Genomic DNA, 115,343 nt, shown 5'->3' on the forward strand with positions numbered 1-115,343 from the left:
GCAGAAATTTTAACACATAAGAAAAATGAGATGAGTCTCCTGCTTTGAAAACATTTTAAAGCACATAAGATAAAAATCAAAGATTTTTAAAAATTCTGTTTGTTTTTAGCATTAGAATGCGCTACCATGATCTTTTGACTCTTTTGTGGTTAGTTTGCGCTGTTATTAATCTGGTGCATTTATTATTAAAATAGCATCGTAGAGACTTGCCTAACGTTTGTTTGTTTATATTTTCCGTATTAGCGATAAATTCGTAATTTGCAACCATAAATATAAAAGTAAAAATAGAATATGTCAACACTTACATTTGCCGAAAAGATTGCTCAGGCAGAGAATTTTTTGCCGATCAACGGTACCGATTATATTGAGTTTTATGTAGGGAATGCCAAGCAGGCCGCGCATTACTACAAGACCGCTTTCGGGTTTCAGTCTGTAGCGTATGCGGGACCTGAGACAGGCGTGAGAGACCGTGCTTCATATGTTCTTCAGCAGGGAAAAATCAGGCTGGTTCTTACTACCGGATTAAAATCGGATTCCCCGATCAACGAGCACGTAAAAAAACACGGTGACGGAGTAAAAATTCTGGCCCTTTGGGTAGACGATGCTTATTCAGCTTTTGAAGAAACCACCAAAAGAGGCGGAAAACCTTATCTTGAGCCTATTACCCTTACCGACGAGCATGGTGAAGTAAGAATGTCCGGAATCTATACCTACGGAGAAACGGTACACATGTTTGTGGAAAGAAAAAATTACAACGGTTTTTTCATGCCGGGCTACGAAAAGTGGGAAAGCGCTTACAATCCTGAGGAAGCCGGACTTTTATATGTTGACCACTGTGTAGGAAACGTAGACTGGGACAGAATGGTTCCTACCGTTGAATGGTACGAGAAAGTAATGGGATTTGTAAACATCCTTTCTTTCGATGACAAGCAGATCAATACCGAATATTCCGCCTTGATGTCTAAAGTAATGTCTAACGGAAACGGATATGCCAAATTCCCGATCAACGAGCCTGCCGAAGGGAAGAAGAAATCTCAGGTAGAAGAATACCTTGATTTTTATGAAGGTGAAGGGGTACAGCATATTGCCGTAGCCACAAAAGACATCATCCACACCGTAACCGAACTGAAAAAACGTGGTGTGGAATTCCTTTCTGCTCCGCCGGAAGCCTATTATGACATGGTTCCTGAAAGAGTGGGCCACATTGATGAAGATCTTAAAAAACTGCAGGACCTTGGAATCCTGATCGACCACGATGAAGAAGGATATCTTCTACAGATTTTCACGAAGCCGGTAGAAGACCGCCCTACCCTATTCTTTGAAATCATCGAAAGACACGGAGCACAGAGCTTTGGTGCAGGTAATTTCAAAGCCCTTTTCGAAGCATTGGAAAGAGAGCAGGAAAAAAGAGGGAATCTTTAAATTTTAATAATCATATACCGTTTTGTCAGGATAACTGTCCTGACAAAACTTTTTTATACAGACCTACACATATGAGAAAATTTTTCATCGCGATTGCTTTTATTGCAGCAACAGTCGGCATCAAAGCCCAATACAGTTCTCTCGACACCATCATCAAACGTCTTGAAGAGAGAAAAGGCATCAACCAGAATCTGGAAGCCGTAAATATCGACAACAAAAAATTTGTTTTCGTAAAAGATGAAGCCGACCATACCGAACGGGATTTTATCGTGATCAAAGGAAATAAGGTTACCTATGTGGAAGTTTTTGATGATAAATCTACCGGGCAGAGCACATCCAACGTCTTCTCCGGCGACATCGTACGAAGCCGGAAAAATATTATCTCATTAAGGGCCGATATGCTGGAAAACAAAAAGGTTCCGGTTCCCGTAGCCAAAACCCTGCTCCTGACCCGCCAGGATAACATCCTGTACCTGATCGACATCAATACCCGCGACCGCTGGATCGATGAAGAATCTTTCTCAAAAGTAAAATCTAAAAAATAACAGCTGTTTTTAAGTTCCTGCGTTGTCCGGAAAAAATTTTTAAGTTTCTGTGCCGCATACTTAAAGAAAATATAACTGTCTTAAATATTTCACAAACCACAATGAACAATCTGTACTTCCGGCAGAAATTGTGTAATTTGTGTTAATCGTCAACTATAACGTACGACCGTAATCCAAATTAAAATTATAAGCTTATGAAATCATTTGTAGAATACGCAGCAGATTCAGATTTTTCCATACACAACATTCCTTTCGGGGTAGCCGTGTTCAACAAAGAATTTATCGCCTGCTGTACAAGAATCGGGGATCAAGTAATCGACCTGGCCACTTTATACGACCTTGCTTATTTTGAAGACATCGAGGGTCTTGAGGATAACATCTTTGAAGCTTATACTTTAAATGAATTTATCGAACTGGGAAAACCTGTAACCAACGCGGTACGGGCCAAACTTCAGGAACTTCTTCAGGAAGGCTCCATCCTATCGAAAGATGAAAAGACCATCGAGGAAGCTTTCTACGACCTGGATCAGGTAAAAATGATGATGCCGGTACATATTCCGAATTACACGGATTTTTACAGCAGCATCGAACACGCGACCAACGTAGGAAAAATGTTCAGGGATCCTGCCAATGCTTTATTGCCAAACTGGAAGCACCTTCCGGTTGGATATCACGGAAGAGCATCTTCTATCGTGGTGTCCGGAACGGAAATCAACCGTCCGAAAGGCCAGATGAAGTCTGCCGATGCCGATCAGCCGGTGTTCGGGCCTTGCAAACAATTGGATTTCGAGCTGGAGATGGCTTTTATCATCAATAAAAATACCGAAATGGGAGAAAGTATCTCCACCAAAGAGGCAGAAGATGCCATCTTCGGAATGGTGGTTTTCAACGACTGGTCCGCAAGGGACATCCAGTCTTGGGAATATGTTCCGCTTGGACCATTTTTGGCTAAAAACTTCGGTTCGTCTGTTTCTCCGTGGGTGGTTACCCTGGAAGCCTTGGAACCTTTCAGAACCGCTTCCCCAAAACAGGATCCTGAAGTACTGGACTACCTGAAATTCGAAGGCGATAAAAATTATGACATCAACCTTGAAGTGTATATTCAGCCTGAAAACGGTGATCACAACCTGATCTCCGAAAGCAACTACAAACACATGTACTGGAATATGACCCAGCAGCTGGCGCACCACACGGTAAACGGCTGCAACGTTGAAGTCGGTGATATGTATGCCAGCGGAACCATTTCCGGAAGCGATCCTAAATCCTTCGGTTCCATGCTTGAGCTTACCTGGAGAGGCCAGAACCCAATTCAGCTAAGCAACGGGGAAGAAAGGAAATTCATCAACGACAACGATACCGTAACCATGAAAGCCTGGGCTGAAAAAGACGGCATCAGAGTAGGCTTCGGTGAAGTTTCGGGTAAAATCATCCCAACTAAATAATTTAAGGATTGAACATATTAAGCACATAAGTCATAAAGAGATTTTATCTTAAAGACGTTAGAAAAAGAACACATTAGATTGAAAATCGAAGATTTTCATTTTTTAAACACAAACAGATGAAGAAGCTTACGAAAAAGTATGTTAATGAACTTACCTATAAGATAATTGGTGCTTGTATAGAAGTTCATAAAATTGCAGGCTCCGGTCTTTATGAATATGCTTACCATAAATGCCTGGAAAGAGAATTTCAGGTATTAGGTATAAAGTATGAAAGTGAACTTGAGATTCCTCTCATTTATAAAGATGTAAAGATTGACTGTACGGTAAAATGTGATTTTTTAATCGAAAATGCGATTGTTCTGGAAATAAAATCTGTTGCAGAAATGAATAAGATTCACAAAGCACAGGTCATTAATTATATGAATCTCTTGAAAGTTCCAAAGTCGATATTGATAAACTTTAATGTTTATAATCTTTATAATGAAGGGACAGAGACATTTGTAAGCAAAATTTTCGAAGCACTCGAATAAATGAAAATCGTCGATTTTCGATCTTATGTGTTCTGAAATATTTTCAAGGTATAAATCTAAAACCTAATGTGACTAATGTGTTAAAAGAATTAATATAACAATGAAAACACTCATCCCATCAGAAATACCTTCCGTACAGCTACAAACGGTCATGCAAACGGCCATTTCGCCACGGCCGATTGCGCTGGCTTCGACGGTTGATCAAGACGGAAACAGCAATTTATCGCCGTTCAGCTTTTTTAATATGTTCAGTACGGTGCCGCCTGTACTTATTTTCTCTCCATCCAGAAGGGTAAGGGACAATACCACCAAACACACTCTTGAGAATGTGCTGGAAGTTCCGGAAGTGGTGATTGGAACCGTAAATTTCCCGATCGTGCAGCAGATTTCGCTGGCTTCCACGGAATATGGCGACGGCGTCAATGAATTTATTAAATCCGGCCTTACGATGAAAGATGCCGATCTGGTAAAGCCTAAGCTGATAGAAGAATGTCCGGTGAACTTTGAATGTAAAGTTTTAGAGGTAAAATCTTTGGGCGATCAGGGCGGTGCCGGAAACCTGGTGATCTGTGAAGTGCAGAAAATCCATATCCGGGAAGAATATCTGGATGAAAATGGAAATCTCGATCAGGCGAAGCTGGATATGGTGGCCCGGTTAGGAAGCAACTGGTACTCAAGAAACAATGAAAACAATCTGTTCGAAGTCCCGAAACCATTGGTTACCAAAGGCATCGGTTTTGATCAGCTTCCGGAAGCTATCCGGTACAGCCGCATTTTTACCGGAAATGATCTGGGTATGTTGGCCAATGTAGAAGTTTTGCCTGCAGGAGCCTATCATTCCAATGAAGATATTCATCGTGAAGCTCAAAAATGGTTACTGGAAAGTAAAATTGAAGAGGCCTGGAAGATGTTGACTAAATAAGAAAAGGAGTGAAAATTTTCACTCCTTTTTTATTTACTACAAAAAGTTAAGCTTAATAACAACATTGCCAACGTCCATTGGCATTTTGTACTTCAGAGCCAAAGTTAGGTGCGGCACATGGCGGCACAAGACAATTGCCCTGTCCATCACTAAAATAATTGTTATAGCAGCCACTTGCTGAGCAAACTAAAACTTTGTCGCCTCCTGAAATATGCTTCTGAGCTTCACGGCTCAGTTTCTGAGCATTTTTTAGATTTGATTTTTTCATAGTAATTTGAATTTAGATGTGTTAAAAGATATTTATAATTTAAAAGAAACAACATTTACGGGTTCCATTAACGGTTTGCATGTAACCATATACCGAAGGACAGGAAAGGATAAAGCACCGGTCGTTGCTATTATTAATAGAATTATCATAACATCCGGTTGGTGTAGTGCAAGAAGGAGAGGTCGGCCCCATCCCCAAAACGTTTTTTTGAGATTCCCGACTTAGTTTTTGTGCTTTTTTTGAACTTAAGATTTTTATATGGTCTGATTTAGTGGATTTAATTTCACTAAAGTATGAAAAATTATCAAACCCAATGATGAAATCTCATTTATCTTATAAAATTTCTGTTTATATTTTAAAATATGACAGGTTTAATTAATAATAGATCATTAGAAAATGCTTTACAATATGGCTAAAGTAAAGGCTGCCTTTTCAAGCAGCCTTCCGATTTTATTTTTTAAAAGCAACATTGTGTACTTCCACCTACCTGGACTTCCGTACCATAATCCGAATTGCAGGGCGACACAATGCAACTTCCCTGCCCATCACTCAGATAGAATTTGTAACATCCGCTTGGAGGACATGTTGTTCCCTGTCCAATAATACTTTTTTTAGCTTCTCTGCTTAGTTTTTTTAAATTTTTCATAGTATCTGATTTTTGATATTGTTTGCGTGACTAATATATAAAAAATTTACATAAAAGCAAATACCAATCTAAAATTCAACACATTACATAAACTCTAACTTATCATTTATAAATGCAATACACTTCTCGACTGCGGCATTCAAATCCTCCGGAAGTTCTCTTTCTTCCCAAGGTTCCTTGGCTCCGAAAGTATGATTGGCATTTTCTATTAAATACAATTCGGAATTCGGGTGCAGCAGATGCAGGTGCTCTGCGTTTTTTACTGACACACTTTCATCATCGGTTCCGTGGATGATTAAAAAATAGGCTTTTGCCATTTCAGTGGCCCGCTCCACATCAAAACGGTGTACATCTTTTTCGTAATCTTCATAAAACTGGTAATAATGCGGCATTTCCTGCTTTGTTCTCCCATTCAATACATAATATACGCCTGCTCTTTTCCAGTTTTCAAAAGCTTCATTTTTTGGAAAACGGTCCAGGTTGTCCACACCGGCCAGCGTAATCAGTCCATGGATTCTTTCATCTTCGTAGGTTTTGATAATGGAAATCCCTCCACCCCTGCTGTGGCCGATCAGGGTAATTTTATCGGCATCGACCTTATCATTTCCTGCAAAATAATCGATGACAGCCCCTAGATCGGAAAGTTCTTTTGAATAGTTATTGTTTCCAAAAGATTCGAGATCACTGAAATTAAGCGGATCAATAACCGTAGTACCGTTATGGGAAAAATTAAATTTCACAAAGAAAAATCCTGCTTCTGCAAACTTTTCCGCCATCAGGTTCCATGCACCCCAGTCTTTATAGCCTTTATAGCCATGCACAAAGATTACTAACGGCATTTTTCTTCCTTCTGCAGGATAAAATGCATCTCCCAGGAAGTCCCGGGTTTTCGGATTTGAAATCACAATATTCTTCTCTTTTATAATTCCCATATTTTATTTTTTATTCAATTTTATTATTCGCATGCCTTTTTGCTTTGCTTAAATCTTAAGCTAAATAATACGGCATTCACTTTATCTCACTGATTAATTAAATTCAATTCTCTTTTAAAAATATTAAAAATAGAAATAAACACAAAGGAAAACCTTATTTTTGCTTCATGTTGGATTTAAGAACGGTAACGGTAATGCGTTACATTCTGCCCCTGCGTGAAGGAGGTTCTCTTCCTGCTCTGGCAGAAGCTGATGATGATTTTAAGTATGTTCTGAAATTCCGTGGCGCAGGTCACGGGGTAAAAATGCTGATCTCCGAATTGTTGGGTGGAAAAATTACCGAAGCACTGGGGTTGAAGATTCCGGAGCTGGTTTTTGTTAACCTGGATGTGGATTTTGGCAGAACGGAAGCCGATGAGGAAATTCAGGATCTGCTGAAGAATTCTGAAGGACTGAATCTGGGCCTGCACTATCTTTCGGAATCCATTACCTACGATCCAAGCATATCTGTAGACCCGCTCCTGGCTTCAAAAATTGTCTGGCTGGATGCCTTTATTACCAATATAGACCGTACATTTAAGAATACGAATATGCTGATGTGGCATAAAGAATTGTGGATCATTGACAACGGGGCATCTTTCTACTTCCACCATTCCTGGCAGAATTTTGATACAGCAGCAAAAACCCCCTTCAAATACGTAAAAGATCATGTCCTGCTGCCCCAGGCCGCTCAACTTGATGAAGCCGACAAATTTGCAAAAGAAATTTTGAATGAAAATATTTTCAGGGAAATTACAAACCTGATTCCACAAGACTGGCTGCATTGGGATGATGCCGAAGAAAGCCCGGACGAAATCCGTGAGGTCTATTTCAACTTTCTGAAAACAAGACTGGAACATTCTGAAATCTTTTTAAAAGAAGCCAAAAATGCAAGAGGATAAAATTTACGAATACGCGGTTATACGTCTGGTTCCCAAAGTGGAGAGAGAAGAATTTTTCAACATTGGGCTGGTCTTGTTTTCCAAAAAAGAAAAATTCATTAAGGTGGAATTTTACCTGTGTCCCGATAAATTCAGGCTGATGAGAAGCAAGCTGGACTATGAGGACGTGATCCAAAACCTGGAAAGCTTTAAAAAAATTGCGGAAGGAAAAAAGGACGGAGGACCAATTGCCCAACTCGAAATCCCGGACCGGTTCCGGTGGCTGACGGCCGTCAGAAGCTCTTCAATACAGACTTCAAGACCTCATCCCGGAAAATCCAGAGACCTGGAAAAAACTTTTGAAAAGCTCTTTCAGGAACTGATTTTGTAAGCAATGAAAATATTCTCCCGGTTTCAAAAAATTACAATTGGTAAGACTTTTGATAGGCTTTTTGAGGAACAGACCTCCATTCTCAAAACAATATGTATGAAACAATTTCAGCAAAGTATAATGTACAGGTTTTCTTTAAACCTGTTTTTTATTTTTATCCTATCGTCATTTACCTTTGGATTTTCTCAGGAAATTATTGAAAAAAAGCTTCCTCCCAGCACGCTTCTTCCTGAAAAAACAGCACTACTTTCAAATATCGTTTACAAGAACAACAGTATCGGCAAGCCGGTCGCCCTGGATCTCTACAGACCGAAAAAGCAGACATCGGAAAAGCTTCCGGTAGTCATTTATGTTCATGGCGGTGCCTGGGCAAAAGGGGATAAAATGGTAAGGGCAGACAACTATATTGAAAGATTTATTTTAAAGCTTGTGGAAAAAAATTATGCGGTGATCAGTATCGACTATACGTTGGTTAGTGAATCGGTACATTTTCCGTTGCCTATTGAGGATACAAAAGATGCCGTGCGATGGGTAAGGAAAAATACAGAGACTTATAATTTTGACCCGGACAACATCGGGTTTTTCGGAGTATCTTCGGGAGCACATCTTTCATTGCTGGCAGCTTATACATCTGACAATGAATTTAAAGGCAGCCCGGAGCTGTCTCCTTATTCATCAAAGGTAAATTATGTCGTTGATAATTTCGGACCGACAGATTTAAATAAATTACTACATACCCGGTTGGGTAAAGTGCCGGTTGCTATTGTGGGACTATTCTTCAAGCCAATTGTTGAAATCCGAAAGAATCTGGTGTACGGAATTTCAGGATATGATATTAACGATGAAAAAAGAAAAGCAATCGATTATCTGGAAACCGTTTCGCCCATCAATGATACTGAAAACGGCATTCCTACTTTTATTCTTCATGGCAATAAAGATAAAGTAGCTCCTCTGAAACATTCGAAAAAACTGACCCGAAAGCTGAAGAAACAAAATATTGAAGCGACATTGGTTGTCGTAAAAGACGGCATCCATGGTTTTGGGACTACCGATAAGGCCTACATGGACCAGCTCAACAATGAAATGATCCAATTTATAGAGAAACATAAAAAGTAAAATTCAGACAGGATTTTTAATTTAGAATTAAATTAGTTCGGATTTAAGATATTTGGTTTAACTAAAGCGTATTTTACTTATCCAAAAACAGAATTCAAACTAATTTCTTATGAATATAAAAAATCTACTTTCAGTTTTTGTGCTTTGTACAGTAACACTTTCATGCAGCACAGGAGATTCCGGAGAGAGTCCTGAGACAGACGGATCACCTTCATCTTCGGAAGCAATGTACTTTCCACCGTCAGGAAACGATACCTGGGAAACAAAATCTCTATCCTCCTTAGGATGGCATCAGAATAAAGTCCAGGACCTGCTGAACTATCTTGAGGCTAAACATTCCAAAAGCTTTATAATCCTTCAAAACGGAAGAATCGTCATGGAAAATTATTTCTCTGGGCATACTTCCTCAACTCCATGGTATTGGGCAAGCGCAGGAAAAACCCTGACTTCCACGGTCACCGGAATTGCTGAGCAGGAAGGTTTTTTAAATATCAACAATAAGGTTTCCGCTTACATTGGAACGGGATGGACTATTGCGCCTCTGGCAAAAGAAAACCTGATCACTTGCCGGAACCTGCTGACCATGACTTCCGGACTGGACGACAGTCTGGGGGACGATGTAAGTCCGGCCAATTTAAAGTACAAAGCCGACGCCGGCACTAGATGGGCCTATCACAATGTGTATGTGAAGCTTCAGGATGTGGTGGCAGCAGCTACCGGACAGACGTGGCCTCAATATTTTAATACCAAGCTAAGGGATAAGATCGGGATGACGGGAAACTGGATCCAGAATGGAGACAACAGTGTCTATTGGAGCAATACGAGAAGCATGGCCCGTTTCGGACTGATGGCTTTAAACAACGGCAGCTGGAACGGCACGCCCATCATCAATTCCGCCTACTTTCAAAATGCCGTGAGTACTTCCCAGAATATAAATCTTGCTTACGGCTATTTATGGTCGCTGAACGGCAAAACCAGCTATCACCTTCCACAATCCCAATACCAGTTCAGCGGAAAGCTGATCCCAAGTGCGCCGGATGATATGTTTTGCGCCTTAGGGAAAAATGATCAGAAAATATATGTGGTTCCGGGCAAAAAGATCGTGGTCATCAGGATGGGTGATGCGGCAGATAATGTAAATCTGGCACTTTCGGATTTTGACGACGTACTCTGGCAGAAAATAAATGCCGTCATCAATTAATCAATACATAATTGAATCCTTAGAATCATCACTATCAACAAACTATACCTAAACAATATATTAATTTGCTAAATTGATATACATTAGATGATTTTATATGTTTAAAATAATTAACTTGGCAAATGTTTACAATATTGAAAGTAAAACTGCTTAAAAATTTATTTTTTTACTTATAAAAAAACTGTACGATATGGATTCATTAAATAACATCAATGCTTTAACCATTGTTTTTGTTTCTGTACTGATCTTTGCCATTGCCTATCGTTTTTACGGTATTTTCATGGCCAACAAAGTGCTTAAACTGAACGATCATAATACCACACCCGCCGTTGAATTCGCCGATGGCAAAGATTATGTGGCCACGAACAAAAACGTTCTTTTCGGGCACCATTTTGCAGCCATTGCGGCGGCAGGACCTTTGGTAGGGCCGGTTTTGGCTGCGCAGTTCGGATATCTTCCGGGCGCTTTATGGATCCTGATCGGGTGTGTCCTGGGCGGTGGGGTGCACGATATGGTGGTGTTATTTGCTTCCGTACGTCATAAAGGGCAAAGTCTCGCGACCATTGCCTCCAAAGAAATTGGCAAGACCACCGGAACTGTAGCCGGTTTTGCCATCCTTTTCATTCTTATTTTAACACTGGCAGGATTGTCGCTGGCCTGTATCAATGCGATGCATGAAGCTTCCTGGTCGCTGTTTACCGTTGTTATTACCATGCCGATTGCCATTATAATGGGACTGATTATGAGATACAGGAAAAACTCGGTGACCTTTGCCAGTATTCTGGGCGGCATTCTTCTGATTGCCGGGATTATCGGCGGACATAATCTCATGCAGAATGAAACCATGAATAATCTTTTTTCATGGGATATTACAACCATCTCCATTGCGATTCCGCTATACGGTTTTTTGGCTTCGGTATTGCCGGTATGGTTACTGCTTGTTCCAAGGGACTATCTTTCCACCTATCTGAAAATCGGAACCATTGTGATGCTGGCAATTGGAGTGATCCTCATCCATCCTACCGTTCAAATGCCGGCGCTTACCCAATTTATTAATGGCGGCGGGCCTGTTATCGGTGGGCCTGTGCTTCCTTTTATCTTTATTGTCATTGCCTGCGGAGCCATCTCAGGATTTCATGCAGTAATTGCTACCGGAACGACTCCCAAAATGCTGAACAAAGAAAGAGAAATCCTTTTTGTAGGATACGGCGCGATGCTGGTGGAAGGTTTTGTCGCTTTAATGGCATTGATTGCGGCATGTACTTTAATGCCCGGAGATTATTTTGCCATCAATACCCCTAAAGATTCTTATGATGCTTTCCTGGCCGCCCATCCTTCGCTTCACGGCGTTGACATCGATTATTTCTCACAAAAGATCGGGATCGATCTTCACGGAAGAACCGGCGGTGCAGTGTCTCTGGCAGTGGGAATGGCCCATATTTTTAATAAGATCCCTTATATGGACCAGCTGATGGCTTACTGGTATAATTTTGCCATCATGTTTGAGGCCGTATTCATTCTTACCGCTATTGATGCGGGAACGAGAGTGGGAAGATTCTTCCTGCAGGAAATGCTTGGCTCCGTAATTCCGAAATTTAATGATAAAAACTGGATGCCGGGGATTATCATCAGCAGTCTTGTATTCACTTTTGCCTGGGGATATCTGGTATTTACCGGAAATGTGAGCAGCATCTGGCCGCTGTTTGGAATCAGCAACCAGCTTTTGGCAGCCTGCGGATTGATTGTCTGCACCACGATGCTCATCCGCCTAAACCGTGGAAAATATGCATTATGCTCGGCTATTCCCGGGGTTTTTATGGCGGTCATTACTTTTTGGGCCGGATATATCCAGGTAACTTCCATCTATATTCCCAAAGGGCAGTATTTACTGGCTTCACTCGCAGTCGTGGCTATGGTTCTGATGCTGATTGTTTTTATCGGAGCTTTCCGTAAATGGTATCAATTGCTGAAAATAAATAAAGCGGAAACCGACTTTTACGGTGAACAGGTGAAAGAGCTGGTAGAGCGGTAGTAGGTGAATAGACAATAGTCAATGGTCAATTTGCTGCGCGTGTCAATTTTTTTTATTCACAATCGCAGCAAATTAATCATTGATTAAAACTTAAATAGTAGATCCTGCAAAATTATGAATCCCTAAAATTCACTATTCACTTGCGAAGCAAAATTGACCATTCACTACCAACCAATCACCATCAACCAGCACCTTAATTATCAAGCTCTTCATACAGCTGGCTTCCCCAAAACTGGACATCTCTTTCCGGCAGATTGGAATGATAAAAAACTTCTTTTACTTCTTCTATAATTTTGGCTACCGCCTCCGGATCCGTTGTTCTGATCCTTGTTTCATGATTATCTTTCATCCCGCTTCGGGTGAAGTTAAGAGAACCTACATAAGCAATCTCATCATCAATAATGTAAATTTTACTGTGAACAAAGGTTTTATGGGCAAAGTTTCCAGTGTTCGGAGAAACGAAAACCTTGAATGGGAAAAGCTGTTTATAGGTATAATGATAGACTTTCGTCTGTTTTATTTTTTTTACCACGGCGTCTCTTACAAAAAACATCAGGATAACAATGATGAAGCCGTACGCCAGTTTAAAATTGTTTAAGAGATATATCAAAGGAAACAAAACCACCCCCAGCCCGATTATCGCAAAAAGCAATGTTCCCGATAAACTCTGCAGATTGTCTTTGGTCTGTTTCGCTTTTTCATCGACATGCCTGTGCTGAATGATCAGCTTATGAATATTTTTCTCGTATCCGTAAAAATCCTCAATTTCATCACTGGTGATCAGCCTGATCTGAATCCCTCTGGAATGCAGGTCAATAAGTTCCTTTATGAGTACAGGCGAAAGATATGGGGAAACAATTTTTACATTTTTCCGGGCATTTCTGATATCCTGCATCATCTTGGCCCCTGCACTTTTCCCTATATAAATATCGCAAACCGCATTTTTGTAAAACATTCCCATCGTTCGAATTTATTTAATTTTCATCTAAAAAAGGCAGCAAAAATAAAAAACTTTGCAGAAAGTCCTGCAAAGCTATCTTAAAACAATGATCCGAAAATAGTGTTATTTCCTGATCTTCTCTACTCTTTTTATTTCGTTTACCAGCAAAGGAAATGCAGGTTGGGCCATTCCGCCATGATCAAATCCCTGAAGTTCATATAAGGTGGTCTCTTTATGGCCTTTCAGCTTCATCATTCTGGTCATATAAGCATTTTCTTCATATCTTCCTAAGAGCTCTTTTTCACGGTCTCCCGTTATCAGCAGCAACGGCGGCGCATCTGCCCGGATAAAATGAAGCGGCGCATACTCATCAATTCTTGCGTCCAGTTCATCGATTCCTTTTTCTTTCCTGATGGTAAAATGGGAAATCATCTGCCCGCTGAAAGGAATAATTCCGGCAAGCTGATTGGCATCAATTCCGTATTTTTCCAGATACATTTTATTTAAACCCACCATAATGGCGAGATAACCGCCTGCCGAATGTCCCGAAATAAAAACGAGATCTTCTCTTCCGCCATACTTTTTTATATTCTTAAATACCCATGCCGTAGCAGCAGCGGCATCTTCGATATATTTCGGAGCGTTTACTTTAGGAGAAAGCCTGTAATTCACGCCAATTACAGCGATTCCTTTATTCTTCAGCCCTTCAGGAATTTCTTTCTGTCCGCCCGTTAAGCCTCCTCCATGAAACCAGATGACCGTCGGGAAATTTTTGACATTTTTAGGAATGTAAACATCCAACACACATCTTTCATTGATGTAAACATCGGATTTGTTGGTCTTTTCGTCGTAATAATGAATATTTTGGGTCGTACTGTATTCCTGTGAAAATAAAGGGATGGAAAACAGCACGAAAATTAAAAACGGAAGGATCCTTTTCATTGTAAAACTTTTATTGACTAAGATACGAAATCTATATTGTCTCATTTTGATTATTACTAATGAATTTGTCTTGCCCACAGCTGACACAGATTTTTAGCAGATGATGGTGGATCTTTTTCTTATTGGGAATCTGAAATTTATTGGAATTAATTAACGTGAGTTCGATCTAAGCTGCTGTGATTCTGCTTTCATGAATGATATCACACTTGGTATTAATGGAAGGTTTTTTATCGAAGAAAGAATAAGCAGCCAGAGCTGATAAGATATTGAGGATAAAGTTCTCAAAACTTCTGTGCCTGGTATGTTCTATCTGACAGATATTCTTAAGTTCATCGTTTACAGATTCAATCAAAGCCCTTTTTCTGAGCATGATTTTGTCCTGTAAAAGCATTAGGGAATTTTTCATGTTTTTCTTTATTTTGGTTACCAGATGAACTCCGTCGATAAAGAGCTGTTCAAAAAGATCTTTTCCGATATAGCCTTTGTCTCCAAAAAGTTTCCCAAAGATTCTTTTATGCAGATCCATGCTCTTTAGCGGTTCCCTGTCATCTACATTGCCTGCGGTGAGGATAAAATCCAGGAGCTCACCTTTGTCATTAATAATCAGATGAAGCTTGAACCCATAGAACCATCCTAAAGAACATTGTCCCTTCTGAGCAATGCCTTTCAAGGTTTTGTGCTGCTTTTCCCTTTTGATATGACAGGCTCTTAAAGGCGTGGAATCTATAAAGGAAATGCCGGTACATTTTCCCAGGCACATCATCTTCACAAAAACCGCCATTGGGATATTCACTTTTTTCTGAAGCTCGACAAACCGGTTATAAGAAACCGTTACCGGGAATTCTTTTTTCATATATCTTTGGATATAGCCCTGGTAAAAATGTTTGAAATTTCTGAAAGCCCCATAATGAAACAGGATCATAATGGTCATCACTTCACTCTGGGACATAGCAAATTTTCGTTTTCTGATTCTGATTTTAGGGTCCTCTAAAGCATATTGCTGTAAAACCTTATCGAATTCTTTAAAAAACTCATCAACAATATAATAAATATTCGTAATTTTATCATTAGAAATCATAGCGGATTATTTAGTTTAAATATTTGAATTTCAATACCTTAAATATACTAAATTTTCCGCTGTTTTATATTGTTTTTTCTTGTTTCTTACGTCGAACTCACGTTAATTATATCGAATTTAATTCAACCAAATATTTCACAGATTGTTACGTATAGCTTTCTTTATAGCAAACTAAAATTGATTGGAAAGATGCTGACTGAAATCAATTGGATGCAGATAGCACGGATTTACAAAGTTTAATTGAGTTGATCGCTGTGTAAACCCGTGACACCTGTAGAAAATTTTAAATCTTCGTCAGTTTGGCGTATTTTAAAATCAGGTTTTTTTCGCCTTCATGCTGGAAAATAACCTTGGCCTTGATATTCTGGGGATCGGTTCCGTCCAGGAAGGTAACCTCTCCGATTCCGAAACGGTCGTGCCTTACTTTGTCTCCTACTTCGATATCCTGCGAAGAAGCACCGCTCGGATTAATGATTTTGGCCGTGCTTACCGGCTTCAACTTACGCGGCTCGGCGATAGGTTTTGAACTGTCTGATCTTTCAATGCTCTTCTTCTCCACTTTTTTAAAGCTTCTCATCTCGGAAGGATGCTCATCGAAAATATTGGATTTGATGCCGGAATTGTTGATGAATCTTTTTTCAATAGCCGGATTTACAAACTCGATATATTCATCATCGATTTCACTTAAAAATCTGGACGGTTCCGCATCGGTAATTTTTCCCCACTGGAAACGGGAAACCGCATAAGAGAAAAAGGCCTGCTTCTCGGCTCTTGTTAAGGCAACATAGAACAGACGTCTCTCTTCTTCCAGATCTTCCCGGGTGGCCGAGCTCATGAAGCTTGGGAAAAGATTTTCCTCCAGTCCTACCAGATGCACCACCGGAAATTCCAGTCCTTTGGAGAGGTGAATAGTCATCAGGGAAACCATGTCTTCATCATTATTTTTGTCCTGCGTATCGGCAGAAAGGGCGATATTTTCCAGAAAGTTCGGTAAGCTTGGATCGCCGTCTTCCAGCTGCATCTGCTCTTCGATGAATCCCTGCATCGAGTTCATCAATTCCTGAACGTTTTCCACCCTTGAAATCCCTTCCGGGGTCTGGTCGTCTTTCAGGAATTTAATCAGTCCGCTTCGCTTCGCTACTTCCATCGCGACATTATAAGCCGTCTCTGTTTTCAGCAATACCTGAAAAGCTTTGATCATCGACCAGAAGTCATTCAGCTTATTTAACACTCCATTGTTTAAGCCTAATTGCGGCGAGTACATCGCCAGGTTATCCAATACTTTCGATACGGAAACATTCTGGGCATCTGCAAAAACCACGAGCTTGTTCTGGGTTGTTTCACCGATTCCCCTTACCGGATAATTGATGATCCGCATCAAAGCTTCGGAGTCGTTTTCATTGACGAGAAGCCTGAGGTAGGCGATCAAATCCTTTACTTCTTTCCTTTGATAGAAAGACAGGCCTCCGTAAACTTTGTACGGTATATTTTTACGTCTCAGCGCATCTTCAAAAGCACGCGTCTGGGAATTGGTACGGTATAAAATAGCGAAATCGCTGTATTTTCGCTGCTCACGGTTGCGGGTTTCCCAGATATTTCCGGCTACGAAATTGGCTTCGTCCGCATCGGAAAGCGATCGGTATACTTTGATCTTCTCTCCTTCTTCATTTTCACTGAATACATTCTTCTTGAACTGCTGAAGGTTTTTCGCAATAACGACATTGGCCGCATTTACGATATTCTGGGTAGAACGGTAATTCTGCTCCAGCGCCACCGTAATGGCATCGGGATAATCTTTTTTAAAGTTTAAGATATTGTAAATATTCGCCCCCCGGAAAGAGTAGATCGACTGGGCATCGTCTCCCACCACACAGATGTTTTCAAATTTTGAAGCCAACGCTTTTACGATAAGGTACTGGGAATGGTTGGTATCCTGGTACTCATCCACAAGAATATATCGGAACCGGTCCTGGTATTTCGCCAGCACTTCCGGGAAACGGGTCAGCAGCTCATTGGTTTTAAGCAGCAAATCATCAAAATCCATCGATCCGTTTTTGAAGCACTGCTCCACGTAACGCTGGTAGATCTGCCCGATGAATTTCATATTGGCTTTTTCATCGGCTTCCAGCAATTCAGGATTGTTGAAATAAGCTTTTACCGTAATGAGATTATTTTTGTAGGTGGAAATTCTTGCCTGGACCTTTTTGGGTTTATACAGATCGGCATCAATATTCATGTCTTTCAGAACTTTCTTGATGACGTTTAAAGCATCCTGCTGATCGTAAATGGTAAAGTTGGAAGGATAACCCAGATAATGGGCTTCGCTTCTGAGGATCCTGGCAAAAACGGAGTGGAAAGTTCCCATCCATAAGCTTTTGGCATTGCTCTGGCCCACGACTTTTGCAATACGCTCCTTCATTTCTTTTGCCGCCTTATTGGTAAAGGTTAAAGCCAGGATATTAAAAGGGTCTACTCCATTGGTGATCAGATGGGCGATACGCATCGTAAGAACACGCGTCTTCCCGGAACCTGCGCCTGCAAGCACCATCAACGGCCCTTCAAGTGAGGTAACGGCATCAAATTGTGATTCATTCAGTCCTTTCAAATAATCCTCCATACTGCAAAAAAATTAGGAATACAAAATTAGTGTATTATAAGGAGAATTCAAATTCTGATTCATAAACATCTGTGCATATTCTGTTTACTAATATTATGCAAATACTGAATTAAACTTTCACACACCTTCTGCTTAGAATATTGGTAAACAAAAAATTTGTCCTTCATTTCTAAAAAGACATTCTGAATTTTTCAGACACGGCATCATACTCAAATGTGACCGACTATCCGTGTATTAATGCTGAAAAAAGTGATTTCCGGAATATTTAAATTTCCTTTATATAAGTTCTTACCCGGGTGATCATATCTCCCATATCGAAAGGTTTTGCGATAAAATCATTGGCTCCTGCATCCAGGGCAGACTGTTCCAGTCCGCGACTGGCCGACATGATAAGTACAGGGATATCGCAAAGGTTTTCATCGGCTCTGATGGTACGGCAGATATCCCTTCCGTCCTCACCGGAAAGCCACATATCCATCAGGATAACATCAGGTTTAGACTGTGAATTCAAGGCATTGAGCATATCTGATCCTTTATAGAACTTGGCAACGCTTAATCCTTCGAGTTCCATCATCATTTCAATAGAATCAACAATTGCAGGACTGTCATCCAAGACTAAAATTTGTGTAGAAGTAGACATGTTTTATATTTTAATTTTAGGTATCTCGAAGCAAAAATCAGACCCATTTCCTTCTACAGAATGAACATAAATTCTGCCGCCCGTTCTTTTAATAATTTCTGATGAGATGTAAAGCCCTAAGCCTAAGCCCGGAAACGTATGTTCTTTGGTGCCGCTTACCCGGTAATACTGCTCAAAAACTTTTTGCTGCTTATCCTGTGGGATCCCAATCCCGAAATCCCTTACACTGAATTTTATCATATTATCCTTCAGTTCAGTAGATACAATAACTTCATCGGCGTCGGGAGAATATTTAATCGCATTGCTGATCAGATTGCTCATCACCTGCGAAATCCGGTGTCGGTCTGCCGTTACATTTCCGATCTCATTTTTATAAAAGATAATCTTATGCCTTGCAGTCATCTGCTGCTCGACAACAATGTCTTCCGCAAGCTGGTCAAAATCAAATTCAGATTCATTCAGCTGGATTTTTCCGTTCTGAATTTTGGTAACATCCAGCAAATCATTTACAAGCTCGGTAAGGGTATCAATCTGCCTGTTCATCCTTTTGGCCACCTCAGCATTCCTGAAATCTCCCTGCTTGTTGAGGTTGGTTTCGATAAACTGGGTATACAGTTTCAGGCTGGTAAGCGGAGTTTTCAGCTCATGGCTGGCAATCCCTAGGAAATTGTCTTTTTGGGTCTGCAGCTGTTTAAAATCATCAATATCAGTAAAAGTTCCGGTCCATTGGCTGATCTCTCCATTATGATCGAAATTGGCAACCGCTCTTCCCAGGAACCAACGGTACACTTCAGGGTTACCGGGGTCTGCAAACTCATATTCCACTTCAAAAGGTTTTCCTGTTTTTAAGCTTTCTTCCCAGATTTTCAAAATCCTCGAATAAACTTCCGGCCTGATCACTTTTCTTATGGCTTCATTGGGATCTTCATCTTTAGCAAAGCCCATATGCTTGTACCAATTGTCATTCATGTAATTGATCCTGCCGTTCTTATCGCTCGTCCATACAAACTGGGGCATGGAATCGGCCAGGTCGCGGTATTTTTTCTCTCTTTCCTGTACCTCTTTCCGGGTAGCCACCAGATCGGTAACGTTAACGGCTACATTATAAATGGCGTATACTTCACCGGCAGCATTTTTAAGCGGCTTATAAGAAAAATTATAATAAAAAGTCTGAAGCTTACCATCCACTACAAGATCTGCCGAATCTTCCGTGGCCGTGTAGGATTGCCCGGTCTTGAAGATATCCCTCAGGATACCGATAAAAGGCTGTCCTTCAAGCTCAGGAAGCGCATCTTCCAGCTTCATTCCGATTACGGAAGCATCTTTTCCCCATGTTTTCAGCATCGGTTCATTGGCCAGCTCAATATAAAGATCATCGGTTCGGTAAATTGCAATACAATAATCTGATTTTTTAATAAGATCCTCAAAACGGTATTCGCTGTCGAGCAGCTTCCGTTCTGAGATCACCTGATCGGTAACTTCCGTGGCCACGACACTTACCCCGATAATTTTTTGCTCATCGTTATAAACCGGGGAATAGATAAAATCGAAAAAATGTTCTTCATAGCTTCCATATTTATCTAAAAAAACAGGCCATCGATTTCCGTTGAAAATTTCCCCTTTGCGATAAACATTATTCAGGATTTCTTCAAATCCCTGATCTTTCACTTCCGGAATCGCCTCAAATACAGGCATTCCGATTACCGATTCATCCCTCCCCCAAAGTCCGAGCATCTGCTCATTGGCATTACTGATGATAAAATCGTCGCCCATCAGCAGAGACATCGCCACAGGAGCCTGACTGAATAAAGTGACCAGTGAATCATGAGAAATTTTCTGGTTTGAAATGTTTTTCATTATTATTAAGGGGTTCTTTTTACAAAATTAATTTTTATTCTAAATTTTTCTAATAAATTTAATACCACTTTTTAGAATTTACCAACATTTCTCTAAAGAAATATCTTCTGATTGATTTTTTATTTTGAAAATGTAACAATTAATGTAATTTTGGGACTAATTGACAAAACAATTTCTACTTTATGAAAAAACGACTTCTTTCTGTTGCTGCAGCGGCTTTCTTCGGAATGGCCCTGAATGCACAACAAATTAAATTCGAGGAATATGACTTACCAAACGGTCTTCACGTAATTCTTCATCAGGACAATTCTGCACCGGTTGTTACAACAGGCGTAATGTACCACGTAGGTGCCAAAGATGAAGTAAAAGGAAGAACAGGTTTTGCCCACTTTTTCGAGCACCTTTTATTTGAAGGAACGCCGAATATCAAAAGAGGCGACTGGTTTAAGATCGTTTCTTCAAACGGAGGACAAAACAACGCTAACACGACAAACGACAGAACGTATTACTATGAAACTTTCCCATCCAATAACGAACAGTTAGGCCTTTGGATGGAATCGGAGAGAATGCGTCATGCCGTAATCAACCAGGTGGGAGTTGACACCCAAAGAGAAGTTGTAAAGGAAGAGAAAAGGCTGAGAATGGATAACCAGCCCTACGGAAACCTTTTCACGACCATTCAGAAAAACTTATTTACCAATCACCCGTATAACTGGCCGACCATCGGTTCTATGGAAGACCTGAACGCAGCAAAGCTTGACGAGTTCCAGGCTTTCTACAAGAAATTCTATGTTCCGAACAATGCAACCTTGGTGGTAGCAGGAGATATTAAGCCTGAGCAGACGAAGAAATGGATTCAGGAATATTACGGCGGAATCCCGAAAGGAACGGTTTATCCTAAAAATTATGCGAAAGATGCACCGATCACTCAGGAAAAAGAAGTAACGGCAACAGATCCGAATATCCAGCTTCCGGCTTATGTGTTCGCGTACAGAACACCGGCTAACAAAGAAAAAGATGCTTATGTTTTAGACATGCTTTCTTCTTACCTGAGCAACGGTAAATCTTCTGTTCTTTATAAAAAATTAGTGGATCAGGATAAGAAAGCCCTACAAGTACAGGCTTTCAACCAGGGTCTTGAAGACTACGGAATTTTCGCGTTCTTCGCCATCCCGATGGGACAGACGACCAAGGCAGCTTTACAGGCAGACATCGATGCAGAAATCAAAAAGATTCAGACGACGTTAATCTCCGAAGAAGATTACCAGAAGCTTCAGAACCAGTTTGAGAACCAATTTGTAAATGCCAATTCCAGCATCCAGGGAATCGCTGCTTCATTGGCGACCAACCACGTATTGATGGGCAACACCAACCTGATTAATAAGGAAATCGATATTTACCGATCGATCACCAGACAGGATCTTCAGAATGCGGCTAAAAAATATCTTAATTCCAACCAAAGAGTAATCATCAACTACGTACCTGAGAAAAAGTAATCCGTTAGGATTTTTAGGTGAAAAAATGATTATCAAAAATTAAATTTTACAAATGAAAAAGCAATTAACATATATAGCTGCAGCATTTTTCTTCGCAGGAATGGTTTCAGCACAAAAAATAGATCTTAATGCAATGCCGAAACCGGGACCGACGCCTGTGATCAACATTGCAAAACCGAAGACGTTCCAGATGAGCAACGGCCTTACCGTAATGGTGGTGGAAAACAACAAGCTTCCACGCGTAAACGCGAGCCTTACCATGGACAGACCTCCTTATTATGAAGGGAATGTAGTGGGGGCCAGCGAAATAATGGCGGAGCAGTTCGAAAATGGAACTATGAACCTGAGCAAGGATGCCTTCAACAAAAAAGTGGATTACCTTGGAGCAAACCTGAATTTCTCTTCCAATGGGGCTTCAGCAAACTCCCTTTCAAAATATTTTCCTGAAGTATTGGGACTGATGGCAGATGCCATCGTTAATCCTAAATTTTCGGCTGAAGAAATCCAGGATTCCAAAGACAGAGCCATCGAAGGACTGAAATCTGAAGAAAAGAACGCTTCTGCTATCGCTTCAAGAGTTTCAAACGCGTTGATGTACGGAAAAAACACATCAAGAGGTGAATTTGAAACCGTTGAAACCATCAACAGAATCCAACTGGCTGACGTACAGAATATCTACAAGAAATATTACACTCCGGATAACGCCTATCTGGTAATCGTAGGAGATGTAAAATTTGAGAAAGTAAAGCCGATGATTGAAAAGGCTTTCAGCGGATGGAAAAAAGCCAACACGCCGATCACTCCGGTAGAGCCTGCTGTGAACGTTGCTAAAACGGAAATCGATGTAGTGGATGTTCCTTCTGCCGTACAGTCTGTGGTTTCGGTAAACAACCTGAACACCTTAAAAATGAAAGATCCTAACTACTTCCCTGCAACAATCGCGAATTATATCCTTGGCGGTGGTGGTGAAGCAAGGCTTTTCATGAACCTTCGTGAGAAAAACGGATTTACTTACGGTGCTTATTCAAACATGAGCCCGAGCAAATATTCTCCACAGTTCTCTGCAAGTGCCAGTGTAAGAAACGAGGTAACGGATAAAGCGGTAAAAGAGTTCATGAACGAACTTAACGCAATCTCAAACGTAAAGCCGGAAGAATTGGCCAATGCCAAAGCTAAGCTTAAAGGTTCTTTCATCCTTTCTCTGGAGCAGCCCGCAACGATTGCTAGATTTGCCCTGAACCAGAAAATCCAGGATCTTCCCGATGATTTCTATACCAACTATCTTAAGTCGATCGATAAAGTAACCGCTGCTGATGTTTCGGGTGCTGTAAATTCGACCATTTTACCTAATCAGAGCAGAATTTTCATCGCCGGTAAAGCTTCCGATATTTCTGAAGGACTGGAAAAATTAGGATATCCTGTAAAATATTACGACACTCAGGCTAATCCTGTTGCAAAACCGTCTGCGAAAAAAGTAGACGCTAATGTAACGGTAGCTTCTGTTACCGATAAATACATCGATGCGATCGGAGGAAAAGCGAACGTTTCTAAAATTTCTTCATATACCATAAACGCTACGATGTCTATGCAGGGACAGAACCTCACCGTGAAAACGGTAAAAGCACAGGGCGGAAAAGAGCTGACTCAGGTAACTTCCGGGGGACAAGTTTTTTTCAAAGAGGTTTTTGACGGGAAAACCGGATATGCCGAACAAATGGGCCAGAAAATTCCTGTAAAACCGGAGGAGATCGCCGAAAAACAGAAAAATACCGAGCTTTTTGAAGAAATGGCTTTCGCCAAATCTCCTGAATATAAACTGATGGGCATCGAGAAAGTTGGCGGTGAGGATTCTTACGCCATCAAAGGCCCTGAAACGACATATTACTACAGCGTTAAAACCGGATTAAAGACCGGGGAAACCAGAACGGTAAAGGCTCAGGGGCAGCAGTTCAGCGTTCCTACCGTATTCTCGGATTACAAAGATGTGGCAGGTGTAAAAATGCCGTACACGATCTCTGTAAACCAGATGGGAATGGATATGACGATGACTGTAAAGTCTTACGAAATCAATCAGGCAAAAGATGCTGATTTTAAATAAAAACATTCTGATTTACAGAAAAACGGCAGCTTCGGTTGCCGTTTTTTATTTTTGGAATATTTAAGGTTCTTTCTTTGCTATTCCGCAAAAAAAGATTAAATTTGCCCATTCAAAAAGATATCAAATAATGGATTCTATATTTATACTATTGATGGTTCTTATTATGATCGCCAGTATTTTACTGGTTATCATCGTTATGGCTCAAAATCCAAAAGGCGGAGGCCTTTCCAGTACTTTCGGAGGTGCATCTTCAGCTCAGTTTGGAGTGCAGAGAACCAACGACTTTATGGAAAAAGCAACATGGACGCTGGGCGGAACTATTATCGTTCTTATCCTGTTGAGTGTTGTGATTACAGGTAAACCATCGGCTGCGGCACCAGCAGTTCAGGCTCCCGTAAAAAAGGAAGCTCCGGCTAACCAGACTGCGGCTCCTGCTTCAACACCGGCTCCGGTTCAGACTCCGGCACCAACCAAATAAGCAAATAATTATTTTACATAGAAAAAGCAACTCTGCATGGAGTTGCTTTTTTATTTTATACCTGTTCGATAATTTTCAATTTATTATCATTTCGCACCAGGTAAAGAGCTCGGTTGGGACTTCAGTTTTGTCTAAATATAGTTGCTTTTGACAAGATAACAATCCGGAACGTTAATAAGTAATACGCTTAGCTTTAACACTGATCAGAAAAACTTCCAGCCTCCGGCTTCCCTCTTCCCGCCCATTAGATTCTATCCTGGATTGACGCTATTTCAGTTTAATCTTTTCAATTTTATGCCTCAGGTTCAATCCGGCCTTCAGAAAGGAATACTGTACCGGCTTTGACTTTCGGTAGTATTTATCGATAAAAATATGCATGGCTCCGTAAAAGCGTTCCAGGTATACTTCGTTTTTTACCGTGCTTTCCCCTTTATGATGAAGAATGGAAGTCTTACCGTAATAAAAGTTTTTAAAGCCGTTTCTGAGTAAAGTGTAACAGAGATCGATATCTTCCCCATACATAAAATAAGCTTCATCCAATCCTCCTACTTTCTGATAGACCTCTTTCTTCACCAGCAGAAACGCCCCGGTAATAACATCTACCTCTGCGACTGCCTGTTCATTTATATCACATCGGTAATACGACTTGGAATTATTCTTTTTAAAATTGGTAAAAAGCTTTTCAAAAGAATTAAACATATCAGGAACAGAACGTTTGCTTTCAGGTAAAAAATTTCCTTCTGCATCGTGCATCCTTACGCCCAGACAGCCGAAATCTTTATGGGAATCTGCAAAGTCCAGTATTTCCTTCATGTAAAAACCTTCCAGCTCAGTGTCCGGATTCAGGAGCAGGAGATACTCCCCTTTCGCCGCTTTTATCGCCTTGTTATTGCCTTTGGCAAAGCCGTCATTGGTTTCGGAAGAAATGAAGTGTACTTCCGGAAATTCGGAGATCAGGTTTTTCCAGGACAAATCCGTTGAAGCATTATCTACCACAATCACCTCGTAACCGATATCTGCCAAATAATTCCGGACAGATAAAAGACAGTTCCGAAGCAATTGGGTGACATTATAATTAACGATAATGACGGACAACCTCATATGAATTTCCTTTGGTTAGTTTTTTAAATTGTAATAAAATGTTCTTGTAAGCAAAAGTAAGTATTTCCCTTTATAAAAAACCTTTAGCAATAGGTATTGAAACAAATTTATATTTTTCAGAAGATACATTTCCCTCAGATTTTTCTGAAACCCTTTTTCCATTTCTGAAAGATTGGCAGAAAGTCCGGAAACCCCGAAGGTCCTTTTTCCTCCGTCTGCGATCAGCAGGCTTTCATCAAGAATATACATTTTATGGTGTATCGAAATCTTCATCCAATAATTCAGGTCCTCTGCGTACCGCTGGTCTTCATTAAAGAACCCTGTTTCTTCGAGGATTTTTCTTTTAAAAATCACTGTGGAAGGCTGGGCTTCATTCCGCAAGAGCAGCTTATTAAAAGTAATCTCCGCCAAGTTGTTTTTCACCTGGTAAGGCGGCAGGATTTTGCTGTTGTTCCTGCGGGTCGCGAGAAAGTCGATATCCAGATTTCTAGCCGTAAGCAACTTCAGCTGCTTTTCCGTTTTTTCGGGAAGCCACTCGTCATCCGAATCCAACAGGGCAATAAATTCGCCGGTAGCTGCCCGTAAGCCCGTATTTCGGGCCTTCGAAACACCACCGTTCGCCTGTTCGAAAAACTGGATTTTTAAGGCAGTATTCTCTCTGATAAATGACTCAACAGCTTTTTTGCTCCCGTCTGTAGAACCGTCGTTGATGATGATGATTTCAAATTCCCTTGTGTCTACCGTCTGGGCTTTTATGGAATTCAGCGCAGCCAGGATGGTATTTTCAGCGTTGTATAAAGGAATAATTACGGAAATCATCTGGAAAATTTAAATTAAGAATTTCCTTCACTGTAAGGAAGTCTGTTCATAATCGATCTTCCCAACGAAATCTCATCGGCATACTCGAGTTCATCCCCTACGGAAATCCCTCGTGCAATGCTTGAAAAATTCACCTCGGCATCTTTGAACTTTTTGTAGATATAATAAGCCGTGGTATCTCCTTCCATCGTAGCGCTCAGCGCAAAAATAAATTCCTTTACCTTTCCTTCGCTCAGCTTTTTTTCAATGCTCGGGATATTCAGCTGGTTGGGCCCTACTCCTTCCATCGGGGAAATTTTACCACCCAGGATCAGATATTTCCCGGAGTATTTCCCGGTATTTTCAATGGCGATTACATCACGCACATCTTCCACGATACAAATCAGCTCATCACTCCGTTTATCATTGCTGCAAATTTCACAGATTTCAAAATCTGAAAAATTATGACATTCTTTGCAGTATTTGATATCGTTAACAAGGCTGATGAGGGAGTTTCCCAGGCTCACCGCTCTGGAATTGGGCTGCTTCAATAAATGTAATGCCAGTCGCAAAGCTGTTTTCCTTCCGATTCCGGGAAGCCCGGAAATTTCATCTACCGCTTTTGCCAATACTTTACTTGGGTAATCCATAACACAAAAATAGTGATTATTGTTGAGAGTTTACAACTGATACCGGCCTGTTTTTGATGTGATATTTTACGAAAAACTCAGTTTAAATTCCGGGAAAATTTTAGCCTGTGCAATTCCCTGTTTCCCATCTTCAATTAAAAATCTTATCTTTGGTCTACTTAATATTAACTGAAAAAAATAAACCAAATGGTACTTAACAACTTAAATTATCCGCTGGATTTTAAATTTAAGATTACGACGCTTGCGAGCGATTTCAACATTACTGACAGAAACGGGAATTATGTAGCGTATGTTCGTCAGAAAATGTTCAAGCTGAAAGAAGATGTCATCGTTTTCAATGACGAAAGCAAATCCAAAGAACTTTTCAGAATCAAAGCCAATCAGTGGATCGATTTTAATGCTTCTTATTCATTAAGCGAAATTGCTACGGGAAGAAGCTTCGGACGACTGGCAAGAAAAGGAATGCGTTCGATCTGGAAAGCGAGCTATGATATCCTGGATGCCAATGATCAGCCGAAATTCAAAGTACAGGAAGACAATGGCTGGGTAAAGGTTTTCGATAATATGGTAGGAGAAATCCCTGTGATCGGGATGTTTACCGGATATTTCCTGAATCCGTCGTACACTGTAACGGGAATAGACGGAAAAGCCTATTTCAAACTGAAAAAAATGCCGTCTTTCTTTGGAAGAAGGTTCCAGCTGGACCGCCTGATCGATATCGATGATGAAGAAGAAAGCTTGGTGATCCTTTCCTTATTGATGATGACCCTGCTGGAGAGAGCAAGAGGATAATATCAGAATTTTGCAGTTTTATTAATAAACATCTCATTTGATTTAGATGATACAATTATTTCCTCAACCAGATTCTCTTTAGAAAAAAGATCTTTTTTTGCTAAAATAATCAGAGCCGAAAGAATCAGATTGGGAACAATTGAACTATTCAAAGCATTGCGAGCGCAGAAACATAAAATTTACATTTATACAACATCTTACAGAAGCGTATTAAAAGTGAAGTTAATGTTTTTATCTCACGGTATTCCGGTCGATTTCGTTGTTAATTAGCAAATGTATGAGAAAAAAGTTAGAAGTAAAGGAAAAAACATGTCCAAATTTCCTCCTGCATTTGATATTAATATTCATATTGATGATTCAGCCGGAGTGGAAATGGAAGGAAGAAAGTTTGGATTTAAAACAATTATAATATCAGTCAGTGATACAGACTGGGTAAATACTATTCTGAAAAAAATCGATGAATTTTAATTTCAGAATTTATATTAAATAATATCACAATGAAATATTTAATCATTTTTTTGTCGGCTTTCTTATTGATAGCCTGTAAAAAGGAGAAAGAAACGATTTCCGGTTCAGAAAAAAAAGATTCCGTAACAGTTGTTCAGGATACGGTAAAGGCTGAAACTTCTTCCGGTGCCATATTGGTGGAAACATTTCCTTTCCCGAAAGAAATTAAAGAATGCTCCTGCTATTTTGCAAAGAACAAGGCTGATTTTGAAAACGAAAAGTACATCTATGCCGATGATGCGGGGAAAACCGCTTATATGAAACTGGACGGAAAAAGACTCGCGATGAACCTGATCTCTTCCAGCGATATGGAAGTAGATGAACAGCTGAGCAAAGAAATAGAAAGCGGAGATTATAAAATTTCCATACAGGGAAAAAAAATAAAAGACGAGGAAGCGCTGCTGTTCGAAGGGACCATCAGAATTGAAAAACCGGACGGAACCGTTGTTACCCTGCCGATTTACGGAGAGTGCGGATGTTAACAGCTTCTAGCTTCTAGCTTCTAGCTTCTAGCTTCTAGCTTCTAGCTTCTAGCAAAAATATAGCTTCCGCTTTATGGAAGCATTTTTTATTTTGTAATTTTGAGAAAAATAAATTCAATGGAACTATCGAATATAGAACCGCAGATTATCTGGAAAAATTTCTCCAGATTAAATGCAGTTCCGAGACCATCAAAAAAAGAAGAAAGGGTAATTGCCTTCATCAAGGAATTCGGTGAAAATCTGGGACTTGAAACAACAGTAGATGCCGTGGGAAATGTAATCATCAGAAAACCGGCCACTCCGGGAATGGAAGACCGCAAATCGGTGGTTTTGCAATCCCATCTGGATATGGTCTGCCAGAAAAACAATGATGTAAATTTCGATTTTGAAACGGAAGGCATCAATATGGAAGTTGACGGGGACTGGGTAAAGGCAAAAGGAACTACTTTGGGTGCCGACAACGGTCTGGGAGTGGCAACCATCATGTCGGTCCTGGAAAGTTCGGATATTCCGCACCCTGCTCTGGAAGTTCTTTTTACCATCGACGAAGAAACCGGGATGACAGGGGCATTAGGACTGAGACCGGGACAACTGACCGGTGATATTTTACTGAACCTGGATACGGAAGAAGATGATGAAATCGATATCGGCTGTGCAGGAGGCATTGACGTTACGATTTCCCAAAATTATCCAACAGAAGCGGCTCAGGGACAAATTGTAAGATTTGAAGTGAAAGGTCTTCAGGGCGGTCATTCCGGAATGGATATCCACAAAGGTTTCGGGAATGCGAATATGATCCTGGGACGCCTGTTGTACAAAGCACTGGAAAAAGAAAACATTCAGCTGGTTTCCATCGATGGCGGCGGACTGAGAAATGCTATTCCGAGAGAAGCTGTGGCGATTGCATCCGTAAGAAATGCCCAGGAATTTATTGACGAACTGTCAACCGGCCTTAAAAATGAAATTTTAGAGGAATTTGCCAGTATAGAAGCCGGAATCCAGATTAATATTGAACATGCGACTACTTCTGAAAAAGCCATTTCCGAAGGAGATTCAAAGAAAATTATTCTGACGTTGAAATCCCTTCATAATGGTGTATACCGAATGAGTCCGGATGTGAAGGATCTGGTAGAATCTTCAAACAATGTGGCAAGGGTTGAACTGAAAGAAGGGGCTTTAAGAATTTTAAACCTTTCCCGGTCATCGGTTGAATCTTCTAAAGATGCTGTAGCGGAGCAGCTTAAATCCGTGGCAGATTTAGCAGGAATGAATACGGTATTCAGCGGTTCTTATCCGGGATGGAAGCCGAAGCCGGGTTCTGAAATCGTTCAGCTGATGGAGAAAATCTATACGGAAAAGTTTACGGAAAAACCTCATGTTGTAGCTTGCCACGCCGGACTGGAATGCGGAATCATCGGAGCAAACTACCCTGAAATGGAAATGGTAAGCTTCGGACCAACGATCCGTGGCGCCCACTCTCCGGACGAAAAGGCAAACATCTCCTCCACCCAGAAATTCTGGAGCTTCCTAAAAGATATTTTAGCGAATATTCCACAGAAATAAGATTGAAATCATGATCGGGACCTGGAAAGGAAAATACAGATACCATTTTAAGACAGGTGTTGAATTTAATAATCAGGAAGTTGAGTTTATCATTGAAATCAAAGAATTTGATGGTGAAAAATTTTCCGTAACCGTTAAGGATCTTAATGAATATTTCGGAACAAAAGGCATCGTAATTATAGAAGGTAAAATTAATATTTTGTAAAGCAGATGCCAGTAAAAACCCTTGTTTTAAACCATAAAAGAAGAGTGGAAGACTCCAACAAAAAACACAGGCCTATTTATTATTCTGGAATTTCAAATCATGAGAATTCGTTTTCAGGAACTTGGAAGATAAAAGGCGGTATCAGTTTTTTCAATAAACAATTGTATCTTTCTCTTACAACAAAAGGATTCTGGGAAATGAATAAACTATAAACTGCAAGATTGCGGTTTAGAATATCCAAAGTCGTTGATTTTGGATATTTTTGTTTTAATTTATTAAATACATTATGAAAAGCATCACCGTATTCTGCGGATCGAGTTTCGGTTCGGACAATATTTATAAAGAACAGGCAATCTTATTAGGACAAACATTGGCTAAACAAGGCATTCAATTGATCTATGGCGGCGCTGATGTCGGACTCATGGGCGCTGTAGCAGACGGAGCTTTAAATGCCGGCGGGAAAGTTATCGGCGTCCTTCCCACTTTTTACAGTCTAAAGAAATTGCCCACAAGCAGCTGACGGAACTTATTCTGGTAGAAAGCATGCATGAAAGAAAAACCAAAATGAATGATCTCTGCGACGGTGTAATTGCTCTTCCCGGCGGTTATGGAACCCTTGAGGAATTCTTTGAAATGATTACCTGGGCACAGCTTGGCCTTCACCAAAAACCGATCGGCATTCTGAATATTGACGGCTTTTACGACGATCTGATCAGTATGGTTCAAACCATGGTAATTAAAGGCTTTTTAAAACAGGTTAATCATGATATGTTGCTGATCAGCGATCGTATTGAAGAGCTGTTGGAAATGATGAAGAATTACCAAGCACCCACGGTTGGAAAGTGGATTTCAAAAGAAGATGTTTAGCAGACGTTCTCAATTGCATTTCCTTTTATTTCGGAACGCTGAAAGGGTTTTAATTACAACGGAAAATTTGTACATTCAGGAAAAATCAAATTCATTAAATTTATCCATTTTAAAATAAGAGTTTACAAATGCCTGACGATTATCTGAATAAAATTTTAGCCGAATATAAAGAATCCCATTCCTTATATTCCGCTTTAGGTTCCAAAGTGGAACATACGGTAAAAAGATTATGCAAGAATATTCCTATCCATCAGATCACCAGCAGAGTAAAAACCAGAGGAAGCCTTGCCCAGAAAATCATCAAAAAAGATAAATACAGGAACCTGGACGATATCACCGACATTCTGGGATTGAGAATCATCACCTATTTTGAAGATGACATTTCCAAAATTGAGGAAATCCTGAACCGTGAATTCACCGTTGACTGGACCAATTCTGTCGATAAGGGAAATATAGAGATTGATAAGTTCGGATACAGAAGTATTCATTTTATCCTTCAGATCAGTGAAAATAAAGCGGAGATGAAAGATTATGCGGACTTTAAAAATATCAGGTTTGAAATTCAGATCAGGAGTATTCTCCAGCATTCATGGGCAGAAATCGAGCATGACCTGGGATATAAATCGGTTACGGATATTCCTCAGAAGGCACAACGTACATTCTACCGGGTCGCAGCCCTGCTCGAACAGGCAGATATAGAATTTACCAAGCTGAAAAAGGAAATCCATGAATTTGAAAATTCAGTAAGTAAAAACCTCAAGAACAAAAGAGAACTGATTAATATCAATGAATCAACTATTATTGCCTTTGTAAAAAAGAACACATTGCTTCGCGAGATCGAAAACAAAGTGAGGAAAGCACTCAAAACGCCTGGCCAATCAAAGTTTGATACCGCTTATATTTCGGCAAATCATTTTCCGGCACAGCTTAAAGATCTGGGAATTCTGAATCTTATACAATTGGAGGACGAGCTTTTGAAGCATAAAGACGACATTATCACCAGTGAAATCAGTTATCTGAAGTCAGTAAATAAAAATCTGACCGACCAGAGCATTAAATTTGCCATTCCGCAGGGAGCTCCTATACTATGGCTGATTCATTATCTCCAAAGCAAGCATAATACAAGATAACAAAACCTCCTGAATCTTCAGGAGGTTTTTATATATTTTCTAAAAATAAATTCTCTAAGGATAAGGGGCAATCTCTACTTCCAGCCCTTCCATTTCTGGAACGATGTGCAGCTGGCAGCCCAGTCTGCTGTTGCTTTCTACATGGAACGCTTCACCCAGCATAGCATCTTCTTCATCCCCCATCGGCTCAAGCCCAGGATCGTTTACCACGTACACCTGACAGGAAGCACACATGGCCATTCCTCCGCAAACCCCTATCGTTCCTTCCTCTGCCAATTCATACGAACGGATGATTTCCATTAAATTCATGGACATATCCGTTGGGGCTACTACATCATGGGTCACGCCTTCACGGTCGGTGATCTTTATGTTTATATCGCTCATTTCTATTCTATTGATTTCTAATGTTATTCGCTGATGGCAGGACCTTCAACGGCAACAAATTTAGTCAATTTTTTTCACAACGGCTTTCTCAGCTTCTTTTCGGCTACCGTCGAAACCATCTACCCCACTTACCGTTGTATATTTCAATACGAATTTTTTACCCGGGTTCAGTCGGTTGTACACACTCTGGCACATTAAGGTGGCCTCGTGGAATCCGCAAAGGATCAGCTTCAGTTTTCCTGGATAGGTATTGATATCGCCGATGGCATAAATTCCGTCTATGTTGGTCTGGTAATCCAAAGCATTGTTTACAACGATGGCATTTTTCTCGATATTCAGTCCCCAGTTTCCGATTTCTCCCAATTTCGGAGTCAAACCAAATAAAGGAATGAAATAATCCGTTTCAATATCATAAGGATCCTGTCCGTCGATCGCTACCGTGATAGCTTCTACCTTTCCGTCACCTTTGATGGCCGTAACTTCTGCCGGAGTAATCAGTTTAATTTTACCTTGATTTTTAAGCTCCTGAACTTTCTCTACGGAATCCAATGCGCCACGGAACTCATTTCTCCTGTGGATCAAGGTAACTTCGCTGGCTACATTTGATAAGAAGATGCTCCAATCCAGAGCTGAATCTCCTCCACCTGCAATGATTACTTTTTTATTTCTGAAATGCTCAGGTTCTTTTATGAAATACTCAAGACCTTTTTCTTCGTAATCGGCAACGTTTTCAATCGTTGGCTTTCTAGGTTCAAAAGTTCCAAGACCTCCAGCGATGGCAATGGCTTTTGCCCGGTGGACTGTTCCTTTATTGGTAACCACCTCAAACCATTCATCATCTACTTTGGTGTATGAAACAGCGGTTTCACCCAAGGTAAACCCAGGTTGGAACTGCTTGATCTGCTCCATCAGATTATCTACCAGTTCTCCCGCATTCACGGAAGGATAACCCGGAATATCGAAAATAGGTTTTTTAGGATAAAGCTCAGCCAATTGTCCTCCCGGTTGAGGAAGTGCATCGATAATGTGGCACTTCATTTTCAGTAAACCTGCTTCAAATACAGCAAAAAGTCCAGTCGGGCCGGCTCCTATGATCAATATATCGGTCGTTATCATAATAATAAGATAATTTAATTATAGTTGTGACTGCAAATTTACTAATTTTAATGCGAAGCCTATTTAATTCATTCTAAATAAAAAACTGAGATTTATCAAACCTTTGCCCATTTTTTCAATCTAAGAGTTGGCAACCTTTTTGTAAAATTGTAATTATGAAGAAAATTTTTAATGTAATTTCCCTTTTTTTATTCTTTCTCGGCTACGGCCAGATCACCAATATTAATGATGGTGAGTCGATTACCCTGAGAATCCATTACGGATTTCTAAATGCCGGCTATGCTAATCTTACTGCACAAAAAACCAACTATAAAGGCGTTCCCCATCTTCATGTAAGAGGAACGGGACAGACTACCGGCGCGGTAAAGGCATTTTTTAAGGTGGATGATTTTTACGAAAGCTATATCAACATGCAGACGGAGCTTCCCAGCTTTTATGTCAGAAATGTAAAGGAAGGCAGCTACAGACAGCATCTTGAAACGGTTTTCAACCACAGCAACAATACATTAATCCTAACCGACAGAAAAACTCCGGCCAACGGATCTAAAGTGATAAAATCCGTAAAAGGGGTACAGGATATGCTTTCCTGTTTTTATTACCTGAGAAGCAAAAGCCCGGCAGAACTTAGAGTTGGAAGTGTGATCAACATGAACGTATGGATTGATGATGAAATGTTCCCTTTTCAGCTGAAAGTAACGGGAACGGAAAATCTGGATACGAAATTCGGAACCATCAACTGCCTGAAAATTATTCCATCGGTAAAAAGTGGAAGGGTTTTTAAAGAAAAAGAAGGGGTAACAATGTGGGTATCTAATGATGCCAACCATATACCGATTCTCCTGAAAGCGGAAATTGCCGTAGGATCGTTGAAAGCAAGCATTGATAGTTTTAAAAACGTAAAATATCCTTTAAAGTTTACAAAGTAATGTAAGTTAAATAACAAAAATACCTGCTGATGAGCAGGTATTTTTTATTTCCATGTAACATAAGCCAAGATCCGGTTGTCTATTATGTATAAGCTTTGTAAAATTCATTATTTAGCATGAACAGGTTTTAAAGATGTTTTTAATTACGTTTTGTTTCTAAGGTCAGTAATTAAAAACAAAAAGCCTCCGGAATACTCCGGAGGCTTACTTTCATTAAATGTGTTTTTTTAGGCCGCCTTCATCAAATCCCCTTAAAAAAGTATCTTACTTCAGGATTTTTCAATCTTTAATAAGATACAAAATCATTTGTGTTTTTAGATCCCGGTTCTATATAAGAATCATCATTTGTGTTTAGAACCAAAGACCACTTAAAGTATAGGTTAATAATTGTTTATTATTCTTATACAAAAATACCATCTGCAGCGTTTATAATCACTATAAATCATTTAGATATATATCGCCGGAGCTGTAGATATTTATCTACAACGATAGAATTATCATGCAAATTCGGACAGAATAAAGCCTGGAATCTATTGTAAAGATGCCATTAACAAATATGGTAAGACTTCATGATTCAAATGAATAATGAAGTCTTACTAGCCGATAAAATTTGCTACAAATTTTAACCGTGTTTTTTATAAAGTTCGAGCAGCTCTACGAGGTTATCGATTTTAAGCTTATCAAAAATCCTTTTCTTTATAGTGCTTACCGTATTTTGTTTCACATCCAGCTTATTGGCGATCTCAAGGTTTCCCAGTCCTTCCGCATACATTCCTGCAATCTGGAATTCCCGTTCGGTCAGCGATAAAAAAGGATTGATCAGATTCCGGTTATGAAGTGAATCCAATAGTAAAGCCTGGGTTTTGGGGGAAATATATTCGCCGTGTGTAATTATTTTCATAATGGCCTGCTTTATTTCCTCTTCTTCATTTAGCTTGCTTAGAAAACCGTTCACTCCTGCATTGATAAATTTAAGAGCATGAATGTCTTCGTCGATCCCGGTAAAAATCAGGATCCGGATCTCAGGATTCAGCTTTTTGATTTCCGGTATAGCAGAAAGGCTGTTTCCATCAGGAAAATGAGCATCGATGATGGCGATATCGATGGGCTGACTGGTAATGAATTCCACAGTCTGCTGAAGATTGGAGGTATGAAAAATCTCATGTTCGATACCGATGTCTTCCAAAAGAAAAACAATCCCCTGCCGTATCAGGCTATGGTCGTCAGCCAATAAAAAACGGATGACTTTATGATCTGGTTTGTTCATGGGTAAGATTTAAATTAACTGAGAAAGTTACGGTGGTCCCTTTACCTGGCTCACTTTCCACGGCAATATGTCCCGAATACAATTCTATAATTTCCTTACACAGGCTCAGCCCGAGGCCGGCCCCGAGGTTTTCTACATCTTCAGACAGGACTCCTTGATAATAAGGTTCGAAAATCTTATCAAGATCATGCCTGGAAATCCCTGCTCCGGTGTCGGATATTCTGGTTATCATGGAAATCGTATTTTCATCAAGAGGCTGTGTCTTTACATCAACTGTGATCTGCCCATTCTCCGTGAATTTATTGGCATTTCCCAGAATATTCATAAAGATCTGGTTGATCTTTTTATTGTCGGAATAAACAGTAAGATCGGGATTGATCCTCTCATTAATGATAAAAGTATTGTTTCTCGTCTCTATATACGGATCAATAGAAGCCAGTATGGAAGTGATTTCGTTTTTAAGATTGAATTCCACCGGGATCAGCTTATTCTCTACTGCCTGGTTCTTGGTATATTCCAGGATCTGGTTGGCCTGGATCAGCAAACTGTCGTTCGTAAAGCTTATGGATTTCAGATACTCCTTAATCTTCGGGTCATCCGTTTTTTTATTGATCCTGCTGATGAAAAGACCGATAATCTTTAGCGGCGATCTAAGTTCATGGCTTAGCATTCCTAAAATCCGGTTTTTAAAATTGAGGTTTTCTTTGATCTGAAGATTGGCTGTATTCAAGCGTTTTTCATAAATAAAGGCAATCCGGGTAAGGAACATAATAAGAACAGAAACGATGAACATCAGAATCATAGCGCCAAATACCAGATTTGTACGGATCCTGCTGCTTTCGGAATTCTGTGCATCATATTCTTTCTGAAGATCGGTTTTTGAGCCTTTGATGGCGACATCATAAATATTCATCAGCCCGTTGCTGTAGATCAAAAGCTTGCTGAAAATCCGGTAAAACCGGCCATCGTTATCTTGCTTTTCGATCACTTTAACCTCGATTTTCCTGATCTGCCCGGTATAATGATTTGTTACCTGGTTCATAAGGCTGTCTACTTCCGCTTTGATTTCCGCGGACACCGGAACTGTCCCCTGTCTTACTGTAACTACCGTGCTGTCTTTACGTATACTCTCTTTTCCGGAAATAGCATCTCCCAAACGCCCGAAAAACCCTTTTTTCTTTATTGTATCCGAAAATGTCTTCGTTTCGATATTGAACCGGTCAAAATTGTAATCTGCATGGTATTTCTGCAGCTTTGGAAAATCGTTCGATGCCCTTGCATTGGATCTGGCAGAATATTCATATGTTGAATCGATAAGCGACTGTAATTTTTTAATCTCTAATGAATCGCTTTTCCGTAAGGTTAACATTTTTTTCAGCCGTGGATACTTTGATCCGTAATTATTGATATTTTCTAAATTTTCCCCAAGATGATGCAGCGAGGCGAAATAATCGTCCAGGTATCTTTCATCTTCATAAATAATATAATTCTGAAAACAGTTCTGCGCATTCAGAAGTTCCTTCCGGGAGTTATCGGTCAGATTTTCCAGGTTATTGACTTCTTTAAGTTGTTTTTCGAAAAAAGCCAGATTTTTTCTGGTCAGAAATTCATTGTAAAAAAAGGCTGCAATAAGAAGTTGTATGAGCAGAATACAAACAATTAATGAGAAATGGATAATTTTTCTTGATTTGAAACTAAATAATTTTCTGAGCATTTTGTGTGATTTTCAGGATAAATTTAATAAAAAAATCCTGTAAATAAATTTTTTACAGGATTTGTATATATTAAAGTTTACCTCTACTATAAAGTCTTAAACTGCTCCAATGTTCTGATGTCGTTCTCGAAGAACATTCTGATATCGCTCATTTGGTAAAGAAGCATAACGATTCTTTCAATCCCCATTCCGAAAGCATATCCCGAATATTTCTCAGGATCGATGTTCACATTTTTAAGAACCGCAGGGTCTACCATTCCGCACCCCATGATTTCCAACCATCCTGTTCCTTTGGTGATTCTGTAATCGGTTTCAGAATTCAGTCCCCAGTACACATCAATCTCTGCACTTGGCTCTGTAAAAGGGAAATAAGACGGTCTCAATCTGATTTTGGATTTTCCGAAAAGCTCTGTGGTAAAGAACTGGATGGTCTGTTTAAGATCGGCAAAGCTTACATTTTCATCAATGTACAATCCTTCAATCTGGTGGAAAATACAGTGCGAGCGCGAAGAAACCGCTTCATTACGGAACACCCTTCCCGGAGATAAAATCCTGATCGGAGGCTGGTTCTGTTCCATATAACGGATCTGTACGGAAGACGTATGCGTTCTCAACAAAATATCAGGGTTCTGCTCGATGAAAAAGGTATCCTGCATATCTCTTGCCGGATGGTATTCCGGAAGATTCAGCGCGGTAAAGTTGTGCCAGTCGTCCTCGATTTCCGGACCGTCTGCCACAGCAAAACCAATGGATTTAAAAATCTCGATAATCCTGTTTTTTACCAGGTTGATCGGATGTCTCGATCCCAGATCAAGAGGAAAAGCCGGTCTGGTAAGGTCTTCTTTCTCTACGATAATAGAAGATGCTGAAGCATTTTTCAAATCCTCCAATTTTACGTTCACAGCCTGCTTCAGTGTATTGATCTTTTGTCCGAAATCTTTTTTCTGGTCGTTTGGAACTTCTTTAAATTTTTCAAAAAAATCGTTCAGAATTCCCTTCTTACCATTGTATTTGATCCGGAAGTTTTCGATCTCCTCCTTTGATGTCGCATGGAAGCTGTTTACCTCAACCAGTAATTCTTCTATCTTTTCTATCATTGTTTTACCCTTTCAAAATGTTTTGCAAAAATACGGTTTTTCACCCGAATAAATTTCTTAAAATTGTTAAAAAAATCTGCCTCTTTGCGGGAGGCAGACTTCAATCACTTATTTCACTTAAATAAAAAAATTATTTCTTTTCCAAAGCTTTTACGTTGATCTGAAGCGTTACCTCGTCTTTTATCACGCCGTTGGCGGCCGGAGCTTTAAAGGTTACCCCAAATTCTTCCCGCATCACGTCCTTCGGCTCGGTAGCGATGCTGGCCACTCCGTTTTTCACGGAAACATTGGCCTTAAACTGAATCGGCTTGGTAATTCCCTTAATCGTCAGATTCCCGTCCAGAAGGGTGTTATAGTCGCCTTCCGCAGATGAAGCCACTTTTGTAATTTCAAAAGAAGCCGTCGGGAATTTTTCCACATCGAAAAAATCTTTGCTTTTCAGGTGCCCGTTCAGCTTATCTAAATTTTCCTGATCGCCTTTAAGATCTTCCGAAGTTAAGGATGCCATATCGGCAACGAATTTTCCGCTTTCCAGCTTTCCGTCTTTTACGGTAACGTCGCCGCTCTCAAACTTTATGGTTCCGAAGTGGCTGGTGTTTTCAGATTTTAAAATTTTATAACCTTTCCATTCTACCCTGCTGTTCAGAGTGTCCACCACATACTGAGCGCCCTCTTTAGTTGTTGCCACCTCATTGCTTTCGCTGGTAAGAGGCTTTTCCTTTTTACAGGAAACCACCGCCGCCAAGGCAAAAAATGCGGGAATGACTAACGAAAACAGCTTTTTCTTCATGATTTATAAATTTTTATTGCTCCTGCTAAAATAATAAAAAAAATTCTTCTTTCCTAGAAACATTTCAAATCCTTACTTTTGTAATATGCTATTAGAAATTCGTCATCTCAACTTTTCCTATACCAAAGAAAAACCGCTGTTTCAGGACCTTAATCTGAATCTTGAAGCCAGTAAGATCATTGCGCTGGCCGGAGAAAGCGGATGCGGGAAATCGACTTTGCTGAGCCTGATCTACGGACTGATCGACTGGGAAAGCGGAGAAATTATTTTCGACGGCGGGAAACTGTTCGGGCCGAAAGGGAATCTTGTTCCGGGTGAGGCCAACATGAAATTTGTTGCCCAGAATTTCGATCTGATGCCGTATGCCACCGTGGCTGAAAATGTGGGAAAATTTATTTCCAATATCAATTTAAACAAGAAAAAAGAAACCGTAGCCGAACTTCTTGAAGTGGTAGGCCTGGAAGATTTTGCCAACGTCTTACCGAAATACCTCAGCGGTGGCCAGCAGCAGCGGGTGGCTATTGCACGGGCACTTTCCGTGCTTCCGAAACTGCTGATCCTCGATGAGCCTTTCAGCAACCTGGATTTCCCGAGAAAGATCGAACTTCGGGAAAAATTGTTCCGCTATGTGAAACAGAACCATATTTCGCTGCTAATTTCCACCCATGAGCTTCAGGACATCATCCCCTGGCTGGATCGGATCATCGTTCTTCAGAGCGGAAGCGTAATCCAGGACGGCAGCCCTGAAGAAACCTATAGAAATCCTTATAACAGCTATGTTGCAAAACTTTTCGGCGAAGTAAATATTTTCAGCGAGACGGAAAAAACGGATTTTCAGCTACCCAAATTTTCCTATTATCCCCAAGAGATCCGCATCACTGAAAACGGTACGGAAGCGGAAGTCGTGGAAAGCCGGTTTGCAGGAAACCATTACTGGAACAAAATAAAGGCCCGCAATAAAGAACTGGTAATGTACACGGATCATAAAACAGAAGGAAGAATAAGGATCTCATTTGACTGAACGGATTTCATTTTCCCGGAGTCCGGAAAGGAACGGCTGTAGCCCTAGCCCCGATTGCCGTGGAAATCCTTTTTTTGAAGAAAAAAGATTGCAACAGAAAGCGGGAAAAAGCTCCTGAAAAATCCTGTAACGTTCACATTCACTAAAAATTAACCCTGAATTACCGGATAAAAAAAAATACAAATATAAGATCGGTTTAAAAAAACTTTTCTTACATTTGTATCTACACAGCATAAGGAAATTTTTGGTTAATTCTCTTTCTGCCTCCTGAGACGAACATCAGCAATCCTGCGATAGAGTCTTTCGAAAGATTACACTGTCCAATTCTTTCCTTTTTTTATGCCTTTTTCACAAATTCCGACTTCAAGGCCATCGCCCCGAAACCATCTATTTTACAGTCGATATTATGGTCGCTGTCCGGACGCAAACGGATATTTTTCACTTTCGTTCCCGCTTTTACCGGCTTTGGTGCTCCTTTTACCGGAAGATCTTTAACAACCACGACCGAATCCCCATCCTGAAGCTCATTCCCGTTCGAATCAAGAATTTTTCCTGAAGCGGATGCCTCAGCAGCTGTTTCCTCAGGATTCCATTCGTAGAAGCACTGGGAGCAAACCATCATGTTATCGCTAGGATAGGTAAACTCGGAGCTGCATTTAGGGCAAAGTACAGTATCACTCATATTTTTATTTTTTGCAAAGGTAGAGTTTTAAAGTTTTCAATTAAAATTTTACGGTATGAGATATTTCGTTCTTTGCCGCTTGCATTGTTCATGATTTATGATAAGAAACAGGAGATAAAACACCAAACCCGAATCCCGAGAATGTCAACTTAAATTCGTATTTTTGCAGATTCAAAATAGCAGAACCCAATTTTATGGAATTGATACACAGAAACCTGGCCATCGGAATCCACGATGCATTGCAGGAAACGTTTTTCGAGAAAAATAAATACGCCGATAAAGTGATCGAAAGGCTGCTGAAGGCGAATAAAAAATGGGGAAGCCAGGACAGAGCCGTTGTTTCTGAGATTTTCTACAATATCATCCGCTGGAAGAAACGCCTTGAATATTATATGGGCGAAGGCGTAAAACCCAACAACGTTTATAAATTAATCATTGCTTACCTATTGTGGAGCAAGACCAACTATAAAAAATTTGAGGAATTCGACGGCATTAAGATCGCCGATATCCTAACCAAACTTAAAAAAGGAACTGTTCCTACCAAAGCCATCGAATATTCCATTCCGGACTGGCTGGCGGAAACCCTGGAAAAAGAACTGGGCCCGAAATGGGAAAAAGAAATGGATGCCCTGAACGATCAGGCACCGACGGTTCTGAGAGCAAATTCCCTTCGTACCACCACCAAAGAGCTGATCTCCGATCTTTCGGATGAAAATATTGTTTCTTATCCGATCCGTAATTATCCGGATGCCGTACAGCTGGAGGAGAAAAAAAATGTATTTCTTACGACTGCTTTCAAAGAAGGTTTGTTTGAAGTTCAGGATGCTTCTTCCCAGAAAATCGGGTATTTCCTGGACGTGAAAGAAGGCCAGCGTGTCGTGGATGCGTGTGCTGGCGCCGGTGGGAAAACCCTTCACCTTGCCGCGCTGATGGGAAACAAAGGACAGATCATCGCACTGGATATTTTCGAATGGAAACTGGCTGAATTAAAACGACGCGCCAAAAGAGCCGGAGCCCACAACATCGAGACCCGTCTGATCACGGATAATAAAGTCATCAAAAGACTTCATGATAAGGCAGACCGGTTATTGATCGATGCTCCCTGCTCAGGATTGGGTGTTCTGAAGAGAAATCCGGACAGCAAATGGAAAATCGACCAGGATTTTATCGATAGAATCAAAGGAGAGCAACAGCAGATCCTTCAGGATTATTCCAAGATGCTAAAAGTAGGCGGAAAAATGGTATACGCTACCTGTTCTATCCTGCCTTCCGAAAACAACGGCCAGGTAGAAGAATTCCTGAAAAACAATCCGAATTTTAAAATGATCAAAGATGAAAAAGTAATGCCGAGCGAAGGCTATGACGGTTTTTATATGGCTTTGATTGAAAGGGTTTCGTAAAAAGAAATAACATCTTATATATAAACTACTCTACTTTTGGAGTAGTTTTTTTTGCATTAAATATTAATTGAAAACTTCATATTAAACTCCTGTTGCAGCACAAAACGCCTGTGAAATGATACTTCACAGGCGTTTCTAATAAACTTATTAATATATACATCTGTCAGAAATCACAGGATCAAAAAAGTTATTCCTCTTTGTTTCCATTAATCCCGATATTCTGATCGATTTTTCCTCCTGACTCCTTAAACTCAGTGAAAGCATCTGCCAACGCCTGTAGTTCTGCATCAAGTCCCGGTGCAAATTCTTCGGGACGTTCAGGCATCTGCGGAACTAAGAACGATTCGCGGGGCTCCGTAAGTGTGGTAAGCTGGGTACCGTCATTAAAAGGAGACGGGCCGCTGAAAATCTGCTCCATCATCGATCCGTCTAAACGGAAAGTGTATTGTTCTCTGTGGAGCCCCAGGTCAAGCAGCCTCTTTACCTCAGGAAACTGTGAAGAATCAAATTTCGGTACAGGCAGCACTTTTCCCCAATCTACCCCCAGTTTTTCCAGTGCCTTGGCAAAAGCCGCCTGGTGGGCTTCGTCCCGGACAATAAGAAACGCAACGGTGGCCCGCAGGGTTTTGTTGGTGCTCATTTCATAGATCCTGCACTTCTGAAGCCTACCGGTAGCTTCCAGCACAAGATTATCCATCAGATCGAGTACAAGGTTTCCGTGGTTGTGTACATAACTGCCGCTCCATGGGTTGCCGGCAGCATCTACCGGAAGAGCTGACTGAGCACCGATGATGTAGTGATGCGGATTCTGTTGTTCTTTCGCCATATCGAGGGCAGCGTCCCCGTTTTTACCCGGTGCTTCATACTGATCTCCCTGATACCTCGGAGAACCGTCCAGAAGCTGGGAAATTGTCTTGGTGATGAGCTCTACGTGAGAAATTTCCTCAATACCTACGCCCTGGATCAGATCCATATACGGCGTGGCATTACCGCGGAAATTAAAACTCTGGAAGAGAAACTGCATCATGGTACGCATCTCGCCGAACTGACCTCCTAACCCTTCCTGCAGGGCATTGGCCGCGGATGGATCCGGTTCGTCAGGCACAATGGGATTGATAAGCTTTTGTGAATGATAAAACATATATTTTATTTTTGGTGTTGGATATAAAATCAGCCAACTTTATGCCACCCAGCCACAATATGGTACGTAAAATATTGAAAATTAATACTTTATGATTTAAGCCATATAAAATATTCAAGCTTTCCTTTTTTCATTTCAAAACCTGCAGTTTATAGTGATTAACATAAACAATTTATAGTAAGAATATGGAAAATCGCATAATCATTCAGAAGTGTATTTCTTTTATATGTAATCAGGTATAATAATTATAACAAAAAATCTTTTCTGAGTATAGTCAAAATATCTTTTGACCTTAAAAATTAACAGTTAAAAGTCTTGTTCAATTCTCGTTCAGATTAATATTATAGTTGATACTCCATAAAAAATTCAAACAGTTTCTCCGTTAAAATCTATCTTTGCGGAAATTTATTTTTCGTATGCATCAAAAAATTTTACTGAGTATCTTTACTTTTTTATGCTGTTATTCTTTTGCACAGACGTATGAAGTGCAATACATGAGTTCCTATAACGGAAAAGTTTCTGCTGAGCAATCTCCTACCGTGGTGATCGCCAACGAAAAAGAAAACTTTATCCTGAATCAGAAAATCAAAGATCAGAAAGCCGATTTCCCTTTTGAAATCACAAAAGTAGAAAAGCCTTCCAATACGGTTTTTTCCTATGCCTTTCTAAAACCTGATGAGATTATATCAGCCTCTGACAAGGAATCGATTGGCAAACAGACTTTCGAATATACCAATGAAACTAAGAAAATTCTGGGCTATATCTGTAAAAAAGCCGTTACCAAAATCAATTCAAACACCATTGAGGTTTGGTATACGAATGACCTGAAAATTCATGGCGGGCCTTCTACCATCGGACAAAACCTAGGCTTCGTACTGGAAATTGAAAGAAATAAAACGTCTGCCATTACAGCAATTTCTATTAAAAAAGTAAAAAAATCAGGCATCGATAATCTCCTCAAAGGAGCGGTAACTTCAACAGACCAGCTGGGCTACAGGGATCTTTTGTGGAAAAGCCGGTTTACTACGCTTAAGGTTTTCGACAATGAAATCATTAATTTTTCAGATCAATCGAAATCGGATGACCAGATTAAAAGATTCGCCAACGGAACCATTATTCTCAAAAAAATTAAATTTCCTAAAATTACGGAAGGTGAAAATATTTTCGTGGAGCTAAAACAGCAGTCCAACGGAGATGCATACGACAGGACCGGAACGGTTTTCTTTATTCCACAGGATAAATCACAGTCGTTCTTCAACGGCCTTGAGAATGGCGTAAAAACCTTGCCGCTCTATGAAAATGGAAACGGGAAACAGTATTACGGAATTATGACGACCGACCAATACAATCCTCCCGTTGAAATGATGCGTTTCTTTACGGCTTTCGGGATCAATAAATTCAATAACCTCCAGTTAAAAGATAAAAACTGGCAGACTGTAAGCCCTTACCGTGAAGATATTACCGACCTTAAGCCTTCTTTAAGTGAAAAAGAACTGTGGATCGGAGCCTTTATCGGAAATTACGACAAGGGTGGCCATAAAGTGAGCCTGGAAATTACAATTCACAAAAGCGACCAGGGTATTTATAAGAACAATGCCGTCATCCCTTTGTTCAATACCCTGAACATTATGGAAATGGCAGGACAGGAATATTCGACGATGTTTGATAAAGATCAGGGGCTGCTGGTAGAATTTACCCTGAAAAAAGATCTTAAAAATGCGCAACTGAAATATACGACGACCGGGCACGGCGGCTGGGAAAACGGTGATGAGTTCCTTCCGAAATTAAATTCCATACTTGTAGACGGAAAGCTGGCTTTCTCTTTTGTACCGTGGAGAACCGACTGCGGATCTTACCGATTATACAATCCTGCTTCGGGAAATTTTCCGGACGGGCTTTCTTCTTCCGACCTCAGCAGATCCAACTGGTGCCCGGGAACGGTAACCAATCCGAACTTCATCCCTTTGGGTGATTTGAAAGCCGGGAAACACACCATCCAGATAAAAATTCCTCAGGGCCCGAGAGAAGGATCAAGTTTCAGTGCCTGGAATGTTTCGGGAGTATTGTTGGGAACGGAGTAAAAAAAACCTTCTCGCAAACTGAATTACAAGAAGGTAAAAACACAAATGATGAAAAAAAATTATTTCGAGCCACAAAGTAAGTTGTAAAATTTGTCAAATAAATTACCATATATTAAGAAATATATCATAATTATTTCGTATGTAAAGAATACAAAAGTCGGTAAGTGAAAAAAATTAACTTTAATCCTACTTTTTAATTCAAATAGTTAATATTTTTCGTTTTAAAAAATTAATTAATTAAAAAATTCAATTAAATAAAAATTTTTGTTGTTTTTTTTAAACTACACTAATACTTTTGTTTTAAATTAAATGATAAAATATGTGTGGAATTGTATGTTTGTTTGACGCCAAACAAAAAACCGAAATACTGAGACCTCAGGTTCTTGAAATGTCTAAAAAAATACGCCACCGCGGCCCGGACTGGAGCGGGGTATTCCAAAACGACAAAGTAGTTTTCTCCCATGAAAGGCTTGCTATCGTAGACCCTACTTCCGGAAAGCAGCCTTTGTTTACCAAAGACGGGAAAGTCGTGCTGGCAGTAAACGGTGAAATCTATAACCATAGAGAATTAAAAGAGGAATTCCCTGATTATGAATTCCAGACCCAGTCGGATTGTGAAGTAATCCTGGCACTTTACAGAAAATACGGAAAAGATTTTATAGAAAAGCTGAACGGGATTTTTGCGTTCTCTTTATACGATACGGAAAACGATGTGTACCTGGTTGCCCGCGACCATATGGGAATCTGCCCGCTTTATCACGGATGGGATAAAAACGGAAACTATTATGTTGCTTCAGAACTTAAAGCACTGGAAGGTGTTTGCAGAACCATCGAGACCTTCTTACCAGGACATTTTGTATACAGCAAAGACGGAAGCGCGCTTCAGCAATGGTACAAAAGAGACTGGGAAAGCTTTTATGCCGTAAAAGACAATGAGACTGACATCAGCGCTTTAAGAAAAGGACTGGAAGATGCGGTCCACAGACAGCTGATGAGTGATGTTCCTTATGGGGTACTGCTTTCAGGAGGTCTGGATTCGTCCGTTATTTCTGCCATCACCGCAAAATTTGCCCGTCAGAGAGTCGAAAGCGGAGATACACAGGAAGCATGGTACCCGAGGCTTCACAGTTTTGCCGTTGGATTGGTAGGATCTCCTGACCTTGCAGCAGCACAAAAAGCAGCGGAGCACATCGGCTCGGTACACCATGAAGTTAATTTCACCGTTCAGGAAGGGCTGGATGCCATCAGAGACGTGATTTATCACCTGGAAACTTATGATGTAACCACCGTGAGGGCTTCTACACCGATGTATCTTCTCGCCAGGGTTATCAAATCCATGGGAATCAAGATGGTACTTTCCGGAGAGGGTTCTGATGAGCTGTTCGGCGGATACCTTTATTTCCACAAGGCACCGAATGCCAAAGAGTTTCATGATGAAACCGTAAGAAAACTGAGTAAGCTCCACCTTTACGACTGCCTGAGAGCCAACAAAGCCTTAATGAGCTGGGGGATTGAAGGGCGTGTTCCGTTCCTAGATAAAGAATTTATGGATATTGCGATGACCCTTAATCCAAAAGATAAAATGGTAAATGCCGCCGAAGGAAAAATCGAAAAATGGGTACTGAGAAAAGCCTTTGAGGATCTTCTTCCGGAATCGATTGCCTGGAGACAGAAAGAGCAGTTCTCAGACGGGGTCGGCTATTCATGGATCGATACTCTGAAAGAAGTAGCCGAAAGAGAAGTAAGCGATGAAATGATGGCCAATGCACGCTTCAGATTCCCGCTGAACACCCCTCAAAACAAAGAAGAATACCGCTACCGTACCATTTTCGAGGAACATTTCCCAAGCGAAACGGCAGCTGCCACTGTACCTTCAGTACCTTCTGTAGCTTGCTCCACCCCTATCGCACTGGAATGGGACGAAGCATTTAAAAATATGAACGATCCGAGCGGAAGAGCCGTAAAAGTACACGAAACGTCATACGGCGAGACTGCGGAAACGGCAAAAGTGTAGAAGGTAGATAGTAAATGGTGAATTTGATATGAATGTATAATGATCAATCCGTCATTTATCAACCGGAGAGCCTCTATAGGCCGTTTTCACCGTTTGACCGGGGTCTGATGTTCAAAATTTATTAATCCTGTAGCGATACAGGATTTTTTTTTGAATTAACGCTAACAATATTGTCAGAATTTAACCGTTAATCAAAAATATTATCTAATAAATAATTATATTTGGAAAACGAAAATATCAATTATAAAAAATGAGAAGAAACATTACTATCTTATTTGCTTTATTATCCATCACTTTTGCTTTCGGACAGGGAAAATACGGTAAATATCTTAGCTCCAAGAAGCTGGCCATGACATATAAAAGCGTGAAAGATGGCGATAAAGAAGACTTTTACCAACAATACTACTGGCTGGTAAAAGCGGAACAGCTGAAAACCTATCCTCACCTAAAAGATATAAAGCCAAAAGTTTTATATGAATTTGTAAAAAAAGTAAATCCTCAGAACCCTACCAAAAAGCTGGATGCCACGGGAAAAGAACTTAGAGAAACAGCAGAACTTTCTTTAAACCAGTATTTCAAGAATAAAAACCTGGACAACAATTCGGTTTTGATGTACAACCTTGAAACGTATGTAGATCCTTCAAAAGGACAATATTATACAAAGGTGGATGCAGAGAAGATCAAGGAGCTGGTACCGAAAGAATTATATGCATTTAATTCCAACAACAGAAATACGGGAGAAGATAAAACCTACTATCTGTGGATCAATAAGGAAAAAGACGATTTCAACATCGTAGATATTATTCCGGAAGAGAAAGAAAACAAAGCATTCTACGCAAGGGTGAAGCAGTATCTTCCGAGCTATAAATTCTCAAAATACGTTCCGTCCGTAAAAAAGGGAACAAAAACCGACCGAACGGATGCAGATTACTACTACATCATGCCGTTTGAACAGAATACGGATAATATTGAATACAAAACAAAGGATTTCAAAACTTTCGAATTAAGCCAGTACAGAAAAGCCGGCGACGAATGGAAAGGAGTAGAAAAGCCAAGAAAATAAAACCAGGGTCCTGCGAAGTTTCGCAGGACTTTTTTGTTGGATCAATAGATAGTAAATACATTCAGGCAATAATTAAAATTATTATTTCATAGCTTATTAAGCATGAACCGGGTAATGAGATATATCATCATCCGTATTAAAGGAACGAATCTTGCTCTCATCAAACATTCTTTTATTTTTTTGAACCAAATAAATCCGGAAATTACTTCCGGTACTTACCTATGTCAGAAGAACTATCGCAGCCGACCATTTCGATCAAAAAAATCCTACCGTTAATCCTGGCAACGGCCATCTTTATGCAGATGCTGGATTCTACGATCCTTAATACTTCACTGCCGTCCATCGCAAAAGACCTGAAAGAATCTCCGCTGAACATGCAGAACGCCATCATCAGTTATGTACTCACTTTAGCCGTCTTCATGCCGGCAAGCGGATTTCTGGCAGACCGGTTCGGAACAAAAAAGATCTTCATATTTTCACTCGTCCTTTTCAGCTTGGGTTCCCTGTTCTGCGCCATGTCACAAAACCTTACTCACCTGGTTATTTCCAGGGTGATCCAGGGTGTCGGGGGAAGCTTGATGACGCCGGTCGGAAAACTGGCCCTGATTAAAACATTTGATAAAAACGAACTCCTGAAAGCGATGAATTTCGCCATTATTCCCGCGCTGATCGGTCCCGTACTTGGGCCTTTGGTGGGCGGTTATATGGTCGACTATCTTTCCTGGCACTGGATTTTTTTAATTAATATTCCGATCGGGATTCTGGGAATCAGCTTAGGGCTGAAATTTATGCCCAACTACAAATCGAAAGACGTGGATTTTGACCTTAAAGGATTCTTGATTTTTGCAGCCGCTTCCCTTCTGCTTTCCATCGCATTGGAGCTTTTCGGTAATATGCAGAACATCACTCCCGTTCTTGTTATTTTTATTCTTGGGTTTCTCTGTCTGTATTATTACTACAAGCACGCTAAAAAAGATGAAAGCCCTATTTTCCCTTTGAATCTGTTTCAGGTAAGAACCTTCAGGGTTGGAATTGTCGGCAACCTGGCGACAAGACTCGGCATTAGTTCAGTTCCGCTTTTACTGCCGTTGATGATCCAGATTGCCTACAAGCAGTCGGCCGTAACTTCGGGCTGGATTATTGCGCCAATGGCCCTTACCGCCATTTTTGGGAAATCTTACGTGATCAAAATTTTAGATAAATTCGGGTACAGACAAACCTTAATGACCAATACTTTTATTATCGGGACATTAATCTGTCTTCTCGCTATTCCGGACATCAACACGCCCATCTACTGGTTTATTCCGATTATTGCCATCCTGGGATTTTTCAACTCGATTCAGTTTACTTCCATGAACACCATTTCCATTGCCGATCTACGGAACTTTCAGACGAGCAGCGGAAATTCACTTCTATCAGTCAATCAGCAGCTGGCTATCGGTTTCGGGATTGCTTTCGGATTAATTGTTTTAAAAATCTTTGAAAACACCGACCTCATCCACGGGGAAATGCATAATGCCTTCCGCTGGACCTTTCTTACCGTAGGAATTCTTACCATCATTTCCGCGTTTATTTTCCGCAGGCTCCATATTTCGGATGGTAAAAATATGCAGTCGAAAGAAGATTAAAAGTGAAGTTTGACTGAGTCAATGGTGAATTTTGCTTCGCAAGTGAATGGTCAATTGGTTAAGATTTAAAATATATAAAAGATTTGTGACTTTCAGGTAATTTACGGGTTTCCGTAAAAAATTGACAGGTAAGGTTATTACTTTTGGTTTATAATTAAATATAAATTAAAATAATAACTATGGCTTGGAGTTACAACAAAAGAATCAAAGTAATACCGGGAGTTCATCTTAATTTCAGTAAAAAAGGAATATCTACTTCTATAGGAATAAAAGGGGCTAGCATCAATTTCAGTAACTCCGGAACTAAAGTCAATACAAATGTACTTGGTCTTTCAAACCGTTATCAATTTCAGAATTCAAAACCCAGACCTATTGTTGTACCTGACTATCCTGTATCTGATCATTTTCCTGAAAATATCTTCAGTGCTGATATCCATGAGATCACAAGCCAAAATATGCAGGGAATTAAAGAAGCAATTTTATTAGCTCACAATCAGAAAAACGAACTTATTTCCGATTTGGTAAAAATAAAAAGAACATTATCCGTCACAAAAACTAAAAAAGTCCTTAGTTATATGTTTCTGTATGGACTTATTAATAAAAATGTTCGGCAGAATTCAGAGCGTGATATAAAAGCACAACAGGAAGCAATCCATCAGGTACAAAGGATGATTGAAAAATGCCACGTTAACTTTGAGATTGATTTTGATCCTCAAATCAAAGGAAAATTTGAAAAAGTATATGACTCGTTCCGCCAGCTAACGGCTTCGCATAAAATATGGGATATTACCAGCGCACATTTTCAGGATAGAGTAGCTACACGTTCTTCTGCAAGTACAGTAGTAAACAGGCGGGAAGTCCGTTTTTCACTAAAGTCTCTTCCGTATATCCACTCCGAATATCAGGCTCTATATCTGAAAAATGCGAATGGTGCTGATATTTATATTTATCCAACGTTTATTATAATGTATACAAATGAAACCAATTTTGCCATCATCGGAATTGATGAACTAAATTTTAATTATACTTTTACCCGTTTCACAGAAACCTCTGCCGTTCCAAAAGATTCTAAAATCATCGATCAGACTTGGGCGAAGGTAAATAAAAACGGTACTCGCGACAAAAGGTTCAGCAATAATTATCAGATTCCGATTGTAAAATATGGTCATGTTCGGCTCACTACTCAGACGGGATTACAGGAAGAATACGAATTCAGCAATTATGAATCTACAGAGCTGTTTGGTCGTGCATTCAAAGATTTCCAGAATGAATTCATATAATCATTCAAAGAATATCTAATGAAGAAATTTATTGTTTACTTCTAATAAAATTCACCGACATCTTCTAACTGTCAAATAATAGTACTGCAATTACATCTTTACACATAGAAAGACTTATTATCACAGATCAATGGATCTTTTCAATCAATGATCTAATTTTGCTCACAGAATAAGGAAATAATTTCTTGGAGACGTTTTTTTCAAGCCGATCAACCGCCAGGATTATTCTTTTCCTTATTTTTATCATCGGGCTGCAAACGGAAACAGCTCATGACAGAACAAAATTAAAAACCATACATATGTCAAACATCGGACTTATCATTGAAGAAAAATCAGCGGATATAGGAAACTTTTTAGTGGGAAGATTATTGCCTTTCCGGGAAAAGAGAGCAGTTGGCCCTTTTGTATTTATCGACCATATGGGTCCTGCCGACCTGAACGATTACCAAAACCTGGACGTCCCGCCGCATCCGCATATCGGACTTTCTACGCTGACGTATCTGCTGGAAGGATCTATCTTTCACCGCGACAGTATCGGAAGTGCAGTTGAGATCCAACCGGGAGCCGTAAACTGGATGACCGCCGGAAAAGGGGTTGTGCATTCCGAAAGAACACCGGAATACCTAAGGCATTCGGATAAGAGACTTCACGGATTTCAGATCTGGGTGGGTCTTCCGAAACATTTGGAGCAGTCCGAACCAAGCTTCCACCACACCGAAGCTGCCGACATCCCGGTTTGGGAAGAAGACGGGATTCAGTATAAGCTGATTGCCGGAGAAGCCTTCGGAAGAAAATCCCCAGTGCCTGTTCACAGCAAATTGTTTTTTATTGAAATTAAAACCAAAGACGCGAAGAAGATCAGTATCGGAAAAGATCTTTACGGTGAAGCGGCGATGTATGTGCTTGACGGAACCGTTTCCACCGACGGGAATTCTTACGGCTCCAAACAGCTTCTGATTGCCAAGAATACCCAGCTCTGCGAATTCGACATGAGCGAGAACGGAACGGTGTATCTTTTCGGTGGCGAACCCTTCGACGAAGAACGTTTCATCTTCTGGAACTTCGTCAATTCCGACAAAGAGCTGATCGAACAGGCCAAAGTAAACTGGAACGATCAGAACCACGAGGCTTTCCCACTGGTTCCGGGCGATGATGAAGACTATGTACCGCTTCCTAAGGCGATTTTAAACAGAAAATAACAGGCCATGAAAATATTAGCATTTGCAGGAAGCACTTCTTCCACTTCCATCAACAGGGAGCTTGTAAAATTCGTGCTGAAAGATTTTCATGAGGATGAAATCAACCTGATCGATCTGAATGATTTCGATATGCCCGTATTTTCCGTAGACCGCGAAAAGAAAGGTTTTCCTGAGGAAGCCCATCATTTTTTAAAGGTGATTGAAGAATGTGATGTGATCATCTGCTCACTGGCGGAACACAACCGGTCCTACAGCGCCGCTTTTAAAAATGTTTTCGACTGGGCTTCGAGGATCAACGTCAAAGTTTTCCAGAGCAAACCAATGCTCCTGATGTCTACTTCCCCCGGAGGATACGGCGGCGGCAACGTAATGAATACAGCAAAAACCTTTTTTCCAAATTTTGGGGCGGATGTAAAAGACACCTTTTCCTTGCCGAAATTTTATGAAAATTTTGATCTGGAAAGCGGGATCATCAATCCGGAAATACTGAAGGAACTGAACGACAAGATCGAAAATTTTAAGCATCAGGTAAAGAGCTGATCATTGCAGAAACAGCAGATTATAAATTAAACATAAACTATGGCAGTTACCGTAAAAGCAAGTTTAGGTAAAGAAAAATATTATACCGAAGTTATTGCCGGAGAAAATATGCTGATTACAGATGAACCGGTAGACAAAGGCGGCGGCAACAAAGGTCTTAATCCCTTTGAGATCCTGGCTACCTCGCTGGCCAGCTGCACGGCAGCAACCCTGCGGATGTACATCGACCGGAAAGAATGGGACATTGAAAAGATCAACGTACAAGTGGAGCTTGAAAATTTTCCGCTGACGAAAAGAGCCATTTTCAAAAGGGACATCAGCTTTGAAGGCACGCATCTTGATGAAGAACAGATGAAAAGGCTGCACACGATTGCCGATGCCTGCCCGATTCATAAAATCCTAACCAACGATATCGAAATACTAACCAAATTTTCATCATATGATTGAAGTAAAACACACCAACGACGGAAAACGCGGAAGCTTTGAAGCTTTTATAGACGGAACCCACGCCGGGCTAATGACTTATACCTGGGCGGGTGAAGACCGTTTCATTATCGACCATACGGAAGTGGAAGAAGAATACAACGGAAAAGGAGTCGGGAAAGAAATGCTGTACTCGGCAGTAGACTTTGCCAGAGAACAGGGAAAAACCATTATTCCGCTCTGTCCTTTTGCCAAAGCGACGTTCCAAAAGCATGAAGAGATTCAGGATGTGCTGGTGAATAAAGTTTAAAATAAGGCTAAGGTAAAGGTTGAACAAGATTTTAATATCTCCGCAACCTTTACCTTTCAACCCCGGAAGGTTTTTTCTTTTTTAGGCAGAAGAGAAAAAAACTATATTTGCTAAAATTTAAATTAAAGCATGAATTCCGGAACTATTCTCCTGCTGTTTGTTTTTGTCTATTTCATCGGATTATTGGTTATTTCTTATTTTACGAGCCGAAATTCCGATAACCAGTCTTTTTTCATCGGTAACAAAAAAAGTAAATGGTGGCTGGTGGCTTTCGGGATGATCGGAACCAGCCTGAGCGGGGTAACTTTCATTTCCGTTCCCGGGACCGTCGGTAAAATGACAGGAAGCGAATACATCTACGGCGGTTTCGAATATTACATGATGGTGATTGGGTTCTTTATCGGCTATTTTATTGTTGCCGCAATCCTTTTACCGCTCTATTACAAAATGAATCTTACCTCGATTTATACCTATCTGGGGAAGAGGTTCAACGTGGAAGCGCATAAGATCGGTTCCATATTCTTTATCATTTCAAGGGCGATCGGGGCGACGGCAAGGCTGTACCTGGTGGTGAACGTCCTGCAGATCTTTTTACTGGAAGGATTGGGCGTTCCGTTCTGGGTGACGGCGCTGGTGCTTCTGCTGATGGTTCTTCTCTATACTTTTGAAGGCGGAGTAAAGACGATCGTGATTACCGATACGTTGCAGACTTCTTTCATGATCATCAGTTTAATTGCCTGTATTGTTTATATTTTATCGAATTTAAATTTATCTGCAGGGGAAGCCTACTCTATTTTAGAACAGAAAAATTATACCCATTTTATTAATTTCGATCCGAATTCCAAAACCTTTTTCCTGAAAACGATTCTCGGCGGAATTTTCATTACCATTGCCATGACCGGCCTTGACCAGGAAATGATGCAGAAAAATATTTCGGTGGACAACCTGAAGAATTCTAAGAAAAACATGCTGACTTTTGCCGGAACCCTGCTTTTTGTTAACCTAGCCTTTCTTTTCTTGGGAGGGCTTCTCTACCTTTTTGCTTTGCAGCACGGTGCCGAATACGGACAGATCAATGGGGAAACAGTAACAAATATTTTCGGGTTTAAAGATGCCGGAGGTGAAATTAAAAACATCATGGGCGACGACCTGTTCCCGGCTTTATCTCTTCAGGGACATTTCCCGATGATCATTTCGGTGATCTTTATCATCGGGCTGATTTCAGCTTTATTCCCTTCGGCAGACGGGGCGCTGACGGCGGTTACCAGTTCCTATTGTGTAGATCTCCTGAATCTTAATGAAGACCGGAACAAAACCGAAAAAGAAAAGAAACGGCTGCGTATGAAAGTTCATTTGACGTTTACCATCGTTTTCTTTATATTAATCATGATTTTCAAAGCACTGAATGATAAATCCATCGTTTACCTTATCATGGAAATTGCGGGGTATACGTATGGACCTTTGCTGGGACTTTTTGCTTTCGGGATTTTTACAAAATTCCAGATCTCAAGAAAATATTCCATCCTGGCCGTGACGATCCTGGCTCCGGTGATCACTTATCTGATCAATTACCTGGTAACGGCTTACACCGATTACCGCATCGGCGTTGAGCTGATTGTACTGAACGGGCTGCTTACTTTTATCGGACTTTGGCTGGTACGGCAGAAATCGTATCTGAAAATCGTTTGATATCATAAATTTTATGATTAATTCCATCTAAAACCCTGTAAGACTTTACCTTATTAAAGAGAAACCCTTCAAATCCCTTTAAGGTGAACAATGACAAAAACTTCGACCTGGACCTGAAATCCGGGTCTTTAGATTTCCGTAAGCCGTTAAAATATCGTAAATTCGCTCTGCATATAAATCTTACACAATGAGTAAAAGTATCGAAGAGTTAAAATCTCTTACTACGCAAATCAGAAGAGACATTTTAAGAATGGTTCATGCTGTGAATTCCGGCCACCCGGGAGGAAGTTTAGGCTGTACTGAATTTTTCACGGCCCTTTACGGAAAAGTAATGAACTACAAGCTTCCTTTCACCATGGAAGGTAAAGGCGAAGACCATTTTTATCTTTCGAACGGACACATTTCTCCGGTATTCTATTCTACTTTGGCCAGATCCGGATTTTTCCCGGTGGACGAATTGAGAACATTCAGAAAACTGGATTCAAGATTGCAGGGCCACCCGACGACCCATGAAGGACTGCCGGGTATCAGAGTAGCATCCGGATCCCTTGGACAAGGGCTTTCGGTAGCTCTAGGAGCTGCCCAGGGAAAGAAGCTGGACGGAGACAACTCTTTGGTATATACCTTACAGGGGGACGGAGAATTGCAGGAAGGCCAGAACTGGGAAGCATTTATGTATGCTGCCGGTAAAAAGGTTGATAATATCATTTCTACGATTGATTATAACGGTCAGCAAATCGACGGAAGCACCGATAATGTATTGAACTTAGGGGATCTTCACGCGAAGCTGGAAGCATTCGGATGGACGGTTCTTGAAGAGAAAAACGGTAACGACCTTGAAGCGGTAATTGCCATTCTTGAAAAAGCAAAAACGGAAACCGGAAAAGAAAAACCGGTAGCGATTATTCTTCATACACAGATGGGTAACGGAATTGATTTTATGATGGGATCACACGCATGGCACGGGAAAGCACCGAGTGACGAGCAATTGGCAACCGCCATCAAACAGTTGTACCTGGAAGCTCCTGCTGATTATTAATGATAAGCAATAAATAATTGGCAATACGTAATCTTTAATAATAATTTAGAACAAAATGAAATTTACATATACAGAAAAAAAGGATACCCGTTCAGGTTTCGGTGCCGGATTGGCTGAGCTTGCTGACAAAAACCCTAATGTTGTTGCCCTTTGCGCAGACCTTATCGGTTCTTTGAAGATGGAGAAATTCATTGAAAAGGCTCCGGAAAGATTCTTTCAGGTAGGTATCGCAGAAGCCAACATGATGGGCCTTGCTGCCGGATTGAGCATTACCGGGAAAATTCCTTTTACAGGAACATTTGCAAACTTTTCTACTTCCCGAGTGTACGACCAGATCCGTCAGTCTATCGCTTATTCCAATAAGAATGTTAAAATCTGTGCATCCCACGCAGGTCTTACGCTAGGGGAAGACGGGGCGACGCACCAGGTTTTAGAAGATATCGGGATGATGAAAATGCTTCCGGGAATGACGGTAATCAACCCTTGTGATTATAACCAGACGAAAGCTGCTACCCTGGCGATCGCCGATCATGAAGGTCCGGTCTATTTAAGATTCGGAAGACCTACGGTTCCGGTTTTTATTCCTGAAGATATGCCTTTCGAAATCGGAAAAGGAATTTTGCTTCAGGAAGGAACGGATGTCACGATTGTTGCTACCGGTCACCTGGTTTGGGAATCTCTTGTTGCTGCAGACGAGCTTGAAAAAGAAGGTATTTCATGCGAAGTGATCAACATCCATACAATCAAGCCTCTTGATGAAGAAATCATCTTAAAATCAGTTGAAAAGACCGGAAAGATCGTAACGGCTGAAGAGCACAACTATCTTGGAGGATTAGGAGAATCCATTGCCGGAATGCTGGCTAGAAGAAGACCGACAAGACAAGAGTTTGTAGCAGTAAACGATACCTTCGGGGAATCTGCAACGCCTGCCGAGCTGATGAAAAAATATAAGATTGATTCTGCTGCGGTACAGGAAGCCGTGAAAAGAATTTTAGCTTAATATTTCTGAAAAAATATAATGAAAGCATCCTTTTCGGGATGCTTTCTTTTTATCTTAGTTTTGTGTCTTCTTTTTTTTCAGTAAATGTTTTTCTCTGATGATTAAATAAACTACTATCTGAAAAACTTCCACTTCGGAATAATCGCCAGCATCCCGAAACCCGTAAAAAGGAAAAGGTTGGTAACATCCGTATAAAGGAAAGTCGATAAATAGTAATTGTGCATAAAAAAGTGCAGGACAAGCAATGCCGGAAAGGAAAAAATCCCGATTTTCCTGTAAAAGAACATCAGAATAAGGCTGACTACCATTAAAGCGTCTATGGTAAAGATAATAAAGAAATACCATCTGGGAATATTCAGGTACTCATGCTGCAGGTATTCATCCAGGTCGATACCGAAACCCATCACTGTAAACAACAACAAAGCGGCAAAAGCCAGAACAAATCCCCATCCTTTCTTCGGGTCCTCATCAAAATAGCTGTATTCTTCCATAGGTACAAAAATAAAGAACTTACGAGAGATTTCATAAGTTCTTTAGTATAATTCGTTTAAAATTTGCTTAGACGGAGATTGCGTTGATCAATCTGTTTTTGTCGCTTAGGTATTCTTCCATAGAAATCATACTTTCTGTTCTCATGACATCCTGAATATCATCGATCTGGTAGATAATTCTTTTGGCATCTTCCGTATTCTTCGCTCTTACTTTGCAGAAAATATTATATTTTCCTGAAATAACGCTTGCTTCAATTACGTTAGGAATGCTTGTCAGTTCTTTCAATACCTCTTGGGTACGGTTTGATTTCGTTAATAAAATCCCGATAAAAGCAGTGAAATGGTAGTCCAGCTTTCCGTAATCGATGTTAAGAGATGATCCCAAAATAATACCTGCATCCTCCATCTTTTTCACTCTTACGTGAATTGTACCTGCAGAAACATCCATCTGCTTTGCAATTTCTGTAAAAGGCATTCTTGTGTTTTCTACTAAGAAATCAAGAATTTTCTTGTCTATTTCGTCCAGTTGATAGTTCATATTAGTTCAATTACAATTTTCTTAAAAAAACAATGTATTTTTTGCAAATTTATAAAAAATAATTTAAGTAAAAAAATTATCTCAAACATTAACAATAATTAACACAGATGATAAAAATCATTAAAAAATCAGAATTATTTTCCGTCTGATTTTGTAGAATCTGTTTTTATTTCTTTCTGAGAATCCTGGACTTTTTTATCTTTTTTCTTCTTTTTAAATAGAGAATTAAAGCTCTTGGTCCATACGATACCTCCACCATATGCCTGATTGGCAGTACCGTTTGAACCGGCCCCATTTACAAGGCCGATATTGGATGGCTTGGAATATCCCCGCAATACCAGGCTTCCGTCATTTTTCTTAGAAATATCATATTCGATGGTTCCTTCGCCGGACAGGTAATTTGTATCGGTATTTTCAGTTTTCGTTAAAGGAATCCCCAATCCTGTTTTTACTTTAACCCTTGGTGAAAGCGCAAAGCTTACCCCTGCATTCGCCCGGTCTCCGATATTGGAATACTGATCTCCTTTTACATAATTAAGATCAATCTGGAATTCATTACTCATGGCATTAAGCACAGAGCCGAGCTGTTTTAAGAGAATATTATACCCTTGGTTTTGGGCTACATCAGCCACATTTACATCTACTCCACCGGTATTGGAAACATTAAAGCTGTTCAGTAGCAATACCGAACCGAACTGAAGGACTTTCTCTCCTTCCTGGCTCATTTTGGCTGCCAGCGTTTCTTTAACCTGACTGGAAACGTCGAGTGCCGTTACATTCAGGTCGATTTTCGGATCAACCAGAGACTGGGTGATGTTGGCCTGAAGCAGGATACTGATCGGCTGCAGGCTGCCCATATTCAGGTATTCCCCTGCATTGGAAACCATCCTTACATAATTCGCCGTTATATCCAGTGCCGGCTTCATTGCATCACCGTCCCAGCGGATGCTGCTGCCCTTTTCGATCTGGAAGGTTTTGTTCAGAATCGCTTTGGAAACAAAAGTTCCGTTGTCTACCCTATATGTCCCGTTCATGGCGATATTCCCCTGGCGGCTCATCTGGAAGTGAAGCCTTTCTGCGGCTCCTTTTACCGTAATGTTCCCGACATCATCCCCGATCAATACGTTTACAGTAGTCCCTTTATCCACATCCAGCGCAAAATCGATATTCATGTTGGCTCCGGTTTTCTTTTTGTCGTCAAGCGTAACCAATCCGTCTTTTCCTTCTTTCAGAAACTTCAGCATTTTAAATTCTTCTACATTGGACGTTGAGCCGGAATTAAAGGTAAAGGTGCTTCCGTTCAGCGCTTTCATATTAGGGGTAGTGATATTCAATCCCGTCACAGGTCCGTCCACATAAAGATCACCCTGCCCGTACACCCTTCCCCAGAAAAGATCGTAATCTTTCTGTGTGGTATTCAGCACCAATAAATTATCTGCCCTCATCACGAGGTTGACTCCTAGTGAGGAAATGCTCTCAAACTGGATCGCTCCGGAGATATTTCCTTTGGAGTTGCTCCTTCCGTCATGAACTTCAATATTGTTAAGAATCGCAAGGCCTTTCGTTAAAGGAATTACGGTATCATCAAAAGAATATTCCACTCCGGTAAATAAAAGTTTTAACCCGAAACCTTTCAGGGCAATATCGCCGCTGTAATCCAGATCGCTGAACTTACCGGCAATTTTAAGATCCCCGGTTGCCTTTCCTCTTAAATTTCCGAAAACCGTTGTTACGAACTGCTGGGCAAAAGCAACATCAAAATCCCTCATTTCTGCAGTTAGATCAATCGTCGGGGATGAAGTATTGTTATTAACGGTTCCGGTTACATGAAGACTGTTATTTCCAATGATTCCTGCCGAATTTACTTTAATATCGACATCATATACATTCAGGGAATAACTGTTTGTTGCAGAAATCGTGATATCGCCCATATCATTGCCGTTCATCATGATATCATCAACCGTCATATCCACCAAAGGCTGAAGCGTGTTTTTATCCATTCGGATTTTAACGCTTCCGTTCGCCAGCCCTTTGATATTCATCGTATTTCCCCCGGCCTGCATTTCCAGCAGCTTCTCGATGGCAAAATTATCGACCTCCGCATCTACATAGAAATCCTTGGCCGATTTAAACTGCGCATCTTTTATAAACAAAGCACTGTTTTCCGAATAGATCCTCAGGTTCTGAATATCGAAATCCCCCTCTTTTTTACGGTAGGTGATGGAATGGTTCAGTTCAGCACTGGTATCGATAGCCCAGGTCACATTATTGAATTTCACTTCCGTCGGCTCAAACCTGAATACAAAATCTCCACCAGCATTGGTAGATTGGTTTACATTGATGGCATAATCTTTCATATTATCGTCCATCTCGTCTTCCGGACTTCCATGTTTGAATTTTGCCGCCAGGTGCAGAACGGTATTATTTTCATTTTTCCCGCTCAAGGTAATATCTTTCAGAACATTCTTATTGTATAAGACCCTGCTGATTTTGGCATAGATCTGCTCATCAAGATTGGCGGTGTTGATGCGTACCATCACACTGTCTACCATTGCGCTGTCCCGGGTAATATTGTTCCTGTTGTTAATCTGGTAATCGGGATTTGCAGCAGCCAATGCTTTATCGGCCTCCGTAATATCCTCCGTTTTGGTCATGATATATTTCAGAGCAGCGGCATCAAGATTCAAAATTAGATTGTTTGAATTTCCATCGTATCGTCCTTCCACTTTTGCACCCTGCGGAATTTTCAGATCCGGTAAAAAATAACTTACCAGCCCCTGCTGCACATCGAAATTCATGGTAAAATTCTGGCCGCGGTATATTCTTCTCGGCGCAGGCCCTACCAGAATCTTATTTAGGCCGTTTTCCACCATGCCGGCAAGATCGCCCAGGTTGTATCTTCCGGAAATCTTCCCGTTCACGGCGCCCGGAGCATCCACATCAATCACGCGGCCGCCGTTTTCAATGAAGGTTTTTACTTTCGCATTCGGAATAGAATATTTCTGCGTTGCCGTAGCAAAATTAATATTGTTTGCTTCTACATCCAGCGTCAGATCATTAATAGAAGACATCGCCATTTTACCGTTCACTTTTCCGCTTACAATCTGTTTACCCGGTTTGTTGGTAAAATAATTCATGTTTAAATAACCGACATCCGCATTTACATTCATCGAAACCCGAGAAGTACTGAAATCAATTAAACCTTTGATGGTCGCCTTGGCCTGTTCATCGTTAACGGTAATGAGACCGTTGTATTTTTTATGATCCAGTAACCCGTCGAGATATAGGTTATTGATCTCTTTATTCATAATTTCAATGCTTGAAATCTGGGATTTTGTCGTCAGTCTCATTGTATTCACGTCGAAACTTTGCCCATTGATGTTAAACCTTCCGGAAATCAATCCTACCGTTTTATTTTTGGTAATAACGGAAGTGTTCAGATCTTTTACCTCTGCAATCCCGGCATATTTCGGTAAGGAAGAACTGTAATCCGTTAAAGAAAAATTCGTGATTTTAGCCTGGCCGATTCCGGTCATCAGATTTCCTTTTGAAACATATACTCGGTTCGGATTTACACTGGCGGTCCCATTGTATTTCAGCTTTCCGAAATCATCAGCAAAGTTTTTCATTTTCGTAGAAATGAATGTAGGCATCATGGCTTTCAGATTTTTATAGGTAAAATCAGCTGAAAGGTCGTTGGTTTCAATTAAAAAGTTCCCTTTCAGCAGCCTATTAACCCTCATGGTTTTCGTTGCGATATTCACATCGGGATTGCGGATCAGGAAGTTATCAAGTTTGAAACCGTTCAGCGGTCCCGTCATCTTTCCGGAGATATTGAATGGCTTGAAATTGTCCCAATTCGTCACAAAATAGCTGATGTCGTATCCACTCAGCTGGCTTCCCAGCATCAGGTTCATGTCCCATTTTACTTTATCTGCAAAATCGGCCCACGAACCGTCATCGTGAAGATTGAATTTAATATCACCCTGCAAAAGCGAGTGATCGGTATTTAAGGTAAGGTCTTTCAGAAAGAGATAATCCGGCGTCATCGAAAGTTCCGTAGAGAAGGTATCCACAAAATGAGATTTTCCCCATCTTGTTGTTGTGAACGTCATGTTATTGATCAGTCCTGAAATATTTCTTCCGTTGACTTTTACATTCGGAGCAATAAGATTGAAATTGGTAGCTGTCAGCCACTTTCCTTTTTCGCCGGGAGAATTCAGATTTACAATGGAAACTTTGGAATCAAGGATCTGCAGCCTGGAATCCAGTTGAAAAGGGGGTTTGTTGGGATTCTTCTTCTTCCCACTGTCGAACAGCTGGGTAAAACGGATGAAATTGGAAATACTGTCACCTTTATACGTGATGACTTTTACATCAGCATTCTTTAAAGTAAGGGAATTAAAAATTATGGAATTGTTTTTCGTAATGTTGGAAGCCAGGGAAAACCAGTTGGAATTCGCAATGAATTCTTTGGACTGAATGAAATCGTACCCTTTGTAATCCTTAATTTTCAGACCTTTGATCTTTACGTTTCCGAAAAAGTTTACTTCAACGCTTTCTGTGGACATTTGCGCCTTAAAATCACGGTTTACTACCTGCAATGCCTGATCTGCTGCCCATTGTTTAGTGGCAGGAAGGTTGATGATGATAAAGATTGCCGCTACAAGGGCAAGGCCCAGCCAGAAGAGAATCAGAAGAAGCTTTGCCCACCAAGTGTAGCTGGTAACATCTTTCACCGCCTGCTTCCCGAATTCCTCGGCGGTCTGAACAGGATGGCTAATGGCATCCGAAGCCAGCTCAGAGGCTTCCTTTACTGTTTCTTTTACAGCACCTCCTGCATTTTCAACAGCCTTCTGTACCTGATTACCTAAGTTTTCAGCTACCGATTTTTTGTTCTCATTCTCGTTATTATTCTCTAACTTTGCCATTATTATGAGCGACTCTATAATTTTAGGTATTGAATCGTCCTGTGACGACACATCAGCAGCTATCATCAAGGGAAATTCTATTCTGTCGAATATTGCGGCCAACCAGGCGATCCATAAGGAGTACGGCGGTGTTGTTCCCGAACTGGCCTCGCGTGCGCATCAGCAAAATATCATTCCCGTTGTTGAAAAATCTTTATCCCAAGCAAATATACAACAAAATGCTATTTCTGCGATAGGATTTACGCGTGGACCTGGACTTTTAGGATCTCTTCTTGTGGGAACTTCTTTTGCTAAGTCTCTGGCAATGAGTCTGGATGTTCCGCTTATTGAAGTAAACCACCTCCAGGCGCATATTTTAGCGCATTTCATCGAAGATGCAAATCCTATGCCGCCAAAATTCCCTTTCCTGTGTCTTACGGTAAGCGGCGGACATACGATGATCGTTCTCGTAAAGGACTATTTCGATATGGAAATTATCGGGAAAACCATCGACGATGCTGCAGGAGAAGCTTTTGATAAAATCGGAAAAATCTTTGATCTGGATTATCCGGCAGGGCCGATTATCGACCGTCTTGCCAAAGAAGGTAATCCCGATGCCTTCCAGTTCAACAAACCGAGAATGGAGCAATACGATTATTCTTTCAGCGGTATTAAAACTTCCGTGCTGTATTTTATCCAGAAAGAAGTGCGGAAAGATCCGGATTTTGTGAAAAACAATATCAACGATCTATGTGCTTCCGTTCAGAAAACCATTATTGAGATCCTGATGAACAAGCTGGAAAAGGCAACGAAGGATTTACAGATTACCGAAGTGGCCATTGCCGGCGGCGTTTCTGCCAATTCCGCTTTGAGGAAAGCTATGCAGGACAATCATGAAAAACTCGGCTGGAACATTTACATTCCGAAATTTGAATATACCACCGATAATGCGGCAATGATCGCCATGGTAACACAGCTGAAATTTGAAAGAGGCGAATTTACCGATCTGAGAACAACGGCAACGGCAAAATACGATTTATGAAAATATTATTAGAAGAAAAAATTCTGGGAACACATTCCAAGAAAAACTCAAAATATTATTGGGTACTGGAAACAATTACCGGAAAGAACGAGGTGTCCGAAAAATATGAAGACGAAGATTATTTAATGATAAGTTCAGAGACCGGATATGTTCAAAATATAAAAGAAGAAATCGTAGAAAAAATCAATTCGGAAAATGTATTCAGTTTTGCTTATGAACCGAAAGAAGGCGACTACCTGTCCATCAAAAATAATTTAAGAAAAAACGAATACCTGAATTTAATTTTTATGAATAACAAGTGGATTGAAGAAATTTATGCTTGTTCGTACAGAGACTGTGATGGCGATATTTACACGACCATAAAAACCGGAGTTGCATTTTTGAGCGAGAATGAGATTTTCTTTTAAAACTACTATTTTTTATGAAACTTTTTTACGGCGAAATCGAAGGAAACCAGGTATTGATCAACGACGAAGAACAGCAGCATATCGTAAAGGTCCTTCGGATGAAAGAGGGTGAAGAAATTCATGTCACCGACGGAAAAGGAAACCTGGCTTCCGGAACTTTACTGATCGAAGGCAAGAAAGCCAATATGCATGTCAGCGAAATCAAAAACGATCTTCCCGGCTTCAGCCCGCAACTTCATATTGCCATTGCACCTACCAAAAACATCGACCGGATTGAGTTTTTTGTTGAGAAGGCCGTTGAGATGGGAATTTCAGAAATCACTTTGCTACAGACCGAAAAAACGGAGCGTAAAAATGTGAATATCGACAAGCTCCGCAAACAGGCCGTTTCAGCCTCCAAGCAGAGTCTTCGGTTCCATTTTCCGGTAACTAATGATCTTGTTAAGATCCAGGATTTTCTTAAACATACGGATCCTGAAACTACTTTTGTCGCTCATTGTCATGAAAATCTGGAAAGGATGGATCTTAAAGCAATTCCGAAATCCGAAAACATTACTTTTCTTATCGGGCCGGAAGGCGATTTTTCAGAAAAAGAAATATCCTTTTTATCCGAAAAAAATATCAGAGCGGTTTCCTTGGGCCATCAAAGGCTGAGAACAGAAACAGCGGGAATTTTTGTTGCGGCTTGGAATTATTATCAATTAATATAAAAAAGAAGACCTTTCGCAGGTCTTCTTTCATTTTAAGGGCTTTTACACCCATTCTATATTCTGTTCTCTGAGATATTTATCAATAAATCTGCTGTCCGCTCCTGATGGAATTTACGGCCCAGCGGATTTTCATTTTCAGGAGTTTTTCCTCGTTCAGTTTATAATCAATATTCGATTTGATCAGCTTTTGCTTTAATTCGTACATACAAATGGAAGCCGCTACGGATACATTGAAGCTCCTCGTAAAGCCGTACATCGGGATAGCTAAGGTTTCATCGGCAAAATCCAGAATTTCCTGGGAAACGCCTTCCATTTCGGTCCCAAAAACCAAGGCTACGGGCTCGGTGATCTCATAATCCGGGAGCATAGTTGCATTGTTCTCCAGCGAAACCGCAAGGATTTTATACCCTCGGTTTCTGATTTCCTGGAAAGATTCCATGTTTCTGGGCATCTTTTCTACGTCCACCCAGGTATCGGCGCCTTTGGTAACACGAAGATTCGGTTCAAAGCTGTATTCTTCCTGTAAAGCCACCACCTTATGAAAACCGCAGGCTTCTACGGAACGTACAATTGCCGCCGCATTCCGGAACTGGTAAATATCCTCCACCACAGGCAGCACAAAGTCCGAGCTTTCCTGAGAGAAATGTTCAATTTTCGTTAATCTTTCTTCCGTTAAAAACTGTTTTAAATACTCAAATGTTTGTACTAAATCTTTCATCCGTTTTCAAATCTTTGCAAATTAACGTAATTTTGAGGAATCCTTTTGAGTAAGGGTAAAAATTCTAATAAAGTTCCTGTATGAAACGAAAAGTCCTGTTGATATATACCGGTGGAACCATCGGTATGGAGAAAGATTATGAAACCGGCAGCCTCCGCGCCTTTGATTTTGGAAATATTTTTGAAAAAATGCCCGAAATGAAACTGATGGAATGCGAAGTTTTTGTACATCCTTTTGAAATACCACTGGACTCTTCGGATATGGGCCCGGAAGAATGGAAAGTAATCGCTCACTACATCCGCAAAAATTATGATGCATTTGATGGATTCCTAATTCTCCACGGAACGGATACGATGTCGTATACCGCTTCTGCACTCAGCTTTATGCTGAAAGGACTGACCAAACCCGTGATCTTAACCGGTTCGCAACTGCCCATCGGTGATCTGCGAACCGATGCTAAAGAAAATTTACTGACCAGCCTATATTACGCCAGCCTGTATGAGAATGACCGAGCGGTGATCCGGGAAGTCGCCATTTATTTTGAATACAAATTATTGAGAGGAAACCGTACGCTTAAATATTCTGCCGAGTATTTTGATGCGTATGCAAGTCCGAACTACCCTATTCTCGGGCAATCAGGTGTTCATCTGAATATTATTAAAGAAAATCTTTACCGCCGTGATCCTGAGATCGGATTTCATGTGGACGACCATATTTCAGAAGATATTATTTTCTGGAGAATTTTCCCGGGAATGAACCTGAATCATTTTAAGGAAATCCCAAAAATGAAAGTGCTGATCCTCCAGGTATTCGGCTCGGGCACCATTTTCAGCAGTGAAAAAACGGTAGAAACCTTGCAGCAGATCCGGAACAACGGAACGGAGATCGTTGTGGTAAGCCAGTGTATATCAGGAGGAATTTCATTCGGCAAGTATGAAAACAGCAATATCTTTTCAAGGATCGGTGCCATCAGCGGAAAAGACATGACCGCGGAAAGTGCGATCACCAAAGCGATGCATCTCATCGATAATCCTAATTACGAGGGAAACTTTGCTGAGAACTTCTCCCGCAGCCTTTGCGGAGAAATTTCAGAATAATTCCCGTTTCGATTTGCATATTAAAAATATTATCGTACTTTTGCAATCTCGAATAAAGAAAGGTGTCCGAGTGGTTGAAGGAGCTACCCTGGAAAGGTAGTATACGGGTAACTGTATCGAGGGTTCGAATCCCTTCCTTTCTGCAAATCAAAGTCTTAGGTTTTTAATCTAAGACTTTTTTGCTATTTACATTAGACATGTTTTTAGCGTAATTAAAATTTTTCTATGAGATTTACAAATTTTAAATCTTAGAATTATTATATTTATTAAACTAAAAAATGACCCATGGAAAAAAAACTAATATTATGCATTTTTTGTCTTTCATTCATAAGTATAATTCAAGCTCAGACTTTTGATGATATTTTAAAAGTTACTTCTTATTATAAGAAAAATTTTAGTGAATTTGAAAAGGGTTTAAACTTAAAAAATTTGGATAAAAAATCTAAATTCGGTCTGGAATCTAGAATATATAATTTTAAAAATTCTAAAATACTACTAGAATCTAATAATGAAGAAAATAATATATCAAAATTTTCTCTTTTAACAGCAAAAGGTGAAGAAAGTGAAGAGCTATGGTATCAAACAGTTAAAAAAGCAAATTCTTTATCAGATTTTGTAGTTATTCAATCATTTATTAGCAGTAAAAACCCAGATTTATATAAAGAGGATATTTCATTTAGTGAATTAATTTCAATTTTAAGATCACTAAAAAATACAGAAGATTTGATTTGCTTTATGGTTTATAAAAAAGATAATCTTTATTATCAATTTAATTTAGCTGATAATACATTTTATATGATCGTAAGTGATAACTATTCCAAAAAATAATTTAAACGTAATCTTAAAAATCCCGGACTGAAAGACCGGGATTGCTGTTTGAAAAGAGTACCAACTAATTTTCAAACCATTGAGCTATATGATGATTGTGAATGTGGTGGTTGGTTAGGATCAGTTGCACATCGTGAGGAACTGATGGCTCATCTGAACCTTAAATTTGGCTTCCGATTTTAGTTTTGCATACAGCGTACTCTCAAAGGCGCGAACTTCTTTTAATTTATGATCGATGCATTCCGCAATCTGAACAACGGAGAAAAGAAAATCCCTGTACAGAGCGATATTTACGGTTTGTCCGTGCACCGGAAGATAGGCTTTCAGAAAAGGCAGCGTTGACTGGTGCTTGTTGTAATCTACACAATAGCCAGCTCCTTCCCGGGAAGTAATAATATCGTGTTGGTTGATGAAATCCAGGATATTTCCGGAGTCTTTGATGTTATTTTTGGTCAGATACCGGTTGATCTTATCCAAGACATGCTGGGCATACTCCATCATGGTGATGGTTTTCCATTCAAACTGATGGTTCAGATACTTGGCGTTTTTGGCAGCTTTGCCTTTTTCACAGGTTGTCGTACAGAAAGAAATTCCGATCTTGTCGTAATATGGAAAAAAGCAGTCTTTGATCTGGATCGAAGCGTCGGCCTGCAGCCTGCCGTTTGAAAAATTATAATACAGATAAGGGCTGTACAATTCGGAAAGTGCTTTCAGATAGTCTGTCTCGCTGGAATTGTGATATTCCCCGAACCATTTTTCAAGGTTGTCGTAATAGTATTTTTCAAATTCATTAAAGCTTAAATATAAGGGCAGTTCCATAACTCTGTTTTTTGATGAAACAAAGCTATATCACTAATGCGTCAAAACTTGACGTGTTATTTTTTATTTTGAATTTATTTTTATTTTATTATTTGCTATAAGATAAAACTCTGATCGGAAGGGGGAATCCTTCGACTGCTTCGCGCTCAGGATGACATCACTTAGACTCTACGAAATTAGACACCGGATGTTTAAACAAAAAATCAATCATCAATCTAAATCATCAATCATATATTTATTCATAGTTCCGCATGATGTACTCAAAATAATGGATCATTTTCATGTAGTTTTCAATGCTCAGATATTCGTTGGTGCTGTGGATAGACTGTTTTTCCGCATCGTTGATCTTAATCGGCATGAAACGGTAAATATTTTTACTGACGATCTGGTATTTGTAAGCATCCGTCGCTCCAACGGTAAGATACGGTGTTGCAATGGCTGTCGGATGAATCTCTTTAATGGCAGCTTCAATTAATTTAAAAGCTTTGGTATCGGTAGGAGAAACTGCAGAAGCTTCTTTTACATTATCAATTTCTTCGATTTCCGCATCAAAACCTTTGATGGCCTTTGCAATATGCTTTTTCACTTCCTGTACCGTATTTCCGGGAAGCAGCCTGAAATTAACGATAAATTCCACTTCCGGCGACAACACATTGGGTGCGTCGCTTCCTTTCATCATCGTTAAGGCCGTTGTTGTACGTACCAAGGCATTGGTAGAATTATTTTTGGTGAGCTGCGACAGAAGCACAGGTTTCAGCAGCCACTGATTGGCAATTCCCATGCGGTTGACGAAAGACATGGAACCACCGATGTTGGTGAAGAACTGATTAATCAAAGGCGTAATCATCGGTTTCATCTGGTCATGCTCCAGCCTTTGCATGATGACTGCTGCTTTCCCGATCGCACTTTCCGTCGGAGGCATGGAAGCATGCCCGCCCAATCCTTTGACTTTAATTTTCACCGACAGAAATCCTTTTTCTGCACAACCGATAACCGCTACTTCTGAATTGATCCCCGCGACGCTCCCTTTTTCAAGAATCAATCCGCCTTCGTCATAAACCGCGTCGAACATCAGATTTTTTCCTTTAAAATAAGCTGCAATTTTTGCAGCACCTTCTTGTCCGCCGACTTCCTCATCAAAACCAAAAGCCAGATAAATATCGCGTTTCGGGATGTGTTTGCTTTTAATTAAATTATTCATTGATTCCATCAGGGAAAAGAGCATTCCTTTCATATCGATGGCTCCTCTTCCGTAGATCCTTCCGTTGGCCACCGCTCCCGAAAACGGTCCGAAATCCCATTCTTCAGCCACTTGGGAAACCGGAGGCAAAGGTTTATCATCCGGCCTGAAAACATTTCCGCTTTGATCTTTTACCGCTGCCTCTCCCGGAGGAACGACATCGGTATGGGAAAGAAACAAAATGGGATGAAGAGACGGATCACTGCCCTGCAATCTAAAAACCAGCCCGTATTTATTGATTTCCACAAATTCTGTGTTTTCGTACACCAGCGGATACGATGTTTTAAGATATTCTTTAATAGTATCAAATGTGGAATAATCAAACTTTCCCAATTCCCCAGCAGAAACCGTCGGAATCTTCAGCCCGCCTGAAAATCTTTGGATAGCGGAGTCATTTTTAACGATTTTCCAGCCTGAAGTAGTATTGGCATTTACTTTTTTAAAAGAGTAAGTAAATGTTTTAATTAAAACAATAATGATCAGGAGAATAAGAAGGCTTATGAGAATGAAGATGAGCTTTTTCATGGTGGATTTGGTTGGTTTTTAATTCTTTCAGAGTCTTTCCGAAGATTACAAAGATAGATCTTTTTGCTTCGTTCCGGTTTTATAGAATTCTCTTTTTATGAAAATAAAAGAGGCTGCAGAGTATAATGGTTATTGTTTTGATACAATAGGGAATTAACAAAGATTAATTTTAAAAACGCTTAAAATATCAGTTAAAACGCCACGCTTAATAAAGAAGTATACTATAGTAAAGACCAAGGCTGCAATGGCTGCCTGCCAACCATTTATATCCATAAACATTGACAAGCTAGATTGCTTTTTCCTCTTTTTTAAATAATTTTTAAAGTTAAAATCTTCTTTGCTAAATTTAAAATCCAATACAAAGTATATATAAAGGAAAATAATCATTAAGAAAATAATATTCTGAAAAATATAATTACACATATAGGCAATTTAATCTGAACATTTTAAACACTTTGTTTACAGTGCAATATGAAATTTCACTTTCCGAGTATTTCACTCTTTTCCATGAAGCAAATGTTTATTGTAAGTCACTTATCTTTCCATATTTTTAATCATGAAACTTCAAATTATTTTTATCAATTAATGTAAACTTAAAACTTCAAAATGTAAGTATATTATATATTCCCGTTACTTTCAAGCTCCTCCCGCCTCTTCTTAATAAAGTCCGTAGGTCGGATGCCATTGATCTCGAAGAAGAGATCTGAAAAATTCTGCCGGGATGCGATGCCGCATTCTCTGGCGAGGGTTTCGATATTGTATTTTAAATATCTTTTATCCTCAAAAAGAAGGTTAGTGATGTAATTGATCCGGAGCTCGCTCAGGTATTTGTTGAAATTAACCTTTTTATATTCGTTGATAACCTGGGAAAGGTAGTTGGAATTAGTACCAAGTTGGGCGGCCAGCTTACTGATCGTTAAACCTTTTTGGGTAAACTCTTTTTTCTCTTCAAAAATTTTCAGTTTTTGCAACAGCTCTTCGACCTTATTTTCGTTCAGCCCGGATTTTTTCTCTTCTATAATCGGGATAGCTGTTATTTCCTCTTTTTCTTTTTCTACGCTTTGGGTTGCAGCAAATTTCTCTTCTACCAATACATATTTCTGCTGAATTTCTTTTGCTTTTTTATGTCTCCTCGTTAATAAAGCCACAAGCCCTACTGCCCAAACAATCAGAACGATAATAATGATTGTCCCAAGATAGTTGATCTTTTGCAGCTTATCTTTTTCTTCCAGCAAGGTATTGGTGTCGTAATCTTTATGCATTTTCGGCGAAAGGTAAATGAAATCCTTAGACATAATACTGTCTGCCTTCAGAAGCTGACTGGTATAATACAGCTGTTGCACCTGATTTTTTTCCTTTTTAGAATGATCAATCAGGATTTCATAGTTTTCCCTTAATTCAGGAAGCATAAACTGGTGCTTTCGGAAGATGGAATCGATCTTTTTAAAATAAACAATGGATTCTTTCGTCTTTTTGAGACTGGAATAGCTTTTCCCGATGTAAAAATAACCCACCGAAAGCCTGGCAAAATCACGGCTGCCCTTGATAGCAGGCAAAGATTCGTTTAAATTTTTTAAGGCAGACGGAAACCGGTTGTTCCGGTATTCAGAAATCCCTCTTGAAAGCAGAAAGTATCCTTTTTCAAGATCATATTCAGGATCTTCGCCAATTTCTGAAAAGCCCGTCTGTATGGCAGCATCGGCTTCCTGATACCTTCCAAGATGCCTATAGCAGATAACAAGCTGATAGAGGCTGTTCAGGTATCCTTTTTTATTGTTGTAAATCTCGTTCGGATGAAGCTTAGTAATCTGTCTTGTTTTCCCCCGGTAATGTTCAAGACATTTCATAAAGAGCTCGGAAGCATCGTCATAGTACCCGAGATAGCTTTTGATAACCCCGATATGATACAGGTTCTGGTATCTGAGGTACTCATTTTTTGTGTTTTTCGAATATTTATAGGCTTCGAGGTACTCGTTAAGGGCAAGCTGATATTTTTTGTAGTGGTAATAATACACCACTCCTTTATCGATATGTGAAATAATCCGGAGATCTTCACTTCTGGACTGGTTGGCGGCCCAGATCATACTGTCGGCATATTTCAGCTTATCTTCACTTAAGAAAGCATAATATACCGCGTCTTTATATCCCTGAACGAGTTTTTCATAGTTCTTTTCCTTTTTCGCCTTATTAATATATGGTTGAAGAAAAGGAAAGGCTTTCTGATCATTTTCAGGAAAATTTTCATATTTCTCACGCAGTTTATAGAAATCACTATAGCCATCCTGAGACAGGAGGGCTGTAAAAATTCCGGTAAAAATGAGAAATAATAGTTTTTTGACCACCTTAGTAAATTATTTTCTCTACAATCCGGGGTCAAAAGTACATAAAATACCTTAGTTTTTATCATTGAAGATTGAATTAATAGCAAATATCGAACTATTTCTATTTTACAAAATAATAAATTAAAGATCAGCCCATTAAATATCCCTAATTCACGAATTAAGACGTCATAATTTATAAATCGAGACAACAACCATTTTTTTTTATCACGGCAAGATTATAATTTCGAACTCAGAAAACAAACCGAAAACAAAACTAAACTGAGACCACCTTTAAGATGATATGAATAGAACAGCTAAAAAAACACGGTAAGATAAATTTCAGGGTAAAAACTAATAGAAAAAACATGATGATTCTATTCATAAATCTCACCACCTTCCTTAATCGGAATAATTACTTTTAGGGAAGGCTGGTTTTTTTAAAATTTAATTTTTTTTATAAACTAATAACCATTTTTATAAAAATTAATAACCATTTATACAATTAATGTAGTTGCCTGTTTGTGAAATTAGGTAATGAGGGGAAGAAAGGTTGTTTTATACGACCTTCTTTTTACTAACATTTTCAGTTTTAATCGAAAAGAGACTGTCCCTTGCGGGCAGCCTCTTTTCTTTTTAAAACATTAAGGATTTACAATCACTTCCAGCCTCCGCCTAAGCTTTTGTAAATATCGACAACTGTACTCAGCTGTTTTTGTTTTGCTTCCACCAGTTCCATTTTGGCATCCAGCGCATCTCTCTGGTTCAGAAGAACCTCCAGATAATCGGCGCGTGAATTCCGGAACAGCTGATTCGCAATATCTATCGATTGTTCAAGCGATTTTGTTTCCTGGGATTTCAGCTGGTAATACTGATCAAGGTTTTTTATTTTCGACATTAGATTCGCCACATCCAGATAGGCATTCAAAATCGTTTTATCATATTCGTACAACGCCTGGATCTGTCTTGCATCAGCAGTCTGGAAATTGGCTTTAATCGCGCTTTTATTAATCAGCGGACCGGCCAATTCCCCTGCAAGACTTGCAGCCATAGATTCCGGCAGTTTTACGAGGTACGAAGGTTTAAAAGCCTCCAATCCGAGGGTGGCAGAAATTTCCAGCGTAGGATAAAATTCTTTTCTTGCCGCTTCCACATCCAGCTTTGAAGATTTCAGCTCCAGTTCCGCTTGTTTGATGTCCGGACGGTTTGCCAGCAATTGGGATGGAATTCCCGTATACACCGTCTGCGGGATCGTTGTCATAAAGTTTTCCTTCGTTCTTACAATCGGCTGCGGATAGCGTCCGCAAAGGGCATTAATTTGATTTTCTTTTTCGGTAATTTCCTGGCGGATGGTATATTCCGTTGCTTTGGATTTTGCCAGTTCCGCTTCAAATTTCTTCACGGCAAGTTCCGTAGCTGCCGCCGCTTCTTTCTGGATTTTTGAAACTTCCAGCGCTTTCTGCTGAAGCTTTATATACTGCTGAATGATATCCAGCTGGTTATCGAGAGCAAGCAAATCATAATAATTGTCTGCCACTTCTTCAATCAGATTAGACAGTACGAAATTCTTTCCTTCAACCGTGGAAAGATAATGGGCAACAGCAGATTCTTTTTCGGTTCTCAGCTTTTTCCAGATGTCGATCTCCCAGTTGGCCGTTAGTCCGCCACCAAAATTCATGATTGGATCCGGCACTGCTTTGCCCGGTTCAATATCCGTACTGGCATCACCGGCTCCTTCACTGGTGTAACGTCCTACTTTTGTAACTCCTGCACCACCTCCGGCAGTAACCGTAGGCGCGAGTCTTCCTTTTTTAGCAAGAACATTGCTTTTGGCAATTTCAATTTCCTGCAGGGTAATCATCAGCTCCTGATTGTTTTTCAGCGATGTTTCAATCAGCGCTACTAAATTAGGATCTGTAAAGAATTGTCTCCAGGGTGTTGTTCCGCTGTTATTGTTAGCGTCTCCCTGATCTTCCTGATTAAAGTTCTGAGGTACATTTTCTTTAACCTCATCTTTTATGACGGTCGCCATCGGCGCCTTACAGCTTGCTAAAACAAGCGATAAGGCAATGGCTGCTATATACTTATTATAAATCTTCATATTTATCATCGTGTTGATACGGTTCTGTTTGTTCTGTTAACGGGTTTTCCTCTTCATATCTGGCCAGTTTCGACTTATCGGCCAGGGTTCCGAAGATGTAATACAATCCAGGGATAATCATCAGTCCGAAGACGGTTCCGATCAGCATTCCTCCGGCAGCAGCGGTACCGATGGTCCGGTTCCCGATTGCACCCGGACCGGTTGCAAACACCAATGGAATCAATCCTGCGATGAAGGCGAATGAGGTCATCAGGATCGGACGGAAACGGATGGCAGCCCCTTCAATGGCGGCCTGCGCAACAGGAATTCCTTCTTCGGCTTTCTTCTGTACGGCAAATTCCACAATCAACACGGCATTTTTACCTAAGAGACCGATGAGCATGACCATTGCTACCTGAGCGTAGATGTTGTTTTCCAGTCCTAATAATTTCAGGCATAAGAACGCTCCGAAGATCCCCGTCGGCAATGAAAGGATTACCGGCAACGGAAGAATGAAACTTTCATATTGAGCGGACAGAATAAGATAAACAAATCCCAAACATACCAGGAAGATATATATTGCTTCATTACCGCGGCTTACTTCATCTTTTGAAATACCTGCCCAGTCGATCCCGAAACCTCTCGGAAGGGTTTTATCCGCCACTTCCTTGATCGCTGCAATCGCCTGTCCGGAACTATAGCCCGGTGCCGGAGTTCCACTCACCTGTGCCGAATTGTACATATTATGTCTCGTCATCTCGGAAAGACCGTATACTTTCTCAAGATGCATGAAATCCGAATAAGGAACCATTTCGCCTTTATCGTTCTTCACATAAAGCTTCAGTAAATCCGTAGGTAACGCCCGGTATTGCGGACCTGCCTGAACGATTACTTTATAAGGCCTGTCGAAACGGATGAAACTGGTTTCGTAGTTGGAACCGATCAGCGTAGATAAATTATCCATCGCATTTTCAATCGTTACTCCTTTCTGCTCGGCAAGATCGTTGTCAATTTTCAGCATATACTGAGGAAAACTCGCCGAATAGAAGGTAAATGCAGAACCCAGTTCAGGACGCTTTTTAAGCTCTTTCACAAAGTCGTTGCTCACCTGCTCCATCTTATGGTAGTCCCCGGTTCCCGCTTTATCCAGCAAACGAAGCTCAAACCCTCCTGCGGCACCATATCCCGGAACGGATGGCGGCTGGAAGAATTCGATATTCGCACCCGGAATATTCTTGGCTTTTTCTTCAAGCTTTTCAATAATTTCACCGGCAGATTCTTTACGGTCTTCCCAGCTTTTAAGGTTGATCAGACAGGTACCGGAGTTTGAACCTGTACCTTCTGTTAAAATCTCATATCCTGCAAGCGAGGAAACCGACTGTACTCCATCGATATCTTCCGATTCTTTCAGCAATTCCCTGGCAATCTGGTTGGTTCTCTCCAGCGTGGAGCCCGGAGGCGTCTGAATGATGGCATAGATCATCCCCTGGTCTTCCGCCGGGATAAATCCTGAAGGAAGGGAGTTGCTGAGGAAAAAGGTGCATGCACAGAACGCTAACAGTAAAGGAAGGGTAATGCTTTTTTTCTTTACCGTTTTATTCAGCATTTTTTCATATTTCCCTGCGCCTTTGTTGAATAATCCGTTGAATTTATCAAGGAAAATGGTCACCGGCGTTCTTTTCTTCGGTTTTCCGTGGTTGTTCTTTAAGATCAAAGCACATAAGGCCGGCGTAAGTGTTAAGGCCACTACCCCGGAAAGGATGATCGCAGAAGCCATTGTAATCGAGAACTGACGGTAGAAAACCCCAACCGGACCGGACATGAACGCAATCGGAATGAATACGGATGCCATTACGAGCGTAATTGCGATAATTGCCCCGCTGATCTCGTGCATTGCTTCTTCCGTTGCCTTCAGAGGAGATAAATGTTTTTCCTCCATCTTGGCGTGGACGGCTTCAATTACTACAATCGCGTCATCGACCACTACCCCGATCGCCATTACAAGGGCAAAGAGCGAGATCATGTTTAAAGTAATCCCGAAGGCGGACATCACGGCAAAAGTACCTACCAGTGAAACCGGAACGGCAATGGCCGGAATTAATGTCGAACGCCAGTCTCCTAAAAACAAGAATACCACAATAGCTACCAGGATAAAGGCCTCGAATAAAGTATGGACTACTTTTTCAATCGATGCATCTAGAAATCTTGAAACGTCATAGCTGATGTCATAGTGCATTCCTTTCGGGAAGGTTGTTTTCTGCAATTCCGCCATCAAAGATTTTACGTTTTTAATAACGTCACTTGCATTGGAACCGTATGACTGCTTCACTGTGATCGCTGCCGAAGGTTTACCGTTCAGGGTAGAATAGATATCGTACATGGATGAACCGAATTCGATATCGGCTACATCTTTTAACCTGATAAATTCTCCATTCGGATTGGCTTTCAGGATGATATTCCCATAGTCTTTTTCATTATTGAAACGACCCGGGTATTTTAAAATATATTCAAAGGACTGCGATCTTTTTCCGGAGCTTTCCCCTGTTTTACCCGGAGAAGCTTCCAAACTCTGCTGGTTCAGGGCATCCATCACTTCATCTGCTGAAATACTGTATGCGGTTAAACGGTCCGGCTTCAGCCAGATACGCATGGCATATTCCCTGGTTCCGAGGATGTCGGCAAAACCTACCCCGCTTACCCTTTTCAATTCGGACATCACGTTGATATCGGCATAGTTGAAAAGGAATTTCTGGTCGGCTTTCGGATCATCACTGTAAAGGTTGATGTACATCAGCATGTTAGGCTCTTCACGGGTAATTTTCACCCCTTCCCGCACTACCAGAGGCGGAAGCTTGTTTACTACGGAAGATACACGGTTCTGAACGTTTACAGCTGCTACATTAGGGTCGGTTCCCAAATCGAAAACCACCTGGATGGATGCTTCACCGTCGTTTCCGGCGTCGGAAGTCATATATTTCATCCCGGGCACCCCATTCAGACCCCTTTCCAAAGGAATAACCACGGATTTGATCAACAATTCATTGTTGGCTCCCGGATATTCCGCAGTAATATTTACTTTTGGCGGCGAAATGGACGGAAACTGGGTAACCGGCAGTTTAGTGAGCGATAAAACGCCCATAAATACGATAATCAGAGAGATTACGATAGACAGAACAGGTCTGCGAATGAATTTCTTAAACATAATTACTTACTTCATTAAAGAGTCCTACTCTGCTTTTAATTTCAATGACTGAAGAACTTTTTTAGGATCCTGCTGCTTCACCTGAACTTTCTGGTCGTCTTTTACTTTCTGCACCCCTTCCAACAGGATTTTATCTCCTGTAGAAAGCCCTGAAGCTATCACGTAAAGGTCAGGCAGCTCATAAGCTACTTTTATGTTTCTTGATTTTACCGTTCCGTTTTTATCAACAACGAAGACGTATTTCTGATCCTGGATTTCATAAGTTGCTTTCTGAGGAATAAGCATGGCGTTTTTCAAAGGCAGCGTCATTCTTATTTTTCCGGTTTCGCCGTTTCTCAACAATTTGTCCGGGTTGGGGAATTTTGCCCTGAAGGCGATGTTTCCGGTTTCGCTGTCGAATTGCCCTTCAATGGTCTGCACTTCTCCTTTCTGCGGGAATACATCACCGTTTGCCATTACCAAAGCCACCTGGTTACTCCCTCTGGAAGCTACATTTCTCTGGTAATTCAGGTATTCCGGTTCTGAAACGTTGAAATACGTATATATATCGTTATTGTCTGAAAGGGAGGTGAGTAAATCCCCTTCATCCACTAAGCTTCCCAGTTTTAAAGGAATTCTGTCGATAATCCCTGAAAACGGTGCTTTAATGTCCGTAAACGAAAGGTGGATCTGTGCCAGCTTGGCTTCTGCGTTGGCCGCATCCAGCTTGGCTTTAGCCATTGCTCTTTCATTTTTGGAAACAATATTGTTATTCGCCAATGTACTGGCATTTTTCAGTTCAATCGTAGCCTGGGCCACTTCTGCCTGTGCTTTCAGGAGTTCTGCCTGATAGAGTTTGGGCATAATCCGGAATAAGGTCTGTCCCTGACGGACAAACTGGCCTTCATCTACAAAGATTTTTTCGAGAAAACCCTTTTCCTGGGCACGAACCTCGATGTTCTTTACAGATCTGATCTGAGCCACAAATTCTTTGTCGATCACAGTATCCATAACCAGCGGCGAGGTTACGGGATAGACTGTGGCTTCTTCTTTTTCTTCTTTTTTCTTGTTACAACCTGTGAACAAAAAAATACTGCTTAGCGCAATGCCTGCGACAACTCTTTTAATCATAATGTTAGAGTTTATGTAAATCGTTAATGTTTTAAATAGGAAAATGGTAATGAGGATACGGACGATGTGATGATTACCGGCATCACAACGCAGTGTATTCCCCGCCGAACAAGTCAGCAGAAAATATTTCGGAAAAGCATGTTTAAATTCTGATAGAACGGATCAGAATAAATCTTCTAATGGTAGAAAATTCTGATAAAAAGCCATAAAGGACAGGCTTTAATTTTTTGAAGCTTTTTAACCCAAAAATGTAGACCAAGGTAAAAACACCTGCGAAAACAACCATTGCCTGAAAAGTATCGGAAAACTGAAAATTGTCTTCCACAAGTTCAAGCGAATAAGTATTTCCTAAATTATCAGGTGACTGCTGAACGGTAAGTTTTTCGTAAGTCTGGTTTAAGCGGTTTGCTCTTTTGGGTAAATTCTGAGAAGTATGGTTGTTGTAGTTATTTTTTAGAGTCCTCACATTAATCTTGCTTTCCACTACGAAAAGAAGAAAAAGGGCCGTTAAAAAATATACAATATAGTTTCTCATGATTTCCAGGTACAAAGGTAGTTTTTAGTTTTTCTATTTTTCGACACTGGTTCATTACAATGTATTTATATTAACAATATTTAACATTACTTTAAATTAGCTGAATTTTATTAAAAAACAGCTAAAAAAAATATTTAAAAACATTAATATCAATATCTTACTACATTTAATATTCTTAATAAAATCTCCGGGATTGACTACGTGCAAGCTATAAAATCAATCTTAATGAACAAATAATGTTAAAATTTATTAAAATATATTTTATATTAAAAATTTTATACAATTATAGCGCTTTTTAACAAATTATAAACAATTAAAAATATTAATATTTAATTTAAATTCAAAAATGAACAAATTATTAGGTTTTATTATTTTATAAAGTGCCTAAACATTTAAGCAGTAGATTGAATTTTAATTGATAAACTTATTCAATTCATTAAATAATATAGCAAAAAGTAATCTTGAATTCACGAATAGAATTTATACTGATTTTTATACCACAGTTATTGCCCTTAGCACAGTTTTTGTAATGGAATCTTGATTTTTCCAAAGATCAGAATATTTAAATGGGAGAAAAAATATAAGATAATTTAATTAATTTATAAAAAATTAACAAATTACTGTCAATAAAATCGTAATTTTATAGGATTACAACACCAATCTATTAATGAATCACCGAAAAATCGCTTATTATTATGAAAAGATTATTAAAAACCATGACTATCGCCCTGATACCGCTTCTTACCGTAGCGGCATGCAAGCATCAGGTGAAAGAAGAAGAGGTAAGCCTTGAAAATACAACTGAGGTTAAGAAAAATACCGATCACATCACAAAAGAGGTTTATACCGATGATTTTGGGGATCAGCTGGAGGTGGCGTTCAACGAAACACAGAATACCGTTGTAGTTCGCCTGAACGGAAAGACCTATGATCTTAAAAAGAGTGAGGAATTGCCGGAATTTACAGCAGGTGATGCCGTTTACCAGTTTTCCGATGTGCGCGGAGAGGTTACTTTTCTGAAGAAAGATTACAATATAGTCCTTTTCCACCACAAAAAGAACAAAGCTTCTTCATCAAATACGAAAATGGCTTCTTATTAATTAATCCAATCCTTAATCACAAAATCTGAAATATGAAAAATATAATCACCTATTTATGCTCACTGTTTATTATCGGTGCAACAGTTTGCTGTGCCAATAATCAGGCAGCCAATCCGTCATCAGGCAAACCAACGGATATTACAGGAAAAACATGGAAGCTAACCGAGCTGAATGGACAACCGATCACCCTTACGAATCCTAAAGCCAATCCATACTTTAAGCTAACTACGGCTGATATGCGGTACACCGGTCACGGAGGCTGCAACGGTGTAGGCGGAACTTTTGAAATAAAGCCGGAAGCGATGCGCATTAAATTCAACCAAGGCATGTCGACTATGATTGCATGTGACGATCTGGCTACGGAACGCGCGTTTACCCAAGCTCTTCTGACAGCTGATAATTATTCCGTAAATGGAGATACTTTAACGCTTAATAAAGCCCGAATGGCCCCTTTAGCAAAATTTGTTCTTCAGCCCTAATTTATAAACACATCACCATAAATAAGGACACTTCTGTATGGCAGAAGTGTCCGCCTTTTTAGGACGATTTCTTTTTGTAAATGATACAGCATATTAAAAGAGTAATATTGACCAATACGGCAAAAGCATTTGAGAGAATGATTGGCAGCTCATCTTTCATAAAGCCGTACCAAACCCACAAGGAAAGCCCTGAAATTAGTACCAGCAACATTCCCCACGACAGGTCGTCTGCATTTTTCTGTTTAATTACCTTAATCAGCTGAGGAAGCATCGCTACCGATGTAATAGCCCCTGCAATGATTCCTAAAAGATTTTCGTCCATAATCAATTCTTTGATATTTAATTTACGAATAATTCCAGAAACATCGCATGATTATACTCAAATAAATACTGTTACTTAAAACGATCCAGGGAAACTTCCATCGGCAACGGGATATTTTCTTCTATACAGTCATAAAGGCTTTTGGAAAAATAGCAGCCGTTTAGAATTCCTCTTGCTCCGAGACCATTAAATACGTATATATTATGATACTCCGGATGTTTTCCGATAATCGGTCTTCTATCCTTCACGGTAGGTCTGAAGCCAACATTTACTTCTGCAATTTCAAAAGTTGCAGGATAAAATTCAGACAATCCTTTTTTCAGCTGCTCTACCGCAGCATCGTCAATATGATGATCTAACTGCTCCCTATCATAGGTACCGCCGTAGAAATGCAGATCTTCGTTTACAGGAAATAAAAAATGTTTTTTCTTGATGGTGATCTTTTCAGGAATTTTTTCAGAAAGTTTTACTTTTATGTGATGACCCTTATTCGGGTTCACGGGAATATCAGAAAAAAACGGATTTTGTGTCACCCCCATGCCTTCGCAAAACAAGATATTTTTGAAGTGAAAATTTTTATAAATGGAATTTTCGGTATCAACTTCTTGGTAACTGAACTTTTCTTTTATCAGACAGCCCTGATTTTCTAAAAAATCAAATAAACCCCTAAAAAATCCACTCACATCCAGTCTGGCAGACTGATTCACCTTTCCGGTGAGAAAATCGTTTTTTACAGCCTTTAAATGATCAAAATTTTTGTCCAGAAAATTAATCAGCTCATCATTTTCTGATTTTTTAAGCCAAAGCTTCTGTTCGTTCTCATCATGAAAAATACGGTGGATTGGGGCATCGATTAAATAGTTTTTACCGGTGTAGCCTTCGATTTCTCGCAATGTGTTTTTCAGAAAATCTATTTGCTCCTGTGCTTTCCAGAAAGTGGTAAATTTCTTCAGAACTACCGGATTAATAATTCCGGCAGAAACCTGTGAGGCACTTTTCCTTCCTTCTGAAAATAAAATAAAGGATTTGTTGTTCCTGATCAGCTGATGCGCAAAGAAAAGCCCGGCATACCCATCTCCGACGATGATATAATCTATAGTATTCATAATAAAAAAAACCTGAGTAAAAGTACTCAGGTTTTCTATAATTGTCAAGTGAAATCTTAGTAATTCCACATTTCATTTTCCATTTTAAGGATTTGCGCCTTAATTCTGTCGCTTTCCTCGATCTGTCCTTCAGCGTCATTCGGAATATAATCGTCAATAACACCGTCACCCATACCTGAAGAAGACTTATAGATTACAGAAGAGAATCTTCTTGCATTGATTAAATCATCAAAAGATAAATCCGCAGACGAATTTTTTCTGTTGTAAACATAATTGTTTGCTAATACATCTCTTGCGCTTGGATAATAGATCCAGAATAAATCAATAAGCTCGTCTGCTCCAGCTAATGGCTGTCCGTCAGGTCCTGTTCTACCTTGTACAGCAGGATCTGGTCCCATTGCAGCAATACCTAGAGGTCTGTATTTCATCTGACCATCTCTCTTATCGATATACCACATACCCATAATTTTAAGAACTTTTACTTTTTCAGTTGTAGTCTTGAAAATATCGGTATATTCTTTTTTCTCTTGTTCCGTTAATGGTCTACCAGAGTTTAAAATATCAATTGCTGCATCAGCAATTCTTACACTTTCTAACCTCTTTTGAATTCCTTCCGGACTCAATTTGGTTACAAAGTTTTCATCATCATAAACTTCAGCAATTTTTCCACTTGTGGCAGCGTCAAGCAATAACTGATAAAGAGATCTAGTCTGTTTTGAAGCTAGACCATTTGGATTATCATAATAAAAAGGCTGGTTCAGTTTATCATTCATATCAACGATTTCCCAAACAAACATGCTTTTTACAATGTCCTTCTCATCAACAAATCCATATTCCAAAGGCTTTACACTTTTGTCAACAATGCTATCACCAACTTTTTGCTTGTTTTCAGCTCTCATTTGTCTGAACTCTTCTGGAGAAGAAGCGTTCAGGATAGTTTGGGATAAAGCAAAACCCGAAACTAATACTAAAAGACTGCTAATATATTTTTTCATAATATTTTTTTATCTTATTAAAATTACTGAACGTTGATTACAACGGGTGATATATTTTTCAACGTCTGATTTCCTAATCCTGTAGCAGTAGCTTTAATGTCGAAGACATATACTACATCCCCAGCTCTCAAGTTTCTAACTAAGCCTGCCGCTTCATCCAGACTACTTCCTTTAATTAATAATGCTGCTCTTCCAGGAACTTTAACCATAAATTGATTTACAGTAAATGAAACTGGGAAATCGAAATCAGGGATAGCTGCCTGAACAGTTTGATTTGGAATAGAGCTAGCTGGCATTGTCAGCACATTCTGACCTCTCATCTGGCCTTGAGGAGCAGGAACATTCTTAATTCTGTACTCAAAAGTCTGAGAAACAGTTTTACCAGAAGGATCTGTACCGGACAAAGTAAGTTTTAAAACATTACCGCTTGAAGGTATAACATTCCATTTACCAGGTCCTGCACTCTTTACTACTGCACCTGGTGCAGATAAGGATAATTTAGAATTATCAGCACCTAAGATTGATCCGGACAAAGGATTCTCCAAGCCTCTATAAACCACATTCATTTTATCAGGAGAAAGCAATAATCCCTTCTGAAGTTTAACTTCCTGTGGTCCTGCAATTACATTATACGTATGTGTGAACGGGAAGCTTTGTGCTTTACCGGAAGCATCTGTTAAAGTGATGTTACCACTTAAAGTATGCTCACCGATTCCACTCGTATTAAGCGGTGCATATCCTTTTCCGTTTTCCTGTCTGCTCACTCCAGAGATGTTGATCTTGTTGCTGTTTGAATAGTTTCCTAACATTACAACGGCTTCAGCAGGTTTTCCTGCAATGATATCTACAGGCGCAGAAACGATGGCTTCATAGCTTGTAAACTTGATGCTCGCATCTACTTTTTCCTGAAGCATTAAAGCCAAGGCATCAGACTGTACGTTTCTTGCATCATTCTGGATGATTTCCAGGTTTGAAATGGCTGCGATCAACGGCTGGTGATAGAATTTATTCTGGAACCACGTCTTATCGTTCGGAGATTTTCCTTTAGGATATTCTGCGATCAAAGATTTGTTGGCTCTATCTACTAAATCTTTTAACTGAGGATTGTTTCCAAAAGTAGTATTAATGTAATTTCTTACATCATCGATTTTAGATTTTAAATCCAATGCTCCTTTAGAAGGAGTATTTTCATCACCTTCCTTAAAGAAATATTCCGTAGTCGCTTCATTATTATTCAATGCTGCGAAGTTTTCACTTACATCAACATCTTTACCCTGAGCATCCTTATCATGAAACTCAGATTTCTTTTTAAGCTCGTCCTTAATACCCTGAGCAGATTTTACCAAAACGTTAATTTTGTCTCTAAGAACCTGATACTGAGCCCAAGGCTGCGCATAGGTATCGGGTACCTGCTGAGCTTTTGCCTCAAGGGTTTTCTCAAATATTCTTTCGTTCTTTCTTTCCGTTAACGTTCTTGTTTCATTTAGCGCTTTGGTAGAGTCATAGTATGACCTGATGATTTCCGCATCAATATTTAGGGCCATCATAGCGATGAACACCAAATACATCAGGTTGATCATCTTCTGACGAGGTGTCTGTTTTCCTGCTGCCATTCTCTTTTCTTTGTTTTTTGATTAAGTTGTTAAATTAAAAAATGGTTTTGGAAAATTAAGATTTCATAGCGGTTAGCATACCACCGTAAACTCTGTTTAAATTGTTTAAGTTTGAAGTTAAACCCTGTAATTCCTGATTGAATTTTTCAGATTGCTCAGCAGATTTTTGCATGTCTGCAACATATTTGTTAGCAAACTCAGATTGCTTTTTAGTGCTTTCCATCTGCATAGCATATAAAGCGTTCATGCTTTCCATATGCTGAGCTGCTTTGTTTAACTGCTCATTATATTTGTGAGTAGAAGCAGATACGTCAACCGTCTGATTGATCTGATCTACTGAACTTGAAAATTTATCGATCCCTGTTCTCAGTCTTTCGAATAACTGAACATCAAGTTTAGCATCCTGAAGCATTTTGTCCAATTTTGTAGAAAGAGAATTTTCTAATTCAGCAAACTGAGCAGCGTTGTTTTTGGATGTATTAGAATGTAATGGATTAGGATTTGCATGCTTATCTAATAATTCAGGATAAACATTTTCCCAAGCGTAAGACTCTTCGGATTTCGGTGGGTCGAAAGCGAAGATAATGAAGATGATGGCTTCCGTAATAAGTCCCACTGTAAGAGCGATATTACCATTGATTGGTCCTAAAGTGATGTGGGTAATTTTAAGCCAAGCCCCAAGAATTACAATTGCAGCACCGAATGAATAGAAGAAATTCATCCAAGCATCTTTAGTCTTAAACATATAAGTTAGTTTTTTTTAATGTTAAATAAAATTGTTATTGAAAATAATGTGTAATGAAAATCTTATCTGTTAACTTTTCTTGGCTTAACAGCAGCTTCAGGAATATCTTGTACGGTTCTGAATCCGATATAGCTTCTTGCTGAATCTTTTCTTTCCCAATCTCTTGCACCGTTCATAAGCATATATCCTACATCTTTCCAAGATCCACCTCTTACTGATTTTTTAGTATCCACTTTATCTTTAGTAGAAGGGTTTAGTGTAGATGCGAATCCGTATGAAGAGTTGTTGTAAGCAGATTCTGTCCATTCAGACACGTTTCCAGCCATATCAAATAACCCATATCCGTTTTTCTTGAATTTTTTTACCGGAGCAGTATATGTATAAGTACCTTTTTTGTCATCTTCCATATAATTACCTCTCTTCGGTTTGAAGTTAGCCAGATAGCAACCTCTGTCGTCCATCAAGTAAGGACCTCCCCAAGGGTAAGTAGCATTTTGCATACCTCCTCTTGCAGCATATTCCCATTCGATTTCTGTAGGAAGTCTAAAGATCAATGGCTTTTGTTTTCTTCTTTTTAAGCTTTCGTTATAATCAGATTTCAATTTTGTTCTGAAGTTACAGTAAGCTCTTGCCTGATCCCAGGTTACCCCTACTACAGGATAGTCTTTGTAAGCTTTGTGCCAGAAATACTGTTCGAACAATGGCTCGTTGTAAGCAAAATGGAAATCTTTTACCCAAACCGTTGTATCAGGATATACAGCGATGCTTTCGCTTCTAAGGTAATTTACTCCTCTTTCTCTTTCAGCTAAAGCAGCATCCATATCACCCCATCTGTAGGTATATTTAAGTTTACTCACGTCAAGGATTCTTTCGTTACCCACTCTTGAAGAAGCCGGTAAGTACATCGATTCTAACACTTCTGCGTATTCTACATCAGGGTATTTGGAAGTACTCCAGTGCAATGGAACTTTCCAGTCTAGTTTTTTAGTCGGGTCGAAGTTTCCTTCGTTTCCACCGCCTTGTCCTTCTAAATATTCCTGATATGGTGTTAAATTTTCTTCTTTTTGAGCAAGGTATGCGTAATCTCCGATATTTGTTCCTCTACCTTTACCTTCACCTCCTTCTCCAGCGGCTTCAGCAAGCAAAGTTCTCGCAATAGAATCTCTTACATAATTGATAAATACCCTGTATTCTGCATTTGTAGTTTCTGCTTCATCCATGAAGAAAGAAGAAACCGTTACCGTTTTTGCTTGAGCTTTCTCAGGACTATCTGTGAAATCCTGATCCGTTAACCCGGCTACAAACGATCCTGCAGGAATAGCAACCATACCAAATGGTCTTTCTGCAACAAATGATTTTGTTTTTTCTCTAGGTATCAATTCTCCTTTTGTTCCCGGTTTACCTACTGAAGAGGCCCCCCCACCTGAACAAGATACCGATGCTACCGACGCAGACAATAATAAAAGAAATATCCTTTTCATGTTAATTTTTATAATTAAGCCGTAAATATATAATTTTTTTAAGAAACTTTTAAGATTTTTTTTGAAATAACGGAAGAAATCTAAATTTATTTTATTTAGAAATAATTTTTATTCCACCGTTACCGATTTTGCAAGGTTTCTCGGCTGGTCCACATTTGCGCCTCTGTATACTGCGATATAATAAGCCAACAGCTGTAGAGGTACGGATGCAACAATCGGTGAGAAACACTCTGAAGTCTCAGGAATTTCAATAACATAATCTGCCATTGCACTTACCTGAACATCTCCTTTATTTACCACAGCAATAACTTTCCCTTTTCTTGCCTTAATTTCCTGAACATTGCTTACAATCTTGTCATAATGCCCTTTTTTTGGAGCAATAATAACAATCGGCATATTTTCATCGATTAATGCAATCGGCCCATGCTTCATTTCTGCAGCCGGATACCCTTCAGCATGTATATAAGAGATTTCTTTTAATTTTAAGGCGCCTTCCAGTGCCGCAGGATAATTATACCCTCTTCCCAGATATAGAAAGTTGGTAGCCTGTACAAAATCCTTTGCAATATCCTGTACCAATTCATGAGTAGAACTCAATACATCTTCAATTTTCTTAGGAATTGCATCCAGCTCCGCAATTAGGCTCATAAAATCAGCATTTCCTAAATTCCCGTTATGCTTACCTAATTTTAAAGCAATCATTGAGAGAATGGTAAGCTGGGCTGTAAATGCCTTTGTAGAAGCTACTCCGATTTCAGGACCGGCATGAGTATAAGATCCGGCATCGGTAATTCTTGCAATTGAAGAATCTACAACGTTGCAGATTCCATAGATGAATGCACCTTTTTCTTTAGCCAGTTTTAATGCAGCCATAGTGTCTGCTGTTTCTCCTGACTGGGAAATGGCAATCACTACATCCTTATCAGTAATGATCGGGTTTCGGTATCTGAATTCAGAAGCATATTCCACTTCCACCGGAATCCTAGCATATTCTTCGATCAGATATTCTCCGATGAGACCTGCATGCCAGGACGTTCCACAGGCAATAATAATAATCCTGTTGGCATTCCTGAACTTCTCCATGTGATCCCAGATTCCGGCCATCTTGATAATGCCTTCGTCTACAAGAAGCCTTCCTCTCATCGTGTCGTGTACGGATTTAGGCTGTTCGAAAATTTCTTTCAGCATAAAGTGCTCATACCCTCCTTTTTCAATCTGTTCCAAGCTTAGTTTAAGTTCCTGGATTTCCGGCTCTATTTTAGAGTTTTCAGTAATTGTTCTGATGTCTACGCCATTTTCCAGAGAGATTGTCGCCATATGGCCTTCTTCCAGATAAATGGCTTCTTTTGTAAATTCTACAAAAGGAGATGCATCCGAAGCAATAAAATATTCTTTATCTCCGATTCCGATGGCCAAAGGAGAACCTAATCTTCCTACAACCAATACGCCCGGATAATCTTCATGCATTACCGTAATAGCGTAAGCTCCGTATACTTCATTCAGTGCATACCGTACAGCCGTAGGAAAGTCCATTTCAACATTCAGATCCATAAAGTACTGGATCAGGTTAACCAAAACCTCAGTATCTGTTTCGGATTTGAAACTGAAACCTTTTTCCGTAAGCATAGTTTTAATGGTATCATAATTCTCAATGATCCCATTGTGAATTATGGCAATTTTGCCATCATTAGACAAATGTGGGTGAGAGTTCCTGTCGCTTGGAACCCCATGCGTGGCCCATCGCGTATGTCCCATTCCTATTTTTGCAGTTCCCTTTAATTGTCCGGAGATCTCTACAAGATCGTCTACTTTCCCTTTGGTTTTCTCCACCTCAAGTTTATTCTCTCCATTCTCCAGAACAATTCCGGCACTGTCATATCCTCTATATTCCAGTCTTCTAAGACCATTAATTACAATATCGTAAGCGTCCTGAAAACCTGTATATCCTACAATTCCACACATATTTCTAAAGGTGTTTTTTAATTTATTTTGTACCGTAAATAATTTTTAACTGTACTCTGTTTGCATTACTTGCGTCTGTACCTACAAATACCGCTCTGCTGGTATTGTAAGGAGTCGTAGTAAATTTATGTCCGGCCAAGCCGGTTCCTGCAGAATTCGTCTGGAAAGATCCCATATCAATTCTGAAATATATGGTAGACTTTTTAGTGTCATTGTAATCAGCCTTTTCTACCAGATCTTTTACTGACTTAGTGACTATAAAGTCATAATAGGCAGGATTTTTAGTTAGGTCATAAGCTTTGTAAAGCGTATATCCTGCAAGTCCTGATAAGTTTAAGACGTCATCTGTAAAATTTGTTACAGTTTTAGGTTTAGCAGGATCCGTAACATTATCAATATATTTCTGTAAGAAAGTAAATTCTGTTGGCTTAGCATAGTTGTTATTCCAATTTGTAGGATCTGTATAGATTCTGACTTTCGCACTGATGATGGCGGCTTTATTGTTTTGATACAATTGTTTCAGGGAAGTAAGAACATCATCTTTAATTTTAATTCCTATCGAAGGACCTCCCATTCCCTGTAGGAACAGCTTCGGATCTCCATTGGTTCTGTCTCCTATTGTTGAGCTTCCTAATACAGATCCGGATCTGTTATACTTGTACTGACCGATATGGGTATTTGCAGAACCTAGAGCAAAAGAATAGGATGTCTGTGTTCTCGTGGTGGTGCCACTTGTCGTATTATCATATTTATAATACATGATCAGTTCCATATCATTTGGAGAGAATTGGAATAAATATCCGTCCTCTTCATCAACAGAAATTCTAAGTCCCTTAAAATATCTGGTAAAGTTTGAAGCATCCTGAAGCTCAAGCTGACCTTTCTTTGCAATGATTTTATTCTGGAAAAATGTTTTATCCAATGGGATTCTGATTCCCGGAGTTGCCGCAGTAAATAAAGCCGCTCCACCATCATCTTTTGTAATCGCCACAGAACTTACGTTTCCTTTAAATTCTTTATTTCCCAATTCAGTTCCGTAAGCAAATACCTGGTTAGATTTAACACTGTCCGAAAGACCTTTCAAAAATTCGTCAACTTCATGAACTCTGATCTTGAATGTTCTTTTCGCTTTACCGAATTTTAAAACAGGATAGGTATTCACTACTTTTTTAGCGTTTACATTGGTTTCTGTAGCCGTAGTAAAGGTATAATTATCATCTACGGTATTGGTGCTAACAGAATCCGAAGCATATCTTGGTTTTACAACCAGCACCACGGAGTCTACTGTTGCATTGGTTCCGAAATCAGGATTGTAAGTGGATAATCTTAACTGTGTTAAATAAGAAGCCTTTTGCATCCCGAATTGCCCTTCGCTGAAGGCACCAAGTACCCCGTAAGTTAATTTTGAAGCATCACTTCGGATGCTGTCGTTATTATTGATGTTGAAAGCAGTAACATCGAAAGATTTTTCATTTCCCTGTGCGGCTCCGTCCAAGAACAGCTGTTCTCCCAAAGTATCCGCATCCGGCTCACAATTATAAAGGATGGCGCTTCCAAAAATCACCAGAGAAAATACGGTGATCGCTTTCTTAATAGTATGGATCATTAAAATGTGTTTTAATAAAGTTGGTTTATAGAATCTACGTCCAGGTATTCCGATTTCGGAGTGGCTGTTTCATTGAATGCCTTATCCAGATCTTCATCTAAAAATTCATCCCCTTTTACCACAGCATCCACGTAGTTCATACTTTCTATTACAAAACTTTTTACACTAGGATTATCTAACGCTTTTAATCCCGAAATATTGTCGAAACTCAGCTTTTCACCGATATTTGAAGCTAAAGGTGCATCTTTCTCATTGTATAGGGAAAGAACAATTTTAGCGTCTTTGAAGTACGTATCAGACTCATAATAAGTCTTCAGATAAACCGGCACGAATGAAGACATCCATCCATTCAGGTGGATTACATCCGGAACCCAGTTCAGTTTTTTAATGGTTTCAATCACCCCACGCGCAAAGAATATGGCTCGTTCATCATTATCCTCAAACGGCTGTCCTTCATCATCAAAATAATATTGCTTTCTTTTGAAATACTCTTCATTATCGATGAAGTACACCTGAAGTCTTTCCCCGGGAAGAGACGCTACTTTAATAATAAGCGGCTGATCCAGATCGTTAATAATAATATTCATTCCCGACAGGCGGATCACTTCATGAAGTTGGAATTTCCTTTCACTTATCTGTCCAAATCTTGGCATAAAAACTCTTACATCATTGCCTTCTTGGTGCATCTTAAGTGCCATTTTGTTTACCACTGCAGCCATATTTGTGTCTTCCTGATATGGATACATCTCTGTAGTAATATACAGTATTTTTTGATTCGGCATAAACTTCTATCTAATTTTTGTAAAAATGCTTTAATGCGCAAAATTACGAAAAAACATTCAACATTAATTTAATTAACATTTTTTTACGAAAATTCCCTTCCTGAAATTATTAAAACCATTGCTTATCCTATTATAATTATATGATATTTTTAGTATTTTTGAATTACTATTAAAAAAAGCTATGGAAGTTCTAAAAAGTAAGAAAGTTCTTCAGGATTTCATTGAAAGACAGAAGGAAATGGGGAAGAAAATAGGTTTTGCACCTACGATGGGAGCTCTTCACAATGGACATTTATCATTATATGAAAAGGCCAGAAAAGAAAACGACCTCGTTATATCATCAATTTTTGTTAATCCTACGCAGTTCAACAACCCTGAGGATCTTGAAAAATACCCGAGGGATATCAACCGGGATATTTCGATCCTTGAAAAATCAGGACTGGTGGATGCAGTGTATATTCCCGAAGTTACAGACATATATCCTGAAAAAACCGAAAGCCAACATTATGACTTTGGCGGACTGGAAAATGAGATGGAAGGAAAATCAAGGCCTGGGCATTTTGACGGCGTGGGAACTGTGGTGGAGGAACTCTTCAACCAGGTGAAGCCGGACAATGCTTATTTCGGAGAAAAGGATTTTCAGCAATTGGCTATTATTAAAAAAATGACCGAAAATAAAAAGCTTCTGATCAATATAAAGGGTGTTCCCATTTACCGGGCAGATAACGGACTGGCTTTAAGCTCAAGAAACCAGCGGCTGCAGGAAGACCGACGTGAAGCGTCAAAAGTTATTTTCGAAACTTTACAAAAAGTAAACGATTGGTTCAGGGTGATTACCGTTCCCGAAATTAAAGACAGGGTTCAGGATATTTTCGACCGCCAGAGAGGAATGCAGCTGGAATATTTTTTAATCGCCGATGAAGAAACTCTTAAGGAAACCGACTTTTTTTATAAAGACCAGAATTTCAGAGCATTTATTGTGGTGATTGTGGATGGTGTACGGTTAATTGACAATATGCACCTGGATTAAGCTTACTTTAATTACAAATTTATCGGATCAATAAAACAAGCGCTGCTTTTAAGTGGCGCATTTTTTGTTACTGAAGATAGAGCAATGAAACTGTATAAAAAATCAAAGGCCTCCTGAAAGAAGCCTTTGAAACACCAAATCACAAAATATTAATATGAAAAAAATTTACTTTTCAGTAAACTTGTGACCCGGCTGGGATTCGAACCCAGGACCCATACATTAAAAGTGTATTGCTCTACCAGCTGAGCTACCGAGTCGTCACTTAATTCACAAATGCTATTTTAAAAAAAGTATGCAATTTTAAGAGCTGCAAAGATACAAAATATTTTGTTTCCGCAAAATTTATTTTCAAAATCAAAGGCTTCTTGCGGAAGCCTTTGAAACACCAAATCACAAAATATTAATATGAAAAAAATTTACTTTTCAGTAAACTTGTGACCCGGCTGGGATTCGAACCCAGGACCCATACATTAAAAGTGTATTGCTCTACCAGCTGAGCTACCGAGTCGGCCACAATTAATATGATAAAAATAAAATAAATTTTATATCTTCAATATTAATTATTTCAAATTTTCTGCATTGTGCCTGCGACTGGACTCGAACCAGCACATCCTTAGGAAACCACCCCCTCAAGATGGCGTGTCTACCAATTTCACCACGCAGGCTTAAAAACTACAAAATTCCAGTAATTTTTTTTTGCTTGTGACCCGGCTGGGATTCGAACCCAGGACCCATACATTAAAAGTGTATTGCTCTACCAGCTGAGCTACCGAGTCGGCCACTCTATCAACGATTAACACTGTAATAATGTCTCTCGTTTTTAGTGGTGCAAAGATATGAGTTTTTTCTTTATCTCAAAACTTTTTTGCAAATTTGTTTAAAAAAAATTCATGATAATTTCACTCGTCGGATACATGGGAAGTGGCAAATCTCACATTTCCAAAATATTAAGCGATAAACTTAATTTTAAACTGATAGACCTGGATAAAGAGATTTCAAAAAGGAACAAACTTACCATCCCTGAAATCTTCGATAAAAAGGGAGAAATCTACTTTCGCAAGCTGGAAAGGGAGACGCTGGAAGAAATTCTGGCCTCTGAAAAAAACGTAGTTCTAAGTTTGGGCGGGGGCACTCCTGTGTACTATAATAATATGGAAATTATTAACCACAACTCAAAGAGTGTTTTCCTGAGGGCTTCGGTAGGAACCCTTGCCGAGAGACTCTCCAAGCAGAAAGAAAAGCGTCCGTTGATTGCCAATATTGATGACGAAAACCTGGCAGAATTTATTGCCAAACATCTCTTTGAGCGAAACCCGTTTTACAGTAAAGCGCAATATCATGTGAATACTGACCGGCGTGAGCCCGAAGATATTGTGAATGAAATAGCAGAAAAGCTCTATCTCTAGAGCTTTTTTTAATCTTCATTTTCCGGATCGTCGCCTGTTTCCCCAAAAAAATCATCCCAGTCGGTAAAGTCTGAGGCGACATCGTTTTCCACATAGCCGTCCATATCCCTCCGGTCTTTTTTGGTCGGCCTGCCCTCTCCTTTATTCCGGTAATAATCCTGGGATATCTTTCGCATCTTCAGCAATTCGTATTGTTCTTTATCGGTAACATCCTGGATATACAGCGGAACCAGCTTGGCCCCAATCCTGCTTTTAGGAATCTGGATCACCTTAATTTTATAATCAATCTGATTTTTACGGATCTTAATTACATCGCCTTCCTTTACTTCTTTGGAAGACTTTACCGCAGAAGCTCCAATGGATACCCTGTTTTTCTTAATCTCCTCAGTAGCAATGGTTCTGGTTTTATAAAAACGAATGCTCCATAAAAATTTATCTATTCTCATATTTTTTTATACTTTTGTCGTTATATTATTTGTAAAGTAATTAAAGTTTTTTGAAAAATGAAAAAAATATTTTTATATATCCTTGCTGGCACTCTATGTTTCACGGCATGTAAAAAGGATGATCAAGTTGAAACATTTGTAGAACCGGATGATGTGGCGGTAAGAAATTCATACGATGATCAGGCCATCCAGAAGTTCATGAACGACAATTATCTGGATGTACAGGGAAATATAAAAGCATTTAGCTCTACAGATGCTTCAGACGATAATGAGAAAAAGTTATCTGAACTTAGTCCGGTTACACTTCCATCAGGAGTTATTTATATTGTAAGAAACGGGGCGCAGCCTTCAACGGGAGTTACTTTAGATACCAATTCTGAATCTGCCACTGCTACGCAAATCAGAACGATGATGAGGGCCAACTACTATTTAGCAACGAATACCGACGGCAATATCGCTTTCAATACCTCCGGAGTTCTTTTGAATACCATCAACGGCAGCGGTTCTCCCGTAACAGATCCAATGTTCTATTATGTTAAAAAGACTATTAAAGATACCGCAGGTAAAGACAGAAGCTATTATGAAATTGAAGGTCTTCAGGAAGGTTTGAAATATTTTAAAGGGTTTCAAAATATGGCCGACGGAGATGCTTACAATTTGCAAGGGGTAATCATTGTACCATCGAGAGCAGCTTTTGGAAGAAACGACCATTACAATTATGTAGGATATTCGCTTAAAAATACTTCGTTTGTGTTTAATTTCCAGATTTATAAAGCCAACGTAAGGCCTACAATCGATCAATAAAACAAAAAGCACTTCACGACGAAGTGCTTTTTTTATGGTCTTTTCTAAGATCTTGCTTTATGTTTTACATTCCCTAAGATATCCGGGAAATACAGATCCGAAAGGTGATCGAACTCATCGCCTCTCATAAACATGGTGGCGTCCACTTCTTCATAAGAACTTCGTCCCGCCGCAGCAATCAGTTCGTTACAGGTATGCAATGTATTTTTGTGGAAATGGTACACCCTTTCTGCTTTATCGGTAACGTCCAATCCTTTAACCAGCATCTTATCCTGCGTAGCGACGCCGGTCGGGCATTTATTGTTATTACATCTCAGTGCCTGAATACAGCCTAAAGAAAACATAAATCCTCTTGCATTATTACACATATCTGCACCCATGGCGATGGCTCTCAGAATATCAAGACTTGTTAAAACCTTTCCGCTGGCAATCACCCTTAATTTTTTTCTTAGGTTATAATTGTTCAGTGTCCGGTTCACAAAGATAAGGGCAGGCTCCAGCGGCATTCCGACCCCATCTGAAAATTCCGGCGGCGCGGCTCCGGTTCCTCCTTCTGCACCATCAATGGTAATAAAATCAGGATAAATTTTCAGAACATTCATCTGTACGCAGATATCTTCGAACTCTTTGGTATCGCCGATACATAATTTGAATCCGACCGGTTTTCCTCCTGAAAGCTCTCTTAACTGCTGCACAAACCTCAGCAGGCCTGCCGCATCCGAGAAAGCGGAATGGGATGGTGGTGAAAGAACAGTCATTCCAGGGGTAACGTGACGGATTTTCGCAATTTCAGGAGTATTCTTAACTGCCGGTAAAACGCCTCCATGACCGGGTTTTGCACCTTGTGACAGCTTAATCTCCACCATTTTAACGGCAGGCATCGCAGAATATTTTTTAAATAAATCGGGGTTGAATTTTCCTTCTTCATCACGGCACCCGAAATATCCGGTCCCGATCTGCCAGCAGAGGTCCCCGCCTTCAAGATGGTGCGGTGAAATTCCTCCTTCTCCTGTATTGTGATAGAAGTTTCCTTTTTTTGCTCCTCTGTTCAGGGAAATCTGTGCCCGGTCGCTTAACGCCCCGAAACTCATGGCCGAGATATTGAATAAAGAAGCATGATAAGGCTGAGTACATTGCTCCCCTCCTACCCAAACTCTCGGAAGCTCTTCAATAGGAGATTTGGCATAGATGGAATGCTTGATTCCTTCATATTTCCGGTGATTGACTTCCAGCTGTGTCCCGAAAGGTACGGTGTCACTTAAGTTTTTAGCACGTCTGTAAACGGCAGAACGCTGGTTTCTGGGAAAAGGTTTCCCATCGGTTTCCCGTTCGATAAAATACTGCTGCATTTCTGGGGAGATACTTTCAAAAAAATACCTGAAATAGCCCAACACCGGGAAGTTCCTTAAAATAGCATGTTTGCTTTGGGTGACATTATATACGCCTATGGCATAAATGATGGTCAGAAAAAAAGGAATCCACCAATCCGCTTTTATTAGAAAAGCAACACCCCAGGCAACTGCCAATACGATGGCTCCCCAAAGCAAAAATTTATCTCTCATATCAAGTTGAATTTACTCAAAGTTAAAAAAATTTAATTTGATATAAGGATGATTAGAAAGATCAGAAATACTGAAATAGTCCATTATTTTTAATGGAAATACAGCAAAATCCAGTTTACTGGGACAGATCGTAAAAAGAAATGGATTTACTTCTGAAAACAGGAAGGTCAGATTTAAATAAGAAAGAAGAGATAAAATTAAATCTTCTCCAGGAAACTTTCAAAGGAATTCATTACGGAAACGGTACCGTCAGCTTCAATTTTCCCGAGTTTCAACAACTCGATCTGATTAACCGAAGACGGATCGAAATCCTTCTGCACCCTCACATAGTTCTCGGTAAAGCCGAACATTTTGCCGTCTTTATTTTCATGCTCCCAAAGTACGGGAAGTGTTTTTCCGAGCTGGGTCTGGTAGAAGGCCATTTTTTTCTTTTCGGACAGAATTCTGAGCATTTTGTTTCGTCTTTTTCTTTCCGGGATCGGAACAACACCCTCCATATCTGCGGCTTCGGTATTTTCTCTTTCAGAATACGTAAAGACGTGGAGATAAGTGATCGGCAGCTCGTTCAGGAAATTGTAGGTTTCAATAAACCGTTCTTCCGTTTCTCCGGGAAAACCAACAATCACATCAACCCCTATAGCGGCATGCGGCATTACCTCACGGATCTTATGGACCCTGTCGTAATACAGTTTCGTTAAATAACGGCGCTTCATTTTCTTCAATAAGTCGTCGCTTCCGGATTGTAGCGGAATATGGAAATGCGGCACAAAGCTTTTGCTTTTAGAAACCAGTTCAATGCTTTCATCTTTCAGAAGATTCGGCTCGATGGAAGAGATACGGATTCTTTCGATGCCTTCCACTTGATCAAGCTCGGAAATCAGATCCAGGAACGTATGTTCGTGTCTTTTATTTCCGAATTCTCCTTTTCCGTAGTCACCGATGTTTACCCCGGTAAGAACAATTTCCTTGATGTCTCGGGCTGCAATTTCCGTTGCATTTTTCAGGACATTTTCAATGGTATCGGAACGCGAAATCCCCCTTGCCAGAGGAATCGTACAATAGGTACATTTATAGTCGCACCCATCCTGAACTTTCAGGAAAGCGCGGGTTCTGTCGCCGATCGAATAACTTCCGATGAAAAAATCAGTCTCTTCAATTTCACAGGAATGAACAATTCCTTCACTCTCAGACTTTTCAAGATCATCAAGGTAGCTCAGGATATTGAATTTTTCTTTTGCGCCTAATACCAGGTCGACACCTTCGATCTGCGAAATTTCTTCAGGCTTCAGCTGAGCGTAGCAGCCAACAATGACTACCAAGCCTTCCGGATTGGCTTTCATGGCCCTTTTTACGTGTAGCTTACACTCGCGGTCTGCATTTTCAGTTACCGAACAGGTGTTGATGACATACACATTTGCTTTATCATCAAAACCGACCTTCTCATAACCGGCATCTGTCAATTGACGGGCAATGGTAGATGTTTCCGCAAAATTTAATTTGCAGCCAAGGGTATGAAATGCGGCAGTTCTGTGAAATTGAGACATTTATTGATTCTGAATTTTGTGGGTGCAAAGATAATCATTTTAATATGAATCTGAAATCGATTCATTCTATTGCTTATATTCATCCCTCACTTCGGGACTGTTCTAATAGCAGACCGGTGAAGAATTTGATCCAAAATCATCCTCGGAAAACCGGTTTCTCATGACAGCATTAAATTCCCCGGACTTATTTCTGGCAATGGAAAGCGTTTTCCAATCGCTGTTTTTACTCATTTTGGTGATATAAACAATTTGTCCGACATGATAAGGATAATGCGCAAGCTGCCTGAATACGGCATCGATTACAGAATGCGCTTCATTTCTGATATAAATGGTTGCATATAAGTTCTCTTCCGTAATTTGATTAAGTGCGTCGAAAAGACAGGTCCATCCTTGTTCCCAATAATCTAAAACTTCAGCTTTTGTCTTAAATGTATTGACAAATTCCACATCCCGGTTTCTCCAGGATTTCTCACCGTCTTCGGTTAAAAAGTTGGTCCAACGCGACAGCATATTCCCGGCCATATGCTTTACAATAACGGCTATAGAATTGCTTTCGCCGTTAAACTGCCAGAATATCTCTTCCTCCGAAAGCTGAGAGAATGCCTGGTCGCCCAACATTTTGTAATACTCCAAAACGTTTGATGAATAAATCTTTCATGAGATTAGATTTTAAGTAACTAAGGTAAGAAATTTTACAAAAGAAAAGCCGCCACAAGGTGACGGCTTTCTTTAATCATAAAATTATTCCCGGTTTTTTACCATTACCCAACCTGAATATTTGAATAAGGTATTCTTTTTATCATTTTCATTCCATGAAACGGAATACCAGTAGGTGCCTGTCGCGACTTTTTTTCCTCCGGTGGTGCCGTCCCATTTGTAAGCGTTGAACCGGTTGGCTTCAAACATTTTATTGCCGTAACGGTCGAAAATACTGAATACGAGGTTTTGTTTATTTCCCAGTGCAGAATAGTCGATCACGTCATTTACACCGTCTCCGTTCGGGGTAATTATATTCACAAGATTCGGAACAACGATATCTATGTCGATCGGATCACAGTCATACGAGTCTTTTACATAGATATGATTATCGCCGCGGGGCACATTGGTAAACACGTTGGAATCCTGCCATTTCACACCATCCATGGAATAGCGGTACGGTGGAGTTCCGCCTTTTACATTGACGGTAACCGTATTGTTTTTAATATCCACATCAGAGATTACAGGCTCTTCGGAGGCATATACTTTTACGGTCTGTGTGGCGATACATTCTCCGGTTTTCAGTTTTACCCAGTAGGTACCTACCGCTACATTGCTGATGGTCTGCGTAGTGGCCCCCGTGCTCCATTCATAAGCGGTAAATCCGGGACCTGCATCCAGTATCGTTTTATCTTCGATACAGATAATTTTATCTTTTAAAACCGGCGAATAGACCGGCGGAATAACGATCAGGTTAACTTTTGCAATGGCATAACAACCGTTGGTATCGGTTACTTTTACATACACGACGCTGTTTGGAGCGATGTAATTCAAAAAGCCAATAATTTCATTGCTTCCAGACTGTGCATCGGCCAGCGATTTATAATATTTTTTCGGCAGCGTCTGTGAAGTTACGGCTGCAGTTGATAAATTAAACAAAGCCACAGAAGGCGTAACTTCGATAGCACATGATCTCAAGGTAGCTTCCGTCACTACGATTGCAGGATAAAATTTCAGCGTAATCTGCGCGACAGCCGTACAGCCGTACTGAGAAGTCACTTTTACATAAACTGTCCCTTCAGCGGATACAAAAGCATTGGCCGGAACGATCGGGTTGGTTCCCGCATTGAGATCAGCCATCGACTGGTAATATTGCTTGGTCGCTGTAGGATCACTGAACACGGCCGCCGAAGTAAGATCAAACGTTGCGGTTCCGGCGTTATTGTTGTTACAGCTGAACAGGGTCACATTATTCACGGAAATATTTCCGTATTTAAATTTGAATGCGCCTACCTGCCTGCATGAATTGATCGGATTGTTCGGATTGGAAGGATCCTGATAATGCACACTGTAATAATAGGTTGTGGTCGTACTCACCGTGATCGGTGTTAAGATAGGATTGGCTCCTGATAGTGCATCGTTCTGTGAGCTGTGATAACTGATCTGAAAATTCGTATTTCCATTTAAAATTCCTGCTGATAAAGTATTGAAATTAAAAACCGTCGGGTTCTGGCAGATAATGATTTCTCTGGGATTCGCAGGATTTGCAGCCGGTGTTCCCGGCGGAATGAAGGGCTGCGTCTGTATCGCAGGATCCGTAAACGGAGAAGCCAGTGTTGCCGTGCCGCCCCAGGTTAAAGAAAAGGGTGCCATCGTCGGATTGGTAACATCTACCCAGTTATCGATATATAGGTAATAGGTCTGTCCCGGGAGTACATTAAGATATTGACAGTATGGCGTAAGAGAACCCCCAGCTGCACTTGTAATGGTACTGGTCATATTCATTCCGGTTGAGGCTCCCACCCCGATCACCGTTGCCGCGTTACACCGTATCGGTGTCCCTAAACTTCCGCAGCTAACATTCGGTCCGTAGATCGCCCAGTCGTAATCCGCATCAGAAGAGTTAGGCACGAGATCAAAGGTAAGGGTACCGCCGGTCGCAATGGTAAATTTATACCAGATGGAATTATGTTCACCGGTAGAAAGGCAGCCGCCAAGGTTTTCATTAACGGCACCAATGCCCATTGGAGAATAGGTAATATTTGAGTTTCCGCAAACGGAAAGCGCCGTGGCACAGTCTGCCTGAGCAAAGAGGATATGGGAAACAACAAAGAAAAGAAGTAATAGAGTTTTCTTCATATCATTCGGAGTTTTTGATTATTGTTAAAAGAGATCATTTATCGCCTTTCAAATATAAACAATTCAAATTAAAATACACTAAATTAACACGAATACTTCAATAAATACCACGAAAAAATATGATTATTATAACATTTATTTAATGCTTGTAATATTTCCACAAAGATTATCCAGATGGAAGATTTTATGGAACGGGCTTTTTACCTGCTGCAGATGTTCCTGATCCTGAATAAAAGTATATCGTGACGCAATGGAATTCATATCCGAAACAATCACCAGCCAGCATTCATCCACTGAGGTATCGTAGTATGGGAATTTCTCGTTTTTCTTTTCAATGAGCTCCACGATTTTCTCAGAGCACAGCTCATCAAACAGGCCCATATTGTATTCATACGTAATAAAAACATTTCTGCGGTGGGAAGATTTCCTGACGCTCTTCACATTTCCGACAGGCTTTCCCCTTTTAATGCTTTTATAAATATTAAGGATGATTTCTTGTTGGTTTTCCAGGGTATCCAGCCTGATGCTGGAGTGGAATTCCAAAAAATAAACACCACGATATTTCGTAGTGTCTTCCTGTTCCAATACTATTTCTGCCTGACGGAAAATCTTGTTGAGATTGCTTTCCATTTTTTTCATTTCAAGATGATTGATCACCTCGGTAAGCTCGATCCCGATTTTTTTATTATTAAATTTTGCAATGAAATCCGGGCTCTCACAGGTCAAATCTTCGAACTTAACTTCAGGAAAATGATGCATAAAAGAATTGAGCAATAAAATTTCGGCTTTCTTTTTGTACTTTTCCCGGTCGTGAAGCGGGGAAGCATCTATGGTACGGTGATATTTCTCGATCGGCCTTTTTTTTAAATGCCGGTTCAGATAGTATAAACTTAGATTTTTAATTAAATCTTCATCAGAAAATGTCTTTTTCATGTGCTTAAAATATTATTGTTATGGAACACATAAAACTCCCGGTTTCAGATCATGAAGTTTTGATTATCAAAAAATTACTTAATAAAGGTAAAGAAAAAAATTATTCGAAATACACTTCAGATTTAATTTATAAAATAATTAATATAAAGTTTATCTTCATAATGATACCTTTGCCTCTTCACTTATAAACTGTTAAATGCATGGATTTTAAAAATTTTAAAGTACCCTTTGAGGTAAATCCGCAATATTCTAAAAAAGTAGCCTATTTCTCAATGGAATTTGCCATTGAGCAGGTATTGAAAATATATTCCGGAGGACTTGGATTTCTGGCAGGCTCACATATGAGAAGCGCCTATAACCTGAAACAGGATCTTATCGGGATAGGGATTCTCTGGAAGTTCGGCTATTACGATCAGGCCAGAAACCATGACCAGACTTTGCAGCCGACCTGGACGAAAAAAATGTACAGTTTCCTGAAGGATACGAACATCAAGTTCCAGATTGAAATCCACAGTGCACCGGTTTGGGTAAAAGTATGGTATCTCGATCCTGAAATTTTCCATACGGCACCGATGTTTTTCCTTTCCACGGATGTTCCTGAGAACGATCATGTTTCAAAAACCATCTGCCACAAACTTTATGATGCCAATGAAGCGACGAAGCTGGCACAATACATTTTGCTTGGAAAAGGCGGCGCCCAGCTGTTGGACGAGCTGAACATCGAAAGGGATGTCTATCATCTGAATGAAGCCCACGGACTTCCTGCAGCCTTTCATTTACTAAAAAAATACAACGGTAATCTGAATAGGGTTAAAGAAAAACTTGTTTTCACCACCCATACTCCGGAAGAAGCAGGAAATGAAAAGCACAATTTAAGACTCTGCCATGACATGTCTTATTTTTCAGGTTTAACCATGCAGGAGGTGAAGCATATCGAAGGCTCGGACGACGACCGTTTCAACCATTCGTTATGCGCCCTGAGAATGGCAAGGGAAGCTAACGGCGTTTCTCAGCTTCACGGCGACGTATCCAGGAAGATGTGGAGCAAATATCCGGGAATCTGTGAAATCACTTCGGTTACGAATGCACAGGAATTTAAATACTGGGCAGACCAACCGCTGTATAAAGCCAAAGACGACAATGACGAAACGGCTTTCGATGAACGTAAAAAGCATTTGAAGAAAAAACTCTTTAAGATTGTAGCCGACCAAACCGGAAATTTATTTGATCCGAATATTTTCACTATTGTCTGGGCCAGAAGGTTTGCCGGATACAAACGCGCCGATCTTCTTCTGCACGATAAGAACCGTTTTTATAAATTATTGAACCATCCTAAGTATCCGATCCAAATGATCTGGGCCGGAAAACCTTATCCGATGGATTATTCGGCAATTTCCACTTTCAATTCCCTGGTGGAAGAAAGCAAAAACAATAAACACCTCGCGGTACTTACAGGCTATGAGCTTTCTCTGAGCAAATCCCTGAAACAAGGCTCTGATCTGTGGCTGAATAACCCCAGAGTACCGAGAGAAGCCTCCGGAACTTCAGGAATGACAGCGGCCATGAACGGTTCGGTAAATCTTTCCACAGATGACGGATGGATTCCCGAATTTGCCAAACATGGTGAAAATTCCTTTGTGGTACCTAAATGTGATTACGAAAACATGAGCGTTTATGAACAGGATAATTATGATCTGAATAAATTATACGAAATCCTTGAAAATGAAATTCTGCCTGCTTATTATGACCAGCCAGATCAATGGAGAAAAATCCAGTACAATTCGATGAACGATGTGAAAGATCAGTTCAACAGTGACCGAATGGCGGATGAATATTACAGGCTGCTTTATAATCAGCAGTAAGAAAAGCAACATTTACAGCAATATAAGAACCAGCGGAGCCTTTGGCTCCGCTGGTTCTTATATTGAAAATACCTAATATACTTCTGGAAATGGTTTATATCTTCAACAAATAATATTTGTCTTGATATTTTCGAAAACGAACTCTAACGGATTAACTTTTTTATTAAAAGTTATCCATTCTAACTACTCCTCAATTTATTTGTACTCTATAAAAAAAAGCTGCTTTACATACGTAAAACAAATTTTTAAAAATCATTGATTAATCTTTTTTCTTTTTAGGCACTTTTAAGCCTTTTTCTTTTGCTTCGGAAATACCGATGGCTACGGCCTGTTTCCTGCTTTTTACTTTCTCGCCGGAAGAAGATTTCAATTTTCCTTCCTTGAATTCGTGCATTACCTTTCCTACTTTGTCCTGAGCCTTTTCTGAATATTTGGTCTTGCTCATGATATTATTGTTTTAAGATTTTGACATAGAAACACCAATCTCGTAAACGTGAGCCTGTTTCAGATACTTTGACCGTTCTCTTGAAGTTACCGACTCAAAATGGCCGTTTTTAATGACTACGATCGGGTCTTCGGCATTTTCAATTTCGAAATTGGCCAGGTACCGCTCATCCGGTGGTGACTGTAACTGTTTTGCTTTGATCTTCTGCAATTCATCTGCATATTCTCTGAAGCCGGGATCTGAAGAGTGGATAAATTTGTATTCATCTCCCGCATCTACATAATAATGCAGCTTTTTCTCCAATAATCCGCCTTCACTGGTAATGGCCGGATTATCATTTCCATCCCTGAATCCTACTTCCACCAATTTTCCACCTTTCTCCTGTGCATAGCTTTCAGCATCTTCATAGCTTGAAAATCCGGTGTATATAATCTGATCCTCGAATTCGTATCGGTTCAGTTCCTGGTCGTAAGCATTCTTTTCCATAATTATTATTTGATTTTGTTGTTTTTAAATATATTCAATTCTTTTGCCAAAGAACTTGTCACAAAATGCTTTTTTTCGACACTTATAAAATTATTATATTTGAATTCTTTAAAATTAGAAATGAAAAAATTCTTACTTACCCTTACAGTAGCTGCAGCATTTCAAAGCTTATCTGCTCAGGAAATCACTTTAGATAAAATATATTCAGGATATTACCGTGGAAAAGGTATTGCCGGAATTACATCTATGAAAAACGGTGAAAACTATCTGGTGATCGAACAGGGCGGCATCGCCAAATATTCCTACAAAACCTCCCAGAAAGAGGGAAATATTGTAGACGGACGTTTTGAAAGCTATGAGTTTTCGGATGACGAATCCAAAATCCTTCTGCTGAAAGAAAGCCAGCCGATTTACAGGCATTCTTTTTTAGGCACATTCGAGGTAAAAGACCTGAAATCAGGAAAAGTAACCAGCCTAAATAACGGGAATACCGTACAGGAACCGAGATTCTCTCCTGATGCTAGCAAAGTTGCTTTTATTGCAGACAATAACCTGTTCTACCAGGATCTGAATAGCGGTAAAATCACCCAGATCACCACCGATGGAAAGAAGAATGCTATCCTGAACGGTCTGGCAGACTGGGTATATGAAGAAGAGTTCGGACATGCAAGACAGTATGAATGGACGAAGAATTCCGATGCCATTGTTTTTGTAAAATCTGATGAAAGCCAGGTTCCGGAAATTTATATCCCGATTTACGGGAAAACGCTGTATCCTACGGAAATGCGTTACAAATATCCTAAGGCAGGAGAAAAAAATTCTGTTGTTTCGGCACAGTTATACCGTTTGGACAACGGGAAAACGATTCCGCTGAATCTGGGATCATTTAAAAATTACTACATCCCCAATGTATTCCAGACCGCCAAAGCGGATGAAATCGTCCTGATTACTTCCGAGAGAATCCAGAATGCTTCCGATGTATTAAAAGTGAATACCAAAACCGGAGCGGTTCAGAAATTATTTACAGAGACCGATGAGAAGTGGATCGATACCGACAGCCCAACCCTTGAATTCCTGGAGGACGATTCTTTCCTTTGGGCATCCGAAAGAGACGGGAATCGACATTTATATTGGTATGACAAGGATGGAAAACTGAAAAAACAGGTAACGAAAGGCAATTGGGAAGTAACTGATTATTACGGCTACAATCCGAAATCCAAAGAGATTTACGTTCAGACGACCGAAAAAGGAAGCATCAACAAAGTGATTTCCAAAGTAAATATCGAAAACGGTAAATCCCAGCTGATCTCTAACGCGGAAGGAAATAATTCCGCCAATTTCAGCAAAAACTACAATTACTTCATTGAAACGTCTTCCACTGCTGCAAAACCGTATACTTTTGTCTTAAAGGACGGAAACGGAAAAACCGTAAAAGAGCTTCAGAACAATGAGGCACAGCTTCAGAAACTGAAGGCCGACAACTTTGTGGATAAAGAGTTCATCACCATTCCAAACGGAGCCGGAGACCAGATGAATGCCTGGATTATTAAGCCTAAAAACTTTGATAAAAATAAAAAATATCCGCTCTTTATGTTCCAGTATTCAGGCCCGGGTTCCCAGCAGGTTTCCAATTCCTGGGATAACGGAAACGGGATCTGGTTTGAAATGCTGGCGCAAAAAGGTTATGTGGTTGCTTGTGTAGACGGCCGTGGAACCGGGTATAAGGGAGCGAAATTCAAGAAAGTTACCTATATGGATCTTGGTAAATATGAGATTGAAGACCAGATTACCGCTGCCAAATGGTTCGGGAACCAATCGTACATCGATAAAACCAGAATCGGAATGTTTGGATGGAGCTTCGGAGGATATATGACCAGCCTTGCCATGACCAAAGGTGCTGATGTCTTCAAAATGGGAATCGCGGTTGCACCGGTTACGAACTGGAGATATTACGATTCCGTTTATACGGAAAGATTCATGAGAACGCCTCAGGAGAACCCGGACGGCTACGATAAAAACTCCCCGACCGAATACGCGAATTTACTGAAAGGGAAATTCCTGCTGATCCACGGTACGGCTGATGACAACGTGCATTTCCAGAATTCCATGGAGTTTTCGGAAGCCTTGATCCAGAACAAAAAACAGTTCGACTTCATGGCCTATCCGGATAAAAACCACGGCATTTACGGCGGCCAGACCAGACCTCAACTGTATCAGAAAATGACTGATTTTATTCTGGAGAATCTGTAGTTTAGAAAGTATATATAAAATCGTTGTTAGATGCTAACAACGATTTTTATTTTAATAGATATGATAACTTCTGTTGTGAATAATAGTGATGAGAAAAATTTTACTAGTTATCTCCTTGTAAATTAAAGAATTATTTTCAAATCTTTCGACTTCCTTCATAGTCCAGTTTTCCAATAGGTAATCAATTACTTTTATGTAATTTTCAAATGTTTCTTCAGACCAGATGATTTCCATGATTATTTTTTTGAATTAATATAATCCTGTATTCTATTTATGGCCGTATCGTGATTTAATGTTCTCCCTTTTTTAACATCTTCAAGCCCCTGTTTCACAGATTCTATTTGATGATCAAATAAATTTTCCGCCCAATCTTCAGAATGAACTTTACCGTATTTCGATTTTAAAAAGTCGATATAATCATTTACCTGCTCAAAAAGTTCTTTAGGAAGCGATTCGAGATTTTTATTTATTTCTTTTACTGTAATCTGCATTTCTCCTATTATTTTAATTCAAAGTTAAATAATCTCTTTCAAATTGTTCAATGAAATCTGCAAAATCAATTTTAATAGTATTTTTAAGCAGTTGTATTTCTGAACAATACAAGGATATCGATTCAAAGTTAATAAAATCCGATTATTATTTTTAAAATTCTATATTTGTGAAATTTGAAATTTGAACCTATGAAGACTAAACATCCTAAGGGATTGCCTTTCCTCTTCTTTACGGAAATGTGGGAACGTTTCGGTTACTACCTGATTCTTGGAATTTTTGTACTGTATGTCATCGAACCGGCCGGTATCAAAGGCGGTCTCGGGCTTCCCGATAAAACGGCAGACGATATTTTCGGGACTTACATTGCACTTACCTATCTTACGCCTTTTATCGGTGGTTTTCTCGCTGACCGGGTATTGGGTTATATCAAATCCATCTATATCGGAGGGGTCCTCATGGCTGCCGGATATATCGGGATGGGTGTTTTCAAAGACCTGACGTTATTTTATTCTTCATTAGCATTAATTATTATTGGGAACGGTTTCTTCAAACCAACCATTTCTACCCTCCTCGGAAACCTGTATTCTGAAGAACCTTATAAAGCCAATAAAGATTCCGGATACAATATTTTCTATATGGGGATTAATATCGGGGCTTTTATCTGCAATATTATCGCAGCCTTTATGCGGAATAAATTCGGCTGGGGAGAAGCATTTATTACAGCCGGGGTAGGTATGCTTGTCGGACTGGTAATTTTTACCATCGGCAGAAAGCACTATCTTCATGCTGCCCAGATGAAGCCCGTACAGGAAGGTGATACCAAGCTTTCTGAAATTTTGTTGAAGGTTTTCCTACCTGCTATCATTGCCGGAGCAATCGGCTGGGTGATTCCCGGGAATATTTTCGGAAGTGATAATACGGATGCCTTCATTTTCGCCTGTGTCCCGGTGATCTATTTTTATGGGTCCCTTTATTTTAAAGCAAAACCGGAAGAAAAATCCTCTATCGGAGCTTTATTATCTGTTTTTATGATCAGCATGTTTTTCTGGGCGGTCTTCAAGCAGAATGGTACTGCCTTAACAAGATGGGCCAATTATTATACGGATAGAAGCGTTCCCGCTTCAATGGAAAAACCGCTGGAAGATATTTACATGGTTGAACGAAAAAGTTATGAAGACAAAGAAGTTCCTGTATACAACGATCAATATCAGTCCCAAAAGGATGAAGACGGAAAAACCATTAAGACAACAGGAAAAGATATCTACTTTAAAAATATTTCAGATCTGGATCGCAAATCTCTGGGAGGCACAGGCTCAAATGAAGTTTATCTATACAACACCGAATTATTTCAGTCGATCAATCCGTTTTGGGTAATTGCGCTGACACCCGTAGTGGTTGGTTTCTGGGCCTTTTTAAGAAGGCGTGGAAAAGAACCTCTGACACCTACAAAAATTGTCCTCGGACTTTTTATTTCCGCATTATCCTGTCTGGTTATGGTATTAGCCGTTTGGGCCGGAGACAATGGTGCGGTAAAAGTTTCGCCATGGTGGCTGGTAGCGAGTTATGGAGTGATCACCGTAGGAGAATTATGTCTATCGCCGATGGGGTTATCCTTTGTTTCAAAACTTTCTCCTGCAAGAATTACGGCCCTGATGATGGGTGGTTTCTTCCTGGCCAACTCAGTCGGAAACAAGCTTTCAGGAATTCTGGCCAGTACCTGGTACAATTACGATAATAAAATAAATTATTTCCTGGTCAATTTCGCATTGCTAATATTTGCTACTCTTTTAGGACTTTCCATGCTGAAAAGACTGAATAGAATCATGAAAGAAAAAGGACATTAATTATACTCCTTAAATAAGAAAATCAAGCTGCAGAAATATCCTGCAGCTTTTTTATTAATTATAAAATTAAAACCTTGCTGAAAACACAAAAAAAACTATATTTGTCAGTCTTAACAAAAATTAACAATAGAAAATGGATAATATTGATGCATTAAGTCCGAAACAGGATGAATTTGTAGAGAATAAAGGTTCCAGACATCCAAAAGGATTATGGGTTCTTTTCGGAACCGAAATGTGGGAGCGTTTCAATTTTTATGGGATGAGAGCCCTTCTGACGCTCTTCATGGTAAATTCCTTATTGATTAAAGAAGCAGATGCAGCAATCATCTATGGCGGATTTTTAGCTTTGTGTTATCTTACGCCGCTTTTGGGTGGATTTATTGCTGATAAATACATTGGTAACAGAAATGCCATCTTAATCGGCGGATCTTTAATGGCCATCGGTCAGTTTCTGCTTTTCATCAGTGCTTCAACATTTTCCGGAAGCATAGACAGTGCAAAAACATTTATGTGGCTGGCTTTATTCATTATCATTTTCGGTAACGGATTCTTTAAGCCGAACATCTCTTCGATGGTGGGAAGCCTTTATCCAAAGCAGGAAAAATCAAAGCTGGATTCGGCATTTACCATTTTCTATATGGGGATCAACATTGGGGCATTCCTGGGTCAGTTTATCTGTCCGTATGTAGGGGATGTAAAAGATGCTGCTACAGGCGTAAGAGACATCTTCGCTTTCAAATGGGGATTCCTGGCAGCTTCAATTGCTATGGTGATCGGTACCATCACGTTCTTTATCCTTAAAAATAAATATGTAGTAACTCCGGAAGGAAGACCGATCGGAGGATTACCAAAACATAATACAAGTGCTGATTTTGAAGAAGGTGAAACCCAGACCGCTAAGTTCTCAGGAACGGCATTGGGAATTACCGGAGGATTATTTGTAATCTTATTCTTTGCTTTCAGATATCTTCTTGTGGGAGAATTCGGATTTAAGGCCGTGGAAATGGGACAACTGATCAAAGGAATTATTTATCCTTTCATTTATGCAGCCGGTATTTCATTGGCATTCCTGATCATGAGCTCTGCCGAAAATAAAGTGGAAAGACAGAGAATCTGGGTAATCTATATCGTATCGTTCTTTATTATTTTCTTCTGGGCTGCTTTCGAGCAGGCAGGTTCTTCATTAACTTTTATTGCCGATAACCAGACCGACAGGAATATCCTGGGATGGAATATGCCGCCTTCAATGGTTCAGATCTTCAACGGTATTTTCGTAGTGGTATTGGCCGTTCCTTTCAGTTTGATCTGGGATAAACTGAGAGCAAAAGGAAAAGAACCGGTATCCCCTATGAAGCAGGCAATGGGTCTTGCCCTGATTGCTTTAAGCTACTTCATTATTGCTCATAACGTAAAAGATCTTGGAAATTCAGGATTATTGGCCATCAAATGGTTAATGCTGTTATATTTCATCCAAACCTGTGGTGAGCTTTGTCTTTCTCCGATCGGGTTATCTTTAGTAGGTAAACTGGCTCCGAAAAGATTCGCTTCATTGCTTTACGGGGTATTCTTCATCTCCAATGCTGCCGGATACGCTTTGGCAGGTTCATTGGGAGCACTGATTCCTGCTACGGGAGATAAGTTTTCCAAAGCACAGGAAATCGGGGTAAATCTTCAGGACGTTCTGGATAAAAAAGTAACTCTGAACCCTGAACAGGTTGCCGCCTTTGAAAAGGCACAGCTACCATTGGAAAATCCGACTTTTGCAGGATTCGAAATCCATAACCTGTTTGAATTCTTTATGGTATTCGTGGTGCTTTGTGGGATTGCAGCGGTTATTCTGGCTTTAATTTCACCGATTTTAAAGAAAATGATGCACGGTGTAAACTAATCTGCATTAAAATAAAATATATTGTAAACCTCTGCTAAGTCAGAGGTTTTTTTTATTTTCGTAGGATGGAAATTTCTGAGGACGTTTTATTCCAGTCGATAAAGGAGATGGTGATCCAGTCGCGCGAGAAAGTATTCCGCATGGCCAATTCTACCCTGCTTTTTACCTACTGGCAAATCGGGAAACTGATTGTTGAAGAGGAGCAGAAAGGAAAAGAGCGCGCTGCATATGGAAAATACACCTTAAAAAATCTTTCCAAAAAACTGACGCTGGAATTCGGGAAAGGGTTTGACTATACCAATCTTTCCAATATGCGTAAGTTTTTTATTGCATTTCCAATTGTTGACGCATTGCGTCAACAATTGAGTTGGACACACTATCGATTATTAATAAAGCTTAGTGATTCAGAAAAAATCGACTACTATATCAACGAATCCATTCAGAACAACTGGAATTCCAGAGATTTAAAGCGCCAGATCAATTCTTTGGCTTATGAAAGGGTAATCGAACCACAAAAGAGTCCTGCAGAAACAATTCAGAATGTATTGAAAGACCCTTATATTTTTGAATTCCTCGGACTGAAACCGGATGAGAAGATTTCCGAAAAAGACCTTGAAACCGCCATCATCGATCATATTCAAAAATTTTTACTCGAATTCGGAAAAGGTTTTGCTTTCGTAGCACGGCAACAGCATATCGTTACTGATACTTCCGATTTTTATATCGATCTTGTCTTTTACAATTACATCCTGAAATGTTTCGTCATTATCGATCTTAAAACCGGTGAACTTTCCCATCAGGACATCGGCCAGATTGATATGTACGTAAGAATGTACGATGACCTGAAGCGCGGGGAAGGCGATAATCCTACCATCGGCATTTTGTTATGTTCTGAAAAAGATGAAACTATTGTAAAATATTCCGTGCTGAATGATAAGAATAATCTTTTTGCCAGCAAATACCTTTTATACCTTCCGAAAGAAGAGGAACTGAAACAGCTTATCGATCAGGACCGCATCCGTTTCGAACTGGATCAGGATGACCATCCAACTTTTAATTAAAAATTCCATCATACAACTATGAATTTAACTTTAAACGAAATACAGAATTTTAAAGGAAAATACCCAAGACAGATCTGGAGCCTTTTCTTTTCTGAAATGTGGGAACGTTTCTGTTTCTACGGAATGAGGGGAATGCTGGTCTTCTTTATGATTTCCCAGCTTAATTTTCACGAAAGTGAAGCCAATCTTCAATACGGTGCCACCCAGGCTTTTGTATATGCCTTTACTTTTATCGGAGGCTTATTTGCCGATAAAATTTTAGGATTCAGGAAATCGCTTTTCTGGGGTGGGCTTCTGATGATTGTCGGAAGCTTGATTCTTGCAGCCGATCCTCACAAATTTTTCTTCTTAGGTATTGCGTTTACTGTTGTTGGTACCGGTTTCTTTAAACCCAATATTTCATCGATGGTCGGCCAGCTGTATAAGCCGAATGATTCAAGGGCAGACGCAGGATTCTCACTTTTTTATGCAGGAATTAATCTTGGTGCTTTGTTGGGAGGTTATCTTTGTATAGCTATCGGCAAAGGTGAAATTTTAGCCAAAATCATTCCGGAAGCTTTACGGTGGAATGTTGCTTTTGGACTGGCAGCTATTGTAATGGTAATAAGCCTAATCAATTTTCTTTTTACTCAAAAAATGCTGGGACCCATCGGGCTGCAGCCGGGACATCCTGATAACGAAACCAAATCCGTTCCTATGCCGAAATGGTTTGAATATGGAGTCTATGCCTTATCGCTGATTTTTGTTCCGATAATTATGATCATGGTAGCTAAAACAGAGTATACCGATTATTTCATGTGGACTGTAGGACCCCTGACTTTAATTTATTTGTTTTACGAAATGTCTAAAGTGACACCTTCGGAACGCAAAAAACTTTGGGCCGCCCTGGTTTTCATTCTGTTTTCTATTTTATTCTGGGGAATTTACGAGCAGAGCGGAGGTTCTTTAAGTATTTTCGCTGCTAAAAATTTAAATAAAGATTTATTAGGCCTGGATCCGAACGGTGTCAATAATTCAGGAGGAGCCTTTTTTATTATTTTCCTTGCCCCATTAATCGGGCTGTTATGGATCTGGCTGAATAAAAGAAAAATCGAACCCAATACAATTATCAAGTTCGGACTAGGATTTATATTCCTTGGCTTAGGATATTATATTTTATTTGCTACCAGATTCTTTGCAGATCTCCAGGGCATTACTTCACTGAATTTTTTCACCATTGCATTACTGGTGATTACATTGGGGGAACTTTGCCTTTCTCCTATCGGTTTGTCGATTATGACAA

At 39.9% G+C, this 115,343-nt stretch carries 99 protein-coding genes, 5 tRNA genes and 1 pseudogene (1 of these 105 cut by a window edge); 52 read left to right on the forward strand and 53 right to left on the reverse strand.

The genetic code is table 11. The features are described from left to right. Positions 1-291 precede the first annotated feature (291 nt). From hppD to QE422_RS17510, 5 genes are all read left to right on the forward strand, one after another. A complete protein-coding gene (gene hppD, locus QE422_RS17490; protein ID WP_307461297.1) occupies positions 292-1,422 on the forward strand; it encodes a 4-hydroxyphenylpyruvate dioxygenase in 1,131 nt (376 codons plus the stop codon). A gap of 71 nt (positions 1,423-1,493) precedes the next feature. Continuing rightward, positions 1,494-1,967, forward strand: a complete 474-nt coding sequence (locus tag QE422_RS17495; RefSeq protein ID WP_307461298.1) for a hypothetical protein — start codon at positions 1,494-1,496, stop codon at positions 1,965-1,967. 194 nt (positions 1,968-2,161) lie between these two features. Then, positions 2,162-3,409 (forward strand): fumarylacetoacetase, encoded by a 1,248-nt coding sequence (gene fahA / locus QE422_RS17500; protein WP_307461301.1) that lies wholly within the window; start codon positions 2,162-2,164, stop codon positions 3,407-3,409. Between the two features lie 116 nt (positions 3,410-3,525). After that, positions 3,526-3,939: a GxxExxY protein gene (locus QE422_RS17505; RefSeq protein WP_307461303.1), complete on the forward strand. Its 414-nt coding sequence runs from the start codon at positions 3,526-3,528 to the stop codon at positions 3,937-3,939. Between the two features lie 100 nt (positions 3,940-4,039). Next, complete coding sequence (locus QE422_RS17510; protein ID WP_307461305.1) at positions 4,040-4,861, forward strand: flavin reductase family protein; 822 nt, start codon at positions 4,040-4,042, stop codon at positions 4,859-4,861. A gap of 52 nt (positions 4,862-4,913) precedes the next feature. Here QE422_RS17510 and QE422_RS17515 read toward each other — a convergent pair whose 3' ends face one another. Then, positions 4,914-5,129: a hypothetical protein gene (locus QE422_RS17515; protein ID WP_307461307.1), complete on the reverse strand. Its 216-nt coding sequence runs from the start codon at positions 5,127-5,129 to the stop codon at positions 4,914-4,916. A gap of 729 nt (positions 5,130-5,858) precedes the next feature. Next, the gene (locus tag QE422_RS17520) at positions 5,859-6,707 is read right to left on the reverse strand and encodes a S9 family peptidase (RefSeq protein WP_307461309.1); all 849 of its coding nucleotides are present in this window, start codon (positions 6,705-6,707) and stop codon (positions 5,859-5,861) included. Between the two features lie 167 nt (positions 6,708-6,874). Between QE422_RS17520 and QE422_RS17525 the strand changes: the two genes are divergently transcribed. The 5 genes from QE422_RS17525 (at position 6,875) to QE422_RS17545 (ending at position 12,367) form a co-directional block, all read left to right on the forward strand. Further along, the gene (locus tag QE422_RS17525) at positions 6,875-7,648 is read left to right on the forward strand and encodes a HipA family kinase (RefSeq protein ID WP_307461311.1); all 774 of its coding nucleotides are present in this window, start codon (positions 6,875-6,877) and stop codon (positions 7,646-7,648) included. Beyond that, positions 7,635-8,018 carry a DUF3037 domain-containing protein gene (locus QE422_RS17530; RefSeq protein ID WP_307461313.1) on the forward strand — a complete coding sequence of 128 codons (384 nt, stop codon included), beginning with the start codon at positions 7,635-7,637 and terminating at the stop codon, positions 8,016-8,018. The genes QE422_RS17525 and QE422_RS17530 overlap by 14 nt, the downstream gene beginning before the upstream one ends. Before the next feature lie 96 nt (positions 8,019-8,114). Next, a complete protein-coding gene (locus tag QE422_RS17535) occupies positions 8,115-9,134 on the forward strand; it encodes an alpha/beta hydrolase (RefSeq protein ID WP_307461315.1) in 1,020 nt (339 codons plus the stop codon). Between the two features lie 109 nt (positions 9,135-9,243). Next, positions 9,244-10,335, forward strand: a complete 1,092-nt coding sequence (locus tag QE422_RS17540; protein ID WP_307461316.1) for a serine hydrolase — start codon at positions 9,244-9,246, stop codon at positions 10,333-10,335. Between the two features lie 190 nt (positions 10,336-10,525). After that, positions 10,526-12,367, forward strand: coding sequence for a carbon starvation protein A (locus QE422_RS17545; protein WP_307461318.1), 1,842 nt, complete (start codon positions 10,526-10,528; stop codon positions 12,365-12,367). 193 nt (positions 12,368-12,560) lie between these two features. Here the strand turns inward: QE422_RS17545 and QE422_RS17550 are convergent, their stop codons facing one another. The 6 genes from QE422_RS17550 to QE422_RS17575 form a co-directional block, all read right to left on the reverse strand. Further along, positions 12,561-13,328, reverse strand: a complete 768-nt coding sequence (locus tag QE422_RS17550; protein ID WP_307461320.1) for a phospholipase D family protein — start codon at positions 13,326-13,328, stop codon at positions 12,561-12,563. Between the two features lie 102 nt (positions 13,329-13,430). Further along, a complete protein-coding gene (locus QE422_RS17555) occupies positions 13,431-14,249 on the reverse strand; it encodes an alpha/beta hydrolase (RefSeq protein WP_307461322.1) in 819 nt (272 codons plus the stop codon). A 166-nt stretch (positions 14,250-14,415) separates the two neighbouring features. Continuing rightward, entirely contained in the window at positions 14,416-15,327 is a 912-nt protein-coding gene (locus QE422_RS17560) for an IS982 family transposase (RefSeq protein WP_307456595.1), read from the reverse strand. A 283-nt stretch (positions 15,328-15,610) separates the two neighbouring features. Next, positions 15,611-17,944 (reverse strand): ATP-dependent helicase, encoded by a 2,334-nt coding sequence (locus tag QE422_RS17565; RefSeq protein WP_307461323.1) that lies wholly within the window; start codon positions 17,942-17,944, stop codon positions 15,611-15,613. A 265-nt stretch (positions 17,945-18,209) separates the two neighbouring features. After that, positions 18,210-18,584 carry a response regulator transcription factor gene (locus QE422_RS17570; RefSeq protein WP_307461324.1) on the reverse strand — a complete coding sequence of 125 codons (375 nt, stop codon included), beginning with the start codon at positions 18,582-18,584 and terminating at the stop codon, positions 18,210-18,212. Positions 18,585-18,587: 3 nt separating this feature from the next. Continuing rightward, positions 18,588-20,441, reverse strand: a complete 1,854-nt coding sequence (locus QE422_RS17575; protein WP_307461326.1) for a PAS domain-containing sensor histidine kinase — start codon at positions 20,439-20,441, stop codon at positions 18,588-18,590. A 182-nt stretch (positions 20,442-20,623) separates the two neighbouring features. Here QE422_RS17575 and QE422_RS17580 point away from each other — a divergent pair, with 182 nt between their 5' ends. The 3 genes from QE422_RS17580 to secG all read left to right on the forward strand — a co-directional run bounded on the left by QE422_RS17580 (position 20,624) and on the right by secG (position 24,513). Continuing rightward, positions 20,624-21,937 (forward strand): pitrilysin family protein, encoded by a 1,314-nt coding sequence (locus QE422_RS17580; protein WP_307461328.1) that lies wholly within the window; start codon positions 20,624-20,626, stop codon positions 21,935-21,937. A gap of 52 nt (positions 21,938-21,989) precedes the next feature. After that, entirely contained in the window at positions 21,990-24,035 is a 2,046-nt protein-coding gene (locus QE422_RS17585; RefSeq protein ID WP_307461330.1) for a pitrilysin family protein, read from the forward strand. A gap of 127 nt (positions 24,036-24,162) precedes the next feature. Continuing rightward, complete coding sequence (gene secG, locus QE422_RS17590) at positions 24,163-24,513, forward strand: preprotein translocase subunit SecG (protein WP_307461333.1); 351 nt, start codon at positions 24,163-24,165, stop codon at positions 24,511-24,513. 267 nt (positions 24,514-24,780) lie between these two features. Here secG and QE422_RS17595 read toward each other — a convergent pair whose 3' ends face one another. From QE422_RS17595 to recR, 3 genes are read right to left on the reverse strand one after another with little or no spacing between them, the layout of a single operon-like run. Continuing rightward, positions 24,781-25,614, reverse strand: a complete 834-nt coding sequence (locus QE422_RS17595; RefSeq protein WP_307461335.1) for a glycosyltransferase family 2 protein — start codon at positions 25,612-25,614, stop codon at positions 24,781-24,783. 15 nt (positions 25,615-25,629) lie between these two features. Then, complete coding sequence (locus QE422_RS17600; RefSeq protein WP_307461337.1) at positions 25,630-26,433, reverse strand: glycosyltransferase family 2 protein; 804 nt, start codon at positions 26,431-26,433, stop codon at positions 25,630-25,632. Between the two features lie 14 nt (positions 26,434-26,447). Then, positions 26,448-27,062 (reverse strand): recombination mediator RecR, encoded by a 615-nt coding sequence (recR, locus tag QE422_RS17605; RefSeq protein ID WP_307461339.1) that lies wholly within the window; start codon positions 27,060-27,062, stop codon positions 26,448-26,450. A 186-nt stretch (positions 27,063-27,248) separates the two neighbouring features. Here recR and QE422_RS17610 point away from each other — a divergent pair, with 186 nt between their 5' ends. From QE422_RS17610 to QE422_RS17640, 7 genes and pseudogenes are all read left to right on the forward strand, one after another. Then, complete coding sequence (locus QE422_RS17610; protein WP_307461341.1) at positions 27,249-27,854, forward strand: hypothetical protein; 606 nt, start codon at positions 27,249-27,251, stop codon at positions 27,852-27,854. A 273-nt stretch (positions 27,855-28,127) separates the two neighbouring features. After that, positions 28,128-28,322 carry a hypothetical protein gene (locus QE422_RS17615; RefSeq protein ID WP_307461343.1) on the forward strand — a complete coding sequence of 65 codons (195 nt, stop codon included), beginning with the start codon at positions 28,128-28,130 and terminating at the stop codon, positions 28,320-28,322. A gap of 29 nt (positions 28,323-28,351) precedes the next feature. Next, entirely contained in the window at positions 28,352-28,843 is a 492-nt protein-coding gene (locus QE422_RS17620; protein WP_307461345.1) for a hypothetical protein, read from the forward strand. A 117-nt stretch (positions 28,844-28,960) separates the two neighbouring features. Then, complete coding sequence (locus QE422_RS17625; protein WP_307461347.1) at positions 28,961-30,406, forward strand: aminoacyl-histidine dipeptidase; 1,446 nt, start codon at positions 28,961-28,963, stop codon at positions 30,404-30,406. A 10-nt stretch (positions 30,407-30,416) separates the two neighbouring features. Further along, a complete protein-coding gene (locus tag QE422_RS17630) occupies positions 30,417-30,611 on the forward strand; it encodes a hypothetical protein (protein WP_307461348.1) in 195 nt (64 codons plus the stop codon). A 286-nt stretch (positions 30,612-30,897) separates the two neighbouring features. Continuing rightward, a pseudogene (locus QE422_RS17635) lies at positions 30,898-31,478 on the forward strand (TIGR00730 family Rossman fold protein). Between the two features lie 128 nt (positions 31,479-31,606). Then, the gene (locus QE422_RS17640; RefSeq protein ID WP_307461350.1) at positions 31,607-32,608 is read left to right on the forward strand and encodes a GTP pyrophosphokinase family protein; all 1,002 of its coding nucleotides are present in this window, start codon (positions 31,607-31,609) and stop codon (positions 32,606-32,608) included. 54 nt (positions 32,609-32,662) lie between these two features. On the opposite strand, the gene QE422_RS17645 is transcribed toward QE422_RS17640, so the two are convergent. Together QE422_RS17645 and QE422_RS17650 are read right to left on the reverse strand one after the other, a co-directional pair. Further along, the gene (locus tag QE422_RS17645) at positions 32,663-32,992 is read right to left on the reverse strand and encodes a ferredoxin (RefSeq protein WP_307461352.1); all 330 of its coding nucleotides are present in this window, start codon (positions 32,990-32,992) and stop codon (positions 32,663-32,665) included. Positions 32,993-33,052: 60 nt separating this feature from the next. Further along, on the reverse strand, positions 33,053-34,108 hold the full coding sequence (locus QE422_RS17650) for an NAD(P)/FAD-dependent oxidoreductase (RefSeq protein ID WP_307461353.1): 1,056 nt from the start codon (positions 34,106-34,108) through the stop codon (positions 33,053-33,055). Between the two features lie 155 nt (positions 34,109-34,263). Between QE422_RS17650 and QE422_RS17655 the strand changes: the two genes are divergently transcribed. Beyond that, positions 34,264-35,034 (forward strand): DUF3108 domain-containing protein, encoded by a 771-nt coding sequence (locus QE422_RS17655; RefSeq protein ID WP_307461356.1) that lies wholly within the window; start codon positions 34,264-34,266, stop codon positions 35,032-35,034. Between the two features lie 622 nt (positions 35,035-35,656). On the opposite strand, the gene QE422_RS17660 is transcribed toward QE422_RS17655, so the two are convergent. The 4 genes from QE422_RS17660 to QE422_RS17675 form a co-directional block, all read right to left on the reverse strand. Next, complete coding sequence (locus QE422_RS17660) at positions 35,657-36,301, reverse strand: response regulator transcription factor (RefSeq protein ID WP_307461357.1); 645 nt, start codon at positions 36,299-36,301, stop codon at positions 35,657-35,659. Next, positions 36,282-38,015 (reverse strand): ATP-binding protein, encoded by a 1,734-nt coding sequence (locus QE422_RS17665; protein WP_307461359.1) that lies wholly within the window; start codon positions 38,013-38,015, stop codon positions 36,282-36,284. Before QE422_RS17665 ends, QE422_RS17660 begins: the two co-directional genes overlap by 20 nt. Before the next feature lie 86 nt (positions 38,016-38,101). Further along, positions 38,102-39,112 (reverse strand): phenylalanine--tRNA ligase subunit alpha, encoded by a 1,011-nt coding sequence (pheS, locus tag QE422_RS17670; protein WP_307461362.1) that lies wholly within the window; start codon positions 39,110-39,112, stop codon positions 38,102-38,104. Positions 39,113-39,242: 130 nt separating this feature from the next. Further along, positions 39,243-39,902 (reverse strand): YceI family protein, encoded by a 660-nt coding sequence (locus QE422_RS17675; RefSeq protein WP_307461364.1) that lies wholly within the window; start codon positions 39,900-39,902, stop codon positions 39,243-39,245. 85 nt (positions 39,903-39,987) lie between these two features. Between QE422_RS17675 and QE422_RS17680 the strand changes: the two genes are divergently transcribed. Then, positions 39,988-40,923: a sulfate/molybdate ABC transporter ATP-binding protein gene (locus QE422_RS17680; protein WP_307461366.1), complete on the forward strand. Its 936-nt coding sequence runs from the start codon at positions 39,988-39,990 to the stop codon at positions 40,921-40,923. 337 nt (positions 40,924-41,260) lie between these two features. Here the strand turns inward: QE422_RS17680 and QE422_RS17685 are convergent, their stop codons facing one another. After that, the gene (locus QE422_RS17685; protein ID WP_307461367.1) at positions 41,261-41,605 is read right to left on the reverse strand and encodes a zinc ribbon domain-containing protein YjdM; all 345 of its coding nucleotides are present in this window, start codon (positions 41,603-41,605) and stop codon (positions 41,261-41,263) included. A gap of 194 nt (positions 41,606-41,799) precedes the next feature. On the opposite strand from QE422_RS17685, the gene QE422_RS17690 reads away from it, so the two are divergent. After that, positions 41,800-43,005 (forward strand): RsmB/NOP family class I SAM-dependent RNA methyltransferase, encoded by a 1,206-nt coding sequence (locus tag QE422_RS17690; protein WP_307461369.1) that lies wholly within the window; start codon positions 41,800-41,802, stop codon positions 43,003-43,005. Between the two features lie 187 nt (positions 43,006-43,192). Here QE422_RS17690 and QE422_RS17695 read toward each other — a convergent pair whose 3' ends face one another. Beyond that, positions 43,193-44,146, reverse strand: coding sequence for a manganese catalase family protein (locus QE422_RS17695; protein ID WP_307461371.1), 954 nt, complete (start codon positions 44,144-44,146; stop codon positions 43,193-43,195). A 416-nt stretch (positions 44,147-44,562) separates the two neighbouring features. On the opposite strand from QE422_RS17695, the gene QE422_RS17700 reads away from it, so the two are divergent. The 12 genes from QE422_RS17700 to QE422_RS17755 all read left to right on the forward strand — a co-directional run bounded on the left by QE422_RS17700 (position 44,563) and on the right by QE422_RS17755 (position 58,412). Continuing rightward, on the forward strand, positions 44,563-46,227 hold the full coding sequence (locus tag QE422_RS17700; protein ID WP_307461373.1) for a GLPGLI family protein: 1,665 nt from the start codon (positions 44,563-44,565) through the stop codon (positions 46,225-46,227). A 319-nt stretch (positions 46,228-46,546) separates the two neighbouring features. After that, the gene (gene asnB / locus QE422_RS17705; protein ID WP_307461375.1) at positions 46,547-48,241 is read left to right on the forward strand and encodes an asparagine synthase B; all 1,695 of its coding nucleotides are present in this window, start codon (positions 46,547-46,549) and stop codon (positions 48,239-48,241) included. A 250-nt stretch (positions 48,242-48,491) separates the two neighbouring features. Then, the gene (locus QE422_RS17710; protein ID WP_307461376.1) at positions 48,492-49,304 is read left to right on the forward strand and encodes a hypothetical protein; all 813 of its coding nucleotides are present in this window, start codon (positions 48,492-48,494) and stop codon (positions 49,302-49,304) included. A 221-nt stretch (positions 49,305-49,525) separates the two neighbouring features. Further along, positions 49,526-50,932 carry an MFS transporter gene (locus QE422_RS17715; protein ID WP_307461378.1) on the forward strand — a complete coding sequence of 469 codons (1,407 nt, stop codon included), beginning with the start codon at positions 49,526-49,528 and terminating at the stop codon, positions 50,930-50,932. 179 nt (positions 50,933-51,111) lie between these two features. Then, entirely contained in the window at positions 51,112-52,212 is a 1,101-nt protein-coding gene (locus QE422_RS17720) for a DUF4236 domain-containing protein (protein WP_307461380.1), read from the forward strand. A gap of 299 nt (positions 52,213-52,511) precedes the next feature. After that, a complete protein-coding gene (locus tag QE422_RS17725; protein ID WP_307461382.1) occupies positions 52,512-53,411 on the forward strand; it encodes a pirin family protein in 900 nt (299 codons plus the stop codon). A gap of 6 nt (positions 53,412-53,417) precedes the next feature. Then, positions 53,418-53,951, forward strand: coding sequence for an NADPH-dependent FMN reductase (locus QE422_RS17730; RefSeq protein ID WP_307461384.1), 534 nt, complete (start codon positions 53,418-53,420; stop codon positions 53,949-53,951). 39 nt (positions 53,952-53,990) lie between these two features. Beyond that, positions 53,991-54,398, forward strand: coding sequence for an OsmC family protein (locus QE422_RS17735; RefSeq protein WP_307461386.1), 408 nt, complete (start codon positions 53,991-53,993; stop codon positions 54,396-54,398). After that, entirely contained in the window at positions 54,391-54,684 is a 294-nt protein-coding gene (locus tag QE422_RS17740) for a GNAT family N-acetyltransferase (RefSeq protein ID WP_307461388.1), read from the forward strand. Before QE422_RS17735 ends, QE422_RS17740 begins: the two co-directional genes overlap by 8 nt. Positions 54,685-54,813: 129 nt before the next feature. Further along, complete coding sequence (locus tag QE422_RS17745) at positions 54,814-56,373, forward strand: sodium:solute symporter (RefSeq protein WP_307461390.1); 1,560 nt, start codon at positions 54,814-54,816, stop codon at positions 56,371-56,373. 187 nt (positions 56,374-56,560) lie between these two features. Next, a complete protein-coding gene (locus QE422_RS17750) occupies positions 56,561-57,412 on the forward strand; it encodes a transketolase (RefSeq protein WP_307461392.1) in 852 nt (283 codons plus the stop codon). Positions 57,413-57,467: 55 nt separating this feature from the next. Further along, on the forward strand, positions 57,468-58,412 hold the full coding sequence (locus tag QE422_RS17755; protein WP_307461393.1) for a transketolase family protein: 945 nt from the start codon (positions 57,468-57,470) through the stop codon (positions 58,410-58,412). A gap of 113 nt (positions 58,413-58,525) precedes the next feature. Here the strand turns inward: QE422_RS17755 and QE422_RS17760 are convergent, their stop codons facing one another. The 3 genes from QE422_RS17760 to QE422_RS17770 form a co-directional block, all read right to left on the reverse strand. Beyond that, on the reverse strand, positions 58,526-58,903 hold the full coding sequence (locus QE422_RS17760; RefSeq protein WP_307461394.1) for a hypothetical protein: 378 nt from the start codon (positions 58,901-58,903) through the stop codon (positions 58,526-58,528). Between the two features lie 67 nt (positions 58,904-58,970). Further along, a complete protein-coding gene (locus QE422_RS17765; RefSeq protein WP_146941612.1) occupies positions 58,971-59,441 on the reverse strand; it encodes an Lrp/AsnC family transcriptional regulator in 471 nt (156 codons plus the stop codon). Positions 59,442-59,575: 134 nt separating this feature from the next. Next, entirely contained in the window at positions 59,576-64,372 is a 4,797-nt protein-coding gene (locus tag QE422_RS17770) for a translocation/assembly module TamB domain-containing protein (protein WP_307461396.1), read from the reverse strand. A gap of 4 nt (positions 64,373-64,376) precedes the next feature. Here QE422_RS17770 and tsaD point away from each other — a divergent pair, with 4 nt between their 5' ends. Genes tsaD through QE422_RS17785 form a run of 3 tightly spaced genes read left to right on the forward strand, consistent with a single transcriptional unit; the run spans position 64,377 to position 66,510 of the window. Beyond that, positions 64,377-65,393 carry a tRNA (adenosine(37)-N6)-threonylcarbamoyltransferase complex transferase subunit TsaD gene (gene tsaD / locus QE422_RS17775; protein ID WP_307461398.1) on the forward strand — a complete coding sequence of 339 codons (1,017 nt, stop codon included), beginning with the start codon at positions 64,377-64,379 and terminating at the stop codon, positions 65,391-65,393. Next, a complete protein-coding gene (locus QE422_RS17780; protein WP_307461400.1) occupies positions 65,390-65,800 on the forward strand; it encodes a hypothetical protein in 411 nt (136 codons plus the stop codon). The genes tsaD and QE422_RS17780 overlap by 4 nt, the downstream gene beginning before the upstream one ends. 14 nt (positions 65,801-65,814) lie before the next feature. Then, positions 65,815-66,510: a 16S rRNA (uracil(1498)-N(3))-methyltransferase gene (locus QE422_RS17785; protein ID WP_307461402.1), complete on the forward strand. Its 696-nt coding sequence runs from the start codon at positions 65,815-65,817 to the stop codon at positions 66,508-66,510. 79 nt (positions 66,511-66,589) lie between these two features. Here QE422_RS17785 and QE422_RS17790 read toward each other — a convergent pair whose 3' ends face one another. Further along, positions 66,590-67,228: a TrmH family RNA methyltransferase gene (locus QE422_RS17790; RefSeq protein WP_373463415.1), complete on the reverse strand. Its 639-nt coding sequence runs from the start codon at positions 67,226-67,228 to the stop codon at positions 66,590-66,592. An 80-nt stretch (positions 67,229-67,308) separates the two neighbouring features. Between QE422_RS17790 and QE422_RS17795 the strand changes: the two genes are divergently transcribed. The 3 genes from QE422_RS17795 to QE422_RS17805 all read left to right on the forward strand — a co-directional run bounded on the left by QE422_RS17795 (position 67,309) and on the right by QE422_RS17805 (position 69,153). After that, positions 67,309-68,325 (forward strand): asparaginase, encoded by a 1,017-nt coding sequence (locus tag QE422_RS17795; RefSeq protein WP_307461404.1) that lies wholly within the window; start codon positions 67,309-67,311, stop codon positions 68,323-68,325. A gap of 56 nt (positions 68,326-68,381) precedes the next feature. Next, a tRNA-Ser gene (locus QE422_RS17800) sits at positions 68,382-68,468 on the forward strand. 142 nt (positions 68,469-68,610) lie between these two features. Beyond that, the gene (locus QE422_RS17805; RefSeq protein ID WP_307461405.1) at positions 68,611-69,153 is read left to right on the forward strand and encodes a hypothetical protein; all 543 of its coding nucleotides are present in this window, start codon (positions 68,611-68,613) and stop codon (positions 69,151-69,153) included. A 120-nt stretch (positions 69,154-69,273) separates the two neighbouring features. On the opposite strand, the gene QE422_RS17810 is transcribed toward QE422_RS17805, so the two are convergent. From QE422_RS17810 to QE422_RS17845, 8 genes are all read right to left on the reverse strand, one after another. Then, entirely contained in the window at positions 69,274-69,972 is a 699-nt protein-coding gene (locus tag QE422_RS17810; RefSeq protein ID WP_307461407.1) for a hypothetical protein, read from the reverse strand. 235 nt (positions 69,973-70,207) lie between these two features. Then, on the reverse strand, positions 70,208-71,737 hold the full coding sequence (locus tag QE422_RS17815) for a M20/M25/M40 family metallo-hydrolase (RefSeq protein WP_307461409.1): 1,530 nt from the start codon (positions 71,735-71,737) through the stop codon (positions 70,208-70,210). 153 nt (positions 71,738-71,890) lie between these two features. After that, positions 71,891-72,160, reverse strand: coding sequence for a hypothetical protein (locus tag QE422_RS17820; protein ID WP_307461411.1), 270 nt, complete (start codon positions 72,158-72,160; stop codon positions 71,891-71,893). 194 nt (positions 72,161-72,354) lie between these two features. Continuing rightward, positions 72,355-74,079: a helix-turn-helix domain-containing protein gene (locus QE422_RS17825; RefSeq protein WP_307461412.1), complete on the reverse strand. Its 1,725-nt coding sequence runs from the start codon at positions 74,077-74,079 to the stop codon at positions 72,355-72,357. 634 nt (positions 74,080-74,713) lie between these two features. Continuing rightward, positions 74,714-76,156, reverse strand: coding sequence for a TolC family protein (locus QE422_RS17830; protein WP_307461414.1), 1,443 nt, complete (start codon positions 76,154-76,156; stop codon positions 74,714-74,716). Continuing rightward, the gene (locus QE422_RS17835; protein WP_307461415.1) at positions 76,143-79,337 is read right to left on the reverse strand and encodes an efflux RND transporter permease subunit; all 3,195 of its coding nucleotides are present in this window, start codon (positions 79,335-79,337) and stop codon (positions 76,143-76,145) included. Before QE422_RS17835 ends, QE422_RS17830 begins: the two co-directional genes overlap by 14 nt. A gap of 24 nt (positions 79,338-79,361) precedes the next feature. Next, positions 79,362-80,444: an efflux RND transporter periplasmic adaptor subunit gene (locus tag QE422_RS17840; protein ID WP_373463442.1), complete on the reverse strand. Its 1,083-nt coding sequence runs from the start codon at positions 80,442-80,444 to the stop codon at positions 79,362-79,364. A 145-nt stretch (positions 80,445-80,589) separates the two neighbouring features. Continuing rightward, positions 80,590-80,982, reverse strand: a complete 393-nt coding sequence (locus QE422_RS17845; protein WP_307461419.1) for a hypothetical protein — start codon at positions 80,980-80,982, stop codon at positions 80,590-80,592. 695 nt (positions 80,983-81,677) lie between these two features. On the opposite strand from QE422_RS17845, the gene QE422_RS17850 reads away from it, so the two are divergent. Both QE422_RS17850 and QE422_RS17855 read left to right on the forward strand, forming a co-directional pair. Further along, on the forward strand, positions 81,678-82,082 hold the full coding sequence (locus tag QE422_RS17850; protein WP_307461420.1) for a hypothetical protein: 405 nt from the start codon (positions 81,678-81,680) through the stop codon (positions 82,080-82,082). Positions 82,083-82,114: 32 nt separating this feature from the next. Beyond that, on the forward strand, positions 82,115-82,561 hold the full coding sequence (locus tag QE422_RS17855) for an META domain-containing protein (protein ID WP_307461422.1): 447 nt from the start codon (positions 82,115-82,117) through the stop codon (positions 82,559-82,561). Between the two features lie 58 nt (positions 82,562-82,619). On the opposite strand, the gene QE422_RS17860 is transcribed toward QE422_RS17855, so the two are convergent. From QE422_RS17860 to QE422_RS17900, 9 genes are all read right to left on the reverse strand, one after another. Further along, positions 82,620-82,883, reverse strand: a complete 264-nt coding sequence (locus tag QE422_RS17860) for a SemiSWEET transporter (RefSeq protein WP_307461424.1) — start codon at positions 82,881-82,883, stop codon at positions 82,620-82,622. Positions 82,884-82,954: 71 nt separating this feature from the next. Further along, positions 82,955-83,989: an FAD-binding oxidoreductase gene (locus QE422_RS17865; protein ID WP_307461426.1), complete on the reverse strand. Its 1,035-nt coding sequence runs from the start codon at positions 83,987-83,989 to the stop codon at positions 82,955-82,957. A 56-nt stretch (positions 83,990-84,045) separates the two neighbouring features. Next, positions 84,046-84,984: a gliding motility protein GldN gene (gldN, locus tag QE422_RS17870; RefSeq protein ID WP_307461428.1), complete on the reverse strand. Its 939-nt coding sequence runs from the start codon at positions 84,982-84,984 to the stop codon at positions 84,046-84,048. Between the two features lie 23 nt (positions 84,985-85,007). After that, positions 85,008-86,597 (reverse strand): GldM family protein, encoded by a 1,590-nt coding sequence (locus tag QE422_RS17875; RefSeq protein WP_307461430.1) that lies wholly within the window; start codon positions 86,595-86,597, stop codon positions 85,008-85,010. Positions 86,598-86,652: 55 nt separating this feature from the next. After that, on the reverse strand, positions 86,653-87,342 hold the full coding sequence (gldL, locus tag QE422_RS17880) for a gliding motility protein GldL (RefSeq protein WP_307461432.1): 690 nt from the start codon (positions 87,340-87,342) through the stop codon (positions 86,653-86,655). A gap of 62 nt (positions 87,343-87,404) precedes the next feature. Further along, a complete protein-coding gene (gene gldK, locus QE422_RS17885) occupies positions 87,405-88,823 on the reverse strand; it encodes a gliding motility lipoprotein GldK (protein ID WP_307461433.1) in 1,419 nt (472 codons plus the stop codon). Between the two features lie 108 nt (positions 88,824-88,931). Continuing rightward, positions 88,932-90,785 carry a glutamine--fructose-6-phosphate transaminase (isomerizing) gene (gene glmS / locus QE422_RS17890; RefSeq protein ID WP_307461435.1) on the reverse strand — a complete coding sequence of 618 codons (1,854 nt, stop codon included), beginning with the start codon at positions 90,783-90,785 and terminating at the stop codon, positions 88,932-88,934. 22 nt (positions 90,786-90,807) lie between these two features. Continuing rightward, positions 90,808-92,391, reverse strand: a complete 1,584-nt coding sequence (locus tag QE422_RS17895; RefSeq protein ID WP_307461437.1) for a DUF4270 family protein — start codon at positions 92,389-92,391, stop codon at positions 90,808-90,810. Between the two features lie 11 nt (positions 92,392-92,402). Next, the gene (locus QE422_RS17900) at positions 92,403-93,173 is read right to left on the reverse strand and encodes a glycogen/starch synthase (RefSeq protein ID WP_307461439.1); all 771 of its coding nucleotides are present in this window, start codon (positions 93,171-93,173) and stop codon (positions 92,403-92,405) included. Between the two features lie 181 nt (positions 93,174-93,354). Here QE422_RS17900 and panC point away from each other — a divergent pair, with 181 nt between their 5' ends. After that, positions 93,355-94,203, forward strand: coding sequence for a pantoate--beta-alanine ligase (gene panC, locus QE422_RS17905; RefSeq protein ID WP_307461442.1), 849 nt, complete (start codon positions 93,355-93,357; stop codon positions 94,201-94,203). A gap of 184 nt (positions 94,204-94,387) precedes the next feature. On the opposite strand, the gene QE422_RS17910 is transcribed toward panC, so the two are convergent. The 4 genes from QE422_RS17910 to QE422_RS17925 form a co-directional block, all read right to left on the reverse strand. Beyond that, positions 94,388-94,460 (reverse strand) — tRNA-Lys (locus QE422_RS17910). Positions 94,461-94,638: 178 nt separating this feature from the next. After that, positions 94,639-94,711 (reverse strand) — tRNA-Lys (locus tag QE422_RS17915). A gap of 74 nt (positions 94,712-94,785) precedes the next feature. Then, positions 94,786-94,868: transfer RNA gene (locus QE422_RS17920), tRNA-Leu, on the reverse strand. Positions 94,869-94,906: 38 nt separating this feature from the next. Next, positions 94,907-94,979, reverse strand: a tRNA-Lys gene (locus tag QE422_RS17925). Between the two features lie 114 nt (positions 94,980-95,093). Between QE422_RS17925 and QE422_RS17930 the strand changes: the two genes are divergently transcribed. Continuing rightward, the gene (locus QE422_RS17930; RefSeq protein ID WP_307461444.1) at positions 95,094-95,609 is read left to right on the forward strand and encodes a shikimate kinase; all 516 of its coding nucleotides are present in this window, start codon (positions 95,094-95,096) and stop codon (positions 95,607-95,609) included. Positions 95,610-95,617: 8 nt separating this feature from the next. Here the strand turns inward: QE422_RS17930 and QE422_RS17935 are convergent, their stop codons facing one another. Further along, on the reverse strand, positions 95,618-96,055 hold the full coding sequence (locus QE422_RS17935) for an RNA-binding S4 domain-containing protein (protein ID WP_307461446.1): 438 nt from the start codon (positions 96,053-96,055) through the stop codon (positions 95,618-95,620). 57 nt (positions 96,056-96,112) lie between these two features. Between QE422_RS17935 and QE422_RS17940 the strand changes: the two genes are divergently transcribed. Then, a complete protein-coding gene (locus QE422_RS17940; protein WP_307461448.1) occupies positions 96,113-96,859 on the forward strand; it encodes a hypothetical protein in 747 nt (248 codons plus the stop codon). A gap of 44 nt (positions 96,860-96,903) precedes the next feature. Here QE422_RS17940 and QE422_RS17945 read toward each other — a convergent pair whose 3' ends face one another. From QE422_RS17945 to QE422_RS17965, 5 genes are all read right to left on the reverse strand, one after another. After that, positions 96,904-98,421: an FMN-binding glutamate synthase family protein gene (locus QE422_RS17945; protein WP_307461450.1), complete on the reverse strand. Its 1,518-nt coding sequence runs from the start codon at positions 98,419-98,421 to the stop codon at positions 96,904-96,906. Between the two features lie 197 nt (positions 98,422-98,618). Beyond that, the gene (gene mtaB, locus QE422_RS17950; RefSeq protein ID WP_307461451.1) at positions 98,619-99,965 is read right to left on the reverse strand and encodes a tRNA (N(6)-L-threonylcarbamoyladenosine(37)-C(2))-methylthiotransferase MtaB; all 1,347 of its coding nucleotides are present in this window, start codon (positions 99,963-99,965) and stop codon (positions 98,619-98,621) included. A 102-nt stretch (positions 99,966-100,067) separates the two neighbouring features. After that, entirely contained in the window at positions 100,068-100,598 is a 531-nt protein-coding gene (locus QE422_RS17955; protein WP_307461453.1) for a DUF1572 family protein, read from the reverse strand. A gap of 108 nt (positions 100,599-100,706) precedes the next feature. After that, positions 100,707-102,800, reverse strand: a complete 2,094-nt coding sequence (locus tag QE422_RS17960; RefSeq protein WP_307461455.1) for a gliding motility-associated C-terminal domain-containing protein — start codon at positions 102,798-102,800, stop codon at positions 100,707-100,709. Positions 102,801-102,935: 135 nt separating this feature from the next. Continuing rightward, the gene (locus tag QE422_RS17965) at positions 102,936-103,733 is read right to left on the reverse strand and encodes a hypothetical protein (RefSeq protein ID WP_307461457.1); all 798 of its coding nucleotides are present in this window, start codon (positions 103,731-103,733) and stop codon (positions 102,936-102,938) included. A gap of 200 nt (positions 103,734-103,933) precedes the next feature. Here QE422_RS17965 and glgP point away from each other — a divergent pair, with 200 nt between their 5' ends. Continuing rightward, positions 103,934-105,595, forward strand: a complete 1,662-nt coding sequence (gene glgP / locus QE422_RS17970) for an alpha-glucan family phosphorylase (protein ID WP_307461458.1) — start codon at positions 103,934-103,936, stop codon at positions 105,593-105,595. A gap of 259 nt (positions 105,596-105,854) precedes the next feature. On the opposite strand, the gene QE422_RS17975 is transcribed toward glgP, so the two are convergent. Both QE422_RS17975 and QE422_RS17980 read right to left on the reverse strand, forming a co-directional pair. Then, positions 105,855-106,040: a DUF6496 domain-containing protein gene (locus QE422_RS17975; protein WP_307461460.1), complete on the reverse strand. Its 186-nt coding sequence runs from the start codon at positions 106,038-106,040 to the stop codon at positions 105,855-105,857. 12 nt (positions 106,041-106,052) lie between these two features. Beyond that, positions 106,053-106,526: a hypothetical protein gene (locus QE422_RS17980; protein ID WP_307461461.1), complete on the reverse strand. Its 474-nt coding sequence runs from the start codon at positions 106,524-106,526 to the stop codon at positions 106,053-106,055. Between the two features lie 120 nt (positions 106,527-106,646). On the opposite strand from QE422_RS17980, the gene QE422_RS17985 reads away from it, so the two are divergent. Continuing rightward, positions 106,647-108,776, forward strand: coding sequence for a S9 family peptidase (locus QE422_RS17985; protein ID WP_307461462.1), 2,130 nt, complete (start codon positions 106,647-106,649; stop codon positions 108,774-108,776). Positions 108,777-109,012: 236 nt separating this feature from the next. Here QE422_RS17985 and QE422_RS17990 read toward each other — a convergent pair whose 3' ends face one another. Next, positions 109,013-109,267, reverse strand: a complete 255-nt coding sequence (locus tag QE422_RS17990; RefSeq protein WP_307461464.1) for a hypothetical protein — start codon at positions 109,265-109,267, stop codon at positions 109,013-109,015. A gap of 189 nt (positions 109,268-109,456) precedes the next feature. On the opposite strand from QE422_RS17990, the gene QE422_RS17995 reads away from it, so the two are divergent. From QE422_RS17995 to QE422_RS18010, 4 genes are all read left to right on the forward strand, one after another. Beyond that, entirely contained in the window at positions 109,457-111,112 is a 1,656-nt protein-coding gene (locus QE422_RS17995; RefSeq protein WP_307461466.1) for a peptide MFS transporter, read from the forward strand. 133 nt (positions 111,113-111,245) lie between these two features. Further along, positions 111,246-113,000: a peptide MFS transporter gene (locus QE422_RS18000; protein ID WP_307461468.1), complete on the forward strand. Its 1,755-nt coding sequence runs from the start codon at positions 111,246-111,248 to the stop codon at positions 112,998-113,000. 65 nt (positions 113,001-113,065) lie between these two features. After that, positions 113,066-114,061 carry a YhcG family protein gene (locus tag QE422_RS18005; RefSeq protein WP_307461469.1) on the forward strand — a complete coding sequence of 332 codons (996 nt, stop codon included), beginning with the start codon at positions 113,066-113,068 and terminating at the stop codon, positions 114,059-114,061. A gap of 18 nt (positions 114,062-114,079) precedes the next feature. After that, positions 114,080-115,343, forward strand: the 5' portion of a protein-coding gene (locus tag QE422_RS18010; protein ID WP_307461471.1) for a peptide MFS transporter. The gene runs 248 nt beyond the window's last position; only the first 1,264 of its 1,512 coding nucleotides appear in the window; the start codon lies at positions 114,080-114,082; the stop codon falls past the right edge of the window.

It is taken from the genome of Chryseobacterium sp. SORGH_AS_0447 (assembly GCF_030818695.1).
Lineage (GTDB): Bacteria > Bacteroidota > Bacteroidia > Flavobacteriales > Weeksellaceae > Chryseobacterium.

Coding starts and splice junctions, on each gene's coding strand:
- QE422_RS17725 (WP_307461382.1), top strand. CDS start 52,512: ATGTCAAACATCGGACTTATCATTGAAGAAAAATCAGCGGATATAGGA.
- QE422_RS17650 (WP_307461353.1), bottom strand. CDS start 34,108: ATGATAACGACCGATATATTGATCATAGGAGCCGGCCCGACTGGACTT.
- QE422_RS17710 (WP_307461376.1), top strand. CDS start 48,492: ATGAGAAGAAACATTACTATCTTATTTGCTTTATTATCCATCACTTTT.
- QE422_RS18000 (WP_307461468.1), top strand. CDS start 111,246: ATGGATAATATTGATGCATTAAGTCCGAAACAGGATGAATTTGTAGAG.
- QE422_RS17720 (WP_307461380.1), top strand. CDS start 51,112: ATGGCTTGGAGTTACAACAAAAGAATCAAAGTAATACCGGGAGTTCAT.
- QE422_RS17745 (WP_307461390.1), top strand. CDS start 54,814: ATGAATTCCGGAACTATTCTCCTGCTGTTTGTTTTTGTCTATTTCATC.
- QE422_RS17830 (WP_307461414.1), bottom strand. CDS start 76,156: ATGAAGATTTATAATAAGTATATAGCAGCCATTGCCTTATCGCTTGTT.
- QE422_RS17735 (WP_307461386.1), top strand. CDS start 53,991: ATGGCAGTTACCGTAAAAGCAAGTTTAGGTAAAGAAAAATATTATACC.
- QE422_RS17875 (WP_307461430.1), bottom strand. CDS start 86,597: ATGGCAGCAGGAAAACAGACACCTCGTCAGAAGATGATCAACCTGATG.
- QE422_RS17730 (WP_307461384.1), top strand. CDS start 53,418: ATGAAAATATTAGCATTTGCAGGAAGCACTTCTTCCACTTCCATCAAC.
- QE422_RS17575 (WP_307461326.1), bottom strand. CDS start 20,441: ATGAAAAACATTTCAAACCAGAAAATTTCTCATGATTCACTGGTCACT.
- glgP (WP_307461458.1), top strand. CDS start 103,934: ATGGATTTTAAAAATTTTAAAGTACCCTTTGAGGTAAATCCGCAATAT.
- QE422_RS17855 (WP_307461422.1), top strand. CDS start 82,115: ATGAAAAATATAATCACCTATTTATGCTCACTGTTTATTATCGGTGCA.
- QE422_RS17535 (WP_307461315.1), top strand. CDS start 8,115: ATGAAACAATTTCAGCAAAGTATAATGTACAGGTTTTCTTTAAACCTG.
- QE422_RS17520 (WP_307461309.1), bottom strand. CDS start 6,707: ATGGGAATTATAAAAGAGAAGAATATTGTGATTTCAAATCCGAAAACC.
- QE422_RS17610 (WP_307461341.1), top strand. CDS start 27,249: ATGGTACTTAACAACTTAAATTATCCGCTGGATTTTAAATTTAAGATT.
- QE422_RS17785 (WP_307461402.1), top strand. CDS start 65,815: ATGAAACTTTTTTACGGCGAAATCGAAGGAAACCAGGTATTGATCAAC.
- QE422_RS17675 (WP_307461364.1), bottom strand. CDS start 39,902: ATGAAGAAAAAGCTGTTTTCGTTAGTCATTCCCGCATTTTTTGCCTTG.
- QE422_RS17860 (WP_307461424.1), bottom strand. CDS start 82,883: ATGGACGAAAATCTTTTAGGAATCATTGCAGGGGCTATTACATCGGTA.
- hppD (WP_307461297.1), top strand. CDS start 292: ATGTCAACACTTACATTTGCCGAAAAGATTGCTCAGGCAGAGAATTTT.
- QE422_RS17990 (WP_307461464.1), bottom strand. CDS start 109,267: ATGCAGATTACAGTAAAAGAAATAAATAAAAATCTCGAATCGCTTCCT.
- QE422_RS17645 (WP_307461352.1), bottom strand. CDS start 32,992: ATGAGCGATATAAACATAAAGATCACCGACCGTGAAGGCGTGACCCAT.
- asnB (WP_307461375.1), top strand. CDS start 46,547: ATGTGTGGAATTGTATGTTTGTTTGACGCCAAACAAAAAACCGAAATA.
- QE422_RS17985 (WP_307461462.1), top strand. CDS start 106,647: ATGAAAAAATTCTTACTTACCCTTACAGTAGCTGCAGCATTTCAAAGC.
- QE422_RS17505 (WP_307461303.1), top strand. CDS start 3,526: ATGAAGAAGCTTACGAAAAAGTATGTTAATGAACTTACCTATAAGATA.
- QE422_RS17765 (WP_146941612.1), bottom strand. CDS start 59,441: ATGAACTATCAACTGGACGAAATAGACAAGAAAATTCTTGATTTCTTA.
- QE422_RS17570 (WP_307461324.1), bottom strand. CDS start 18,584: ATGTCTACTTCTACACAAATTTTAGTCTTGGATGACAGTCCTGCAATT.
- gldL (WP_307461432.1), bottom strand. CDS start 87,342: ATGTTTAAGACTAAAGATGCTTGGATGAATTTCTTCTATTCATTCGGT.
- QE422_RS17795 (WP_307461404.1), top strand. CDS start 67,309: ATGAAACGAAAAGTCCTGTTGATATATACCGGTGGAACCATCGGTATG.
- QE422_RS17615 (WP_307461343.1), top strand. CDS start 28,128: ATGTATGAGAAAAAAGTTAGAAGTAAAGGAAAAAACATGTCCAAATTT.
- QE422_RS17980 (WP_307461461.1), bottom strand. CDS start 106,526: ATGGAAAAGAATGCTTACGACCAGGAACTGAACCGATACGAATTCGAG.
- QE422_RS17940 (WP_307461448.1), top strand. CDS start 96,113: ATGAAAAAAATATTTTTATATATCCTTGCTGGCACTCTATGTTTCACG.
- QE422_RS17975 (WP_307461460.1), bottom strand. CDS start 106,040: ATGAGCAAGACCAAATATTCAGAAAAGGCTCAGGACAAAGTAGGAAAG.
- QE422_RS17805 (WP_307461405.1), top strand. CDS start 68,611: ATGGAAAAAAAACTAATATTATGCATTTTTTGTCTTTCATTCATAAGT.
- QE422_RS17945 (WP_307461450.1), bottom strand. CDS start 98,421: ATGAGAGATAAATTTTTGCTTTGGGGAGCCATCGTATTGGCAGTTGCC.
- QE422_RS17935 (WP_307461446.1), bottom strand. CDS start 96,055: ATGAGAATAGATAAATTTTTATGGAGCATTCGTTTTTATAAAACCAGA.
- QE422_RS17695 (WP_307461371.1), bottom strand. CDS start 44,146: ATGTTTTATCATTCACAAAAGCTTATCAATCCCATTGTGCCTGACGAA.
- QE422_RS17835 (WP_307461415.1), bottom strand. CDS start 79,337: ATGTTTAAGAAATTCATTCGCAGACCTGTTCTGTCTATCGTAATCTCT.
- QE422_RS17530 (WP_307461313.1), top strand. CDS start 7,635: ATGCAAGAGGATAAAATTTACGAATACGCGGTTATACGTCTGGTTCCC.
- QE422_RS17760 (WP_307461394.1), bottom strand. CDS start 58,903: ATGGAAGAATACAGCTATTTTGATGAGGACCCGAAGAAAGGATGGGGA.
- QE422_RS17585 (WP_307461330.1), top strand. CDS start 21,990: ATGAAAAAGCAATTAACATATATAGCTGCAGCATTTTTCTTCGCAGGA.
- QE422_RS17790 (WP_373463415.1), bottom strand. CDS start 67,228: ATGAAAGATTTAGTACAAACATTTGAGTATTTAAAACAGTTTTTAACG.
- gldN (WP_307461428.1), bottom strand. CDS start 84,984: ATGAAAAAATATATTAGCAGTCTTTTAGTATTAGTTTCGGGTTTTGCT.
- QE422_RS17865 (WP_307461426.1), bottom strand. CDS start 83,989: ATGAATACTATAGATTATATCATCGTCGGAGATGGGTATGCCGGGCTT.
- QE422_RS18005 (WP_307461469.1), top strand. CDS start 113,066: ATGGAAATTTCTGAGGACGTTTTATTCCAGTCGATAAAGGAGATGGTG.
- QE422_RS17525 (WP_307461311.1), top strand. CDS start 6,875: ATGTTGGATTTAAGAACGGTAACGGTAATGCGTTACATTCTGCCCCTG.
- QE422_RS17750 (WP_307461392.1), top strand. CDS start 56,561: ATGAGTAAAAGTATCGAAGAGTTAAAATCTCTTACTACGCAAATCAGA.
- secG (WP_307461333.1), top strand. CDS start 24,163: ATGGATTCTATATTTATACTATTGATGGTTCTTATTATGATCGCCAGT.
- QE422_RS17595 (WP_307461335.1), bottom strand. CDS start 25,614: ATGAGGTTGTCCGTCATTATCGTTAATTATAATGTCACCCAATTGCTT.
- QE422_RS17995 (WP_307461466.1), top strand. CDS start 109,457: ATGAAGACTAAACATCCTAAGGGATTGCCTTTCCTCTTCTTTACGGAA.
- QE422_RS17660 (WP_307461357.1), bottom strand. CDS start 36,301: ATGAACAAACCAGATCATAAAGTCATCCGTTTTTTATTGGCTGACGAC.
- QE422_RS17715 (WP_307461378.1), top strand. CDS start 49,526: ATGTCAGAAGAACTATCGCAGCCGACCATTTCGATCAAAAAAATCCTA.
- QE422_RS17810 (WP_307461407.1), bottom strand. CDS start 69,972: ATGGAACTGCCCTTATATTTAAGCTTTAATGAATTTGAAAAATACTAT.
- gldK (WP_307461433.1), bottom strand. CDS start 88,823: ATGAAAAGGATATTTCTTTTATTATTGTCTGCGTCGGTAGCATCGGTA.
- tsaD (WP_307461398.1), top strand. CDS start 64,377: ATGAGCGACTCTATAATTTTAGGTATTGAATCGTCCTGTGACGACACA.
- QE422_RS17555 (WP_307461322.1), bottom strand. CDS start 14,249: ATGAAAAGGATCCTTCCGTTTTTAATTTTCGTGCTGTTTTCCATCCCT.
- QE422_RS17495 (WP_307461298.1), top strand. CDS start 1,494: ATGAGAAAATTTTTCATCGCGATTGCTTTTATTGCAGCAACAGTCGGC.
- pheS (WP_307461362.1), bottom strand. CDS start 39,112: ATGATAGAAAAGATAGAAGAATTACTGGTTGAGGTAAACAGCTTCCAT.
- recR (WP_307461339.1), bottom strand. CDS start 27,062: ATGGATTACCCAAGTAAAGTATTGGCAAAAGCGGTAGATGAAATTTCC.
- glmS (WP_307461435.1), bottom strand. CDS start 90,785: ATGTGTGGAATTGTAGGATATACAGGTTTTCAGGACGCTTACGATATT.
- QE422_RS17900 (WP_307461439.1), bottom strand. CDS start 93,173: ATGCCGAATCAAAAAATACTGTATATTACTACAGAGATGTATCCATAT.
- QE422_RS17545 (WP_307461318.1), top strand. CDS start 10,526: ATGGATTCATTAAATAACATCAATGCTTTAACCATTGTTTTTGTTTCT.
- QE422_RS17820 (WP_307461411.1), bottom strand. CDS start 72,160: ATGTGTAATTATATTTTTCAGAATATTATTTTCTTAATGATTATTTTC.
- QE422_RS17930 (WP_307461444.1), top strand. CDS start 95,094: ATGATAATTTCACTCGTCGGATACATGGGAAGTGGCAAATCTCACATT.
- QE422_RS17640 (WP_307461350.1), top strand. CDS start 31,607: ATGCCTGACGATTATCTGAATAAAATTTTAGCCGAATATAAAGAATCC.
- QE422_RS17565 (WP_307461323.1), bottom strand. CDS start 17,944: ATGGAGGATTATTTGAAAGGACTGAATGAATCACAATTTGATGCCGTT.
- QE422_RS17560 (WP_307456595.1), bottom strand. CDS start 15,327: ATGATTTCTAATGATAAAATTACGAATATTTATTATATTGTTGATGAG.
- QE422_RS17540 (WP_307461316.1), top strand. CDS start 9,244: ATGAATATAAAAAATCTACTTTCAGTTTTTGTGCTTTGTACAGTAACA.
- QE422_RS17690 (WP_307461369.1), top strand. CDS start 41,800: ATGGAATTGATACACAGAAACCTGGCCATCGGAATCCACGATGCATTG.
- QE422_RS17755 (WP_307461393.1), top strand. CDS start 57,468: ATGAAATTTACATATACAGAAAAAAAGGATACCCGTTCAGGTTTCGGT.
- panC (WP_307461442.1), top strand. CDS start 93,355: ATGGAAGTTCTAAAAAGTAAGAAAGTTCTTCAGGATTTCATTGAAAGA.
- QE422_RS17895 (WP_307461437.1), bottom strand. CDS start 92,391: ATGATCCATACTATTAAGAAAGCGATCACCGTATTTTCTCTGGTGATT.
- QE422_RS17740 (WP_307461388.1), top strand. CDS start 54,391: ATGATTGAAGTAAAACACACCAACGACGGAAAACGCGGAAGCTTTGAA.
- QE422_RS17685 (WP_307461367.1), bottom strand. CDS start 41,605: ATGAGTGATACTGTACTTTGCCCTAAATGCAGCTCCGAGTTTACCTAT.
- QE422_RS17815 (WP_307461409.1), bottom strand. CDS start 71,737: ATGAAAAAGCTCATCTTCATTCTCATAAGCCTTCTTATTCTCCTGATC.
- QE422_RS17580 (WP_307461328.1), top strand. CDS start 20,624: ATGAAAAAACGACTTCTTTCTGTTGCTGCAGCGGCTTTCTTCGGAATG.
- QE422_RS17550 (WP_307461320.1), bottom strand. CDS start 13,328: ATGGGAATGTTTTACAAAAATGCGGTTTGCGATATTTATATAGGGAAA.
- QE422_RS17630 (WP_307461348.1), top strand. CDS start 30,417: ATGATCGGGACCTGGAAAGGAAAATACAGATACCATTTTAAGACAGGT.
- QE422_RS17600 (WP_307461337.1), bottom strand. CDS start 26,433: ATGATTTCCGTAATTATTCCTTTATACAACGCTGAAAATACCATCCTG.
- mtaB (WP_307461451.1), bottom strand. CDS start 99,965: ATGTCTCAATTTCACAGAACTGCCGCATTTCATACCCTTGGCTGCAAA.
- QE422_RS17845 (WP_307461419.1), bottom strand. CDS start 80,982: ATGAGAAACTATATTGTATATTTTTTAACGGCCCTTTTTCTTCTTTTC.
- QE422_RS17620 (WP_307461345.1), top strand. CDS start 28,352: ATGAAATATTTAATCATTTTTTTGTCGGCTTTCTTATTGATAGCCTGT.
- QE422_RS17780 (WP_307461400.1), top strand. CDS start 65,390: ATGAAAATATTATTAGAAGAAAAAATTCTGGGAACACATTCCAAGAAA.
- QE422_RS17510 (WP_307461305.1), top strand. CDS start 4,040: ATGAAAACACTCATCCCATCAGAAATACCTTCCGTACAGCTACAAACG.
- QE422_RS17850 (WP_307461420.1), top strand. CDS start 81,678: ATGAAAAGATTATTAAAAACCATGACTATCGCCCTGATACCGCTTCTT.
- fahA (WP_307461301.1), top strand. CDS start 2,162: ATGAAATCATTTGTAGAATACGCAGCAGATTCAGATTTTTCCATACAC.
- QE422_RS17700 (WP_307461373.1), top strand. CDS start 44,563: ATGCATCAAAAAATTTTACTGAGTATCTTTACTTTTTTATGCTGTTAT.
- QE422_RS17655 (WP_307461356.1), top strand. CDS start 34,264: ATGAAGAAAATTTTTAATGTAATTTCCCTTTTTTTATTCTTTCTCGGC.
- QE422_RS17625 (WP_307461347.1), top strand. CDS start 28,961: ATGGAACTATCGAATATAGAACCGCAGATTATCTGGAAAAATTTCTCC.
- QE422_RS17665 (WP_307461359.1), bottom strand. CDS start 38,015: ATGCTCAGAAAATTATTTAGTTTCAAATCAAGAAAAATTATCCATTTC.
- QE422_RS17965 (WP_307461457.1), bottom strand. CDS start 103,733: ATGAAAAAGACATTTTCTGATGAAGATTTAATTAAAAATCTAAGTTTA.
- QE422_RS17515 (WP_307461307.1), bottom strand. CDS start 5,129: ATGAAAAAATCAAATCTAAAAAATGCTCAGAAACTGAGCCGTGAAGCT.
- QE422_RS17680 (WP_307461366.1), top strand. CDS start 39,988: ATGCTATTAGAAATTCGTCATCTCAACTTTTCCTATACCAAAGAAAAA.
- QE422_RS17770 (WP_307461396.1), bottom strand. CDS start 64,372: ATGGCAAAGTTAGAGAATAATAACGAGAATGAGAACAAAAAATCGGTA.
- QE422_RS17960 (WP_307461455.1), bottom strand. CDS start 102,800: ATGAAGAAAACTCTATTACTTCTTTTCTTTGTTGTTTCCCATATCCTC.